Source organism: Syntrophaceae bacterium, from assembly GCA_013177825.1.
In the GTDB taxonomy this organism is placed as follows: domain Bacteria; phylum Desulfobacterota; class Syntrophia; order Syntrophales; family PHBD01; genus PHBD01.
Genome location: JABLXX010000001.1, coordinates 1 through 114,191 on the forward strand (window position 1 = coordinate 1; position 114,191 = coordinate 114,191).

General features: G+C 61.1%; 110 protein-coding genes, 3 tRNA genes, 1 pseudogene and 1 riboswitch (1 of these 115 running past the window's edge). Of the genes and pseudogenes, 48 read left to right on the forward strand and 66 right to left on the reverse strand.

Going from position 1 to position 114,191, the window contains the following annotated elements; genetic code table 11:
- From HPY65_00005 to HPY65_00025, 5 genes and pseudogenes are all read right to left on the reverse strand, one after another.
- Positions 1-124, reverse strand: a 124-nt coding sequence (locus HPY65_00005) for an acyl-CoA dehydrogenase (GenBank protein NPU82843.1), incomplete at its 3' end; no start/stop codon positions are given.
- Positions 125-320: 196 nt separating this feature from the next.
- Positions 321-695, reverse strand: a pseudogene (locus HPY65_00010) (hypothetical protein).
- Positions 696-756: 61 nt separating this feature from the next.
- Entirely contained in the window at positions 757-918 is a 162-nt protein-coding gene (locus tag HPY65_00015; protein NPU82844.1) for a hypothetical protein, read from the reverse strand.
- Positions 919-999: 81 nt separating this feature from the next.
- Positions 1,000-2,517, reverse strand: coding sequence for a hypothetical protein (locus HPY65_00020; protein NPU82845.1), 1,518 nt, complete (start codon positions 2,515-2,517; stop codon positions 1,000-1,002).
- A gap of 439 nt (positions 2,518-2,956) precedes the next feature.
- The gene (locus HPY65_00025; protein ID NPU82846.1) at positions 2,957-3,679 is read right to left on the reverse strand and encodes a hypothetical protein; all 723 of its coding nucleotides are present in this window, start codon (positions 3,677-3,679) and stop codon (positions 2,957-2,959) included.
- A 467-nt stretch (positions 3,680-4,146) separates the two neighbouring features.
- Here HPY65_00025 and HPY65_00030 point away from each other — a divergent pair, with 467 nt between their 5' ends.
- Together HPY65_00030 and HPY65_00035 are read left to right on the forward strand one after the other, a co-directional pair.
- Positions 4,147-6,234, forward strand: a complete 2,088-nt coding sequence (locus HPY65_00030) for an elongation factor G (GenBank protein ID NPU82847.1) — start codon at positions 4,147-4,149, stop codon at positions 6,232-6,234.
- 118 nt (positions 6,235-6,352) lie between these two features.
- Positions 6,353-7,066, forward strand: a complete 714-nt coding sequence (locus tag HPY65_00035) for an AAA family ATPase (GenBank protein NPU82848.1) — start codon at positions 6,353-6,355, stop codon at positions 7,064-7,066.
- Positions 7,067-7,196: 130 nt separating this feature from the next.
- Here HPY65_00035 and HPY65_00040 read toward each other — a convergent pair whose 3' ends face one another.
- The 9 genes from HPY65_00040 to HPY65_00080 form a co-directional block, all read right to left on the reverse strand.
- Complete coding sequence (locus HPY65_00040) at positions 7,197-7,640, reverse strand: NUDIX hydrolase (GenBank protein ID NPU82849.1); 444 nt, start codon at positions 7,638-7,640, stop codon at positions 7,197-7,199.
- A 130-nt stretch (positions 7,641-7,770) separates the two neighbouring features.
- Complete coding sequence (locus tag HPY65_00045; GenBank protein ID NPU82850.1) at positions 7,771-8,454, reverse strand: HAD family hydrolase; 684 nt, start codon at positions 8,452-8,454, stop codon at positions 7,771-7,773.
- Between the two features lie 82 nt (positions 8,455-8,536).
- Complete coding sequence (locus tag HPY65_00050; protein ID NPU82851.1) at positions 8,537-9,403, reverse strand: CoA pyrophosphatase; 867 nt, start codon at positions 9,401-9,403, stop codon at positions 8,537-8,539.
- 99 nt (positions 9,404-9,502) lie between these two features.
- The gene (locus tag HPY65_00055) at positions 9,503-10,861 is read right to left on the reverse strand and encodes a butyryl-CoA:acetate CoA-transferase (GenBank protein ID NPU82852.1); all 1,359 of its coding nucleotides are present in this window, start codon (positions 10,859-10,861) and stop codon (positions 9,503-9,505) included.
- Positions 10,862-11,457: 596 nt separating this feature from the next.
- A tRNA-Met gene (locus HPY65_00060) sits at positions 11,458-11,534 on the reverse strand.
- Positions 11,535-11,601: 67 nt separating this feature from the next.
- Positions 11,602-13,356 (reverse strand): VCBS repeat-containing protein, encoded by a 1,755-nt coding sequence (locus HPY65_00065; GenBank protein ID NPU82853.1) that lies wholly within the window; start codon positions 13,354-13,356, stop codon positions 11,602-11,604.
- A gap of 92 nt (positions 13,357-13,448) precedes the next feature.
- Entirely contained in the window at positions 13,449-15,341 is a 1,893-nt protein-coding gene (locus HPY65_00070) for a GNAT family N-acetyltransferase (protein ID NPU82854.1), read from the reverse strand.
- Between the two features lie 40 nt (positions 15,342-15,381).
- Positions 15,382-16,032: a hemolysin III family protein gene (locus tag HPY65_00075; GenBank protein NPU82855.1), complete on the reverse strand. Its 651-nt coding sequence runs from the start codon at positions 16,030-16,032 to the stop codon at positions 15,382-15,384.
- Between the two features lie 2 nt (positions 16,033-16,034).
- The gene (locus tag HPY65_00080) at positions 16,035-16,616 is read right to left on the reverse strand and encodes a nitroreductase family protein (protein NPU82856.1); all 582 of its coding nucleotides are present in this window, start codon (positions 16,614-16,616) and stop codon (positions 16,035-16,037) included.
- 245 nt (positions 16,617-16,861) lie between these two features.
- Between HPY65_00080 and HPY65_00085 the strand changes: the two genes are divergently transcribed.
- From HPY65_00085 to HPY65_00095, 3 genes are read left to right on the forward strand one after another with little or no spacing between them, the layout of a single operon-like run.
- Positions 16,862-17,920, forward strand: coding sequence for a mechanosensitive ion channel family protein (locus HPY65_00085; GenBank protein NPU82857.1), 1,059 nt, complete (start codon positions 16,862-16,864; stop codon positions 17,918-17,920).
- Positions 17,917-19,218, forward strand: coding sequence for an adenylosuccinate lyase (locus HPY65_00090; GenBank protein ID NPU82858.1), 1,302 nt, complete (start codon positions 17,917-17,919; stop codon positions 19,216-19,218). Before HPY65_00085 ends, HPY65_00090 begins: the two co-directional genes overlap by 4 nt.
- Positions 19,215-19,847, forward strand: coding sequence for a hypothetical protein (locus HPY65_00095; protein NPU82859.1), 633 nt, complete (start codon positions 19,215-19,217; stop codon positions 19,845-19,847). Before HPY65_00090 ends, HPY65_00095 begins: the two co-directional genes overlap by 4 nt.
- 6 nt (positions 19,848-19,853) lie before the next feature.
- On the opposite strand, the gene nadB is transcribed toward HPY65_00095, so the two are convergent.
- Positions 19,854-21,497, reverse strand: a complete 1,644-nt coding sequence (nadB, locus tag HPY65_00100; GenBank protein NPU82860.1) for an L-aspartate oxidase — start codon at positions 21,495-21,497, stop codon at positions 19,854-19,856.
- A 148-nt stretch (positions 21,498-21,645) separates the two neighbouring features.
- Here nadB and tsaD point away from each other — a divergent pair, with 148 nt between their 5' ends.
- The 6 genes from tsaD (at position 21,646) to HPY65_00130 (ending at position 26,092) form a co-directional block, all read left to right on the forward strand.
- Entirely contained in the window at positions 21,646-22,650 is a 1,005-nt protein-coding gene (gene tsaD, locus HPY65_00105) for a tRNA (adenosine(37)-N6)-threonylcarbamoyltransferase complex transferase subunit TsaD (protein ID NPU82861.1), read from the forward strand.
- Complete coding sequence (locus HPY65_00110) at positions 22,647-23,096, forward strand: DUF2062 domain-containing protein (protein NPU82862.1); 450 nt, start codon at positions 22,647-22,649, stop codon at positions 23,094-23,096. Before tsaD ends, HPY65_00110 begins: the two co-directional genes overlap by 4 nt.
- Positions 23,093-23,968: a ribosomal RNA small subunit methyltransferase A gene (gene rsmA / locus HPY65_00115; GenBank protein NPU82863.1), complete on the forward strand. Its 876-nt coding sequence runs from the start codon at positions 23,093-23,095 to the stop codon at positions 23,966-23,968. The genes HPY65_00110 and rsmA overlap by 4 nt, the downstream gene beginning before the upstream one ends.
- 133 nt (positions 23,969-24,101) lie before the next feature.
- Positions 24,102-24,959, forward strand: coding sequence for a pantoate--beta-alanine ligase (locus HPY65_00120; protein NPU82864.1), 858 nt, complete (start codon positions 24,102-24,104; stop codon positions 24,957-24,959).
- A 57-nt stretch (positions 24,960-25,016) separates the two neighbouring features.
- A complete protein-coding gene (locus HPY65_00125; GenBank protein ID NPU82865.1) occupies positions 25,017-25,376 on the forward strand; it encodes an aspartate 1-decarboxylase in 360 nt (119 codons plus the stop codon).
- Complete coding sequence (locus HPY65_00130) at positions 25,373-26,092, forward strand: M48 family metallopeptidase (GenBank protein NPU82866.1); 720 nt, start codon at positions 25,373-25,375, stop codon at positions 26,090-26,092. Before HPY65_00125 ends, HPY65_00130 begins: the two co-directional genes overlap by 4 nt.
- A gap of 33 nt (positions 26,093-26,125) precedes the next feature.
- On the opposite strand, the gene HPY65_00135 is transcribed toward HPY65_00130, so the two are convergent.
- On the reverse strand, positions 26,126-26,950 hold the full coding sequence (locus tag HPY65_00135; protein NPU82867.1) for an alpha/beta fold hydrolase: 825 nt from the start codon (positions 26,948-26,950) through the stop codon (positions 26,126-26,128).
- A 40-nt stretch (positions 26,951-26,990) separates the two neighbouring features.
- The gene (locus tag HPY65_00140) at positions 26,991-27,485 is read right to left on the reverse strand and encodes a CYTH domain-containing protein (protein ID NPU82868.1); all 495 of its coding nucleotides are present in this window, start codon (positions 27,483-27,485) and stop codon (positions 26,991-26,993) included.
- A 291-nt stretch (positions 27,486-27,776) separates the two neighbouring features.
- Between HPY65_00140 and HPY65_00145 the strand changes: the two genes are divergently transcribed.
- Positions 27,777-29,120, forward strand: coding sequence for a cytochrome ubiquinol oxidase subunit I (locus HPY65_00145; protein NPU82869.1), 1,344 nt, complete (start codon positions 27,777-27,779; stop codon positions 29,118-29,120).
- A 1-nt stretch (position 29,121) separates the two neighbouring features.
- A complete protein-coding gene (gene cydB, locus HPY65_00150) occupies positions 29,122-30,150 on the forward strand; it encodes a cytochrome d ubiquinol oxidase subunit II (GenBank protein ID NPU82870.1) in 1,029 nt (342 codons plus the stop codon).
- Positions 30,151-30,363: 213 nt separating this feature from the next.
- Here the strand turns inward: cydB and HPY65_00155 are convergent, their stop codons facing one another.
- The 9 genes from HPY65_00155 to HPY65_00195 all read right to left on the reverse strand — a co-directional run bounded on the left by HPY65_00155 (position 30,364) and on the right by HPY65_00195 (position 39,134).
- Positions 30,364-30,579 carry a hypothetical protein gene (locus HPY65_00155; protein ID NPU82871.1) on the reverse strand — a complete coding sequence of 72 codons (216 nt, stop codon included), beginning with the start codon at positions 30,577-30,579 and terminating at the stop codon, positions 30,364-30,366.
- Positions 30,580-30,907: 328 nt separating this feature from the next.
- Entirely contained in the window at positions 30,908-33,040 is a 2,133-nt protein-coding gene (locus HPY65_00160; protein NPU82872.1) for a sigma-54-dependent Fis family transcriptional regulator, read from the reverse strand.
- 37 nt (positions 33,041-33,077) lie between these two features.
- The gene (locus tag HPY65_00165) at positions 33,078-33,593 is read right to left on the reverse strand and encodes a cyclic nucleotide-binding domain-containing protein (GenBank protein ID NPU82873.1); all 516 of its coding nucleotides are present in this window, start codon (positions 33,591-33,593) and stop codon (positions 33,078-33,080) included.
- A 35-nt stretch (positions 33,594-33,628) separates the two neighbouring features.
- Positions 33,629-34,795: a hypothetical protein gene (locus tag HPY65_00170; protein ID NPU82874.1), complete on the reverse strand. Its 1,167-nt coding sequence runs from the start codon at positions 34,793-34,795 to the stop codon at positions 33,629-33,631.
- Between the two features lie 36 nt (positions 34,796-34,831).
- The gene (gene fusA / locus HPY65_00175; protein ID NPU82875.1) at positions 34,832-36,871 is read right to left on the reverse strand and encodes an elongation factor G; all 2,040 of its coding nucleotides are present in this window, start codon (positions 36,869-36,871) and stop codon (positions 34,832-34,834) included.
- Between the two features lie 56 nt (positions 36,872-36,927).
- Entirely contained in the window at positions 36,928-37,542 is a 615-nt protein-coding gene (locus HPY65_00180; protein NPU82876.1) for a GerMN domain-containing protein, read from the reverse strand.
- Positions 37,543-37,550: 8 nt separating this feature from the next.
- Positions 37,551-38,318, reverse strand: coding sequence for a tetratricopeptide repeat protein (locus tag HPY65_00185; GenBank protein NPU82877.1), 768 nt, complete (start codon positions 38,316-38,318; stop codon positions 37,551-37,553).
- Between the two features lie 19 nt (positions 38,319-38,337).
- On the reverse strand, positions 38,338-38,913 hold the full coding sequence (locus HPY65_00190; GenBank protein NPU82878.1) for an HD domain-containing protein: 576 nt from the start codon (positions 38,911-38,913) through the stop codon (positions 38,338-38,340).
- Entirely contained in the window at positions 38,913-39,134 is a 222-nt protein-coding gene (locus HPY65_00195) for a hypothetical protein (GenBank protein NPU82879.1), read from the reverse strand. Before HPY65_00195 ends, HPY65_00190 begins: the two co-directional genes overlap by 1 nt.
- 275 nt (positions 39,135-39,409) lie before the next feature.
- Between HPY65_00195 and HPY65_00200 the strand changes: the two genes are divergently transcribed.
- Complete coding sequence (locus HPY65_00200) at positions 39,410-41,038, forward strand: D-aminoacylase (GenBank protein NPU82880.1); 1,629 nt, start codon at positions 39,410-39,412, stop codon at positions 41,036-41,038.
- 115 nt (positions 41,039-41,153) lie between these two features.
- Here HPY65_00200 and rfaE2 read toward each other — a convergent pair whose 3' ends face one another.
- The 3 genes from rfaE2 to rsfS are packed head-to-tail and all read right to left on the reverse strand — an operon-like array spanning position 41,154 to position 42,820.
- Positions 41,154-41,642 carry a D-glycero-beta-D-manno-heptose 1-phosphate adenylyltransferase gene (gene rfaE2, locus HPY65_00205; protein ID NPU82881.1) on the reverse strand — a complete coding sequence of 163 codons (489 nt, stop codon included), beginning with the start codon at positions 41,640-41,642 and terminating at the stop codon, positions 41,154-41,156.
- 36 nt (positions 41,643-41,678) lie between these two features.
- The gene (locus tag HPY65_00210) at positions 41,679-42,452 is read right to left on the reverse strand and encodes a ComF family protein (protein ID NPU82882.1); all 774 of its coding nucleotides are present in this window, start codon (positions 42,450-42,452) and stop codon (positions 41,679-41,681) included.
- Complete coding sequence (rsfS, locus tag HPY65_00215; GenBank protein NPU82883.1) at positions 42,449-42,820, reverse strand: ribosome silencing factor; 372 nt, start codon at positions 42,818-42,820, stop codon at positions 42,449-42,451. The genes HPY65_00210 and rsfS overlap by 4 nt, the downstream gene beginning before the upstream one ends.
- 227 nt (positions 42,821-43,047) lie before the next feature.
- Between rsfS and HPY65_00220 the strand changes: the two genes are divergently transcribed.
- The 4 genes from HPY65_00220 to HPY65_00235 all read left to right on the forward strand — a co-directional run bounded on the left by HPY65_00220 (position 43,048) and on the right by HPY65_00235 (position 46,656).
- Positions 43,048-43,854 carry a sugar phosphate isomerase/epimerase gene (locus HPY65_00220; GenBank protein ID NPU82884.1) on the forward strand — a complete coding sequence of 269 codons (807 nt, stop codon included), beginning with the start codon at positions 43,048-43,050 and terminating at the stop codon, positions 43,852-43,854.
- Between the two features lie 179 nt (positions 43,855-44,033).
- The gene (locus tag HPY65_00225; GenBank protein NPU82885.1) at positions 44,034-44,438 is read left to right on the forward strand and encodes a hypothetical protein; all 405 of its coding nucleotides are present in this window, start codon (positions 44,034-44,036) and stop codon (positions 44,436-44,438) included.
- 83 nt (positions 44,439-44,521) lie between these two features.
- Positions 44,522-44,788 carry a hypothetical protein gene (locus HPY65_00230; GenBank protein NPU82886.1) on the forward strand — a complete coding sequence of 89 codons (267 nt, stop codon included), beginning with the start codon at positions 44,522-44,524 and terminating at the stop codon, positions 44,786-44,788.
- Between the two features lie 356 nt (positions 44,789-45,144).
- The gene (locus tag HPY65_00235; protein NPU82887.1) at positions 45,145-46,656 is read left to right on the forward strand and encodes a hypothetical protein; all 1,512 of its coding nucleotides are present in this window, start codon (positions 45,145-45,147) and stop codon (positions 46,654-46,656) included.
- Positions 46,657-46,665: 9 nt separating this feature from the next.
- On the opposite strand, the gene HPY65_00240 is transcribed toward HPY65_00235, so the two are convergent.
- The 18 genes from HPY65_00240 to HPY65_00325 form a co-directional block, all read right to left on the reverse strand.
- A complete protein-coding gene (locus HPY65_00240; GenBank protein NPU82888.1) occupies positions 46,666-47,997 on the reverse strand; it encodes a sigma-54-dependent Fis family transcriptional regulator in 1,332 nt (443 codons plus the stop codon).
- A gap of 3 nt (positions 47,998-48,000) precedes the next feature.
- On the reverse strand, positions 48,001-49,011 hold the full coding sequence (gap, locus tag HPY65_00245) for a type I glyceraldehyde-3-phosphate dehydrogenase (protein ID NPU82889.1): 1,011 nt from the start codon (positions 49,009-49,011) through the stop codon (positions 48,001-48,003).
- Positions 49,012-49,021: 10 nt separating this feature from the next.
- Positions 49,022-49,585 carry a GAF domain-containing protein gene (locus tag HPY65_00250; GenBank protein ID NPU82890.1) on the reverse strand — a complete coding sequence of 188 codons (564 nt, stop codon included), beginning with the start codon at positions 49,583-49,585 and terminating at the stop codon, positions 49,022-49,024.
- Positions 49,586-49,765: 180 nt separating this feature from the next.
- The gene (locus HPY65_00255; protein ID NPU82891.1) at positions 49,766-51,325 is read right to left on the reverse strand and encodes a radical SAM protein; all 1,560 of its coding nucleotides are present in this window, start codon (positions 51,323-51,325) and stop codon (positions 49,766-49,768) included.
- Entirely contained in the window at positions 51,325-51,915 is a 591-nt protein-coding gene (locus HPY65_00260; GenBank protein NPU82892.1) for a hypothetical protein, read from the reverse strand. The genes HPY65_00255 and HPY65_00260 overlap by 1 nt, the downstream gene beginning before the upstream one ends.
- Positions 51,916-51,925: 10 nt before the next feature.
- On the reverse strand, positions 51,926-53,398 hold the full coding sequence (locus tag HPY65_00265; protein NPU82893.1) for a sodium:proton antiporter: 1,473 nt from the start codon (positions 53,396-53,398) through the stop codon (positions 51,926-51,928).
- Between the two features lie 107 nt (positions 53,399-53,505).
- Positions 53,506-55,152 (reverse strand): acyl-CoA synthetase, encoded by a 1,647-nt coding sequence (locus HPY65_00270; protein NPU82894.1) that lies wholly within the window; start codon positions 55,150-55,152, stop codon positions 53,506-53,508.
- Between the two features lie 112 nt (positions 55,153-55,264).
- Complete coding sequence (locus tag HPY65_00275) at positions 55,265-56,077, reverse strand: enoyl-CoA hydratase (protein ID NPU82895.1); 813 nt, start codon at positions 56,075-56,077, stop codon at positions 55,265-55,267.
- A 30-nt stretch (positions 56,078-56,107) separates the two neighbouring features.
- On the reverse strand, positions 56,108-57,070 hold the full coding sequence (locus tag HPY65_00280) for a GGDEF domain-containing protein (GenBank protein NPU82896.1): 963 nt from the start codon (positions 57,068-57,070) through the stop codon (positions 56,108-56,110).
- Positions 57,071-57,345: 275 nt separating this feature from the next.
- Positions 57,346-57,636: a DUF3467 domain-containing protein gene (locus tag HPY65_00285; GenBank protein ID NPU82897.1), complete on the reverse strand. Its 291-nt coding sequence runs from the start codon at positions 57,634-57,636 to the stop codon at positions 57,346-57,348.
- Positions 57,637-57,676: 40 nt separating this feature from the next.
- Positions 57,677-59,122, reverse strand: coding sequence for a B12-binding domain-containing radical SAM protein (locus HPY65_00290; protein NPU82898.1), 1,446 nt, complete (start codon positions 59,120-59,122; stop codon positions 57,677-57,679).
- A gap of 432 nt (positions 59,123-59,554) precedes the next feature.
- On the reverse strand, positions 59,555-60,769 hold the full coding sequence (locus HPY65_00295) for an MFS transporter (protein NPU82899.1): 1,215 nt from the start codon (positions 60,767-60,769) through the stop codon (positions 59,555-59,557).
- Between the two features lie 190 nt (positions 60,770-60,959).
- The gene (locus HPY65_00300; GenBank protein NPU82900.1) at positions 60,960-62,360 is read right to left on the reverse strand and encodes an FAD-binding protein; all 1,401 of its coding nucleotides are present in this window, start codon (positions 62,358-62,360) and stop codon (positions 60,960-60,962) included.
- 7 nt (positions 62,361-62,367) lie between these two features.
- Positions 62,368-63,042: an amino acid ABC transporter permease gene (locus HPY65_00305; protein ID NPU82901.1), complete on the reverse strand. Its 675-nt coding sequence runs from the start codon at positions 63,040-63,042 to the stop codon at positions 62,368-62,370.
- Positions 63,043-63,519: 477 nt separating this feature from the next.
- On the reverse strand, positions 63,520-64,278 hold the full coding sequence (locus tag HPY65_00310) for an amino acid ABC transporter ATP-binding protein (GenBank protein NPU82902.1): 759 nt from the start codon (positions 64,276-64,278) through the stop codon (positions 63,520-63,522).
- Positions 64,279-64,281: 3 nt separating this feature from the next.
- Positions 64,282-64,959: an amino acid ABC transporter permease gene (locus HPY65_00315; protein ID NPU82903.1), complete on the reverse strand. Its 678-nt coding sequence runs from the start codon at positions 64,957-64,959 to the stop codon at positions 64,282-64,284.
- Between the two features lie 108 nt (positions 64,960-65,067).
- Positions 65,068-65,826: an amino acid ABC transporter substrate-binding protein gene (locus HPY65_00320; GenBank protein ID NPU82904.1), complete on the reverse strand. Its 759-nt coding sequence runs from the start codon at positions 65,824-65,826 to the stop codon at positions 65,068-65,070.
- A gap of 73 nt (positions 65,827-65,899) precedes the next feature.
- Positions 65,900-66,976 carry an OmpA family protein gene (locus HPY65_00325; protein NPU82905.1) on the reverse strand — a complete coding sequence of 359 codons (1,077 nt, stop codon included), beginning with the start codon at positions 66,974-66,976 and terminating at the stop codon, positions 65,900-65,902.
- Positions 66,977-67,522: 546 nt separating this feature from the next.
- On the opposite strand from HPY65_00325, the gene HPY65_00330 reads away from it, so the two are divergent.
- From HPY65_00330 to HPY65_00340, 3 genes are all read left to right on the forward strand, one after another.
- Positions 67,523-68,311 carry a glucose 1-dehydrogenase gene (locus tag HPY65_00330; protein NPU82906.1) on the forward strand — a complete coding sequence of 263 codons (789 nt, stop codon included), beginning with the start codon at positions 67,523-67,525 and terminating at the stop codon, positions 68,309-68,311.
- Between the two features lie 77 nt (positions 68,312-68,388).
- Positions 68,389-69,831, forward strand: coding sequence for a hypothetical protein (locus HPY65_00335; GenBank protein ID NPU82907.1), 1,443 nt, complete (start codon positions 68,389-68,391; stop codon positions 69,829-69,831).
- Between the two features lie 139 nt (positions 69,832-69,970).
- Positions 69,971-70,060, forward strand: a complete 90-nt coding sequence (locus HPY65_00340; GenBank protein NPU82908.1) for an AURKAIP1/COX24 domain-containing protein — start codon at positions 69,971-69,973, stop codon at positions 70,058-70,060.
- 436 nt (positions 70,061-70,496) lie between these two features.
- Here the strand turns inward: HPY65_00340 and HPY65_00345 are convergent, their stop codons facing one another.
- From HPY65_00345 to groES, 5 genes are all read right to left on the reverse strand, one after another.
- Positions 70,497-71,072 carry a LemA family protein gene (locus HPY65_00345; protein ID NPU82909.1) on the reverse strand — a complete coding sequence of 192 codons (576 nt, stop codon included), beginning with the start codon at positions 71,070-71,072 and terminating at the stop codon, positions 70,497-70,499.
- Positions 71,073-71,092: 20 nt separating this feature from the next.
- On the reverse strand, positions 71,093-71,824 hold the full coding sequence (locus HPY65_00350) for a hypothetical protein (GenBank protein ID NPU82910.1): 732 nt from the start codon (positions 71,822-71,824) through the stop codon (positions 71,093-71,095).
- Positions 71,825-71,860: 36 nt separating this feature from the next.
- Positions 71,861-72,652 (reverse strand): TPM domain-containing protein, encoded by a 792-nt coding sequence (locus HPY65_00355; GenBank protein NPU82911.1) that lies wholly within the window; start codon positions 72,650-72,652, stop codon positions 71,861-71,863.
- Positions 72,653-72,856: 204 nt separating this feature from the next.
- Complete coding sequence (groL, locus tag HPY65_00360) at positions 72,857-74,527, reverse strand: chaperonin GroEL (protein ID NPU82912.1); 1,671 nt, start codon at positions 74,525-74,527, stop codon at positions 72,857-72,859.
- 21 nt (positions 74,528-74,548) lie between these two features.
- Positions 74,549-74,836, reverse strand: coding sequence for a co-chaperone GroES (gene groES, locus HPY65_00365; GenBank protein ID NPU82913.1), 288 nt, complete (start codon positions 74,834-74,836; stop codon positions 74,549-74,551).
- 308 nt (positions 74,837-75,144) lie between these two features.
- On the opposite strand from groES, the gene HPY65_00370 reads away from it, so the two are divergent.
- Positions 75,145-76,101: a 4Fe-4S binding protein gene (locus HPY65_00370; protein NPU82914.1), complete on the forward strand. Its 957-nt coding sequence runs from the start codon at positions 75,145-75,147 to the stop codon at positions 76,099-76,101.
- Positions 76,098-77,435 (forward strand): GMC family oxidoreductase, encoded by a 1,338-nt coding sequence (locus HPY65_00375; GenBank protein NPU82915.1) that lies wholly within the window; start codon positions 76,098-76,100, stop codon positions 77,433-77,435. The genes HPY65_00370 and HPY65_00375 overlap by 4 nt, the downstream gene beginning before the upstream one ends.
- An 85-nt stretch (positions 77,436-77,520) precedes the next feature.
- On the opposite strand, the gene HPY65_00380 is transcribed toward HPY65_00375, so the two are convergent.
- The 6 genes from HPY65_00380 to HPY65_00405 all read right to left on the reverse strand — a co-directional run bounded on the left by HPY65_00380 (position 77,521) and on the right by HPY65_00405 (position 84,479).
- Entirely contained in the window at positions 77,521-78,324 is an 804-nt protein-coding gene (locus HPY65_00380; GenBank protein NPU82916.1) for an ABC transporter ATP-binding protein, read from the reverse strand.
- A gap of 12 nt (positions 78,325-78,336) precedes the next feature.
- Positions 78,337-79,413, reverse strand: a complete 1,077-nt coding sequence (locus tag HPY65_00385) for a branched-chain amino acid ABC transporter permease (GenBank protein NPU82917.1) — start codon at positions 79,411-79,413, stop codon at positions 78,337-78,339.
- 1 nt (position 79,414) lies between these two features.
- Positions 79,415-80,293, reverse strand: a complete 879-nt coding sequence (locus HPY65_00390) for a branched-chain amino acid ABC transporter permease (GenBank protein ID NPU82918.1) — start codon at positions 80,291-80,293, stop codon at positions 79,415-79,417.
- A 17-nt stretch (positions 80,294-80,310) separates the two neighbouring features.
- Positions 80,311-82,215 (reverse strand): AMP-binding protein, encoded by a 1,905-nt coding sequence (locus HPY65_00395; GenBank protein NPU82919.1) that lies wholly within the window; start codon positions 82,213-82,215, stop codon positions 80,311-80,313.
- Between the two features lie 130 nt (positions 82,216-82,345).
- Positions 82,346-83,173 carry an ABC transporter ATP-binding protein gene (locus tag HPY65_00400; GenBank protein NPU82920.1) on the reverse strand — a complete coding sequence of 276 codons (828 nt, stop codon included), beginning with the start codon at positions 83,171-83,173 and terminating at the stop codon, positions 82,346-82,348.
- A 106-nt stretch (positions 83,174-83,279) separates the two neighbouring features.
- Positions 83,280-84,479, reverse strand: a complete 1,200-nt coding sequence (locus tag HPY65_00405) for an ABC transporter substrate-binding protein (GenBank protein ID NPU82921.1) — start codon at positions 84,477-84,479, stop codon at positions 83,280-83,282.
- A gap of 437 nt (positions 84,480-84,916) precedes the next feature.
- On the opposite strand from HPY65_00405, the gene HPY65_00410 reads away from it, so the two are divergent.
- Positions 84,917-85,696, forward strand: coding sequence for an alpha/beta hydrolase (locus HPY65_00410; GenBank protein ID NPU82922.1), 780 nt, complete (start codon positions 84,917-84,919; stop codon positions 85,694-85,696).
- Here HPY65_00410 and HPY65_00415 read toward each other — a convergent pair.
- The gene (locus tag HPY65_00415; protein ID NPU82923.1) at positions 85,691-87,253 is read right to left on the reverse strand and encodes an ATP-binding cassette domain-containing protein; all 1,563 of its coding nucleotides are present in this window, start codon (positions 87,251-87,253) and stop codon (positions 85,691-85,693) included. The genes HPY65_00410 and HPY65_00415 overlap by 6 nt on opposite strands.
- Before the next feature lie 71 nt (positions 87,254-87,324).
- Between HPY65_00415 and HPY65_00420 the strand changes: the two genes are divergently transcribed.
- Together HPY65_00420 and HPY65_00425 are read left to right on the forward strand one after the other, a co-directional pair.
- Entirely contained in the window at positions 87,325-87,771 is a 447-nt protein-coding gene (locus tag HPY65_00420) for an NUDIX domain-containing protein (protein NPU82924.1), read from the forward strand.
- Complete coding sequence (locus tag HPY65_00425; protein NPU82925.1) at positions 87,768-88,298, forward strand: cyclic nucleotide-binding domain-containing protein; 531 nt, start codon at positions 87,768-87,770, stop codon at positions 88,296-88,298. Before HPY65_00420 ends, HPY65_00425 begins: the two co-directional genes overlap by 4 nt.
- Before the next feature lie 49 nt (positions 88,299-88,347).
- Here HPY65_00425 and HPY65_00430 read toward each other — a convergent pair whose 3' ends face one another.
- Entirely contained in the window at positions 88,348-88,767 is a 420-nt protein-coding gene (locus tag HPY65_00430) for a hypothetical protein (protein ID NPU82926.1), read from the reverse strand.
- A 148-nt stretch (positions 88,768-88,915) separates the two neighbouring features.
- Here HPY65_00430 and HPY65_00435 point away from each other — a divergent pair, with 148 nt between their 5' ends.
- The 6 genes from HPY65_00435 to HPY65_00460 all read left to right on the forward strand — a co-directional run bounded on the left by HPY65_00435 (position 88,916) and on the right by HPY65_00460 (position 94,600).
- Positions 88,916-89,587 (forward strand): oxidoreductase, encoded by a 672-nt coding sequence (locus HPY65_00435; GenBank protein ID NPU82927.1) that lies wholly within the window; start codon positions 88,916-88,918, stop codon positions 89,585-89,587.
- A 100-nt stretch (positions 89,588-89,687) separates the two neighbouring features.
- Entirely contained in the window at positions 89,688-90,152 is a 465-nt protein-coding gene (locus HPY65_00440; GenBank protein NPU82928.1) for a redoxin domain-containing protein, read from the forward strand.
- 38 nt (positions 90,153-90,190) lie between these two features.
- Positions 90,191-91,282 carry an HlyD family secretion protein gene (locus HPY65_00445; GenBank protein ID NPU82929.1) on the forward strand — a complete coding sequence of 364 codons (1,092 nt, stop codon included), beginning with the start codon at positions 90,191-90,193 and terminating at the stop codon, positions 91,280-91,282.
- Positions 91,283-91,330: 48 nt separating this feature from the next.
- Positions 91,331-92,911: a DHA2 family efflux MFS transporter permease subunit gene (locus HPY65_00450; GenBank protein ID NPU82930.1), complete on the forward strand. Its 1,581-nt coding sequence runs from the start codon at positions 91,331-91,333 to the stop codon at positions 92,909-92,911.
- A gap of 133 nt (positions 92,912-93,044) precedes the next feature.
- Positions 93,045-94,031: an aldo/keto reductase gene (locus HPY65_00455; GenBank protein NPU82931.1), complete on the forward strand. Its 987-nt coding sequence runs from the start codon at positions 93,045-93,047 to the stop codon at positions 94,029-94,031.
- Between the two features lie 107 nt (positions 94,032-94,138).
- Positions 94,139-94,600: a hypothetical protein gene (locus HPY65_00460; protein ID NPU82932.1), complete on the forward strand. Its 462-nt coding sequence runs from the start codon at positions 94,139-94,141 to the stop codon at positions 94,598-94,600.
- A 7-nt stretch (positions 94,601-94,607) separates the two neighbouring features.
- Here HPY65_00460 and HPY65_00465 read toward each other — a convergent pair whose 3' ends face one another.
- On the reverse strand, positions 94,608-96,629 hold the full coding sequence (locus HPY65_00465; GenBank protein NPU82933.1) for an acetate--CoA ligase family protein: 2,022 nt from the start codon (positions 96,627-96,629) through the stop codon (positions 94,608-94,610).
- Between the two features lie 578 nt (positions 96,630-97,207).
- Between HPY65_00465 and HPY65_00470 the strand changes: the two genes are divergently transcribed.
- The gene (locus tag HPY65_00470) at positions 97,208-98,110 is read left to right on the forward strand and encodes an MBL fold metallo-hydrolase (GenBank protein ID NPU82934.1); all 903 of its coding nucleotides are present in this window, start codon (positions 97,208-97,210) and stop codon (positions 98,108-98,110) included.
- Between the two features lie 50 nt (positions 98,111-98,160).
- Here the strand turns inward: HPY65_00470 and panB are convergent, their stop codons facing one another.
- Complete coding sequence (gene panB / locus HPY65_00475; protein ID NPU82935.1) at positions 98,161-98,979, reverse strand: 3-methyl-2-oxobutanoate hydroxymethyltransferase; 819 nt, start codon at positions 98,977-98,979, stop codon at positions 98,161-98,163.
- Positions 98,976-99,875: a DUF2520 domain-containing protein gene (locus HPY65_00480; GenBank protein ID NPU82936.1), complete on the reverse strand. Its 900-nt coding sequence runs from the start codon at positions 99,873-99,875 to the stop codon at positions 98,976-98,978. The genes panB and HPY65_00480 overlap by 4 nt, the downstream gene beginning before the upstream one ends.
- Positions 99,876-100,002: 127 nt before the next feature.
- Between HPY65_00480 and HPY65_00485 the strand changes: the two genes are divergently transcribed.
- Genes HPY65_00485 through HPY65_00505 form a run of 5 tightly spaced genes read left to right on the forward strand, consistent with a single transcriptional unit; the run spans position 100,003 to position 106,005 of the window.
- Positions 100,003-101,802, forward strand: coding sequence for a PAS domain S-box protein (locus HPY65_00485; protein NPU82937.1), 1,800 nt, complete (start codon positions 100,003-100,005; stop codon positions 101,800-101,802).
- A complete protein-coding gene (locus tag HPY65_00490) occupies positions 101,789-103,006 on the forward strand; it encodes an efflux RND transporter periplasmic adaptor subunit (protein NPU82938.1) in 1,218 nt (405 codons plus the stop codon). Before HPY65_00485 ends, HPY65_00490 begins: the two co-directional genes overlap by 14 nt.
- Positions 103,003-103,707 (forward strand): ABC transporter ATP-binding protein, encoded by a 705-nt coding sequence (locus HPY65_00495; GenBank protein NPU82939.1) that lies wholly within the window; start codon positions 103,003-103,005, stop codon positions 103,705-103,707. Before HPY65_00490 ends, HPY65_00495 begins: the two co-directional genes overlap by 4 nt.
- A complete protein-coding gene (locus HPY65_00500; GenBank protein ID NPU82940.1) occupies positions 103,685-104,839 on the forward strand; it encodes an FtsX-like permease family protein in 1,155 nt (384 codons plus the stop codon). Before HPY65_00495 ends, HPY65_00500 begins: the two co-directional genes overlap by 23 nt.
- On the forward strand, positions 104,839-106,005 hold the full coding sequence (locus tag HPY65_00505) for an ABC transporter permease (GenBank protein NPU82941.1): 1,167 nt from the start codon (positions 104,839-104,841) through the stop codon (positions 106,003-106,005). The genes HPY65_00500 and HPY65_00505 overlap by 1 nt, the downstream gene beginning before the upstream one ends.
- Positions 106,006-106,046: 41 nt before the next feature.
- Here the strand turns inward: HPY65_00505 and rnhA are convergent, their stop codons facing one another.
- A complete protein-coding gene (rnhA, locus tag HPY65_00510) occupies positions 106,047-106,523 on the reverse strand; it encodes a ribonuclease HI (protein NPU82942.1) in 477 nt (158 codons plus the stop codon).
- Between the two features lie 284 nt (positions 106,524-106,807).
- Here rnhA and HPY65_00515 point away from each other — a divergent pair, with 284 nt between their 5' ends.
- The 9 genes from HPY65_00515 to HPY65_00555 all read left to right on the forward strand — a co-directional run bounded on the left by HPY65_00515 (position 106,808) and on the right by HPY65_00555 (position 112,693).
- Entirely contained in the window at positions 106,808-107,005 is a 198-nt protein-coding gene (locus HPY65_00515; protein ID NPU82943.1) for a hypothetical protein, read from the forward strand.
- On the forward strand, positions 106,995-107,759 hold the full coding sequence (locus HPY65_00520) for a TatD family hydrolase (GenBank protein NPU82944.1): 765 nt from the start codon (positions 106,995-106,997) through the stop codon (positions 107,757-107,759). Before HPY65_00515 ends, HPY65_00520 begins: the two co-directional genes overlap by 11 nt.
- 50 nt (positions 107,760-107,809) lie before the next feature.
- Positions 107,810-107,900, forward strand: a riboswitch (TPP riboswitch).
- Between the two features lie 75 nt (positions 107,901-107,975).
- The gene (locus HPY65_00525) at positions 107,976-108,647 is read left to right on the forward strand and encodes a thiamine diphosphokinase (GenBank protein ID NPU82945.1); all 672 of its coding nucleotides are present in this window, start codon (positions 107,976-107,978) and stop codon (positions 108,645-108,647) included.
- A 4-nt stretch (positions 108,648-108,651) separates the two neighbouring features.
- Complete coding sequence (gene thiD, locus HPY65_00530) at positions 108,652-109,473, forward strand: bifunctional hydroxymethylpyrimidine kinase/phosphomethylpyrimidine kinase (GenBank protein ID NPU82946.1); 822 nt, start codon at positions 108,652-108,654, stop codon at positions 109,471-109,473.
- Complete coding sequence (thiC, locus tag HPY65_00535) at positions 109,470-110,765, forward strand: phosphomethylpyrimidine synthase ThiC (protein ID NPU82947.1); 1,296 nt, start codon at positions 109,470-109,472, stop codon at positions 110,763-110,765. The genes thiD and thiC overlap by 4 nt, the downstream gene beginning before the upstream one ends.
- A complete protein-coding gene (locus HPY65_00540; GenBank protein ID NPU82948.1) occupies positions 110,762-110,977 on the forward strand; it encodes a hypothetical protein in 216 nt (71 codons plus the stop codon). The genes thiC and HPY65_00540 overlap by 4 nt, the downstream gene beginning before the upstream one ends.
- A complete protein-coding gene (locus tag HPY65_00545; GenBank protein NPU82949.1) occupies positions 110,970-112,334 on the forward strand; it encodes an HD domain-containing protein in 1,365 nt (454 codons plus the stop codon). Before HPY65_00540 ends, HPY65_00545 begins: the two co-directional genes overlap by 8 nt.
- A 200-nt stretch (positions 112,335-112,534) precedes the next feature.
- A tRNA-Gly gene (locus HPY65_00550) sits at positions 112,535-112,609 on the forward strand.
- A gap of 9 nt (positions 112,610-112,618) precedes the next feature.
- A tRNA-Cys gene (locus tag HPY65_00555) sits at positions 112,619-112,693 on the forward strand.
- Positions 112,694-112,970: 277 nt separating this feature from the next.
- Here HPY65_00555 and HPY65_00560 read toward each other — a convergent pair.
- Both HPY65_00560 and HPY65_00565 read right to left on the reverse strand, forming a co-directional pair.
- Positions 112,971-113,141, reverse strand: coding sequence for a hypothetical protein (locus HPY65_00560; protein NPU82950.1), 171 nt, complete (start codon positions 113,139-113,141; stop codon positions 112,971-112,973).
- Positions 113,138-113,626 (reverse strand): hypothetical protein, encoded by a 489-nt coding sequence (locus HPY65_00565; GenBank protein NPU82951.1) that lies wholly within the window; start codon positions 113,624-113,626, stop codon positions 113,138-113,140. Before HPY65_00565 ends, HPY65_00560 begins: the two co-directional genes overlap by 4 nt.
- 326 nt (positions 113,627-113,952) lie before the next feature.
- On the opposite strand from HPY65_00565, the gene HPY65_00570 reads away from it, so the two are divergent.
- Positions 113,953-114,191, forward strand: the 5' end (the start) of a protein-coding gene (locus HPY65_00570) for a TetR/AcrR family transcriptional regulator (GenBank protein ID NPU82952.1). It continues 418 nt past the right edge of the window; 239 of the gene's 657 nt are visible here — the first part of the coding sequence; its start codon is at positions 113,953-113,955; its stop codon lies off the right edge, out of view.

Sequence of the window (114,191 nt, forward strand, 5' to 3'; positions counted from 1 at the left end):
TGGGGGGCATCTCGTCCACTTCGTACATGTGTTCCATCTGCGGCTCCAGCCAGGTTGTGGCCCAGCGGTAGACCTGATCCTCGAGCATCCTCTGTTCTTCGGTGAAACTGAAATCCAAAGCCATAACTCTTACCTCCCTTTATTGAAGTGTGAAAAAATTCAAACCAGCGGCGGAACCTGCGGAAAGGTCCTCAACTTGCACGAACTAACCATCTCCCTTCGTTTATGCTACACGCACGCTGATTCTGGTTGCGGTTTCGAAACGGGGTGCCGGAGGCACCGTCCTTTTCCTGCCAAGTGTTCCTTTTCGCATCATAGGGAAGGGTGAAACGCCAGGCGCAAAACCACTCCTCCGGATGGGTATCCGGCGGGCAGCCGACACATTCCGTGCGGATCCGGTCGTCGATGGCCTTGGAGAACATCCTGTATTTCACAAGGCCTGCTGATTTACAAGGGTAATCTTCCAAACTCCGCCTATTCCTGGCCAATTGGCCCCGGCAGTCGTTCATCTGGATCTTATAGCCGTTTTCACGGGCAACCTTCAAAATCGGAACGGCTATCTCCATACCGATCTTGTGCTCCATTTCCGTGAATCGCTGGACGTGATGAAAAATAGCTCGATGAAGGGTATCGACGACAAACCTCACCAGATCTTCCTGGTTTAAATCCGCCGGTTTCATGATGCGTTCATCCATCATGGGCGTTCCTTCTCCGGGATTATCTTCCTGTTCATGACCAAGCAAAATTTTCCTCACCTCAATCGGGGAAAAAATTCATGTATTTGGCCATAATGAGGAAGAGTCCAATGATCCAGAAGATATAGGCCCACAGCCGGATCTTCGAGAGTTTCTCGCGACGGCACATGGCCTGATCGAGTTTTTCCTCCCGTTCGATTTCCACGGATTGCTTCTTTGTCATGGAATTCCGGCTTCCTTTTTAACGGGCGCGTGGAGAAACCGGCCTGCCAGCGGGTTCTTCCTGCGCTGTTGAAAGATTGGATTACTTTCCGCTCTGGATTCCCTGATCCCACTCATAACCCCACACGGCGCTGCCCATGGGGATCTTGTAATTCCTGCGCTCCTCGCAGGCCGGGTATCTACGTCCGCCGCCCTCTGCGGGAAGCATGGACACGGGGAACTTCGGAGGCAGAAGGCCGTTCTCGCGAGCTTCCCTCTCCAACCATTCCCGGTCGTCCGGGTGGGCGATGGAGATCAGCGCCGCCGCCCGCTCGTAGCCGCTGAGGCCGCGGAGGTTCACCATGCCGAACTCGGTGCAGACGTAGTTGGCAAACTGGGCCGGCACATCCACCGTCGAGCCCTCCGGCAGGAACGGAACGATACGGGAAGTGCCGTGCTTGCTCCGGGACGTCATCGCCGCGACGCCGCGGCCACCCTTCGACTGGGCGCAGAAAATATGGAACTGGAAGAAGCCGCCCGACGACGAGATGGGACGCTTCTCGTAGAAGCCCGTGGAGATCTGGCCCAGGAGATCGACGGCCACGCAGTTGTTGATGGAGATCATGTTGTCGATGCGGGTCAGGACGTTCAGGTTGTTCGTGTAGTCGATGTCGTACGCTGCGAGGGCCTGGTTTCGGTGAATCGTGTCGTAGTACCATTTCACGTCCACAGGGAATGCGAAGGTCCATACACTCTTGCCGCGGTCCAGCGTCTTGTAGGCGTTTGTGACCTGGCCGGATTCGATCAGCTTCATGAGGCCGAAATTCAGCATTTCCGTGTGGATGCCGAGATCCTTGAATCCTGCATCCGCCAAAGCGGCCACGCAGGCCGAGGGCAGCGAGCCGATGCCGAGTTGGATCACGTCTCGATCCCGCATGATCTGCATGACGTTCTCCGCGATCTGCTGCTCCAGCGGACTGGGCTGGAAAGCCCTCTCGTTCATTTGTGGCCACCGGTACTTCTCGCAGTCCACCTCGACCCAGTAGTCCACGTCGTCGATGTGGATCGTGTTGAAGCGGCCGCCCTCCGCCCACGGATAGTCGGAGCGGACCTCGAAGACGATCTTCCTGGCGGTCTGCCGGAAGATATTGCAGTTGTTCGTCCCGTAGGACATGTTGAAATAGCCGTGTGCGTCGGGGGTTGTGACGGCATTGAACCACCAGTCCATCCCGCGTTTTTCCTTCACGGCATTGGCGAACCGGTAATGGTGGGCGTGCATACCGTATGACCATCCCCACTGGGCCCAGTCGGTGACGTTGTGCGTGTCCCGGGCCTTCCGGTTCCAGGGGAAGAAGAAAAATTCGTGAATGGTGTGAAATCCCTGGTAGGGATCGATCTGCTGGAATTCCGGATGGGGATAGAACATGGCATACATCCAGAACTCGATGTCCTTCAACTGGCCGGGACCGTTGCCCAGCCGCCTGGCTACCGCCTCGGTACAGACTGTGGAGTCGCCGCCGGTGCTGCCGTGGTTGATCCAGTCGCCCGACCTGACCATCTCAGCGATCTGTTCCGGTGTCCGTTTTTTGTCCCTGATTTTCTGCTGTACCGGTGTTGTCATTCCTTAACTCCCGCAAAATCAATAACTCTATTGCTGCGGCTTTAAATGTACCACCTGCAGAAGACGAACCGACGGTACTCATCGGTTCGTCGCACGGTGCACAGCGACGGATAAACCCTTCCCCCTTCCTTCGCCGGACCGGTTTTGGTTGCTGAATAAAACTGCTAAATTTTTGTTCAGGAAAAACTCTAATTACGAGAGTATCTCAATCTCTTGCCCGATCAGGCATGAGCTGCGGAAGGCCCCCTGAGCACGAATTCGAATAATCACTTGAATAATTCGATGGTTACAGGATCCCAACCGGGTAGACTGAGATTGCTGGCAGTCTGTTATCAAGATTCGATGACAAATGCAACTATAAAGAGGTTGGGAATATGTAAAAAAGGGCAGGCCCTTTTCAGAGCCTGCCCCCTTGGAGCAATTAAAGCATACAGCTTGATTATTTAATGAGCGGCGGGGGAGTCGGGAAGACCTTCTTGCCGTAGATCGTGTTGCAGACGACGGCACCCGCCATGTACACACCGTACCAGCCGCCGAAGACCAGGATGTAGCCGATGATCGGTTTCCAGGTCTTGGGATCCCCGTACCAGCCCGAGTCCATCCCGACGATCATCCAGAGGGCGATGTCGATCGCGACAACGAGGAAGAACAGCCCGCTCTTGGCGTAAGCGGGGGTCACGACGGTGAGGAAGCCGGCCCCGGCCATCCACATCCAGCCCTCAACATAGATAGCCTTCTGAAGCATGCCACCCACGGCCTTGCCGATACCAGCCTTGGCCGCAGCCAACTGTTCCGGCGTCAGCATCTTGATGTCAGCCACACCGGCTGCCGCCATGGCTGCATCCATCGCTTCCTTGGCAGCCTTCGGTGCAAAAACAAAACTTACCATATACCATTTTGCGAAAACACTGATCGCCGCTGCCAACATGAAGAAAGCGGAGAAAAACAGGAAGACGTTGCCGCCGGTAATATTGTGGTCTTTCAATTCCATGACCGCGACTGTGTACTGGACCAAGCATCCCCCGACCAGCCAGGCGGCGAGTAGCGGGAGGCCATTCAGGTCAACTTTACCCATAAATACCGCACCAAACCCGAAACACGCGACCGCGAGAGCTGCGAGACCAGCCGGTCCCGGTGTTGCAAAGCTGTGTTCATGCGCCATGAATGATTCCTCCTTTTTTTGTTTGTTACCGGTAATAAATTTTTCCCCTATTGTTTCCTTCCTCTCCTGATTCTGGTGCGGCATCCCCCCCTTCATGCCTTGATATAATGATTTTGACGTTGCTACAGATACGGCTTCACGATGCGAGTGTTCGGTAATCCCGCGGAATGGATCACCGCATTCGGGTTTCTTAATCCCAATCCCACGGATGCCGTGAGATCCTTCGGAAGCTGGCTGTGAGAAAAAAGTGAGAGAAAATATTGCAGCGATATCTAACACAATGAGTTTGGCTTTTGCAAGTCGAAAAATAGAACCGTGTATTCTTAAAAAATATGTTAAATAAATCTTGACAAGGGACTCGTGAGGGGATAGACAACGCAACTTCATCCAAAATACCAAGCGGGATGACCCGCCAGGATGAGCCCTCCCGGAGGGTTTTTTTATTTAGTGCAGGGATGTGAAGAACTATGATTACCGACATTGAAAAGGTAAGGAACATCGGCATCAGCGCCCATATCGATTCGGGCAAGACCACGCTGACGGAGCGGATCCTGTATTACACCAAGCGCATCCGCGCCATGCACGATGTGAAAGGGAAGGATGGCGTGGGGGCCACCATGGACTCCATGGAGTTGGAGAAGGAACGGGGGATCACGATTGCCTCCGCCGCCACGTTCTGCCAGTGGCAGGGTCACGAGATCAACATCATCGACACACCCGGCCATGTGGACTTCACCATTGAGGTCGAGCGGTCGCTCCGCGTTCTTGACGGAGCGATCCTGGTTCTCTGTTCCGTCGGCGGCGTCCAGTCCCAATCCATCACCGTGGATCAGCAGATGAAGCGCTATCACGTGCCCTGTATCGCGTTCATCAACAAGTGCGATCGGAGCGGTGCCGATCCTTTCCGGGTCATCTCGCAGCTGCAGTCGAAACTGGGTCACAACGCCGTAGCCATGCAGATTCCCATCGGCCTGGAGATCGATTTTTCCGGTGTCGTGGACCTTCTGACCATGAAGGCGCTGTATTTCGATGGTGAACACGGAGAAGACGTGCGCATCGAGGATATCCCTCCGGAGCTGCAAGAAATGGCGAGGAAGAAGAGGGAAGAACTGCTGGATGCGGTATCCCTTTTTTCGGATGATTTGACGGAAGCCTTGCTCGAAGGCGGTCCCGTATCGGATGACCTGGTTCTGGAGGCGGTCCGCCGGGGCACCCTGGCGCGGCAGCTGACGCCCGTATTCATGGGCTCGGCCTACAAGAACCGGGGTGTCCAGCCGCTGCTCGATGCCGTGAACCGTTATCTGCCCTGCCCGTCAGACGTCGAGAACATGGCGCTGGACATGGACCATGAGGAAGCGCCCGTCAGCCTTTCCTGCGATCCGGAGCAGCCGACGGTAGCCTTCGCCTTCAAGCTGGAGGACGGGCCCTACGGGCAGTTGACCTACATCCGGGTCTACCAGGGAAGTGCCGCCCGTGGCACCACCATTGTCAATGCCCGGAGCGGAAAGAAGGTCAAGATCGGCCGCGTGGTCCGCATGCACGCCGATCAGATGGAGGACATCGAGGCTGTGAATTCCGGATACATCGGTGCCCTCTTCGGAATCGAGTGTTCCTCCGGTGACACCTTCGTCGCCCCCGGCGTGAACTTTACCATGACGTCCATGTATGTTCCGGAACCGGTAATCTCCCTGGCCATCGTCCCGAAGGACAACAAATCCCAGGCCAACCTCTCGAAGGCCCTGGGGCGTTTCACCCGCGAGGACCCGACTTTCCGGACCCATGTGGATCAGGAAACCAGCGAAACCATCATCGAAGGCATGGGGGAGCTCCACCTCGAGATCTACGTCGAGCGGATGCGCCGGGAGTACGGTTGCGATGTCACAACGGGCCATCCGCGGGTCGCCTACCGCGAGGCGATCACCCAACGGGCGGATTTCAACTATACCCACCGTAAACAGACGGGCGGCTCGGGCCAGTACGGACGGATTGCCGGCTATGTGGAACCACTGGCGGAAGGGGAATTTGAATTCGTCAACGACGTAACCGGCGGGTCCATTCCAACCCAGTTCATTCCCGCTGTGGAGAAGGGATTCCGCCTGTGCCTGACCAAGGGGCCCAAAATGGAGTTCCCCGTGACGGGCATCCGGGTCGTGGTCAACGACGGCGCCTCCCATGCGGTGGACTCTTCCGACATGGCCTTCCAGGCGGCGGCCCGGGGAGCGTTCCGGGAAGCCTACGGGCGGGCGAAGCCGATCATCCTGGAGCCGATCATGAAGGTCGTCGTCGAGACGCCGACGGAATTCCAGGGCGCCGTCATGGGTCTTCTGAACCAGCGGCGCGGCATGATCATCGGCGCCCAGGACGAAGGGCCCCAATGCGTCGTGGAGGCCCAGGTACCCCTGGCGGAGATGTTCGGATATTCGACGGTGCTCCGGTCCGCCACGCAGGGCAAGGCCCAGTTCACCATGGAGTTTGCCGCCTACCGGCAGGTTCCGGTCTCCGTGGCGGAGAAGATCGCTGAAGAGGTGGCCCAGCGCAAGAGGAGCGCCGCCTGAGGTGAAACCGTTCGAATTCGACGGCCGCCGGCGCGACCCTGCAGATTCAGCCCCGGGCCGCGGGGAAAGTCAGGGAGGGAAGACGGCGACAATCATTCCGTGGAGGAGGAAGAAAGTCATGACGATCCGGGAAGAGCAGATTCGGGAAAAACTCCTGGACTCCCTGGCAGGGGAAGCCGGGGACCTGCTGGAGGCGGGACGTTTTGGAGCCGTTTTTGCCCATGCCGGAATCGGAAAAACCGCCCTGATGGTTCAACTGGCGATCCGCTCCATGCTGCGGGGTAAAAACGTCCTGCACGTGAGTCTGCACGATCCGGTGCAGAAAGTCGCCCTCTGGTACGAGGAGCTCTTCCAGGATTCGGCTCGGCGTCAGGGAGTCGGGGGGGCGCAGCGCCTCTGGGAATCCCTGGTCCCACACCGTTTCATCATGACGTTCCGCGTCGACGGGTTCAGCGTCCCGCGTCTGGCGGAACGCCTGGAGGATCTGGCCGCCCAGGGAATCTTCCGGCCGGAGATGGTCATCATCGACGGCTTTCCATTCGAGGAAACCAGTCGGGAGACCCTGGCAGACCTGAAGAAAATGGCCGGACAGGGGGGATATTCCGGGTGGTTCACCGTTCACACGCACCGTTACGAGACACCGGAAGCAGACGGAATCCCCCAACGGCTGAAACCGGTCTCCGGCCTTTTCGACGTGGTCCTGGAAATGACGCCCGAAAAGGAGAAGATCCGCATCCGTTCCCTGAAGGGCGCAGGATTGACCCCGGAAGGTGAATCCCTGCTGCTTGACCCTGCGACCATGCTGGTCCGGGCGGAGGCTGCCGGAGGCTGATGCCCGGCTCCCGTCCTGTGGAGCATCGATTCTGCACGGCCGTCCCGGAAGCCCGTTTCCGGTCGTTCTTTCCACACCGGGCCGTTGCGGGCCGCCGTTTTGCCTGAACTTCTTTCCGGATTTCCGGAATTCAGCCTTTTCCCCGATCAAAATAATCAGCGAGGATTTCCCCGTGGTCGAAGGCCAGTGCGGGCAGTGTATCGCGGGTGAAGATGCCGATCTCTCCCGCGTCGTCGCCGGCCTCCGGTTTACCGGACGACCGGCCGACGAAAACGGTCGTGATTGTATGCTGCCGTGGATCGCGGTCCGGCCTGGAGTAGGTGTGAAGCTGGCGCAGGAGGGTAACGTCCAGCCCTGTCTCCTCCCGGGCCTCTCGGACGGCCGCTTCCTCCAGGGACTCACCGTAATCCACAAATCCTCCGGGGAGAGCCCAGCCGGGGGGCGGGTTCTTCCGTCGGATCAGGACAATCCCTTCTTCCAGTTCAATGATGATATCCACCGTGGGGACCGGGTTGCGCCAGCTTTCCTCGACGTGACCACAGGCGGGGCAGGATTTCGCGATCTTTGCGGCCATGGAGGGCAGTTCTCCTTCCTGACGGCAGTGGACGAATCCTTCCCGGGTTCGCCGTGCAGGGGGTGCTTTCCGTTCGTCGGCCGGCGAAGCATCCCCTCGGGGGCCGTCGCAAGCCGCGCTTTTTCAAGCCTCATGCCAGAAGCGGCAGGAGGTCCGGAGCCGAGGGAACAATGATGTCGGCGCCGGCCCGGAGCAGCTCCTCGCGTCCGCCGGAACCCGTCAGAACGCCGATGGTCCGGGTTCCGGCCTCGCGGCCTGTCCGGATGTCCATGGGGTGGTCCCCAACCATGATCGCACGGGCGGGGACGATGGCCATCTTCATCAGCGGATCCAGAACATGTCCCGGATCGGGCTTGACGCGATCGACTTCGTCCCGGGGCAGGAAGACCTCGCAGTAATCGGCAATGTCCGGAAAAATCATGGTCACGGCGGCCCCGCAATTCCGTGTGATGATGGCCCGCCGTATCTTCCGTTTTTTCATTCCCTCGAGCAGTTCACGAATGCCTTCGAAAAGAGAACCATCCCGGGCTGCGCGGATTTCGATTCCGGAAATGAGATCCATCGCTACCCGGTGGAAGGATGCGGCGCGGTCCGGGGATTTGCCGGCCAGCCATTCCCGGCCCCTCTCAACGGTTTCGAGGACGAAAAGGTCGTCCAGAACCTCCGTGGGAACGCCGGATTCAGCCGCCAGTTTCCTTACGGCGCCCCGCATTGCCGGGAAATCGATGTTCAGAACGGCCAGAGTGCCATCGAAGTCGAAGACCGCCGCTTCGATTCCTTTAAGGATTTCCTTTTGTCCGGGATTGTTTCCCATGTCTTGGCTCTTTAAAGAGTGCGGAGCCTTCCGGCCGTTTCGTCGCGTCCCGTCCGTTGAAGGAACGCCTCGTCCGGGGCGTTCAATCGGTTGGGGGAATCCTTCCCGCCGAGCGCTGTCCCGTCAGGTAGTCCGCCCTCAGGCTGCGTTTAATGGGACGTCCCTTCCGCCAGTCCGGAAGATCGAAATCGAAGACGATCTTCAGCATCTTCATGATGATGTAAAAGGTGGCCCCCCAGAGGATTTCCTCGGTTCCATCGGGTTCACGATGGATCAGGCACGGAAAATCCTGGCAGACCTCCTCTTTTGAGCCCGAGACCTCCGTGTAGGTCACAACGTAGCGCCCGTAACTCTCCTCCGCAAAGAAGGAGGCCAGGGGGATTTCGACCACCCGGGCGACCTCCCGGTTGGGCCGGAACATCCAGGGTGCATCCACCATGCCCATCAGCGGAAAAATCGTCCGGCGGAACAGGATGAGCGAATAAGTGGGCAGAGGGCCGAGAAAGCGGATCCGCAGCGGATTCAGGCCGAGTTCCTCCCAGGTCTCCCGGAGGGCGTTTGCCAGGAACAGGCAGATCAGCCGATGCTCCAAGTGGCCGCGGAGACGGGACAGTTCCCGGGGGCGCCCCTGAATGACGGGCATGGCGCCGGAACAGAGAAGCGAGCGGAATGCAACGTCGATAGCCCCGTGGAGCATGCCCCCCGGACAGCTCAGGTCCCCGGGCTGAGCCACCGTGGCGGAGCGCTTGATCAGCTGCAGGAAGGGAGTGTTCCCCTCCATCCGGATCAGGAGCAGGACCCCCGCAGCCTGGGCACCCTCTTTCCGGCCGCCCCGGATCGTTTCGTAGCGCTCGGAATAGTCGATCGGCGTGACGCCCAAGGCCTCGGTAATGCGAGCCGTCAGGTCCAGGGAAGGATGGGGGGAAAATCGTGTTGCCGGGGTTTCCATGGGGGGCACCATAACACCTTGCCGGCGGGGGCGTCCACGAAAACAGGAAGCCCGGCCGAGGGCCGGGCTTCTTGTTCATCGGTATCGGAGAAGAGTCAATTAACCTTTGCCGTTCCCGTTTCCGTTTCCGTTTTTCCTCCAGATATTCATCTTTTCCGCTTCCTTGACCAGCCCATCCCGGAGGTCTGGGTGGGCGATATTGATCAGGGCCTCGGCTCGCTGCCAGGTTGATTTTCCGGCCAGGTCGGCAACGCCGTATTCGGTGACAATCATGTGGGCCTGGGTTCGCGGAACCGTTACGATCGATCCGGGAGGCAGGGTGGGTACGATCCGGGACTTGGTCTCCCCCGTTTTCTTGTCCTTGTAGGCGGCGTTGCAGCAGATGAAGGACATGCCGCCGTCAGACATATAGGCGCCGGTTGCGAAATCGAGCTGTCCACCTGTGCCGCTGATGTGCCTCGGACCCGATGATTCGGACGACACCTGTCCGAAGAGGTCGACTTCCACGCAGGCATTGATGGAAACCATGTTGTCGTGCTGGCACATGACATGAGGAGCATTGGTGTAGGAAACGGGATAGGACGCCAACGACGGATTCAGGTCTATCCAGTCGTAGAGGAACTGGCTGCCGGCGGCAAACGCGTAGGCGCTCTTCTTCTTGTCCACGCCCTTCTTCTTGTTGGTCAGTTTGCCGGCCTGGTACATGTGATAGTATGCATCCACCAGCATCTCCGTGTGGCAACCCAGGTCCTTGATGTCCGATTCGGCCAGTTTGGTCCCGATGTAGTTGGGCAGACCGCCGATTCCAAGCTGGATACAGGCGCCGTTGGGAATCATGGGAACGATGTGGCTGGCGATCTTCACATCGATCTCGGTGGGGGCCGCCGGCGGGATCGCCTCGACCTTGGATTCGTGCTCGACGATGTAGTCGACCTCGGAGACGTGCACGACCTCGTCGCGTCCGCCCATGGCCCAGGGGAGCAGCGGGTTCACTTCGACGATGATCTTCTTGGCGACATCCATCGCCGCACGAACCGCCGCGTTGCCCATATGCGTGTTGAAATATCCGTCCTTGTTCATTTTGGTTACGCGGATCATGGCAACGTCGACGGACTTGATGCTCTTCTTGTAGAAGAGGGGCTGATTGCGGAAAATCATGGGATGATAATAGCACCGGCCTTTATCGTGGAGTTTGCGCGAGTAGCCGGAGAAATGCCAATCCTGATAGGTAAAGACTTCTCCTTCGGGGTCTGCCTCGACGCAGGCCTGGGGGGTCAGGCTCAAAGTGTGTCGGATATTGATGTCTTTGAGCTCATCCTTGCGGGCGGCAAGGGCCTTGTCTAAGGCAATCGGCTTGGTATGGCCGAATCCATAGTCAATCCAGTCCCCGCTCTTCACCACTTTTACAGCTTCTTCCGGGCTAACCAACTTCTTCCGATACTCCTCTGCGTAAGACATGAACACCTTCCTCCTTATGAAAGTAGTTACACTCCTCCCCCCTTCAGGCCTCGCCGTCAATTTGCAGAAGACGGAGTCTTCCAGCAACTACGCTGGCAGTTCCATTTCTCCTGCTGCTATTTTGCATCAACTTGTTTGGGGGTACCGTCCCCTAGCATATCAAATTTGAAAAAGCAACCTTCGAATGGCGCAAGGAATAAATCTGCAAAAAAGAATAAAAAGACAGAAAAAGATTGTTACTGCGGCATTTTACAGACAACGAAGGCAGAAAGATGTGACAACCTGCGGGGACAACAAAGCGCGGGCCGGCGAGCAGGTGAGAGGAGAATGGACGATGATGCAGTCCCCGGTCTCTATCCGATCTTTCTTTACGCCAGGACAGCGGCATGAAAAATGGGTGGAAGGGAGGAGTGGAATGAGACGCAAGCGATTTGTGCCTGAACTGATCATCGGGTATCTGTGGGAAACGTAGAAGACGATACGACAATGGGAAACATCGGTTTGTCGCGAGCATCAAGGATGGCAATTCTGATCTGAGCGCAAAAGGGCACGGAAAAAGAAAAGGACCTGGAGGTTTCTCCAAGTCCTTCTATTCATGGTAGCGGTGCCTGGATTCGAACCAGGGACACTACGGATATGAGCCGTATGCTCTGACCAACTGAGCTACACCGCCGTTTGCCTTTGCAAAGCAGGCGACCGCATTATAACAGAAATACGATCTTGTCAACCTCCTATTGCTTCTATCTCTGGCCTTCCGTGGGCTCTGCCTTGGGGATCTGGGTGGCCACCGGCGTCATCTTGTAAGCGGCCAGAACGCTCGTCTCGCCGAAAGACATTCCTGTTGAGAGGACCAGAGCCATGACGATTTCGTTCTCCCCGTCGTTGTCAACGTCCTTGTATTGGTAATCCGCCACGTAGCCGTTGATTTTCCGGGTTCGCCAGTTTTCCACCATGCCGAGGCCGTCCCACTCGATGTTGTAGAACTCGCTCGATGTATAGAGCTTCACGTTTCGCATGACCCGCGCGGAGGCGGAGATGTTCTTCACCAGCAGGATCTCGCGTCGGCCGTCCTTGTTGAGGTCCGTCGTGAGAATGCGCGTGTTCACCCAGTATTTGCTGAGGTAGGCCTCCACTGCCGTTCCGCTCGGGGCCTCGACATAAAGGTTGCTCCCGCCGAAAGGCTCGTCGCTCCGGTAGAGAAGCTCACTGGCGCCGCCGAACTTCTGAAGCGAAGTCAGCGATTTCTCCGTTTCCTGATAGATGCAGAGGTAGTCGTCCTGGTTCAGGGCGATCACCCTCGTGGGTCCCTGGCCGAGGTCGTCGATCGTCAGGCTGAAGACGGACATGCCGTAAGGGATTTTCATCCGCTGACCTTCGGTGTAACGAGTGCCGTCCCAGACAATTTCATGGATCGGTGTGTCGAAGGGCATGAATTCGTTCGTGTCCATGGATATGTTCATGGCGCGGATCCGCTGTCCCAGGAGCTGCTGGCTCGCCGGGTTGTGCCGGTTGACCACCCGGAAGAACCATGGCAGATTCGAGGCGATCTGGACGAACTTTCCGTCCTTCCATTCATAGACGAAGGAGTTCACCGAGTTTTCAATGGCGTTCGTCACGATGATCTCGGGAACGCCGTTCCCGTTGACATCCGCTACATCCACCGACATGTAGTTATCCGAGGAACGTCCGGTAATCTTCTGCAGCATCCGGAATTCTTTACCCTTTTTCAGGAAGATCCGGATTTCGTTACGGCTGATGGCCACGATTTCGTTCAGGCCGTCGCGGTTCACGTCCCCGATGTCCATCCCCCGGAACTCCAGGGGGAAGCGCTCACTCATCCAGAACCCTCTACGATCCACCGGCTGCATGGCATTGATAAAATCGGGATTGATGGCCCCTGTGAATGTGCCGGTACGGCCCTTTCGCATGCCGGCGATAATTTCCGATTCCCTCGTACTCGTCCCGGAGGGCTGAACCGCTGTCGGCGGCAGGGGTGTCAGGGGAGTGGTCTCTGCAACGGCGCCGCCAAGCACGTGGGTCTCGATTTTCTGGGCGAATTCCGTGATTTTCGGAATGACCTCGTCCATTCCCTTGGAGGAGGTAAAGACACCGACGGCGGCTTTGCTCGTCGCGATATCAACCAGTTTGGCGTCGATGCTCAGGTTGCCGCCGATCTTGGTGACGCTGCCCGCGACGACGAAATCCGCCTTGAGGCTCTTCCCCAGAGCCTGAAGCTCCGCCATGGGCAGCTCCTTGCCGGCCTTGTTGCCAAGGGCGCCAAGCACCGCTTCCTTCCCGGGAACATCGATCCTGCCGGAGCTGGAAAGGCGGCTGGAGAGCATGTTCCAGATTCCCTGCTGGACATAATCAATATTTTCGGCGCTGGAGACGGAGAACGGCAGAACTGCCACGGTCTTGGTATCTTTGGCCCAGACAAGGCCGGCCGCCACAACCAGCACCACTGCAAGCATTACGATCCGAACATGTTTCATCATGGTTTTCCTTTCCACGGGCTCCGAGTTGAAACACCGGGGCGATTTCTAACATGGCACATCCGCGGCTTCAAGGTTTTTAATCTTACATGTTTTTAATCTTTCGGCCGGGTGCCGTCTTCCGGGTCCGTAAGCGGAATGGTCAGGTTGTAAATGCCGTATTCCATGACGGCCCGGAGCGGATAAGGGACCTTCTCGAAGACCTTCATCATGGCCTTGTTGTCGGCGAACACGTCGGCTGTGAAGGCCTCGATGCCCTGGTCCCGGGCCACCTGGATGAGCGTTTCCAGGAGGCAGGAAGCGATACCCCGCCCCTGGTAGCGTTCCTCCACAACGAAGGCCATGTCGGCGTAGAGGGGACGGTCCCGGTGGCGGACATACCGCCCCTCGGCGATGATCCGCTCCATGCCGTTTTCCTCGACCACGCCGACGATGGACATGGCGCGCCGGTAGTCGACGTTGACGTATTCCTGCATCTTCGTGTGGGGCATGGCCTTGATGGGGCTGAAATATCGATAATAGACGGTCATGTCGGAGAACCGGTAGAAAAGCCGGCGCATTTCCTCTTCGTCGGAGGGCTTGATGGCACGGAAGCGGACCGTGAGGTCGCCCTTGAACGTATGCGTGGTCGTGATCTTCTCGGGGTAGAAAAAACCGGCCTCGGAGAGAAAGATCTGGTCTGCGTAAAGAATCCGGGACTCCTTGGCCTGGCGCACCAGTTCGGGCCGGTCGTCCGGGTGGGCGATGTCGATGATGGCCTGGGCCCGCTCCCGCACGGTCCGCCCCGTCATGGAGGCGATGCCGTATTCGGTGATGATCAGGTCGAGGGACTCCCGATTGGTGAACTGGTTCGGATATTCATCCGACGACAGAACGATGTTGGACTTGCCCTTGAGATTCCGGCTCGGGAGGGCGAAGATCGTCCTGCCCCCCTTGGACCACTCCGCGCGGGCGAAGATATCCTGGGCCTGCCCCGGTGTGGCGGTAATGTTTCCCCGGCCTACGTGAAGGGCGATTCCGCCCGTGATGTCCACCTTCCGGGCGGGGAGGATCGCGATCATCTTATCGTTCAGGCTCATGCGCGAGTAGTCGGACACGACGTCGATGGACTGGAATTCCACCATGGGGTTCCGGTGGAGCCACTGCATCAGTTCAGGCGTTCCCTGGGCATAAACGGTGAGAGACTTTCCGCGGAAATACCCTTTTTTCATGTTTGTGACGGCCCCGCATTTTACCAGTTCCATCAGTGGGTCCGTGAAGAAAGTCGAATGGATGCCGAGGTTTCGCTTCCGCATGAGGTGTTTTCCCAGGGCCTCGAAAAGGGTCCCCGAATAAAAGGACAGACAGCTCCCGTCTTCGATGACGGAGGCGATGTTGGACGCCACCTTGTCCAGCACCTCGTCCACGGGCCAGCGGGGAAAGTAGATCAGGGGCTCGTCTGACTGGACCAGGTAATTGAATTCGCTGACGTGGACATGGGTGTTTCCGGTCGTCCAGGGGACGTCGGGATTGATCTCGCCCACGACGAGCGATGCCCGCTCCAGGGCGTATTTCGGGACGTCCGCCGACACTCCGAGGCTCACATATCCTTTCTCATCGGGGGGGGTGATCTGTACAAAGGCCACATCGATGCGGATCGTGCCGTTATGGATGAGGCGCGGGATGTCGGAGTAGCGGCAGGGAACCAGATCCACCGATCCGGACGTGATGGCGGAACTGGCCAGCCACCCGGAAAAGAAGGTCTTCATGCGGAACTTATGGGCATTGGCCGTGCTGCTGTAGGAGATGGCGTCTCCCATGCTCACCAACTGGATCAGCTCCAGATCGTTCAGGTTCGGCAGGTTCGAGTTCATCAGGCGCTTGACGAGGGTCCGGGGTTCCGACACCCCGGTTCCAAGGAAAATACTCATTCCCGGCTCGATCTTCGTAAGCACGACATCCGGGGAAACCATTTTTTTCTGCCAATCCAGGTCGTTGAGGTTGACCATGATCAAATCCTTCCAGATAGTTTTTTGAAAACCGGCGGGCTCAACCGTTCCCGGCCGGGATGACGTGGAACAGGACGGCGAAGAAATGACAGGTGCTGCCGCCGAGAACGAAGAGGTGCCAGATGGCGTGGGAATAGGGCAGGCGTTTCAGGAGGTAGAAGACGGCACCAACCGTATAGGAGAGTCCACCCGCCACGAGCCAGACCAGGCCGGCGGCGGACATGTTGGCCAGAAGCGGCTTGATGGCGAAAACCGCCAGCCAGCCCATGAGGAGATAGGCAATCGTGGCCGCGGTCCGGAATCGGTAGACGAAGAATATCTTGAACACGATGCCGAGGACGGCAATCCCCCAGACAATGCCGAGGAGCGTCCATCCCCATCCCCCCTGAAGGGTCACCAGGGTGAAGGGCGTATACGTGCCGGCGATGAGGAGATAGATGCAGGCGTGGTCCAGGGTCTTGAAGATGTGCTTCAGGCGCGGCGAGCGAGCGCTGTGGTATAGGGTCGAGGCCGTGTAGAGGAGAACCATGCTGATGCCGAAGACGCTGCCGCCCACGATATGACGCATGCCCCCGTAAAGGCTCGCAAAAACCACCATGATGATCAGGCAGGCGATGCTCAGGAGAGCGCCCGCTCCGTGGGTAACGCTGTTGAAGAATTCTTCATGCCGGATCGCTCTGGAATCGTGCATGGTTATGCCTTCCACGGGCCTTCCACGACGATGTCCGTCAAGTCCTTCCGGGAAGAGGGGAACTCCCGCTCCTGGAGGTGCTGCGGCAGATCCTCCCTTTTCCCCGGCCGCCCGATGGCGATCATGGCTTCGGGCTGGAGAAAATCGGGCATGTTCAGCTCCGTCTTGGCCCGGTCGTAATTGAATCCCTGCATCCCGTGAATCACCAGTCCCATCAGGGACCCCTGAAGGGCCAGATGTCCCCAGGCGGCGCCGGCGTCATAACTGTGGGTGCGGGCGAACTTCCCGCTGTCGAAGGTTGTCTTCGAGGCGACGACGACCAGGACGGCCGCCCGATGCGCCCACAGCTTGTTGCTTTCCGTAAGGAGGTTGAAAAAAAGGTCCCATTGGGGAGTATTCCGCCTGCCGTAAAAAAAGCGCCACGGCTGGTTGTTGTTGGAAGAGGGCGCCCACCGGGCGGCCTCGAAAAGCGTCATAAGCTCGGCTTCCGGCAACTCCTCGCCGGACATGGCCCGGGGGGACCAGCGGTTCGGGAACAGTGGGTCCACCGGGTGGGACGGTTTGCGGAAATCTCGAATGTTCATGGGGTCCTTCGCAAGGCCGGGCTCCCCGCCCGCTTGATCGCCGGCATGGCGGCGACGAAACGGGCGGACGACTGCTCTATAGGTAATGTCGGCGGGTCTTGTCAATCCCTTTGAGAGAAAGCGCACCTTGCGGGATTCGCTCCACCTCTGTACAAAGGGACTTGCGCCGGGCCGGAATCCGGGGTAGAGGAGAGCCCTCGGCGGAGGCCGTTGAACCGCTGCCACATCCACGAATCAGGAAATCCATGATCCCGCTTCCCGAGCGATATGCATTTTTTCTCCCCCTGATCCTCCTGGCGATCGGACTTCTTTCCGGCCTCGCGGCCGATGCCCTGTCGAGGCGAACCCTGCGGCGCATCGTGCGGCGCACCGGATGGGAGGGCGGGAATGTTCTGAGGACGGCCCTGCTCCGGATGTGGGTTTACTGGCTCACCCTGGCGGGCGCCTATGCCGCCCTCCATAATGTGCCGGTTTCCTCCCATGTCTTCGACCTCCTGGAGAAGGGGATCCTGACGCTGGCGATTCTTTCGGTGACCCTTTTCCTGGCCCGCCTGACCGTGGGCGCCGTCAATCTTTACAGCAGCCGGGCGGGAGGCGTGTTCATCACGACGACGCTATTCGCCAATGTCGCAAAGGGCCTTGTCCTGATTCTCGGCGTACTGGTGATCCTGCAGACCCTCGGGATCTCCATCGCCCCTCTCCTGACGGCCCTGGGCGTGGGCGGTCTGGCGGCGGCCCTGGCCCTTCAGGATACCCTTTCCAACCTCTTTTCCGGTATCCAGATCATCGCCTCCCGGCAGATCCGGCCCGGTGACTATGTGAAGCTGGCCGGCGGGGACGAGGGCTTCGTCCACGACATTACCTGGCGGAGCACCACGCTCCGGGCGATGCCGAACAACATGATCGTGATTCCGAACGCAGAGCTGGCCAAGGCGAGGATCACCAACTTCGACTTGGGAGAGAGCGAAATGAGTGTTGTCGTCCCCGTCGGGGTGAGCTACGACAGCGACCTGGAAAGGGTTGAAAAGATCACGGTGGATGTGGCAAAAGAAGTGCTCGGGGAAACCGAGGGAGGCGTTCCGGAATTCGATCCGCTGGTCCGTTTCACCGCTTTCGGCGATTCCAGCATCAATTTCAACGCGGTCCTTCGGGTTCGGACCTATGCGGACCAGTTTCCGGTCCGCCACGAGTTCATCAAGCGCCTGTTCCGGAGATACCGGGAAGAGGGCATCGAAATTCCCTTCCCTATCCGTACCGTATATATGAAGGGCGGGGGGACGGACGGCAAGAGGAGCGATTCGTGATTCCCAGATATTCCAGAGAAGCCATGACCAGCATCTGGAGCGCCGAGAACCGCTACCGGAAGTGGCTCGACATCGAAATCCTGGCCTGCGAGGCCTTTGCAGAGCGGGGCGAAATCCCCCGGGAGGCCCTGGACGTGATCCGGGAGCGGGCCGGATTCGACGTGGACCGCATCGACGAGATCGAGAAGGTCACCAAGCACGACGTGATCGCGTTTCTCACCTCCGTAACGGAGAAGGTCGGGGAGGAGGGCCGGTTCATCCACATGGGGCTCACCTCCTCGGACATCCTCGACACGTCGCTGGCGCTCCTGCTGAAGGAAGCGGCGGACATGCTCCTGGAGGGCATGGACCGGCTTCTGGTGGTCCTCCGGAACAAGGCCTTCGAGCACAAGCGGACCCTCATGATCGGCCGTTCGCACGGCATCCACGCGGAGCCGATCACGTTCGGGCTGAAGATGGCCCTGTGGCACGAGGAAATGCGGCGCAACCGGCTCCGCCTCGAACGGGCGCGGGATGCCATCAGCGTCGGAAAACTGGCCGGAGCCGTGGGCACCTTCTCCTTCGTGCATCCGGGGGTGGAGGAATATGTCTGCGGAAAGCTGGGACTGAAACCCGCCGCGGTATCCTCCCAGATCGTCCAGCGGGACCGCCATGCGGAGTATTTCTGTGCCCTCGCCATCATCGGCTCCTCCATCGACAAGTTCGCCCAGGAGATCCGGCTTCTCCAGAGGACGGAGGTCCGGGAGGCGGAAGAGTACTTCTCCCCCGGACAGAAGGGGTCTTCCGCCATGCCGCACAAGCGGAATCCCGTGCTCTCGGAAAACCTCTCCGGCCTGGCCCGTCTCATGCGGTCCTACGCCCTGGCGGCCCTGGAGGACGTTGCTCTGTGGCACGAGCGCGATATCAGCCATTCGTCGGTTGAGCGGGTCATCGGTCCCGACGCGACCATTCTCCTGGACTTCATGCTGGCCCGCTTCACGGGACTCATAGAGAAACTGGTGGTCTACCCGGAGCGGATGAAGGCCAACCTGGAGATGACCCACGGGGTGATCTTCTCCCAGATGGTCCTTCTGAAACTGGTCGAGAGCGGGATGACCCGGGAGGACGCCTATGCGGCGGTGCAGCGGAACGCCATGGCCTCCTGGGAGCAGGGGGTGCCCTTCCGGGACCTTCTCCGGAAAGACTCGGAGATCATGGCCCGCATCGGCGAGGGAGACCTCGATCAGGCCTTCCGGGTGGAGAATTTCCTCAAGCACGTGGACTACATCTTCCAGCGGGTTTTCGGGGAGGGAACATGAGCGGTCCGATCGTCCGTTCGAGAGGGGGCAGGTTCGCGTCGTTCCTGGCGATTCTGTCGATCCTGTTGATCCCGGCCGGCTGCGGCTACCTGCAGAGCTACGTGGACTTGGTGAAGGAAAAAGGGGTCTCGCCGCAGTATCTGTCCGTCCTCGACACCTGGACGCGGACGAAGGGCCTCACATCCCAGTTCGAGACCCGGGCCGACCTGTTCGCCACGTTCAAGTCCGCCGAGTTTCGGGCCGCCTACGTGAAAGACTACGCCCGGCTCTACGGCCTGACGGAAGAACAGATGAAGTCTCGCCGGGAGGTACTCGACGAGATGGCCTCCGATTTCGACGAGTTCTTCTTCTATGCGGCCATGCCGGACAGGGACGCGAACGATTTCGACAAAAGCGGCTCTGTCTGGAAAATCTATCTTTATGATGCCCGGGGTAACCGGTTCGAACCCATGGAGGTGCGTCGAATCATCAAAGTGTCTTCTCTCGTGACCGCCTTCTATCCTTACGTCAATCCGTATCACGGAAACTGCTACACCCTGAAATTCAAGGCCGGGTCCGTTCCGAAAGGCGGATCCTTCAAGCTGGTATTTACCGGCGTCCTGGGAAAAGTCGAGCTGTCCTGGCCCTGAGGCGGGTCAGATCGCCAGGGGATTGGAGAAGTTGCCCCGGTAATGGGACGGCTGGACCAGAACCGTATCCTTTTGCCAGTGTCTGTCGTTTCGATCGGGGTAATCGATGTTGAAATGGAGCCCCCGGCTTTCCTTCCGCAGGCGGGCACACTTCACGATCAGGCTCGCCACCGTGGCGATGTTCCGGAGTTCCAGCAGATCTCTCGTGATCAGGAAGTTCCGGTAATATTCGTCGATCTCCCGGTTGATCAGTTCCACGCGCCGCTCTGCCCGTTCCAGGCGCTTGTCCGAGCGGACGATTCCCACATAGTTGGACATGCACGACCGGATTTCGTCCCAATTGTGCGATACGACGATGGATTCGTCGCTTTCGGTGGCGCCCCGGGGGTCCCAGGCCGGGATGGGAACGGGGTCCTCTTCAATGGATGACAAGCGTTCCTTCATCCGGAGAAACGTCCGGTGACTGACGACGATCGCTTCCAGGAGGGAGTTGCTGGCCAGGCGGTTGGCCCCGTGGAGACCCGTGCAGGACACCTCGCCGCAGGCAAAGACGCCCTGGATGCTTGTTTCACCGTAAGCATCCACGGCTACGCCCCCGCACTGGTAGTGGGCCGCCGGGGCGACGGGGATGGGCTGCCTGGTGATGTCCAGGCCGAATTCGAGGCAACGGGCGTAAATATGTGGAAAGCGGCCGATGATGAAATTCCGGTCGCGGTGCGCAATGTCGAGGAGGACGTACTCGTCCCCCGATTTCTTCAACTCCGTGTCGATTGCCTGGGCCACGACGTCCCGGGGGGCGAGGCTTTTCATGGGGTGGTACTTGTCCATGAATGGAAGGCCGCTTTTCAGCTTCAGGATCCCTCCCTCGCCGCGGACCGCCTCGCTGATCAGGAACGACTTGGCCTCCGGGTGGTACAGGCAGGTCGGGTGAAATTGGATGAACTCCATATTGGCGATCCGGGCGCCGGCCCGATAGGCCATGGCCACGCCGTCGCCGGTGGCGATATCCGGATTCGTGGTGATGAGGTAGACCTTTCCCGTACCTCCCGTGGCAAGGATCACGAACCGGGCGCGGAACGTGTGGATCTCGCCGTGCAGGATGTCCAGGACATAGGCGCCCAGGCAGCGTTCGCTGTCCGTGAATGCCTGACCCGGGATGCGGGATTTGAGGATCAGGTCGATGGCGAAATGGTTTTCATAAATATGGACGTTCGGTTTTGTGCCGGCCATTTCCGACAGGGCCCGCTCGATCTCCCGGCCCGTCAGGTCGTGGGCGTGGAGGACCCTGCGTGCGCTGTGTCCGCCTTCCCGGCCCAGGTCGAAGCGGTCGGGGTGATCCTTGGCCCGGGTGAACTGGACACCCCAGTCCACCAGTTCCCGGATCCGCTCCGGTCCCTCTTCGATGACGAACTTTACAACCTCGGGCTTGCAGAGCCCCGCTCCGCAAACGAGGGTATCCTCAATATGGGAGGCAAAAGAGTCTGTCTCCGCCTGGACGGCGGCGATGCCCCCCTGGGCATAGTTTGTGGAGGACTCGATTTTTTCTTTTTTGGTGACAATGGCAACACTGCCCAGGTCGGCGGCCTTGATGGCGAGGCTGAGGCCCGCAATCCCGCTGCCCAGGATGAGAAAGTCCGTCTGTATTTCCATGAGATGTGCGCTCCCGTCTGCGTTCGTTCTGTCCGGACACAGGTTTGATCACGGAACGGCGAGCGTCCCGTTAACTTTACAAAGTCCGGCGAATTCTATATAGTCTCCCGTCTTGAATGTAAACGAAAAACCCCCGGAGAACGGTACCATGCTGGTTTTGGCCATTGAGACATCCTGCGACGAAACGGCGGCGGCAGTCGTACGGGACGGGCGCATCATGCTTTCCAACGTGATCGCCTCCCAGATCGACGTTCATAGCAAATACGGCGGCGTGGTTCCCGAAATCGCGTCACGCAAGCATATCGAGGCCATCGGTGCGGTGATCCTGCAGGCCCTCGATGACGCCGGAACGACGCTGGACGAGATTGAAGGAATCGCCGTCACAAGGGGTCCCGGACTGGTGGGATCTCTCCTGGTGGGGCTCTCCGCGGCCAAGGCTGTTGCCTTCGGACGGAGGCTGCCCTTCGTCGGCGTCAACCACCTGGAGGGACATGTGGCGGCCGTCTTTCTGTCGGACCGGAGGCCTTCGTTTCCCTTCGCGGCACTCGTTGTCTCGGGCGGGCACACGACGATTTACCGGGTGGAGGACTTCACGCGGTTTACGATCCTGGGGCAGACAAGGGATGACGCGGCCGGGGAGGCCTTTGACAAGGCGGCGAAACTCCTCGACATCGGCTATCCCGGCGGCGTCGTCATCGACGGTCTGGCGAAACAGGGGAACCGGTCCGCCTTTTCGTTTCCCCGAGCCATGAGGGACAGCCTGGAGTTCAGCTTCAGCGGCCTCAAGACGGCGCTCCTGAATCACGTGAAGCAGAAGGGAATGCCGGCCTCCGACGAAATACCGGGGGTCGTGGCCAGCTTTCAGGAGGCCGTGGTCGACGTGCTCGTGGAGAAAACCCTCCGCGCGGCGGGGGAGAACGGTCTGAAACAGGTGGTGGTCTGCGGGGGCGTGGCCGCCAACAGCCGGCTCCGGGCGCGTTTCCAGGAAGACGCCCGGGAGCGGGGGATTGAGGTGCTCATCCCGCCACCGGTCCTGTGTACCGACAATGCCGCCATGATCGCCGTAGTCGGCGATTATCGGCTCACCATGGGCATGCGGGATTCCTTCGACCTGAACGCCGTTTCCCGGTGGCCGCTTTCTTTGCCGCAATGAACGCATTCAAAAAAAGCCTGGAAGGATTTTACCGGCGGTTCGTGAGCCTCCGGGGGGATCCCAGGCGAATCGCCATCGGAGTCGCCATCGGCGTCTTTATCGGCACAACCCCGACGATTCCCTTCCACACGACCCTCGTCCTGGCCGCATCCGCGCTTTTCCGCCAGCATCTCTCGGCAGCCTACCTGGGGTCCTGGTTCATCTCCAATCCACTGACGATTCCGGTTCTGTACGTTACCCAATACGAGACGGGGCGTATTCTCCTGGGGATGGAGCGATGTACGCTGGTTCTCCCCGATTATTCCCTGGCGGCCTTTGCGAGCCTGGGCTGGCAGATCCTCCTGCCCCTCCAGGTCGGGGGCCTCCTGTTTGCGCCGGCATTCGCCGTGCCGGCCTATCTCGTCACGAGGCGGCTGCTTGCCGCCTGGAGGGCCGGAAAGACATGACCACGCCCCGGAAAATCCTGCGCTCCCGGGGGCTCCGCCCCAGGAAGAGACTGGGACAGTGTTTTCTTCAGGACCGCAACATCCTGGAGAAGATCGCCGCCATGGCGGATGTCGCCGAAGACGGAACGGTGGTCGAGATCGGGGCCGGAACGGGGGCCCTGACGGAGCTTCTCGCGGGGATAGCCGGCCATGTCCTGGCCGTTGAGGTGGACTCACGGATGACGGAAATCCTCCGGGAACGATTCCATGATCGAGGCAACGTCGAGATTCTCCAGCGGGACGTCCTGGCCGTCGATTTTTCGCTTCTCGCCGACGAGGCGGGCGGGGAAAAGATCACAGTAGTTGGGAATATTCCCTATTCCCTGTCGACTCCGATCCTGTTTCATCTGCTGGCTCACCGGAAGCGGATCCGGGCGGCGGTCCTGATGTTCCAGAAGGAGCTGGCAGCGCGGCTGGCGGCCGGCCCGGGTACGAAGGAGTACGGAATCCCGTCGGTCATGGTGGCGGCCTTTGCCCGCGTGACCCAACGGCTGGATGTTCCGGCGACCTGTTTCTATCCCATTCCCCGGGTCCACTCCCGGGTGCTGCGCTTCGAATTTCTTGAGGAATCGCCTTTCGTATTCGGAGAAGAGCTGTATTTTACAGCACTTGTCCGGGCGGCCTTCGCCAACCGGAGAAAGACAATATTCAACAATCTCAAAGGAGTGTCGCTGGGATTGCCCGGGAATTGCAATCTCGGGAGCCTGCTTACAACCGCAGGAATCGATCCGGGGCGCCGGGGAGAAACCCTGTCTCCCGCCGAGTTCGGCCGTCTCAGCGCCTTTCTTCTGGACGCCGCTCGAAAAGGACTTGACAACGGAGACCCTGTTTGATACGGCGTCACTGGCCGCTTGGATCCGCAGGACGGACTGAGACGGAAAGGTCAGGCAAAAGATTTGATCCGCAGTAAACCCGGCCTCCCGTCTCCCGACGGCGAGGCTTTATTTTTGGGGGATTGCGGAGATGATCCAGATCATCGAAACGGTTCGGGAGATGCAGACTTTCTCGGAGTCGCTCCGAAGACAGGGAAAGACGATCTCCTTTGTTCCCACGATGGGTTTCTTTCACGAGGGACACCTCGACCTCATGCGGGAAGGCCGCGAGCGCGCCGACTGCCTGGTGGTCAGCATCTACGTGAACCCGACCCAGTTCGGCCCCGCGGAGGACCTGGACCGTTATCCACGGGACTTCGACCGGGACCGCCGGCTGGCTGAATCCGTCGGGGTGGACGTGATCTACTTCCCGTCGAACCCGGAGATGTACCCCCCCCATTACCAGACTTATGTCAACGTGGAGGAAGTGACCGACAACCTCTGCGGTCTCTCCCGGCCCGGGCACTTCCGGGGCGTCACCACCGTCTGCTGCAAGCTGTTCAACATCGTCAAGCCCCACGTCACCATTTTCGGGAAGAAAGATTTCCAGCAGCTCGCCGCGATCCGGCGGATGGTGGAGGACCTCAACATGGACCTGGACGTGGTGGCCATGCAGACCACCCGGGAGGCCGACGGCCTCGCCATGAGTTCAAGGAACACCTACCTGAAGCCGGAGGAGAGGGAGTCGGCACTCAGCCTTTCCCGCTCCCTCAAGAGGGCCCAGGAGCGGTACGCAGGCGGCGAGCGGGACGCGGCAGCCATCATCGCGGAAGCGAAGGCATTCATTTCATCCCACCCCTTCACGAAGATCGACTACGTCCAGATCTGCGACACGGCCACCATGAAAGATGTGGAGCGGATCGAGGGAACCTGCGTCATGGCTCTGGCCGTGCGGGTGGGGAACACAAGGCTCATCGACAATTCCGTTTTCGGAGAGCCCCTGGAGCTATAGGTGCCCGGGGGACCCGAAAACGAAAAACAATGAATATGTAAGGACAAGGGGCGCGCCATGCAACGGTTCATGCTGAAATCGAAGATCCACCGGGCCACGGTCACCGATGCGGACCTTCACTACGAGGGCAGCGTTACCATCGACGAAAAACTCCTGAAGGCGGCGGACATCCTCCCCTACGAGAAAGTGGCGATCTACGACGTTGACAACGGGGAGCGGTTCACCACCTATGCGATCACCGGGAAGGCCGGGTCCGGCGTCATCTGTCTCAACGGCGCGGCGGCCCGGAAAGTCTCCCGGGGCGACCTGGTCATCATCGCCAGCTATGTCACGGTGGATGATGCGGCGGCGAAGAAGTGGTCCCCCAAGTGCGTCTTCGTGGACGAAAAGAACCGGATCAAGAAGCGCGACAAGTGACACGGACCACCGTTCCGACCCGCCGGAAGAGCGCCAGGCCTGCCGGTGGATTCATGGAGCAGCTTTCCCTTCCTCTCGTTACGGGGGCGCGGGACCTTCGGGAGCGCCTGGAGACAAGCCTGCGCCGCCCCGTCCATCTTATCCTCACAGACAATCACGTCTCGATGATTCGTGTCCGGACGGCCCCCGACGGTGTCCGACTGCGGCTCCACCGCATCTTCCTCGATGCCGGCGACGAGGTCCTCCGCGAGGTCGTCCGTTTCGCCCGCACGCGGAAAAGCCCCGGCCCGATCCTGGGGGATTTTATCCGCGGCCACCTGCGGGACCAGCCCGAACCCTCCACACGATCCGTTCGCATCCAGCCGCAGGGAAGGCACTATAATCTCCAAGTCATTTTCGACGAGCTGAATCGAATCTATTTTGAAAACCGTATCTCGGTTCCCATCACCTGGGGCCAGGGAAGGGCGTCCCGCCGCGTCCGGCGCCGGATTCTGGGAAGCTACAGCAGCCGGACGGGGACGATCCGCATTCATCCGTGGCTGGACCGGAAAACCGTTCCCTTCTACGTGCTGGAGTATGTGGTCTATCACGAGATGCTCCATGCCGATCTGGGAGCCGGCGTGAAGAACGGGCGACGGGTCATTCACTCCGCCGAGTTCCGGCGCCGGGAGCGTCTCTTTGCCCGTTGGACCGAGGCGGAGGCCTGGAGAGGGTAGGGTGGGCGGCATCGCTGCGGCGGGAGCCGCAGGTTACGGGTGTTCACGCCGGACGCCCGCAATGCAGGCGACGCCGGCGTGGCTCGACAGGAATCCCAGGAGGACTTCATTGAAGGCCTCCGTCTGGTCGATCGGAGTGAGGTGGCGCGACTTCCGGATCACGGCCAGTTCAGCCCCGGGAATCTGCCGGGCATAGGCCTCCTTGAGGGAAACGGGCGTGTAGTCCTGGTCTGCCGTGACAATGAGGACAGGACAGCGGATTTCCCCGAGACGGTCGGCCACGCTCCAGCCCGTGAGGGCCTTCATGGAGGCCAGGTAGGCCCTCCGGTCGTTATCCGCCCAGCGGGCGACCATGGTGTCGTGCAGATCCTTCTGGTGCAATTCCGGAAGCAGCATATCCGCCAGAATAGTCCCCATCTTCCGCATCCCCAGGAAGCGCACAATGAGACGACGGAGAAAGAACGCCCGCCGGTCCCGGCTGCTCGTCAAGACGAGCGCGGGCCCGCTGTTGACGACGGTCAGGCTCTTCACGAGTTCCGGTTCGTCGACGGCTAGCTGGAAAGCCGTCATTCCCCCCATGGACAGGCCCACGATATGCGCCGGTGCAGCCCCGACGGCCTTCAGGAACGCCGCCGCGTCCTGTGCGAATTGGGGGATGCTGTAAAGCCCCTTCGGCTTGTCCGTCCTTCCGTGTCCCCGGCTGTCGAAGGTTACAACCTGGAAGCAACTGGAGAAAAACGCTACCTGCCGTTCCCAGTCGCGGGTGCTCGACCCCAGTCCGTGCAGAAAGACAAGGGGCTCTCCCGACCCCGAGGCCTCAAAATAGAGATTCAGATCGTTCACACGAATATGCGGCACGACGTCCTCCTTGCGCGTCCGGTCATTCGTTCCCCGGCGTTCAGGCCCTTCCGGACGGATCGCCGTCCGTCGTCCACAGCCGGTAGGGATTTTGAGCCAGGTTCACGTTGAAATAACGGGAATCCGTCGAGACTTCCTTTCCCGCCCACGGAGGCGCCGACACCGGCTGATCTTCCCGCTCCAACTCGACCTCCGCCAGAATCAGCCCCTCATTGTCGCCCAGAAATTCATCGATTTCCCAGGTCAGGCCGCCATAACGGACACGTCGGCGCCGTTTCTCGATCCAGGGCCGGGGGCAGAGCCGCTCCAGCATCTCTTCGGCATCGGTCTGCGGGATGGGATACTCGTATTCGAGGCGGGTCAGCCCCGAGAGGAGGGACTTGACGGCCAGGAAGGCTTTTTCCCCGCAAATCCGGATCCTGACGACACAGGTAACATCCGACCGGAGATACCCCTGTCGATACAGGACGCCGTCGTCATCCGAGCGCCAGGAATCGTTGCAGACGAGGTATTTGCGCTCGATTTCACGGGCCATGCGAGTTTGCTCCTCCATCGTTCATTTTACGCGACCCGGTTTGTGCCGGATGGGCATGACTGAATCCATACGGGATGAAACAGGGATGTGTCAAGGAATCCCGGTTACAAGGTCCACTCCCCACCGGAGTTGCCCGGACACGCCCCCGCACCCGCAAGCTGATCGTTGCCGCACTTTCCACACTCCCGCTTCAGTCCGGTTTCTGATTGCAGGATATGCCGGGATGCTTGCAAAATAGGCCCCGTATGTTTATCATGACCGCGCTGTTCGCTCCCGGGGAGGTCTGACGAGATGGACGTTCTTGCCTTGAGCCGCCTGCAGTTTGCCGCCACAGCCGGTTTCCACTTCCTGTTCGTTCCGCTGACCCTGGGGTTGTCCATCCTGGTGGCCTTCATGGAAAGCCGCTGGGTCGCCACGGGGAATCCCATGTACCTGAGGATGACCCGCTTCTGGGGAAAGCTGTTCCTCATCAATTTCATCCTCGGCGTCGTCACGGGACTCACCATGGAGTTCCAGTTCGGCATGAACTGGGCGGAATACTCCCGTTTCGTCGGCGATGTTTTCGGCGTTCCGCTGGCCATCGAGGCGACGGTGGCCTTCTTCCTGGAATCCACTTTCATCGGGCTCTGGATCTTCGGATGGAACCGGGTGTCGAAGCGCGTGCACGCCTTCGCCATGTGGATGGTCGCCTTCGCCACCAACCTTTCGGCCCTCTGGATTCTGCTGGCCAACGGCTGGATGCAGCATCCGGTCGGCTATGTGATCCGGAACGGCCGCGCCGAGATGGTCGATTTCTGGGCCCTCGTGACCAACAGTTACGCCTGGTGGAAATTCTTCCACACGGTCCTGTCGGGATACGTCGTGGCTGCCTTCTTCGTCCTGGGGATTTCGGCCTGGCACCTGCTCCGGAAAAACGAGCGGCCTCTCTTCACGGCCTCGTTCCGCATGGCCGCCGTCTTCGGCCTCGCCAGTTCCATCCTGATCATCGCAGCCGGCGATTTCGCCGCCAAGGACGTGGCGAAAGTTCAGCCGACCAAGCTGGCCGCCATGGAATCCGTTTGGGAAACAAGGAGCGCCGCGCCATTCTACGTGCTCCTCATTCCCGACACGAAGAACGAGCGAAACGCCGTGGAGGCGATTCCCATTCCCGGCATCGTCAGCTTTCTTTCCTTCGGCGATTTCAAGGCGGAGGTGAAGGGACTCAAGGAGTTCCCGAAAGAGAACCGGCCACCCGTCATGGAGGTGTTTGCCAGTTTCCGGACGATGGTTGCCCTGGGGGGGCTCTTTGTTCTCCTGTCGGGTCTGGCCCTGTTTCTCGTCTGGAAGGATAAGCTCGATGGATACCCATGGTTCCTCAAGATTCTCTTTTACGCCATCCCGCTGCCCTATATCGCCGCCCAGCTCGGATGGACGGTGGCGGAGGTAGGCCGCCAGCCCTGGCTCGTCTATGGCGTTTACAGGACCGCCGAGGGAGTCTCCCGCAACGTTGCGACGGAGCAGGTGATCCTGTCCCTTGCCGGATTTACGCTGTTTTACGGGTTTCTTGGGCTCCTGGATGTTTACCTGCTGGCAAAATTTGCCCGGAAGGGGCCAGAGCCCGCCCCGGCAGAGGCGATCGGTCCGGAGGGGGCATGATATGGAATATCAGGTGATCTGGTTCTTTCTATGGGGCCTGCTGTGGGCGGTTTATTTCATGACCGACGGCTTCGACCTGGGTGTGGGAATCCTTCTCCCTGTCTTGGGCGGAGACGAAGGCGAGCGGCGGGTGATGCTCCGCACGGTGGGTCCCGTCTGGGATGGAAACGAGGTGTGGCTCGTGACGGCGGGCGGGGCCACTTTTGCCGCCTTCCCCGGAGTCTATGCCCTCCTGTTCAGCGCTCTGTATACGCCGCTCCTGCTCGTGTTGTTCGCGCTGATCGTCCGGGGGGTTGGGTTTGAGTTTCGGGAGAAGGGAACGTCGGAATCCTGGAAACGGCGGTGGGATACGGCGATCTCCATCAGCAGCACCCTGATCGCGTTTCTGTTCGGGGTTACCTTCGGGAATCTTTTCATCGGTCTGCCCATCGACGCCAACGGTTATACGGGAGGGATCGCCGGGCTTCTGAACCTTTACGGGCTCCTCACGGGATTCCTGTTCCTGCTTCTTTTTGCCGTTCACGGCTCCCTGTGGGTTGCCTGGAAGACCGAAGGCGGACTGGCCGTCCGGGCGGCGGAATTTGCCGGGAAAGCCTGGGCGGCCCTGGCGGTTTTCCTTTTCCTCTTTCTCCTTTATACGGCTTCGTCCACGGGGCTTGACCGCAATTTCGTTTCCTTTCCCCTTCTTCTCGGATTTCCACTGGCGGCGCTGGCCGCACTGGCGGGAATCCGTTTCTTCCTGGGACGCAGCCGTCCACTGGCAGCCTTTCTGGCCTCTTGCACGGCGGTTCTTTTCACCATTTCCACGGGCATCGCCTCAATCTATCCGAATCTGGTGCCTTCCCGGCTCGATCCGGCGTACAGCGCCACCCTCTTCAATGCCTCGTCGAGCCTCTATACACTGAAGATCATGACTATTGTGGCCCTGGTGTTCGTTCCGATGGTGGTCGCATACCAGATCTGGGTCTATCGGGTTTTCCGCCATAAGGTCAATTCCTCGGAAGGTGCAGAAGGGGAAGAGGGATATTGATCTTCGGATTGATTGAGGGGGTTGAAAGGAAAATAAAAAAAGGGTGGATGGAAAAGGAGGGAACCTGAAAACCATCCACCCCGTATTAAACCGGGAGGTAACCGGTAACCCACACCTCCCGGATTCTCTTTAGGGGGTCGGTGGGTGGAAAGGAGGGAACAGAAACCACCCACCGATTAAAAACAATCATCACACTCGGCAGTCGCGTCAAAACTACTCTGGAAGAAAAAAGCGGATACTCTGTTCTTTTGGAATATCTCCTTTCTTTTCTTCGTCCTGTTCTTTCTTTGCCCGGCTGTCACTCCCGCCTTCTGCAGACAGGAAAAATTCTTCTTCCGTTAATCCTTGACCGTTACCCTGAATGACTGAAGACACCGAATCAATGTTCGAACTCTTGCGCTTTCCTTTGTCCGTTGAGCTCTTGTACATTCGTTGCCAGATTCTTGTTTTCTTATATCTCCCAATGGTGCTCGGGTTTGTTTGTTTATGTGCTTCGCAATATCAATGCCAGAAGGTCGATGGAGAGAAAGAAAAAGAACGAAATATGTGTATCTATCTGAATATATAAGATAAATAGCCGCGTGTAGAGTTGCTGTTTTGCTGCGGAATGACAGAGCGGAGGCAGGAGATAGAGAATTCTGAAACTCAATCTGTGCGAATGGCGCACACGGTTTTCGTCATGAGTGTATAACTTATTGATATAATGGTTGAATATGATGTAGTGCGCAATGTGAACGCGTGTGCGAGAATCGCACAGTTACGGTGTGGATTTGTTCTGACTGAAGAGCTTCTTTTCTTCCCGGATGAATTTGTATCTCGATACACCTATTAATTTCGCGGCCTTGGCTTTGTTCCCTGAGCTTTGTTCGAGGGCTTGGGTGATGATTTTTTCTCGAATTTCGTGAGCGATTTTTTCCACAACTTCGTCGTAATGGATCCCTCCAATGGACAGTTGAGAAAAGAAATTGTCCAGAGAGATCTTTGGCATCCCGGCCGTCGACGCGGCTTTCATTTCCATGGGCAGGTTGGCCACCGTGATAAACGGACCGATATTCTGCATAATCATGATCCGCTCAATGATGTTCCGCAGCTCCCGGACATTGCCGGGCCAGGGGTAATTCTGGAGAACTTCCTGGGCTTCCTTCGTGAATCCGCGGACATTCCTGCGGAATTTCCGATTGAACTCGTCCACGTAGTAACGAGCCAAAAGCAGGATATCCGGCGTCCGCTCGCGAAGGGGGGGGAGTGCGACCGGGACGACGCTGATCCGGTAGAAGAGGTCCTCACGGAACTGGCCGTCCGCCACCATCTTGTTGAGGTCCCTGTTGGTTGCAAAAACGAAACGAACGTCGATGGGAATGTTTTCCGTGCCCCCCAGCCGGCGGATGTGTCTGTCTTCCAGCATGCGCAGAAATTTCGCCTGCAGGGGAAAGCTCATGTCTCCGATTTCATCCAGCAGCATCGTCCCGCCCTGGGCCGATTCGAGGAGGCCGATCTTCCTTTTCTTGGCATCCGTGAATGCCCCTGCTTCGTAACCGAAAAGTTCGCTCTCCAGGAGAGGACCCGGGATGGCGGCGCAGTTGACATCGACAAAGGGCTTTCCCTTGCGGTTGCTCTGCCGGTGGATCGCCCGGGCGATGAGCTCCTTCCCCGTACCGCTTTCCCCCTGGACCAGGATATTCGTATCGTGCCCGGCAATGTCCTCGATCATGTGGAAAATGTCGATCATCTGCTCCGACTTGCCAAGGATGTTATGGTACCCAAGCAGAATTTCCTGGTTCTCGCGCAGCTTCTCAACCTCGGACTTGAGGGTTTTTGCCTCCAGTGACAGGATGGAGTGCATGATGGCGTTGTCGTAAGTCGTCGCGGCATTCTTCACAAGGATGTCCAGCAGGTTTTTCTGGTCCGGCGAGAACCCCCCGGATTTTTTGGCCAGGTAAAGGGCGCCCCGGAACTTGTCGCGGATATTGAACGGTACGGCGATCTCGGAGGGACAGTCGTCAAAAAGGGGTTTTCCTTCCCGACGGGCCTGGTCGGTGGAGACCAGGATCGTGTTGGCCTCCAGGGCCTGCCTGATCAGCCCGTTGCCGATCTTTTCGTCGCAGGTCGCCTGATCGTGAATGAAGACCGTCTCGCCGTCGCTGATCAGGCACCGTTCCTTTGCCACGTCCAGGAAATAGACGAGGACCCGCTCCGCTGCGGCGATGCGGAGGGCGTTCACGATCATGATATCCATGATCCGGTGATCCAGCGTGTAACTCTCGTTCATTTCCGAAACGGCCTGCTCCAGGACAAGAAGCTGGCGGATTTTTTCGGCGTTGGTCTCCAGAAGGCGGGTGGCGTGAATGATGATGCTGATCTGGCTTGCATATGTGAGGAAAAGACGGATCTCCTCCGCGAAGAAGGTGACATGCTCGCGGCTGAACCCGGCGAGAATCCCGATTACCTCTTGGTCGATCTTCAGAGGGGCGATGAAGATGGATCCCTCGTCCATGATCTTTGTCAGGTATCGGTCCAGGTCGGTGACGCGGTCGTCGTTGGCCACGTCTTCGATGGTCATGAGCTCCCCGGACAGGGCCACCTTCACGGCCATGCAATCGTCCTTTTGGATGTCCAGAGGGGCGGAGAAGACCCGGCTGCGCTCCTCCGGCGTGTAGTTCTTCATCACCTTGGCGTGAAGAAACTGCTTTGTTTCGTCGAAGAGACGGATGATCCCCCGGTCGAATCCGATGGTGCCGACCACTTCGTCGAGGATTTTTTCCAGGATTTCATCAACCCGGGAAGGGGTGGTCAGGAGCGTGCTGATGCGAAAAATACTGGCCAGAACCTTGTCCTTGTCCAGGATAGGCTTTGACCAGCGTTCCGCAGGCTTCTTTCCTTCGGGTTTCATGGCCGGGGCTTTCCGTTTTCGTTTTTCATCGTTTCCGTCACGTCTGTTTCAGAATAATGCTCAATGCCGTTGTCAGCTTGATGGTATCCTCGTCGGCCTTCCGCAGACGGGTGCTGACAATCCTGGCCAGATTCAGGGCCACGCGATAACCCAGGGCGGTATCCTCCTCGGCGATCCGGAGAAAATCATCCTTTCGGATTTCATACAGCACGCAGTCCGTCAAGGCCGTGATGGTGGCCGTTCGCTTCTGCTTTTCCAGGAGGGCGATTTCACCGAACACAGCATGGTCCTGGGCGCCCAGGCGAGTGAAAACCTTGCTTTTGTCCGCCGCATCATCTTCTTCCATCCCCGGGAGAACGAGGCTTTTTACCACTTCCACGGTACCGTCGAGAATGATGTAGAGCGTGTCGCCTTCTTCGCCTTCCCGCATGATGATCTCCCCGGCACGGAATGTTACACGGCGGGAGATGTCAATGAGTTCGCGAATTTGTTCCGCCTTCAGATCACGGAAGAGTTCCGGTTCCTGCAGGAAGGAAACGCTGTCTTCATTCATGGCCGGCCTTTCCTTGTCGCTTTACGGTCCGGGAGTCAACCGGAGCGTGGATTTTTCCGGGACAGAACGATGGCATGGTCGTCCTGCGAAATCACATAGCCGCCGTCGGGATTGATGGACAGCTTGGCCTCGTCCTGCTCGTAGTAGAAGTCTTTCTTGGATTCGCGGATCTTCTCCCGGATAAAGGTATCGATGACAGAGGTGTTGTCCGACAGCAGGTCCTCCAGCTTCATGGCGGCCTTGTCCCTGATGATGCCCAGGAGAATGGCGTGATGCTGATCCCGGAAATGATCTGCCAGTTCGTTGTATGTTTTCCCGACGAAGGCCCGGGGGATATCGACGCGCCAGAGTTTGTTCGTGTCGCCCAGGGCCATCAGGTTCGAAAAGATCCTGGGGAGCCCCGGCGAGTCGACGGCGCTGGCCATCAGCGCACCGATGTGCTCACCCCGGACAATGATCTCGTCGACATGGGCACGTTTCAGGCTGGTCTTGTTCTCGCTGTTGAGAAGCTCGGCGATGATCCGGATCTGGGGGTTGATGGAGCGGATCGTCAGGGCCGTCAACGTCGTCCGCTCGTCCACGCGATCCCGGGGGTGGCCTCCCGACAGGTCCGCCATAAGGATCGCAAAGGCGGCCCGGGAAATATTGGCCCGCATCAGAACCTCTTCCTGGACGAAGTTGCCCCGGATGAACTTCAGGTCATGGTATTTCACGCGCAGGGGGTCGAGCTCGTCCGGGGAAAGCTCATTGATAAGAACGAGCGGTTTCTCACCCGCAAGACCCTGGCGGATCAGGCCGTTCAACAACTCTTCCGTGTGCTGGTTCCATCCGCACAAGACAATATGGTCCTTTTCCTTGAACGTGTCCAACCCCTTTCCCTCCTTGATCTTCTTCTCAACAAACAGGGACGCGATGGTGGCCGTGAACAGGGACATCAGGCCCACCCCTGACAGGATGACGAGGATTCCTACCAGGCGGCCCCCGACGGAGACGGGATACTTGTCGCCGTATCCGACGGTACCCATCGTGACAATGGACCACCAGATCGCGTCCCAGACCGACGTGATATTCGCTTCCTGACGGAGGTGCTCGAAGTAGTGGACCGCCAGGGCGCTCAAGACGACGACGCTCAGGGTGAGCAGGGCGACCTGGATGGCAGGGAGGCTATACAGGCGGTTGAGTTTCTTGCCCAGCGTTTTCATGGTGGCAGAGGTCCTCCGGAGCGGCCTGCTCCCCGGTTATGATCCGCTCCTGCCGAATTCGAGAAAATGCATGGAGAACGTCGCCCGACCCTGGGTGGCGGAGCGGAGATCGGTCGAGTATCCGAACATGGCCCGCAGGGGCACCTTCGCTCGGATTTCGCTGATGGGACCGCGGGGTGCGATGGCCTGAACCTCCCCTTTCCGGGCGTTGATGTCGCCGATCACCTCGCCCATGAACTCCGAGGGGGAGAGAATATCAACCAGCATGAGCGGCTCCAGAAGCACCGGATCCGCCTGGGAAAAGCCCTCGCGGAACGCCGTGGAGGCGGCGATCTTGTAGCCGAGTGGAGAGGATTCGCTGTCCCGGTACGAGCCCCCCAGCAGGGTCACCCTGACATCGATAACCGGGTAACCGGCCACGGTGCCGCTGAACATGGCCTCCCGGACGCCCTCGATCAGAACGTGATGAAATTCCTCCGGCACCTGGACGGAGTCGATGCGGTTGACGATGTCGTTGCCCGCCCCCCGCTCCTGAGGCTCCAGGCGGAGCCGCACGGATCCGAAGTGACGGCGGTCCCCCAGTTCCTTTTCAAAGACGCCGTCCAGTTCCAGGCGCTTCTGGATCGTTTCCCGGTAAACGACCCGCGGCTTGCCGACGTTGACATGGGCGTTGAACTCCCGGATCAGGCGGTCGATGATGATCTCCAGGTGCAGTTCCCCCATGCCCGAGATCACTGTCTGGGCCGTCTCGTCGTCGTATTTCACCCGCAGGGTGGGGTCTTCGTCGACGAACTTTGCCAGGGCTACGATAAGCCGCTCCTGGTCCGCCGGGGTCTTTGCCTCGATGGCCTGGCTGATGACCGGTTCGTAGACGTCCATTGGCTCCAGGAGGATCGGATGACCCTCGTCGCAGATCGTGTCGCCGGTCGTGGTGTCCTTGAGGCCCACAACGGCGATGATGTCGCCCGCAGTGGCCGTCTCGACGCGTTCCCGCTTGTTGGCGTGCATCTTCAACAGGCGGGCGATTTTTTCCTTCCGGCCTTTGCCGGCGTTGTAGATCTCGCCGCCGGCCTTGATCTGACCGGAGTAGATGCGCAGATAGGTGATTTTTCGCCCTTCGTCGAGCTGAACCTTGAAAGCCAGGGCGCACAGCGGCTCCGAGGCGCTGCTGGGACGGACCTCTTCTTCATGGGTGACGGGATGATGGCCCCGGACCGGAGGGACGTCCACGGGGGAGGGCAGGTAGTGGACCACTGCGTCGAGGAGCGGCTGGATGCCTTTGTTCCGCAAGGCGGTGCCGCACATCACCGGGACGGCCCGAAGGGAAAGCGTCGCCTGGCGGACGGCCTCCCGGATTTCCTCCTCGCCGATTTCCTCGCCGGCCAGGTACTTCTCGGCAATGCCGTCGTCCAGATCGGCCAGGATCTCGATCATCCGGTCCCGATGCTCCTGCATCGCCCCGGCAAACGCCTCCGGAACGTCCTGGACGGTGTAGTTCTGTCCCTGGGTGCTGTTGTCCCAGGTGATGAACTTGCGGCGGATCAAGTCCACGATGCCCTGGAACCCGTCTTCCTGTCCTGCTGGAATTTGTATCGGGAGAGGAAGCGAGGAGAACCGGTCCCGCATCATGTCCAGGGTTCGGGAATAGTCGGCGCCGATACGGTCCATCTTGTTGACGAAGGCGATCTTCGGAACGCCGTATTTGTCGGCCTGATGCCAGACCGTTTCCGACTGGGGTTCGACGCCGCCGACAGCGCAGAAGACCACGACGGCCCCGTCGAGAACCCGCAGGGACCGCTCCACCTCGATGGTGAAATCCACGTGGCCCGGAGTGTCGATGATGTGGATCTCGTGGTTATCCCAGTTGCAGGTCGTCACCGCCGCCGTGATGGTGATGCCGCGTTCCTGTTCCTGGGGCATCCAGTCCATGACCGCTTCCCCGTCATGTACCTCGCCCATCTTGTAGGAACGGCCCGTGTAATAGAGAATCCGCTCCGTCACGGTCGTCTTTCCCGCATCGATATGGGCGATGATGCCGATGTTCCGGATCCTGGAGAGTTTCGTCTTGACTGTCATATCCGTTTCTCAGCGTCGATGCCGGATGTTCCGGGATCGGCCGCTGATCGCTCCGTTCAGGACTTGGCGCCCGGTGCCGTAAGGTTCCGCGGTGTGAAGGGCTTCCGCGTATCGATGTGTCCCCGGATGGAAGCCAGTTCCTTGCCGTCCAGCAGGATCCGGACTCTCTTGACCGCGGGGAGATTCGTACAGATTGAATTCGTCAGCGAAAAGACCGTTGCCATTTCACTCGTCCCACTGCCGGGGTGGGCGCTGACGAGGGTCTTGGTGAAGCTTACCTCCGCCGTTCCGTCCTCCCGGATCCGGACGCCCTGTACGTCCGCCTTCGACGGCAGGGTCGCCATGTTTCCCGTCTTGGAACCGGACAGGAGGGCCTTGACGATCTCCCGGGCCTGCTCTTCATCCGTCGCCTCCTTCGGAACGAATCGCTTCTCCGTGACGAGGAACCGCTCATTGGCGTCCGAGAAGTACAGAACGACCTCCCGCTTCTCCTTTCTCTGGGCTGTTCCCTTGCCGGAGGTCGGGAAAAGGGCGTCGAAGAGGGTCACAAAAAAGAAGATGAGGAGACCCACCACGGCCAGGGTGATAGCGGACAGGGCAAGCGTCCGCCATCCTTTTTTCTTTTTTCGGGTTCGGACTTCCATCGAGCGTTTCTGTTTCTTCGATGCCATGAGGATCCTCAGCGGGAAAGGGTTTTCAGGAATTCCCGAGCCCGGGCGGCGAAATCGCTGTTCGGTGCCTGCTGAACGACCGTCTCGAAAGACTTGGCGGCTTCCGTCTTCCTGCCTTGGCGAAGCTGGCATTCACCGAGCTTCAAGTGTGCTTCCGCATAGGCCGGCGACAGTTCCACCGCCTTCCCGAAGTGGCCGACGGCCTTGTTGCAGTCGCCCTCTCCCATCCGGACGAGGCCGATATGGAATTCGACCAGGGGAACGAGGTAACCGCCGCGGTCGCGCTGGATCGCTTCTGAAAACATGCGAAGGGCCATCGGATTGTCCTTCTTTTTGGCGTAGGTGCGTCCCAGATTGTAGAAGGCGAGGCCCGGCGTTTCGTAAACCGGGTTGGATATCGCGCGGTTGAAGGATACAATGGCCTCGTCCAGGCGGCCTGTCGAGTAGTAAATCGTTCCGATGGAGACGTGGGCCTCCGAGTAGTCGGGCTTCAATTCCAGAGCCCGGAGAAAGGATCTTATGGCCTGGGATGGCATGTTCTTTTCCATGTAGACGAGGCCGATCGCGTAATGGATTTTCGGATTGTCCGGGGTCAGTTTTTCCGCTTCCAGAAGCTCCTTGAGGGCGGGACTGAACTGGCCGGAAGTCATGTAAGCCAGGGCCATGCGCAGGTGCCGGTCCGCATTCGCCGTTTTCTCCTGTGTGGTTGCGCATCCCCACAGCAGGATCGCGCAGAGACCCGTGATGATGGTGAGCAAGAATCGCTTGCGGTTCATGGCTTCTCCTTTCGCGTATTCAGCCCCGGTTGCCGTTAACCCACCAGTCGCCTTTTTCCTTGAACCACCAGTCGGACCATTCCGTCTCCAGGATCGCAGTGGCGAGCTTCCGGCCGTTGTCCGTGCAGAGGCGCTTGCGGGCATAGGAAATCCACTCCGGGCTGTACTTGTTTCCCAGATCGCCGCATTCCTTCAGGATCAGGATGAGCGACAACTGGTCTGCATCGTGGGCGATCAGCGACTCGCGGGTCCTCTTTTCATTGAATTCCCGGACAGCCTCGCGAATGTCCTCGCCGAAGAAGAGGGTGGACGCCAGGTCCTCAACCGCCTTTTCCTCGTCCACGGTGACGTACTTCTTGTTCACATAGTTCATGTCTCCCGTCCTGGCCTCGGGGAGGTCGTGGAACAGGCAGATCTGCAGGACTTTCCGGAGGTCCGCCTGTTCGTCCAGGCGGCAAAGGGTATAACCGATGAAGAGCGTCCGCAGTACATGCTCCGCCACGGACTCCCCGCCGGAACCCAGGAACTGGAAGCCCGTTCGGGGCGTCCGCTGGAGCATGCCTACTTCAAAGAGGAAATTGGCGAGGTCTTTCATCAGGATTCCCTTTTGACCGTCCGGATCCGGTTCGCCATCATGTCCGCAATCTTGCGTATCTGCAACTGCAGGGCGCCGACGCCCTCGGGCTTCATGACGGCGAGGCGCTCCAGATGACCTTTCCAGTATTCCAATTGCTCGATTTCGTTTTCTCTCATCTTCTTTTCGAATTTGGCCTGGATCGCTTTGACAAAGGCTTCCTGCTGTGCCGGATCAGCCATGGTGTGTGCCTCCTCGTGATTGCATTCACCAACCGAACCGCCGGGCCGTCAGGTCCGGACGGCGATTCCGCCGAAATTCGCAAAGGCGCTCAAGCCGCACCGTATATACCACGTGTGCTTCATCTTGCAACGGGAAGTTTACGACCTGCCGGGGATTCCGGGCTCCCGGCCCCTGTCTTTTCCAACTTTCCTTTTTTTCCGTTTTCTGCTCTATTGGGCCTCCGCAGGCCGGCACCGCGGCCGGCGGGTTTCTCAAACCGGGACGGACACCCGTCATGAATCCAGGAAAAACGGACAGGGAATTCGACCTCGTCATCCAGGGAGGTCACGTCTTCAACGGACTCGGGACGCCGGGCCTGGATGCCGACGTGGCCGTCCGGGAGGACCGCATCGTTCTGATCGCGCCGGGTATCGCCCCGAAGCGCGCCCGGCGGGTGATCGACGCCCGCGGGTTGGCCGTCGCCCCGGGATTCATCGATCCCCACAGCCACACGGACCTGGAACTGCTCGTCAATCCCCGGGCGGAGAGCAAGATCCGGCAGGGCGTGACCACGGAAATCGCCGGGAACTGCGGATTCACCCTGTTTCCCATGGTGGGCGCCTTCCGCTCCGAGAAGGAGCGGCTGCTCCGGGATCGCTACGGGATCGATCTAACCTGGGAGGGAGTGAACGGTTTTTTCGATGCCCTTGCCGACCGGGGGATGGCCGTCAATTACGCCACCTTTCTGGGGCATGGCAGCCTGCGGCAGGCCGTGGTCGGCCCCGACGACCGGGCCGCCCGTCCCGGGGAGATCGAGCGCATGAAGGAACTCCTCGATGCCGCCATGCGGAGTGGCGTGATGGGCCTTTCCACCGGCCTGATTTATGCCCCCGGCATGTTCGCCTCCCCCGAAGAGTTGATCGCCATGTGCTCCGTCGTGGCCCACTGGGGCGGTGTCTATACGACCCATATGCGGGACGAGGGGGATTTCCTGGCGGAATCGGTTGAGGAGTCCATCGCGGTGGCCCGGGCCGCAGGGGTCAGCCTTCAGCTTTCCCACCTCAAGCTGGCCTATCCCAGGAACTGGCCCAAGGTTCACCAGGTCCTCTCCCGTATCTCGGAGGTCCGGGCACACGGACTGGACATCCTGGCGGACCGCTACCCCTACACGGCCACCTCGACGTTCCTGAGCGTGTTTTTCCCGCGCTGGGTCAAGGACGGGTCCATCCGGGAAAACCTGCTCCGGGTCCGGGACACCAACCGGGGGGAAGAACTGAGAAAACACCTCCTCCGGCAGGAGGAGAAGCTGGGAAGCTGGGACAGCATTCAGATCGCCTCCGTCCTGACAGAGAAAAACAGCCGCCTGGTAGGCAAGACGATCCTCCAGGCAGCCCGGGAATCCGGACGGGAACCATTCGATTTCATTCTCGATCTGGTTGTGGAAGAGAACGACCAGGTGGGAATGATCAATTTTTCCCTGAACGAGGAGACCTTCAAGCGCATCATCCTCCACCCCCTGGTCGTGATCGGATCCGACGGGTGGGCCCTGGCCCCCTACGGCCTTCTCTCCCGGGACAAGCCGCATCCACGTTCTTACGGAACATTCCCGCGCATGCTGGGCCGCTACGTCCGAGATGAAAAGATCATGTCCCTGGGACGGGCCATCGAAAAAATGACCTCCCTCACGGCGGAGAAGTTCGGGCTGACCGGGCGGGGACGTATTCAGAAGGGATGGTTCGCGGACATCGTGGTTTTCGATCCCGCCCGCATCATGGACCGGTCCACCTGGGAGAACCCTCACCAGTACCCGGTGGGTATCGGGCAGGTCATCGTGAACGGACGGGTGGTGATCGACGGCGGGGAGCATACGGGAGAGCTGCCGGGACGGATTCTCCGCCACTCGCCCCGGCAGATGAACATCTGACGGGGCCCGCCGTCGGTTCACCGCACGGCGATGTGCGAGCGGAACAGAGGAGCGTGCGTCCCGTCAGGAGGCGGCCCCGGAGAGGCCTCACCCGGCTCGGGGCCGGCCGGGGGAGTCACTTTGTCTCGGTGCCGTAGACCTCGAGAACCTTCCCGATGACATTCGTCGTCGAGACGCCCTCCGTAAGGGGCACGATCACGATCTTTCCTCCCCGGCGTTTGATCACGTCCCGCCCGACCACTGTCTCCGCGCTCCAGTCCCCTCCCTTGATGAGGACGTCCGGTTCCAGGAAGGCAATGAGCTCGCCCGGTGTGTCCTCGTCGAAGACGGTGACATAGTCCACCATCTCCAGCGCCGCCATGACGTCGGCCCGTTCCTTCTCGGGGACGATGGGTCGCCGCTCCCCCTTGATGGAGCGGACGGAGCGGTCGGAATTGAGGGCCAGGACCAGAATGTCGGCTGTCTTCTTCGCCTCTCTCAGGTAGCGAATGTGGCCCACGTGGAGGATGTCGAAGCAGCCGTTGGTGAAGGCGATCCGCTTGCCCTGTTCGCGGAGCTCTTCGAGAACCTGTTTCAGGGTCTGCCGGTCCAGAATCTTGTTCATGAGATTCTCCGTTTCCGATTCATGTTGGCCGGGACATCAGGCTTCCCGGCCACCATTTTTCAAATTCTCCCCGTGCGGATGGAGGTTGTCCACCGATCGCGCCAAGGTGAGGACCTTGACCTCCCGGGCACCGGCCCGGAGGAGAACCCGGGCGCATTCCTTCAGGGTGCTCCCCGTCGTATAGACGTCGTCCACCAGGAGGATACATTTTCCCTTGATCCGCTCCGCGCTCCCCACGGTAAAGACGCCCCGGACGTTTCGTTCCCTCTGCTTCCTGCCGAGGGATACCTGCGGGTCGGAAGGGACGGGTCTCCTGAGCGAACGGGCGTCGACGGGGATGCCGTGGCGCTTCCCGACGGCCTTCGCCAGGAGGAGGGACTGGTTGAAACCCCGCTGCCGCAGGCGCCGCAGATGAAGGGGCACCGGGACGACGAGGGAGGCCTCCCCGATCCGCAGGCCCGGATAGTCGCCGGCAGCCAGAAGGCGTCCCAGGGGCGATGCCAGGCGGGACTGCTCCCGGTATTTGAGCCGATGGATCATGGCCATCAGGATTCCATCGTGACGTGCCAGGGAGCGTGCGGTGACGAAAGGAGGAGGGCTGACCAGGCAGGAGCCGCAGGGATGATCTTTTTCCGCATCCGATTCGAAGGGCTCTCCGCAGACCGTGCAGAAGGGGGAATGAATGTAACCGATCCCGGTCCGGCATCCTTCGCAGAGGGAGAAACGCGCCCCGCTTTCCAGTTCGCCGCTGCAGGAAACGCAGCGGGGCGGAAAAACCAGGTCGGCAAGCCCCGCCAGGAAGGACTTCAACGCCCCGGGACCTCCTCGAGAACGTCCATGTGGGTGACGTCGTCGGGGATCTTCCATTGCGGTGCCTCCGACCACAGGCGTTCCAGGTCGTACAACTCCCGCACGGTCTCATAGAAGATGTGGATCACCACGTCTCCGTAATCCATGAGGACCCATCGCCCGTGTCGCTCGCCCTCGATGCCCAGGGGGCGTATCCCCCTCTCCTTCATATATTCCTGCACGGCGGCGCAGACGGCCTGGACCTGGCGGTCCGATTGGCCGGTGCAGAGGATGAAATAGTCGGTGAATGAGGAGAGGCTCCTGACGTCCAGAATCGTCAGGTCTTGTGCTTTCTTGGTAAGGCAGGCATTGACGCAGTGGAGGGCCAGTGCTCGGGAGTCGTTCTGCTCGGGGGCCAATCGAGTCTCCTTTCCGATTGTCCGGAGGGGGATCCCGGACACATCCGATATCCCATCCAGAGGAAATCACTTCGGAAATTTAATAGCAGCCCCACCACTCCATGTCAACGCAAATCTCCCTCTCCCGCTCTTGGACAATGCGGGGCGGTTGTGGTAAACGACCCGACAGCAGGCAGCCGGCCGCCGGGTGGAGAATCATGCAGGAAATCATTCAGCAGATTCATGTGCATGTCCCGTTTGCGCTCCTCAGGGACCGTTACCTGGAGTTCATGATCGAGAAGGGCTTGCAGCCGGAGATTTCCATCAGTCATGCCGCGCTGGAAACCTTCGGGAGGGACGATTTCAAACAGGTCGCCGGCCGGCTCCGGGCCGCCGGTGTTCCCGTCACGTTTCACGCCCCCTTCATCGACCTGCGGCCGGGCGCGGTGGATCCGGAGATACGCCGGGTCAGCGTCCGCCGGATCGAGCAGGTCTTCGAACTGGTCCCCCTGTTTCAGCCCAGGGTCGTGGTCTGCCATCCCGCCTTCGATCCCCGCTACTACATTTCCCAGGAAGGTGCCTGGCTGGAAAACAGCATCCGGACCTGGCGGCATTTCGAGGCCTTTGCCCGGGAAAGGGGAACGAGGATCGCCCTGGAAAACGTCTATGAAACCCACCCGGTCCAGCTGAAGCCCCTGCTGTCCGCCCTGGACCCTTCGGTTTCCTGCTTCTGTTTCGATACCGGCCACGGCAACGCCTTTTCCGGTGCCACGATGGTGGAATGGATGGACGAACTGGAAGAGTTTCTGGGTCATGTCCATCTTCACGACAACGCCGGCCGGACGGACGAGCATCTGCCAGTCGGCGACGGAAATTTCCCCTTTCCCGGATTCTTCGAGCGGCTCCGTTCCCTGCCGCGAAGGCCCCTCCTGACCGTGGAGGCCCACAGCGAACGAAATCTCTGGCGGACGGTGGGAAATCTCAAGGCAATGGGACTTCTCGAGGATTGGAACACTGATGCATAATTCCCCATTCCCCGGGGAAAAAGTCGACGCCTGTCCGGTCTCCAGCCCAAACGCCAACACGGATCCCTACTTAAAATAACCAATAACGACATACCGTTAGCGCGATTCCCTTCGCATCATCCCACCGTGGCATGACGGTTGCAGTATAAAGGCCAAATCGATATGGAGGCACCTGTTTCGTGAGACGTCTGGTTGTACTGGCGATTGCTGCGGCCCTGGTAATGTACGGAATGGGAATTGCCGCCGAGCAGACCTCCAAGCCGGCCGTTAAGGCCGAGCCGATCAAGGCCGCTCCCGGGAAGGCGAAATCATCGAAGGTAACGAGGATGCACGCCAGCGGCGTCGTCGTCGAGGTAACCGAGGGGATGATCCGGATTGAACGGCCGGTCAAGGGCAATTCCGCTACGGTTGAGACCATGCAGTTCATCCTGGAGAAGCCGGTGACGGTGAACGTCGGAGACAAGGTGACCGTATCCTATGTGAAGAAAGAGAATCAGGATGTGGCCATCCGGGTAACGAACGCCGTTTCTCGGAAAAAGGCGGACGCCAAGGGGAAACCCGCGACAGTCGCGCCGCCGAGATAGGACGGATACAGATTGTATGGGACCGTTCTTCTACGGGAGAAACGGAAACATAAAACAAAATTCCATGAAGGAGGTACAAGTAGATGAAACGTTTGGTGCTGTTGCTGGTTGGGTTTGTGTTCCTCTTCACGACGTCCGCGATCGCGGCCGAGAAGGCGGCTGCCCCGGCGAAGGCCGAGGCTGCGAAGGTTGAGGCGAAAGCCGATGCGAAGGCCGATGCGAAGGCCGATGCGAAGGCCGACAAGAAGGCCGAGAAGAAGGTGAAGAAGGCCAAGAAGGCCAAGAAGGCCAAGAAGGCCGAGAAGAAGGCCGAAGAAGCGCCCGCTCCTGCGCCCGCAGACAAGAAGTAAGCTCGAAGAGTACAGTATCGAGAAATCATTCTCGAAGAGGCACATCGGTTCGCCGGTGTGCCTTTTTTTTCGCAGGCTGTTGAAAAGGAGCTGTCTGCTTCGTTGCCCTCATCCTTCGCCGCTCGACGTACGCAATGGTACGCCTCGCGGCTCAGGGTTTCGGGCGCCTTGCATCCAACCCCTTTTGAACAGCCTGAAGAGGTGATCTATTGGCAGGCTGTTGAAAAGGAGCTGTCTGCGGCGTTGCTTTCACCGTTCGCCATCCAGGGCGTCCCGACAGGCCGGCCGGATCCTGTTGCATCCGGGGCCGTTTATGATAAGGAACAGCGAAACGGAATCATGACCTGGAGAGCCCCATGACCGTACGCGTCCGCATTCTCGTTGTAACCCTGGCCGGCCTTGTCATGGCGATGTCCGTCTGGGGGTGGATTCAACTTCGTGTCCTGGAAAGAATTCTTTTCGAACAGCAGATCAAGCGGCTCTATGACGTAGCGGAGACCGTCCACACGTACTACCAGCATTTTCCCACCCGCCAGGGACTGTCCGCCCTGGATCTGACGCTCAAGGACCTGATCCAGGCGGATCTTCGCTTCGCGCGGATCGACATTTTCACCATCAACAAAGACCGTACGGATGCGGATTACGTCGCCGGGGCGAGCCGCCTTCAGTACGAGTGGCCCGATTCAGCGGTGCTGTCCTCCCTGGAGCAGTCGCAGCCGAAATATACCGAGCTGGCCACCGACAGCGGTCCTGCCCTCGGCCTCCTGTATCCATTTACGGATCGGGAGGGACCGATCGTCGTAGGAGTCATCTCCTTTTCCCAGTCCCGGGAGGAGATTCTCTCCCGGGCCAGGATGCTGCTCGTTTACAGTACGGCGGGTCTCCTGGCGGGGATCCTCCTGGTGCTCGCCTTCATCTACGGCTGGATCATCGATCGGCCCCTCAAGGTGATCGTCGAGGCCATCGACGAGTTCCCGAGAGGCTTGTATAAAAAGAGAATTTCCGCCCGATGGAAGGACGAGTGGGGATACGTAGCGGAGCACTTCAACTCCATGGCCGACGAGATACAGCGGGTCCATGGGGAAAACCAGCAGCTGACCCGGCGCCTGGAGCAGCGGGTCCAGGAGGCAACTTCGAAAGTGGTCCAGTTGACCAAGCAGGTCAACCAGCTCCAGCAGCTCACCGCCCTGGGATACCTGACGGCTACGCTGGCCCACGATCTGGGGACCCCTCTCCACTCCATCGCCGGTATGGCGCAGCTTCTCCTGGAGCGGGGCGGCTGGCCGCCGGACGTGCATCGCAAACTGGAGCTGATCGTCCAGCAGACCCAGCGACTGAATCTCGTCATCAAGAATATCCGCCGCGCCACGAGGCTGCCGGAGCCCCATGTGGAGGCACTGTCGGTCCAGGACCTCTTCGGAGAGACCTCGGCCCTGGTGGAACCCTTGATTCAGAGCACCGGCGTTTCTTTGACCGTAAGGATCGAAGACGGAGTGCCCGCACTTTACCTGGACCGTCACCGGACCCAGACGGCCCTGTTCAATCTGATCCAGAATGCGCTGGAGGTGATGCCGGACGGAGGCGGCATTGTCCTGTCCGCCCGTTTTGTGCCGGTAAGGAACGCTGTGGCCATGTCCGTCCGGGACGGGGGGCCTGGCATCCCCCCGGAACTCCACGAGAAAGTCTTCGAACCTTTCTTCAGCACCCATGCCGAGGAAGGCCTGCGGGGGCTGGGACTGGCCATCGTCCAGGACATCGTCAAAATGCACGGGGGGGAGATTGAGCTGAAGAGCCGTCCCGGGGAGGGGACGGAGGTGATCCTCTACTTCCCGGTAGTCGATAAGCCGTCCGATAAACCGTCTGCCTGAACGTTTCCTTCAGGAGCCGTTTTCCCGCTGCAGACCGTAGCGAAGAATCTTGGTCCGGAGCGTCTTACGGTCGATGCCGAGGAGCGTCGCCGTCCGGCTCTGGTTCCACGAGGTCGTCCGGAGCGTCTGGAGGATCTGGTCCCGCTCCGCCGACTCAAGGGGCGTTATGGACGGGAGGGTCGGTTCATCGGCCCGTTCCAGGCGGAACCGGAGCGGCAGATTCTCCGGCAGGATAACGGCAAAGGGCGAGAGCAGGAGCGTCTGCTGAAGGACGTTTTCCAGTTCCCGAACGTTTCCCGGCCAGTCGTAGGCCATGAACCACTCCATGGCCTCGTCGGAGACGCGGACCGTCGGGTGCCCGATTTTCTGCAGCAGGGATTTCACCAGTTGGGGAATGTCCTCCTTGTGGTTTCGGAGCGGCGGAATGTGGAGGCGGACGACGAACCGGTACAGGAGGTCCGCTCGGAAGCGCCCGCTCCGCACGTCTTCGTCGATGTTCCGGTTGCCCGCCGCCACCACCCGGACAGAGGCATGCCGGACGTCATGTCCTCCCAAGCGCCGGATCTCCCCGTTCTGCATGAACCGGAGAAGCTTCCCCTGCAGGGCGGGCGACATCTCGGTGATTTCGTCGAGGAAGATGGTCCCGTCCTTGGCGGCTTCCAGAAGTCCCGGATGGGAATGATCCGCTCCCGTGAAGGCTCCCCGCTCATAGCCAAACAGTTCCGATTCGAGAAGCGTGTCCGGAATGGCACCGCAGTGGACGGGGATGAAGGGCAGGTCCCGGCGGGCGCTGAACTGGTGAAGGGAGCGGGCCGTCAGCTCCTTGCCCGTGCCGCTTTCCCCCTCGATGAGGATGCTTGCCGAGGCGTCGGCGACCCGGGCCAGCTGCTTGTAGAAATTCACCATGGTCGCGGAGGAGCCGATGAAGTGCGATTCCGTTTCCGCCTTGGGTTCTCCCTTCATCCGCAATTGGTGAAGGCTTTTCACCTCCAGGACCTTCCGGACCATGGCCCGGATGGCATCGGGAGAGAAGGGCTTGCTGATATAGTCCCAGGCGCCGAGACGGAGCGCTTCCATCGTCGTCTCCAGAGATCCGAAAGCCGTCATCATGATGACGGGAACCTGTGGCCAGGACTCGTGGACGGCGCGAAGAAACTGCAGCCCGTCCATGTCGGGCATCCGGATGTCCGACAGGAGAAGGTCGTATCGGGACAGGTCCTCCTCCAGCGCCTTGCGGGCCGAGGTCCGGGCATGGATCTCATGCCCCTCCCGGGAGAGCGCTTCCTGGAGGAACTCGCACGCCACGGCGTCATCGTCGATCACAAGGATGCACACGCTCATCGATCAGAGTCCCTGCCTGCCGATGTATTCGATCAGATCGGCCACCCGGCACGAATATCCCCATTCGTTGTCGTACCAGGTTACAACTTTCGCCCAATTTTTCCGCATGACCTGGGTGAACTCGATATCAACGATGGAGGACCGGCTGTCTCCCCGGAAATCGCTGGATACGAGGGGCATCTCGGCAACGCCGAGGATGCCTTTCAGAGATGTTCGCGCCGCGTTCCGGATCACCTGGCGGAGTTCGTCCGTCGTGGTCTCGCGGCTCAGTTCCGCCGTGAAGTCCACGACGGACACGGTCGGCGTGGGAACGCGGAGGGCGTAGCCGTCGAATCGCCCTGCCAGTTCCGGCAGGACGAGGGAGAGGGCGCGGGCGGCCCCCGTGGTCGTCGGAATGATGTTCTGTCCCGCCGCCCGGGCCCGGCGGAGGTCCCGGTGGGGCAGGTCCAGGATCCGCTGGTCGTTCGTATAGGAGTGGATCGTCGTCATCATGCCCCGCTCGATGCCGAAGTGGCGGTGCAGGACCATGACCGGCGGCGCCAGGCAGTTGGTCGTGCAGGAGGCATTGGAGAGGATCTGGTGTTTTTCCGGGCGGTAACGCTTGTGGTTGACTCCCATGACGACCGTCAGGTCCTCTCCCTTGGCGGGGGCGGTGATGACGACCTTTTTCGCGCCCGCCTCCAGGTGGGCCGCCGCCTTCGATCCCTCCGTGAAGAGGCCCGTGCTTTCGATGACCACCTGGACGCCGGCTTCATCCCAGGGGATCTGGCCCGGATCGCGGAAGGCGAAGCTTCGGACGGCACGCCCGTTCACGGAGAATCCGTCCTTTCGGACGCGCACGTTTCCGGGGAAGCGGCCGTAGTTCGTATCGAAGGAGAGGAGGTGGGCGTTCGTGGCGACGTCAAAGAGGTCGTTGACGGCAGTGACGCTCACGGTTCCGGGACAGCGCTCCAGGATGGCCCGGAAGACCTGCCGGCCGATGCGGCCGAATCCGTTGATACCCACTCTGATCATTGGTTTTTCCCTAGTTGTCGTCGATGCGGAGCTTGTGGGCCGCCATCAGCTCGCATCGGGTTTCCAGCGCTTGGTGCAGGCGGGCATTGTCGAGGGCAATGGCGCTCAAATGGGCTACGGCCTCCAGAAAGCGGATCTCCCGTTTCGAGAAATCCCGGATCGTATCGGTGTAGGCGCGGAGCACTCCCAGGACCTTCTTTTCCCGGATGAGGGGAACGACCAGTACGGAGGCGATTCCCTCTTCCCGGGCCTTGGGTCCGTACTGGAAGTCCGGGTCCGTCCGGGCATCCGGGACGATGCAGGTCTTTCCCCGGAGCGCCTTTTGATCCAGCCCGCTGGCCTCGATCAGGATGGGGCCCTTCTGAAGGTAGTTCTCGGAAAGGCCGCAGGATGCCCCCAGGAGCAGCCTTTTCTTCCGGGCGTCCAGGAGACGGAGACTGGCCGCCTTCAGTCCCATGGCGCTCACCACGGACCGGACGATTTCCTCCAGGACGCGGTCCGGATCCAGGGAGCCGTTGATCAGTCGGGTCACCTCGTAGAGGGACTCGAAGTAGTCCTTTTCCTTGGTTTTCATCTTTCAGGACCTCGGGATGAGGATGGGGCGGATTGGGCGTACTCTAGGATTCCCATGACCGGCTGTCAACTGAAAAGAACTTTTCCGTGAATCGGCACGAGGGAGGGCGCAGCTTGTGCGGACGAAGGTCCGAGGCGGAACGCCGCAGACCGGAGGCCTGAAAATCCGTGGGACGCCGGCTCAGTGCCGGTTGCGGGAAAAGAGGGCCCGCGCAAAAAACGGGGCGTGATTGGATGTGAAGAGCGGCGGATCCCGCCTCAGGATGGAGGCGATGGCGGGATGCCTCCTGAATTCCGACTGGAGGAAACGGCGGACGGCTCCCCGATCCCAGCCCCGGGGGTGATGGAAATCACGGTAGAGCGAGAGATCCCCTTCGTAGAACGGCCGGATATCGAGACCCGAGGCGTAAGCGCTCCCGACGGGAAGGTTGAAGACGGCCAGATTCAGAAACCCGATCGATTCGCTATGGCGGGCCGTGAAATACAGGGTTTCCCGGGCCTCCGGCTCCGCTTCCCCGGGCGTGCCGAAAAGCAGGTACACGTATGCGGCGATGCCGGCAGTCCGCAGGCATGGCAGGGCCTTGGCCGCCGTCTCCAGGCGGATTCCCTTGTTGAGCGAGTCGAGAATCTTCTGGCTCCCCGATTCGATCCCGATCTGGAGCATCACGCACCCGGACCGCTTCAGGGCCGTGCAGAAATCGGGATCCGCCAGATCCCGGGAAACCCGGACGAAGCCATACCAGGGAGCGCCGGGGGGATCCGCGATGATGGCTTTCAACAGGGCCGGGGAGAGGGTGTTGTCCAGGAGGTGAATCAGGACCGGCCGGAGTTCCGTCGCCAGGCTCCGGATCTCTCCGGCGGCCCGTTCCGGCGGGATCGGGCGGAAAGGACGGCCCTCTGCATGTTCGGGGCAGAAGGAGCACTTCCCGTAGGAGCATCCGGAAGATGCACTGTAGGGCAGGATCGGGCCGGGAGCGAGATAGGAAACCCCGACGACGGGATCGGAGGCGGACAGGAGATCCCGGTAGTACGGCCTCGCAGGGAGAGAGCCGGGCGACTTTCCAAGACGGGAAAGGAGGCGGGCCTCTCCGGGGCCGTCGATGATTTCATCGACCAGCCCCCGGAAGGGGACGCCGAAGCCGGGCCGGCGGGACCATGACGTGGCCAGCCCGCCCCCGAGGAGAATGCGCAGGTTCGGCTGGAGGCGGCGCAGATGGCCGATCATTGCGAACGTACAGATGGCCTGGCTCAGGTAGTTGAGGGAAAAGCCGACATCCGTGAATCCCGGATCGGCGAGGAGGGAGGAGAGGCGGTCCCGGAAATACGGGAAAAACGGATTCTTCCCGGGATGTTCGGCTGCCGCCAGCAGGTCGTCGGTGCGCAGGGGGGACAGCACCGGATCCTCGTAATTGGCCAGGGTCACCCGGGGAAGGCCCTCCGGGCAGGATCGCTCCAGTGCCCGGTTCACGTCGGAGACCGCGCGACGGTAGCGATCCGGGTTCTCGTAGCCTCCGGCCGTTGTCAGCAGCCGGAGATTCTTCTGCAGTCCGGAGCGGGCCCGGCGGGTCCACGTGTCGGCGGAATCCCCCGGGAGTGTCCGCTCCAGGAGGTGTTGAAGGCCCTCCCGGTTTGCATCCAGAAGAACATGGGGAACGTCGTGTGCACGGAGTGCTCCCGCCAGCCGGGCGATGCCGGGCGGCGGTTCGCAGGGCTTGGAGACCGGGGGATGGACGAGGAGGATCACAGAATCCGCTCACCGTAATCCAGGTGAAGGTCTCCCAGCTTGACCACCTCGAAGCGCCCCACCTTGTGATACAGGGCGAATACCTCCCGGATGGGGCCGGATACCCGTCCCTTCCATCTCATTTCGTATTCGTGGAGCGGGGCGTAGGCCTCCACGCCCTTTCCGTCGGGGTCGATCTTTTCCTCGGGAGCAAAGGGGGGATCGACGGCGACGCCTTCCGGGGGAGCGCTGAAGAGATCCCGGAGGGAACGGCCGATGTCCCGCGAATAGGTTTTCACAGAGAAACCGAAGGATGCACCCATGACTTCCCGGACGGAAACGACCTTCAGCGGGAGTGTATCCCTCCGCCGCTGGAGGGCCTCCCGGAGCAGGCTGCGCAGCTCCGCCTCGACGATGACGGTGGTGCTTTCCTCCCGGTGCCCCATCATGCGGAAGAGAAGCTCCAGCGGATTCTCTTCATCCAGTTCGTAGTCGTCGCCGAAAAAGGTCTCGCCACTGATCTCCCGGCCTTCGAGATAGCCGATGATGAATCCCTTCAGGAGGTCGTGGCTGCCCTCCACGGTCACTTCATAATAGGTCGGATTCATGGCGTGCCTCCTAAAAGAAGATGAATGTCACGAGGATGAAAATGGGAAGCAGATAGGGAATGGAGTACTTGAACATATACCCGAAGAAGCTTGGCATGTCGACGCCGGCCTCCTCGGCGATGGACTTGACCATGAAGTTCGGGGCGTTGCCGATATAGGTGTTTGCCCCCATGAAGACGGCCCCGGCGGAGATGGCCGTCAGGTAGCCGATGAAGGCCGGGTTCGCCGTGGCGGTTCCCGCCGCCAGGGCTATTGGGACCTGGGCCTCCGTCAGCCCAACCTTGCCCAGGGCCATGTTGAAGAAGGTGAGATAGGTCGGGGCGTTGTCCAGGAACGAGGAGAGGCCTCCGGCGGCCCAGAAGTAATGAGCCGGCGTCTGGACGGCCGCCACGAGAGGTGCCATCGCCCCCTCGAGTCCCGCCCTCAGGATTGCCAGGGCCGGGATGATGGTGATGAAGATGCCGGCGAAGAGCTTGGCCACTTCCAGGATCGGACCCCAGGAAAATTCGTTCGCCTCGCGCAGCTCCTTCGGCGTGATCTTCAGGGAAACGAGGCCGAGGATGACGATGGCGGCGTCCCGGAAGAGGTTCTGGTAATGAACCTCGACGCCATAGAGGGTGAGATGGCCCGCCTTCCAGTAGCCGCTCACGAGAATTGCCGTCACGACACCCGCGAGAAGGAGAAAATTGTAGGTTCCGGCGATTCCGATGGGGGTTCGCTCCGTTGCGGCGGCTTCCCGGAAGGCCTTCTCTTTCCGGAAATAGAAGATGTCAACGGCGAGGAACAACAGCAGAAGCAGCGCTGCCGTGACAAGCATTTCCGGCAGGATGCCCGTGGTGACCCAGAAGAAGGGCACGTTATGGAGAAATCCGAGGAAGAGCGGCGGGTCTCCCAGGGGGGTCAGGGATCCGCCGATGTTGGCCACCAGGAAGATGAAGAAGCAGATCACGTGGGCCTTGTGGACCCGGTCGCGGTTCGCCCGGAGGACCGGCCGGATCATGATCATCGCGGCGCCGGTGGTCCCCACCCAGGAAGCGAGGAACGTCCCGATGAGGAGAAGGATCGCGTTCACGAGAGGCGTTCCCCGGAGGGATCCCTTCACGACGATGCCGCCGGAGATGGTGAACAGCCCCCACAGGAGGATGATGAAGGGGATGTAGTCGATCAGGCCGATATGGAGGATCGAGTAGGAGGCGACCCGCCAGTCGAAGACCACGAAGGGGACGGCGAAGGCCAGGGCCCAGAAGGCCGATACCTTTCCGAAATGATTATGCCAGAAATGGGGAACGAACAACGGACACAGGGCGATGGAGAGGAGAATCCCCGCAAAGGGCAGAACCGTCCACACCGGGAGGATTTTCCCGATCTGGTGGGCCGCCTCCTCCAGGCTGCCGGATGCCCAGCAGGACGACGGCTCCGCAAAGAGAAGAAAGAGGGCCGTCCATGCCATAAAGGCCAGGAAAGAACGTTGCTTCGGATCCATGGTTTCCTCATCGCGAATTTGAGCCCACCGATAACAGAAACGGTCCCGACAGGCAACAAAAAGCCCCCTCCCGGAGGAGGGGGCCGTCTTGCCGGACCGTCCCGGGATCAGCCCGGGGCATCCTTCATGGAGATCCGCATCTCCCGCTTGAGGATCTTTCCCGTCGGGGTTTTCGGCAGGGCGTCTACGAAAACAACCTTCTTGGGGCATTTGAACGGTGCCAGATTCTTCCGGCAGTGGTCCATCACCTCCTGGGCCGTCATGGTCTCTCCGGGTTTCAGGACGATGATCGCCGTGACGATCTCGACCCACTTGGGATCGGGCAGGCCGATGACGGCCACTTCCTGGACCCTCTTGTCCAGATAAATGGCGTCCTCCACCTCGCGGGTGGCCACGTTCTCTCCGCCCGTCTTGATCATGTCCTTTTTCCGGTCCGCCACGGTGATGTAACGGTCCGCGTCCATGATGCCGATGTCACCGGAATGGAACCAGCCGCCCTTCATGGCCTCTTCCGTCTTTCCGGGCTCCTTGAAGTACATGATGAGCGCATGGGGACCTTTCCCGCAGATTTCGCCGGGGACGTCCGGGACTGCCACGACCTTCCCTTCGTCGTCTTCCAGGTGTGTTTCCATGTTGAGACCGCCCAGGCCGGCGGACCCGATCTTGGCGAGGGCATCCTTGGCCTTCAGGATCGTGTGATACGGCGCGAGCTCCGTCTGGCCGTAGTAGTTGTAGATGCGTACGCCCGGCAGCCGCTCCATCATCTCTTTCAGGATCTCCATGGGCATGATGGAGGCGCCGTAATAGCATTTCTTCAGGCTCGAGAGGTCGTGCTTGTTGAATTCGGGATGGCGGAGCATGCCGATCCAGACAGTCGGAGGCGCGAAGAAGACGGTGGCCTTGAATTCGGCGATGCTTCTCAGGATCAGGCCGATGTCCGGCAGGGTCAGGACATTCGTCCCGCCGACCCAGAAGATGGGGTTCATGAAGACGTCCCGCTGGGCGCAGTGGTAGATGGGCAGGGCGTTGATGGAGATGTCGTCCTCGTCGTACTGTCCGTCGACAATGGCTCCCATATACTGGGCCATGAGCGCCTGGTTGCTGATGATGACCCCTTTGGGCAGGGCTTCCGTGCCACTGGTGTAAGTCATCTGGCAGGGATCCTCGATGTGGAGGATCACGTCCGGCTCGTCGGCGGGATATTTCGAGTACCAGGCGTCGAAATCGAGAAACCGGTCGCTCGCGGACGGTTTGCCGGCACCCTGGTTCGACCAGATCCAGGTTTTCACCGTGGGCATATCGTCCAGCACATCCTTGACCAGGTCGAACAGGGCGTCCTCGACAATGAAGGCGACGCTTTCCGAGTGGTCGATGCAGTAGGAGATGTCCTTGCCCCGCAGCAGGTAATTGATGGCCAGGTAGATGGCGCCGATCTTGGCGCATCCGAGCCAGGTGATGACATGGTGGATCGTATTGTGGGCCAGGATGGCCACCCGGTCGTACTTCTTCACGCCCAGGTCGGTCAGGGCGTTGGCCATCCGGTTGCACTCCTGTTCCAGCTGGCTGTAAGTGAGGGTTTTCCCCTGGAAGATGACCGCCGGCTTGTCGGGATAGTGGTAGGCGCTCCGGCGGATCATGTCGGCGATGACCCAGCGGTTCACCTTGTTGTAGCGGTTCATCAGGAATTCAAGGTTTTCCTTGTTGATGACATTGTATCGTTTCTTGTCTTCTTCCATCAGTGGTGCCCAGACCATGTGAGGCCTCCTTCAGCTCGTGTCAAAGGTTGATGAATGATGGGATGAACCATGAGTGCCATGCCAGAGCTGACCGGCGTTGTCCTTTCACCTCCTTTCCGTCGGCGCGGATTTACTTTCCTTTCCAGAGAGGTTTTCGTTTTTCGAGAAAGGCCCGCATGCCCTCCCGGGCATCCCCGGCAAAGAGATTTCCAACCATGATCTCGCTGCCGAAGGTGTAGGCCTGTTCGTCGTCGAGGTTGACCTGCGTGTAAAAAGCGCGCTTGCCGATGGCGAGCGTCAGGGGACTTGCCTGGGCGATCTCTTCCGCCAGGGACAGGGTCTCCGTCTCGAGGCGGTCGAGGGGAACCACTCGGTTTACCAGACCCCATTCCAGGGCTTCCCGGGCGGTGACCATGCGGCCGGTGAACAGCATCTCCAGGGCCCGTTTCCGGCCGACGGCCCGGACAAGAGGAATGGCCGGCGTGGTGCAGAACACGCCGATCCTGACTCCCGGCGTGCCGAAGGTCGCGTCCTCTTCAGCCAGGGCAAGATCGCAGGCCGCCACGAGCTGGCATCCGGCGGCGGTGGCCACGCCGTGGACCTGGGCAATAACGGGCTGCGGGAGCTTCTGGAGCCTGTGCATGAATGCGCTGCAGGTCCGGAAGATATCCTGGTAATGCGGGAAGTCGCCGTCCACCATCTCGCCGAGGTTGTGTCCCGACGAGAATACCTTGCCGGCGGCGCGTATGATCAGGACCCGGACGGACTCGTTCCCGGCGACGTGATCCGTCAGGAGAGCCAGTTCCCGGAGCATGTCCAGAGAGAGGGCGTTCCTCCGCTCCGGATGGTTCAGGGTTAGGACTCCGATGGGACCGAACGTCTCGAACCGGATGAACCGGAATTCCAAGATGCTCCTCCTTTCGGGATCCGACGGACCGGTCATGCCGGGGCCGCCATAAGCTGTCGAAAAGGATCAGCGGGAGGCCTGGTCCCGACCGCTTTTTTTGGCTCGGTACAGGGCCTGGTCGGCGGCTTCCAGAAGTTCACGCGTCGTCTGGCCTGCTTTTTTCGAGGCCACGCCCACAGAGATGGTCGGATGGGGAAGTTCTCTTTCCTCCATGGCAATGGGAGGTGCTTCGCGCAGCGACTGGCAGAGCCGCTGTGCGATCCAGTCAGCCTCGGATTCATCGACATGGGGGACGACGATCACAAATTCATCGCCCCCGTAACGGCCGAGCGGTTCGGAAGGACGGAGATGGCTGGCAAGAATCCGGGAAACCGAATGGAGGATCCGGTCACCGCACAGATGTCCGTAATGATCGTTGAAATTCTTGAAATGGTCGATGTCGATCATGAAGACCGTGAGTGGGATCCCGCCCACTTCGCAGCGCCTGCAGAGACGTTCCAGGGCGTTGTCGATCCAGTGGCGGTTGTGGATTCCCGTGAGGGCGTCGACGGTTCCATAGAGCTGGTAGACCTCGTCGAGCTGGTTGTTCCTGGTCAGGACGTGGTCCGTGTTCCGGAGACGACAGGTCAGGATGACGAGCAGGTTGCATGCCGCTGCGTGGGAAGAATGGACCAGGGACCAGAGGATGTCCTCGTCCATGACGAGGAGCTGGCAGATTTCGTGTGCCACTGCAAATGCCGAGGTCAGCTTGCCGTCGAGGACGGACATCTCGCCGACGGTCTCGCCGGCGCCCAGGATCGTGAGGGGATCCGCATCCATCGATTCCAGGTGAATCCTCACCTTGCCACTCAGGATCAGGTAAACGTTCGTATTCGAACGGCCGGGCTGGAGCAGGATTTCTCCCTCCTGCAGGGTCCTGATGCTGCATGCCTCCAGGAGGCCCATGATGGAATCCAGATTGACGTAACGGAAGAGCCGAATGCGCTCCAGGTCCTCTCGGGGCACGTTGTCGAGAAAAATTGTCGTCATGGGTCCTGTCGCTGGTGAAGGATGAAGAAAGTTTAGTACCTATAAATGGCCTGCTGTATTCTGTCAAGAATTCAGGTGCAGGTTTTCGTGTTCGGGACTTGCCCCGCGGACTGCCGGATCGCCCGGAATCACCGGGCGCTTCTTCTCCGGAGCAACTGGGCGGAAGATCCCCTTTTCACGCGGCATGCGTTTCAGGGTGACGCGGTTGAAGCCGGAGTGATCCTTGCCGTCCGGGAAAAGCGACGCAGACCGTCTCATCCCTGGAAAGGGGAGGGTCAATGAAAATGCGGATCCACCGATTCTCTAAAGGGAATGCGGCCGAACTGCTCCTCGTATCGTTCCAGGTTCTTCGTGAGCAGATCGATGATCCGCTTCACGTGAGAAGGGCTCACAATGATCCTGGACACCAGGTGGATCCCCCCGGGGGAGCTCAGGAGCCAGTCCAGAATGAATTCCTCGGGGTTGAACGCCACGGCCAAGTTGTTGCTGTAGCGTCCCCGCGCCATGTCGTCGCCGGTGATGATCTGGACGCTCTGCTGGGGGGGAGTCGTCGATTCGTTCGACATCAGAATCTCCTTTCGTTGCCGAATAAGATGGAAACTGCGTTCAAACCGCATCCCGGACCCGCCTTTCCAGAAGGCGGATCTCCCGGGCCGTCTCCGACGGATCGTCGGGACGGGTCGCCCGGCAAAGCTCCGTGAAGGCCGGCGGATTCTCCCGGTGCAGGAGGAATTCGAGAAACGCCAGGTCGTAATAAACCCGGCGGGTTTCATAGAGGGGATCGCCGCCGTGGACGAGACGGTTCATGTCCCGGGCGAGATCACAGAGAAGAAAAAAACGCTCCGGCTCCAGGCCGCGGCGGGGAGCGAAGTGTTCCGTACCGCCCGTTTCCCGGAGGAGGCCGTCTCTCTCCAGTTCCTCCCTGAGCGGCGTTCCCGGATAGGGAATGACGGCCTCCGTATAGGCGATTTCGGCGCCACTCTCAAAGATCATCTTGGCCAGCCGGATGGTCTCCACGACGGTTTCCGGCGTGTCCAGGGGGCCCAGGAGGATGAAATTGACAACGGGCGTCAGGTCCTGCTCGACGCACAGGGACACCCCGCGGAGCACATCCTCAGGGTGGATGCCCTTCCGGTAGGAATCGAGAATCTCCTGAGAGCCCGACTCGGCGCCGATGTAGAGGGCCCGGAATCCGGCCTCCCGAAGCATGCCCGCCAGAAGCGGCGTCCGGCAGAGGTCGTCGATCCGCCCCTGGGCGTAGTATGCCGCTCCCCGGTTCAGGCCTCCGCCGGTCATGGCGGCACAGAGCTCCCGGATCCGCCGGCCGTCCACGGTGAAATTGTCGTCGGTGAACATGATCCGCTTCGCTCCCCCTCCGATGAGGAGCCGGATTTCCTCCACCAGGGAGCCGGCGGATCGCATGCGCACGGACCCGCCATAGAGGGAGCGAATGGAGCAGAAAGTGCAGCGGTGGGGGCATCCCCGGCTGGAGGAGAGGCTCTGCGTCCGGTAGCATGCATTTCCCAGAAGATGGTGGGCCGGCAGGTGGAGGGCGTCCAGGTCCGGCACGGGGGGCCGCTCCGGGCCGCAGACGACGCCTCGGGGGCCGCGGAAGCTGACGCCGGCGATCCCTTCGAGGCTCCGTTCCCGGAAAATGGCCTGCACCAGGTCCGGAAAGGACTCCTCTCCCTCGCCCCGGACCACGGCGTCGATCGTTTCGTGCCGTTCCAGAATCGCTTCGTGGAGCACGGTGCCGTGGACTCCTCCCAGGACGGTGAAGAGGCCCGGATCTGCGTCCTTTGCCGTCCGGAAGACCTTCACGGCCGAGGGAAAACTGTTCGTCAGGGCCGTGACGCCCAGGATCCGGGGGCGACTGCCGGCGATTCGTTCCCGGAGAAGAGAGAGTCCTTCCAGCGACGAAGGGGCGAGATCCAGGTCGACGATCTCGACTCCGATTCCCCGGTCCGGCAGGGAGCCTGCGACGGCGGCCAGCCCCAGGGGCGGAATCTCCGCCTGTCCGTTGAAGAACGGATTGACGAGCAGGACATTCATCGGCGGAATCTCTTTTTTTCGATGGGATTTCGGAGTTGCGCGGTTGCCGGCCCCTGCTCTCCCGATGCCGCAATGCCGTTCGCCGGTGGAAGAGCAGCGGAGGGGCTTCCCGGATGAACGTCGTGAAGGTAGGACGAAACGGTCCAGTGTGTCAATGTCGAATCGTTCTGTCCGGAGAATCCGGTCCGGCGTCGAGGGAAAGAGTCCTCCGCGGCCGGTCCTCCGTTGCATGAACCACCGCGTCGTACAGGGGGGATCGGCCATGAAAGCGATCCGGATGAACCACTCCCCGGCAAGGTGGTGGAATTCACGATACGGCGCGAGAGGATATTTTGCCGACACGCCCCCTGCTGCGGTTTTCCCGACTCCAGGGAAGGGCGAACAGCGGCTCAGGGAGCAGGCGGCGAAACAGGAAATCGAGGCAGAATCGGTTCAGGAAACCGGCTCCCGTCCGTCGCCGCCCTTGGAATCGGAAAGCGCAACGACCAGCCCCAGGGACAGGATGACAAATCCCAGAGAGACATGGAAAAGGACGCTGAAGCCCGATCCGAGCGCGACGAGCATTCCTCCCAGGTACGGCACCAGGCAGTATGCCAGATCCAGCGTGAACAGGTTCATGTTGGTGTTCAGGCCCCGGAGCGGTGGAGGCGAGGCGGTGAAGATCAGGGCGCTCAGGAGGGGCAGGGCGACGCCCACGGACAGCCCGTAGAGTCCGGCCAGGCCGTAGTAGACGGAAGGCGTTCCGGCCCGGGGGAGGATCAGGAGGGAAAGTGCCAGTAGCCCCAGCCCGGCCATCAGGAAGCGCCGTTTGTTCAGCCGGTCGAAGAGGGTGCTTCCGAAGACGCGCACGGCGATCATCGTCGTCGTAAAGATCGTGAAGAAAAGGCCCACGTCGCCGGCGCGCAGTTCCAGGGACAGATCCTTCAGGAAATAGAAGAACATCGCATGGGCCATGTAGACGAGAAGGGTGGCGGTCAGAAGAAGGAGCACCGCCCGGATCCGGAAGTTATGCCGGATCTCGGCTATGGAGGGGCGGCGAAGCAGCGCCCCGTCCATGGCCCGCACGGCCTCGGCGAGGCGCCGGCGCAGGAGGACGAGGAGCCCGATGGCGGCAACGGAAAAGACCGACACGCCCGCGTAGAGGTCGGCTTCGCTGCGCACGCCGGGCAGGAGCGCCTCGCAGAGCGGCGGGATGACGGCATAGGGAATCATCGTCGCCACGCTGAGGGCGCCGAAGCCCTGGCCGCTCCTTTCCTTCGGGATGAAGTTCACGATGAGGGCGATCGCGGAGGAGGTGAGAAGAACGAAGGCCGTGCCGTGGGCGATCCGCAGGACGATCATGGCGGGCACCGTGACGACCCACAGGTAGGAGAAGGAGCACAGGATCAGGAGGACCAGCGAGGCCATCAGGATGAACCAGGCGTTCCGCACGTGGAGCCAGGGAAGGATGACCAGGCGCAGGATAAAGGCCGCCATCGGCTCCAGGCCGACCAGGAAGCCCCGCCAGACCACTGGAATGTCGATGGTTCCCAGGTAGTGGTAAAAGCCATAGAAGACGCTGACGTTGCCGAAGGCCGCCATGACGACGAGGCAGAGGGAGAGGAACTCGAAGGACCAGAGTTTTTGTGTGTTCGTGGATTCGCTCAAGAATCGAGCCCCTTGATTCTGACGGTGTGCGGTGTTTGTCGCGGGGGCTTCCGTCGGTTGCGGAAACATTTCCTTGATGCTCCCTCTGGAAATCCCCGGCCGCACCCCCGCGGATGTTCGTTATGATATGGTGCGGGAGGCGTCACGGTTGCGCCCTGCCCTGCATCACTCGTCGCCGGCGCGCAAATCCTCAGGGCAGGGGAGAGAAGACTTTTCCCGGATTCAGGATGCCCTGCGGATCGAAGAGCGCCTTGATGCGCCGCTGCAGGCGGATGCTCTCGGGGGACAGCTCCAGGGACAGGTATTTGCTCTTCATCATGCCGATGCCGTGCTCCCCGGAAATCGTTCCGCCCATGTCCAGCACAAGCTTCAGAATCTCCTCGATCCCCCGGTCGATGCGCTCCCGGGCCTCCAGGGTCTCCGCCGTCATGCTGAGGTGCAGATTCCCGTCCCCAGCGTGGCCGAAGGTATAGATCTTCATGCCGTAGGCCGCCTCCAGGGGGGGTAGCTTTCGCACAAAATCGGCGATGCAGCGGATGGGGACCACGATGTCCTCGTGGACATCCAGGAGGTAGCGCTCCTCGATCCGGAGGGACACGGACTTGCGGACATCCCACATGCGCTCCCGACGCCGTGCGTCCGGGGCGAGCAGCACCTGGTCCGCCCCCGATCCCAGGCAGATTTCCCCGATCGCCTCGATCTCCCGGGCGATGATTTCCGGAGCGCCGTCCGTCTCGATTAGAAGGAACGCGCCGGCGTCCCGCACACCGTCGAAAGGCAGAAGGTCCCCGACAAGGTCGAGGCAGTGCCGGTCCAGGAACTCCACAACGCAGGGGACGTAACCCGCGCACAGGACCGCCCGGATGGCTTCCATGGCGCTGGAGAGGCTTGGGCAGAGGGCCACCAGCGTCGTGATCGCCGGGGGATGCGGGATCAGTTTGAGGATGAGCTGTGTGATGACTCCCAGGGTTCCCTCGGAGCCGACCAGGAGGCGGGTCAGGTCATAGCCAACGACACCCTTGCGGGTCCGGACGCCCGTGCGGAGCAGTTCCCCCGTGGGCAGAACCGCCTCGAGGCCCAGGATGTATTCCCGGGTGACGCCGTACTTCACGCAGGAAGGGCCTCCGGCGTTCGTGGCGGCGTTTCCCCCGATGGAGCAGGTATCAAAGCTGGCGGGATCGGGAGGGTAGTACAGGCCCGCCTCCCGGGCGGCGTCCTTGAGGTCCTTGTTCAGAACGCCCGGTTCGACCACCGCCAAAAAGTTATCCCGGTCGATGGTCAGGATCCGGTTCATCTTCGCCAGGGACAGGAGTACGCCGCCGTGAATCGGAACGGCGCCTCCCGCCAGGCCCGTTCCGAGTCCCCGTGGCGTGACGGGGAAACGGAGCTCGTTGGCGAGCTTGAGGAGCGCACAGACCTGGTCGGCGGCCGTCGCCTCGACGACAAGCTCCGGCATGGCAAAGGCCTCGACGGTCCCGTCCCTGCCGAAAGGCTCTTTCTTTACGGGGTCTTCGAGCACCAAGGCGGGTGCGACGGCTTCCCGGATGCGGGCGACGGTTTCCGGTTCGAGGGGGCGGAAGTTCGATGCCATGGCGTCCTCAGAAGCTCCGGTGCTCGAAGCCCGGGAGCCGGAGGCGGGCCTCCAGCGCCTGGAGAAGGAGCGTCGCCAGGGTCGTCATCACGAGGTAGCAGGCGCCGACCAGGAGAAACACCTCGGTGAACTTGAAGGAGTCGGAGGCGAGGATCTTCCCTTCTCCCGTCAGCTCGATGCAGGTGATCATGTAGGCCAGGGAGGAATACTTGATCAGGTAGATGATCTCGTTCCCGCAGCCGGGAAGGGCGCGGCGCATGGCCTGGGGCAGGATCACCGAGAAGATCGTCTGCGTCCGGGTGAAGCCCAGGGAGTGGGCCGCCAGCATCTGTCCACGCTTGATGGACAGGAGCGCTCCCCGGATGTACTCGGAGTGATAGGCGGCGCTGCAGAGAGTGAATCCCAGGATTGCCGCGGTGAAGGGCGTCAGGTAGACGTTCCAGTAGGGAAGGCCGAAATACCAGACGAAGAGCTGGACGATCAGGGGGATGCCCCGGAATATGGTGACGTAGAGATTCGCCGTGGAGGAGACGGCGCGGTTGCCGAAGACCCGCAGGGTCCCTACGAGGATGCCCAGCAGGAGCCCCAGGGTTGCGGAGGGGACGATGAGCTGGATGCTCACCCAGAACCCCCGGAGCAGGGCCGGTGCCGCCTCATTCTGTATGTAGAGCCACTCTTCCATGACGATTCTCTTTCGGTCGTACTGTTCGAGGGTGTCCCTCGCGCTCAGAAGCGTTTTTTCGACCCTGCAGCGTCTCGCTCCGCTGCAAAGTCATAACTCGCGCCTGCGGCGCTCAGACAGATGACTTTGCGGGCGCTGCGCTGTGACGGCAGGGTGCCCCGAAAAAGCCGCTATTCGCACTCGGGACACCCTCTCCTGCATCCGCTGGGCGCGGTCTGGGGTTTCCAGAGGAGCATTCAGGACGTCCCTGCCGGAAGCATTTAGTGGGCTGTTCAAAAATGTCCGGATGCAAGGCCCCCGAAATCCTGAGCCATGAGTCGTACCCTTTTCGGTACGTCGAATGGCGAAGGATGAGGGAAACGCAGCAGATGGGCGTTTTTCAACAGCCTGGCGGAAAAGCGTCCGCGACGACGGCAAACCCCGTGACACCCCCCGCGCCCCTGAGCGTTATCAAGCGGAGGGGACAGAACAGGTATTTCACCGGTTGTCCGTATATAGTTCCATTACTTTCGAGCAGAACTCCCGGGTCCGCTCGTTTTCCGCGCACCCGAAGATCTTCTCCGGCGGGCCCGCTTCGACGATGAGGCCGTCCTCCATGAAGACGATTTCGTCCGCCAGGGCCTGGGCAAAAGCGATCTGGTGGGTCGCCATGATCATCGTCATGCCGTGTTCCCCCAGGCTCCGGATCACTGCCAGAACCTCTCCGATCAGTTCCGGATCCAGCGCCGAGGTCGGCTCGTCCAAGAGCATCACCTTGGGGTCCATGGCCAGCGCCCGGGCGATGGAAACACGCTGCTTCTGACCTCCGGAAAGCTGGGCCGGGTATTTCTGCACATGGTCCCCGAGGCCGACCCGCTCCAGTTCGGCCATGGCACGGTCACGGGCCTCGCTGCGGCTCATCCGCCGGACCTTGACGAGGGCGATCTCCACATTCCGGAGCGCCGTGAGATGGTCGAAGAGGTTGAAGTCCTGGAAAATCATGCCCACCTGCTGGCGGTAGTGGTGGAGTTCCCTGCCATGGGCATGCTTGATCTCTCGCCCCTCCAGCCAGACCCGGCCCGCATCCGGGCGGACCAGGAAATTGATGCACTGGAGGAGCGTGCTCTTTCCCGCTCCGGACGGGCCGATGAGAATCTTCAGCTCCGCGCGGCGGATGGACAGGGAGGTTCCGCGCAGGATTTCCTTTTTCCCGTATCGCTTCTTGATGCCTTCGACCTTCAGAATGGGTTCTTCCATGGTTCAGAACTCGTGATGGGAGTAGCCGGGAATGCGGACCTTCTGTTCCAGGAACCTCAGTCCCCGGATCCCCAGCCAGGTAAGGACGAGAAAAATGACCCCCGCTGCGGCATAGAGGGGCATGTGCTGGTAGGTCCGGGTGGCTACAAAATGGGTCCGGGCCATGATCTCCGTCACGCCCAGGGCATAGGTTACAGCCGAGTCCTTGAGGATGATGGAATACTCGTTCGACCAGCCGGGAATGGACAGCCGCAGGGCCTGGGGGAGGATAATGAACAGGATCCCCTTCGCATCGCTCATCCCGAGGGCCCGGGCCGCCTTCAATTGTCCCTCCGGCAGGGACAGGATGGCGCCCCGGAAGATCTGCGACTGGTAGGCCGCGCTGATGAGACCCAGGACGACCACCGCCACCGTGAAGGCGGAAAGGTTGATGTCCAGGGCCGTGCAGAGGCCGAAGTAGAACAGGAACAGGAAGACAAGGAGCGGGATCCCGCGGAAGAACCAGACGTACAGGGCGACCAGCGGCTGCAGCCGGCGGGGGCCATATACCTGCGCCACCGCAAGGGGGACGGCCAGGCAGAATCCGAACGCCATGGCTCCCAGGACGACTACCAGTGTGACGAAGGATCCTTCCAGAAGATAGGGCAGGGCGTCCAGGACGGCAAGAAGCGGTTCAGGCATTGACGATCCGTGGTTCGGGCCGGGCAGGCCCCTCGTTGACAAACGAACCCTCCCCCGTCGACGGGACGGGGGAGGGTGAACGGAATATCCCGGGGAAGTTCCCGGGGGCTATTTCTTGTCGATGTAGGTCTTGACCAGTTCCTTCCAATAGGGGGTCTTCATGAGCTTTTTCAATCCTGCATTGATCTTGCCCAGAAAAACCGTGTCCTCCTTGCGGAGGGCGTAACCGAACTGCTCGTCGGGCATGCCGAAGGTCCCCAGGATTTTGACGGCCTTTTTCTTGCTGATGGCGTCCTTGGCGGGTGCATCATCCATGGCGGCGGCGGCGATGCGGCCGTTGAGCACGTCTTCGATGGCCAGCGGCGCCGAGTCGTACTGAACGAGCTGGAATTTCAGGCCTTTTTTCTTGATAAGATTCTCATCGATCCACTTGGCCTCCGTCGTGCCGCGCTGGACGCCAATCTTGCTGCCGGCGGCCAGGACCTGCTCCACCGTCAGACGGGCATCCTTCCTGGCCACGAGGACCTGCTGGATTTTCCAGTAGGGAATCGAGAAATTGACCTGTTTTTTCCGGGCGTCGGTGATGCTCATCCCGGAGGCGACGATATCGATCTTTTTGGCCAGGAGGCTGGGGACGATGCTGTCCCAGTCCTGGGGCTGGTGCTTGACCTTGAAGCCCTGGTCCTTGGCGATCCAGTCGAGGGCCTTGATGTCGAAGCCATCGGGAACGCCTTTCTTGTCCACATAGGCGAAGGGCGGGAAATTGGCGTCGATGCCGTTTACATAGATCTTTTCCGCGGCGGAGGCGGGAGAGACCAGGAACAAACACAGAACCGCGACGGCAGCCAGCTGCCATGCCTTTCTCATGGGATTCTCCTATTCTCGAGAGTTTTCAGGAGCCGCCCCGCCGGCGGGCCGGAAGGGCGGCTCTGCGGGAAATCTACTTCTGGATGATATACTCAACCACTGCGTCCACGCGGCGGTTTTTCTGCCGGCCTTCCTTGGTCTTGTTGTCCGCGATGGGCTGCGTCAGGCCGTATCCCTTGGCGGAGAGGCGATCCTTGTCCACCTTGAACTTGTCCACCATGTATTTCACGACCGACTTGGCCCTCTTCTCCGACAGCCGCTGGTTGAAGGCCTTGCCGCCGACGTTGTCGGTGTGGCCCTCGATGACGACCTTGATCTCCGGATGACGGTTGATCACGTCGGCGAACTTGGCGATTTCGTCATGATACTTTTTCTTCACGATCGCCTTGTTCGTATCGAACTGCACGTTGATCGTGGCCCTTCCTTTTTCCAGCATTTCCTTTTCGGTCGCCGTCTGTTCCGCCTTGGCTTCTTCCTTCATCTCCTTGACCGGTTCCGGCGGAGGCGGTGGAGGAGGCGGAGGAGCCACTTCGACCTTCGGCTCAACCGGGGGCGGAGGGGGAGGGGGCGCAGGCTTCTCGCCGCCGAAGAGGAAGCTCAGTCCCAGGGTGTATTCCAGGTTCTTCTTGGAGTTGTCGAAGACATACGGGAAGCGGACGTCACCCCGCAGGGCCAGCCGCTCGGTAATGAACCACTTCACGCCGGCGCCCACATCAACCAGGAATTTGCTCCTGTTTTCCACGACACCCGGGTAGTTGATCGACTGGCCGCCGATGCCGGCCGCCAGGTAGGGGACCACCTTGTACTGCGGCAGGAGATAGAATAGGCCTTCCAGCCGGTAGTTGAAGACATCGGCCTTGTCGCTTCTGGCCGCCGTCCAGTTGTACAGGTCACTCTTGGTAATGTCCCAGGGCGCCGAGAATTCGCTGCGGACATAGTCGAGGGTGGCTTCCACGCCGAAGTAACGCGCCAGGTCATAGCCGAACCGAACGCCGTAAACGGGTGCATTCTTCAGATGCTGTGAATTGTCAAAGACGTAGCCTCCGATAAATGGAGTGACGGAAAAAGTGCCGGGACGAACCTCTGCCAGTCCCGGCGAGGCTGCAGCCAGGACGAGCAAAACGACGATGCCGCATAATAATTTCTTCATCGCTTCCTCCTCGAATTTGAGTTTCAGGGCTTTATTCCATTCTTGCAAACAACACCGGTGCCAGAACCGGTCCGCCAGCCGGAAAGCCGGCCGGGTTTCCTTCTGCCGGCGCTGTGCACGTGCCGGGGAAGCCCTTCCGGATATACCGGCCCGGGGAGATGGTGTTTTCAGTTCCCGGCCTGACCTCGTTCATGACCTGCTGGATCGGCTGCGGCTGGACATTCTCGCCGCTGGACAATACCTCCGTATGAGATGCCCTGGAATGCTGAAGCGACATCCCCATGCCTTCGGGAATTGCCGAGGGGGAAAGGAATGATCGGAAGGCAGTGGACATCACGGTTCCTTTTCTCGTATGCATGGAATTACTAAACTATCTTCCGGCCTTCCGTCAACCTGAAAATCGAAGGTCCCGCAACCGTTGGCCGGAGATTCCCCCCACCGAACGGGGGCAAGGGGCCGCCGGCCCCGGCGTCCGCCAGCTTTTCGTGGAAAAACGGAGCCATCTCTGCTACGGATTCGCCATCATGCGCAGCAACGGAGGTTCCTATGAAGACATTCGATCTGTTCAAGCTGGACGGCAAGGTCGCCTTGGTGACGGGCGGCGGGCGCGGTATCGGGAAATTCATCGCCACGGGCCTGGCCGAGGCCGGGGCGGATGTGGTCATCACCTCGCGGAAGATGAAGAACCTGGAAGCGACGGCTTCGGAATTGGAGAAGGAGACGGGTAAGAAAGTCGTTCCCATTGCCTGTGACGTGGCAAAGGAGGAAGAGGTCGAGAAGATGGTCCAGGCGGTCAAGGAGCGCTTCGGCCGGATCGACATTCTCGTAAACAATGCCGGGGCCACCTGGGGCGCGCCGACCCTCGATTTTCCCCTGGAGCGCTGGGACCAGCTCTTCAGCGTGAATGTCCGGGGCGTCTGGATCCTGACCCAGAAGGTCGCCCGGATCATGAAGGAGCAGGGGGGCGGAAACATCATCAACATCTCGTCCGTTATGGGTTTCCGCGGATCGGAAGAGTTGGCCCATCCTGCAGTACCCTACAATTCCACGAAAGCGGCCATCAACGTCCTTACGATGAACCTGGCGGTGAAGCTGGCTCCCTACAAGATCCGCGTCAATGCCATTGCTCCGGGCTTCTTCCGCTCGGACATGATGGCCTACATCGAGAAGCCCGAGTTCAAGGACGCTCACGACATGATCATCCAGGGCATTCCCCTGAGAAGAATCGGGGACGCGGACGACATGAAGGGCTTGGTCGTCTTCCTGGCGTCCGACGCCTCCGCCTACATGACGGGCCACATCGTCGTCAACGACGGCGGCATGATCGCCAAGTAGCAGGAGGCTCTCCGGAAGGAAGAGCATCCATCGCCCCGTTGCGGGAACGGATTCCATTGCAAGGAGGAGGAAGAAGCATGGGCATCATGACGTCCCGGCAGTACCTTGACAGCCTGCGGGCCCAGCATCCTTGTATCTATATCGGCGGAGAGCGGGTGGAGAACGTGGCCGACAGTCCCTGGTTCTCCATCAGCCTGCGGGAGACCTGCACCCAGTACGACTGGCCGGGGGATCCGGCATTCGAAAAGGACTTCGCGGCCTGGTCGCCCTTCATCGAGGAAAAGGTGAGTTTCTGGACGCACCTGCGCCTGGGAACCGGCGAAGTGAGGAAACTGGTGGAAGTGATCAAGCGGAACAACAGCCGTCACTTCTGTTCCATGTGCATGGGCATCGGGCTTTCCGTGATGTGGGCCACCACCTGGGACGTCGACCGGGCCCGGGGGACGAATTATCATGCCAATCTCCGAGCCTTTTTCGAGGAGATCCAGCGGAAAGACTTCCGCTATTGCATGGGGGTCATGGATCCCAAGGGCGACCGGTCCCTTCCGCCCTCCCGCCAGGCCGACCCGGATCTCCACCTGCGGGTGGTGTCCCGCAACAGGGAGGGAATCGTGGTGCGGGGCGCGAAGACACACACGTCCAACGCACCGCTGACCCACTTCATGTTCGTTTCTCCCTGCCGGGCCCTGGGGGAGGAAGACCGGGACTACGCCGTGTCCTTCGTGACTCCCATCGATGCAAAGGGGCTAACCTTCATTACCCGGCCGGCCCCGGGTCCCCGGGAGCCGCGGGAAATGGAGTCCCCCGTCAGCACACGGATCGGCTTCGTCGAGTGCCTGTCGGTCTTCGACGACGTGTTCATTCCGTGGGAACGGGTGTTTCTGTGCGGTGAGTGGGAATTCACGGAAAACTTCATCGGCTACTTCTCGCCCTACGTCCGTATCGCCAAGGGGGCCTGCACGTCCGCCCGCATCGACATCCTGGCCGGGGCGGCGGCCCTGGCGGCCCGGATGAACGGCACGGAGCGGGCCGGCCACATCCGCAACAAGATCACCGACATGATGATCGCCTCGGAGATCGGCTGGGGGTGCGTCCTCGGATCCCTGGCCAAGGCGACGGAGCACCCGAGCGGCATCCCCGTCCCGGACACGGGCATTTCCAATGCCGGCCTCTATCATACCCGGTTGAAATTCATCGAATTCCTTGGGACCCTCCAGGAGATCGCCGGGGGCATCGTCACAACGATGCCCGTGGAGGCGGACTACCGGAATGAGGTGACACGCCCCTGGATCGACAAGTACCTGCGCGGGAGCGCAAAATTTTCTACAGAAGACAGGATGAAGCTCCTCTATTTCATCCAGGATCTGACTGCCTCGCGATTCAGCGGCTACCTTATGGCCAGTGCCATCTGCGCGGGAGGGACACCGGAGACGAACCGGGTGGAGGTCCAGCGCAGCTACGATCTCCCGGAGAAGATGGAAAACGTCCGGGCTTTCTGCGGCCTGGGCTTTCCCGGCTGAGCACCTGCTCCGGTGCGGTCGGAACAGAAAAAAGAGGCGAAAACGGAAAAAGTCGTTGCTTCCCGGAAACCGGCATGCTATAGGGTGCCCCCGCGTTGACGGGAAGCAATCATTTTATCAAGGAAAACCAGGGGTCAAGATGGGCAGCGTCGTCAAAAAACGAAGAAGGAAAATCAGCAAGCACAAGTACAGGAAACGCCTCAAGGCCAACCGGCATAAGAAACGGTAGGCGGCAGGCACCCCGTGGCACGCGGGGCGGTTGGCGGAGGACGTTAAAAATTTCCGGGGGCCGGTGGGAACCCACCGCGCCCCCGGTTTTTTTTTTCCGTATCCGTCCGGACGGAAGGCAATGCCGGCAAAAAGGGGAAGAGCGGGACGGAATCCATGTTCCGTTTCCGGATCGTCGGTCTGCCGGATCGCGTGCGGTGAAGCATCATCCGCAACGCATAAAGGGCCGCGGAATGCCCTCCGATGCCCCTGGTCGCGTCTGGCTTACGGCCGTTTCAATCGGGCCGTCCGCTCAAGCTGTCCTCAATCATTGCCGCTTCGGAAAACAAGAAGGGGACAGATTCAGATCTGTCCCCTTCTTGTTTCGGATCTCAGGATTCGGGAGACTCGCGTGCGGATTTATGCAACGGTCCGCATCACGAGTATTCAACAACCCGTCAGAACTTCACCTGCGGCGCCGCTTTCGCTGCCTCCGGCACCTGAAAGAACGTGGCCGCGTTGAATCCGAACATCCCTGCCAGCAGGTTTGCCGGAAAACTCCGGATGGCCACGTTGTATACCCGAACGGCGTCGTTGTAACGTTTGCGCTCGACGGCGATGCGGTTTTCCGTTCCCGCGAGCTCATCCTGCAACTTCAGGAAGTTCTGGTTCGATTTCAGGTCCGGATACTTCTCCACGACGACCAGGAGGCGGCTCAAGGCGCCCGACAGCTCGTTGTTGGCGTTGATCTTGTCGGGGATCGATCCGGCACCGCCGACCCTGGCCCGTGCGTTGGTCACCTCCACCAGCACGCTCTTTTCCTGGGCGGCGAAGCCCTTCACCGTCTCCACCAGGTTCGGGATGAGGTCGTATCGGCGCTGCAACTGGTTTTCCACCTGTGCCCAGGATGACTTGACCCCCTCATCGAGGGTTACGAACCGGTTGTAATTCCCCTTGAAGAAGCCATACAGCCCCATGGCCAGGATGACGAGCACCCCGATGACGACAAAAAACGCGATCTTTCCTTTCGACATGACCAGCCTCCTTTATTGATCTATTCCATTTGATCTACAAAATCGCAAAGATTTCCGACTTCCCGCAAGTAAGACTTGAAGAGTGCAAGAGTCTCCGCACTCCTGGGGGTTCGGAGTCCTTCCCGGATGTCCTGGCATTTTTCGAAAACGCTTCCATCCAATCCGGTGACGGCGGCCGTCTCCCGGATCAGTTGCCTCCGGTCCCTGGGCGCGGCTATTCCCTTGAGGTACAGCAGGGCCGTGAACAGGGAAAGAAAAGCTGTCATAGAGACGGCGATCAGCCTGCCGATGGGCTTGTCCTTGCCCTCCGTTTCCAGAAAGCCCGTCCTCAGGAGGAGCAGCTTTCCCTTCAGATCCCGTTCGAGCTGGAGGCGCAGGTTTGAGCGGTCGAAGGCCAGGCCCTTGAGAACATCTTCTCCGTAAACGGGAACGTAATGAAGCTGCATATTGAGAAACTCGACGGGGTAACTGTCGAGGGAGTGCAGGATCAGGGACCTGGTCATGAACAGGGGAATCGCCACCTTTCGCTTCCGCCAGCCGGATACAATCCTGAAGGCTCGGTCCAGATTGTTGACGCCGCTGTCGGTGAGAATCACCAGAAAGTTGAGATCCGACCGGCCGGCGACATATTCGCCGCGGGCGCCGCTCCCATAGAGGATGATCCCCTGCAGATCGTCGCCAAAGGCCTGTTTCATGTCGTCCCGGAAGGCCTCGAATATATCTTCCGGCCGCTGCGGAATTTTCCCCATCATGGCACCTCCCTGCCGATCCTTATCCTCTGGCGCCGGCTAGAAGCCCCGGCTGGCTCCGCCCCCGCCGCTCGATCCCCCGCCGAATCCGCCGAATCCGCCGCCGCCGAATCCGCCAAATCCTCCACCGCCCCGGCCGCTGCCGCTCAGCAGGAGGAACAGGATCCATGGCAGGAGCGCCCGTCCCTGGGGGGTGAGCAGCAGTACGGCCACCACCGCGATGAGCAGGACCACCGTCAGGGGGGACATGCTCTTCCGGACGGAAGGCGAGGCCCGTCGGGAAGCTGTCTTCCCGGGGCTGCCGGTCAGTTGAATCCCGGCGTCCCTGGCGATTACCGTCGAGACGGCAAACATGCCGTTGTAAAGACCCATCCCGTAATCACCCTGGCGAAGATGCGGGAGCATGTACTTGTCCATGATCTCGCCGGTCAGCCCGTCCGGGAGGATTCCCTCGACGCCGTAACCCGTCTCGATCCGGAGCTTTCGCTCCTTCACCGCCAGCAGGATCAGGACGCCCTTGCCCTGTCCCTTTTTCCCGATGCCCCAGGCCGAATAGAGCCCATTCGCGTAATCGTTCAGGTCTTCCTCGCCAAGGGCGGGCAGGACGGCCACGACCACGGAGGCTCCTGTCTTCTCAAGGACTTCCCGGGAGAGATTCTCCATCCGGTTTTTGTATTCGGTGGGAATGACGTTGGCGAAATCGTTGACGGCTCCGCTGTGTGCGGGAAAAGACGGTGCGGAATGGACTGCGGCAGGCAGCATCCAGAGAAGGAGCGCCAGGAGAAGGGGGAGGAATGTTCGGAATCGGCTGCCTGTTTTCGTCACGGTCATTATAAGGGCGAAATCCCTGTCCGGCCGCGATCCTTGGTCTGATTTGCGCTTCCGCCGGACTGCTCAAGATTGTGCATCATGATAAGGGATCGATGCGCGGATGGCAAACGGTTTGTTCCCCCCGGCAACGTTATGCTCCGGAATGATAAAAGAAGCCCCCTCCTTGGGGAGGGGGCTTCCTGCCGGTTTTCGTTCCGGAATGGATCAGTAGTCCATGTCATCCATGCCCATGCCGCCCATGCCGCCCATGCCGGGGGGCATGCCGCCGCCGGGCATCTGGGGCATGCCGGCCCCCTTCTTCGCGGGCGCCTCCGCCACCATGGCCTCGGTGGTCAGCATCAGGGCCGATACGGAGGCGGCGTTCTGGAGAGCCAGGCGGGCGACCTTGGTGGGATCGATGATTCCTGCGCCGAACATGGCCACGTACTCGCCCGTGTCGGCGTTGAAGCCGTAGTCGCCCTTCTTTCCCTTGACCTTCTCCACCACGACGGAGCCTTCAAATCCGGCGTTCGCGGCAATCTGGCGGAGGGGTTCCTCGATGGCGCGCATGATGATCTTCACGCCGTACATTTCGTCATCGGGCACCTTTGCCTTTTCCAGGGCGGGCAGGCAGCGCAGGAACGCCACCCCGCCGCCGGGAACGACTCCCTCCTCGACGGCTGCGCGCGTGGCGTTCAGGGCGTCCTCAACGCGGGCTTTCTTTTCCTTCATCTCGATCTCCGTCGCCGCTCCGACCTTGATGAGGGCCACGCCGCCCACCAGTTTGGCAAGACGCTCCTGGAGCTTTTCGCGGTCGTAATCCGACGTGGTGACCTCCATCTGGCCCCGGATCATCTTCACGCGTTCCTGGATGGCCTTGCTGGTGCCGCCGCCGTCTACGAGAGTGGTGTTGTCCTTGTCGATCTCAATCTTCTTGCAGGTTCCCAGCTCTTTCAAGGTCACCGTTTCCAGCTTTACGCCGATATCGTCGGAAACCACCTGCCCGCCCGTGAGGATTGCGATATCCTCCAGCATGGCCTTGCGGCGGTCGCCGAATCCGGGGGCCTTGACGGCGGCAACCTTGAGAGTGCCGCGGATCTTGTTGACCACGAGCGTCGCCAGCGCCTCTCCCTCCAGGTCCTCGGCCAGGATGAGGAGCGGCCGGCCTGTCCGGGCGACGGCCTCCAGGATCGGAATCATGTCCTTCATGGTGCTGATCTTCTTTTCATTGATCAGGATGTAAGGATCCTCCAGGACGATGTTCATTTTTTCCGGATCCGTTACGAAATAGGGGGAGATGTAGCCCCGGTCGAACTGCATGCCTTCCACCACGTCCAGGGTTGTTTCCATGCCCTTGGCATCCTCGACGGTGATGACCCCTTCCTTGCCGACCTTGTCCATGGCATCCGAGATGATCGAGCCGATGGTGATGTCGTTATTCGCGGAGATCATGCCGACCTGGGTGATTTCCTTCTTGTCCTTCACGGTCTTGGAGATTTTTTTCAACTCTTCCGTTACGATCTGGACGCCTTTGTCGATGCCCCTCTTCAGGGCCATGGGATTCATCCCGGCGGCCACGAGCTTGGAGCCTTCCCGGTAGATGGCCTGGGCAAGGATGGTCGCCGTCGTGGTGCCGTCGCCGGCGGTATCCGATGTGCGGGTGGAGACTTCCTTGACCATCTGGGCGCCCATGTTTTCGAACTTGTTGTCCAGTTCGATCTCCCGGGCGACGGTGACGCCGTCCTTCGTGACGGTCGGGGCGCCCCAGGTCTTGGAAATGAGGACATTGCGTCCCTTCGGTCCCAGGGTCACCTTCACTGCGTTGGCCAGGGTGTCGACGCCCTTCATGATCCGCTCCCGGGCCTTTACGTTGTATTTGATCTCTTTTGCTGCCATGTCCGTTCTTTCCTCCCGTCCTTATTCGATGATCCCGAGGATGTCTTCCTCGCCCATGATGAGGTACTCCTCCCCGTCGATCTTGACTTCGGTTCCTCCGTAGCGGCCGAACAGGATCCGATTCCCTTTCTTTACCTCCGGGACAATCCGTTTGCCCGATTTGTCAAGGCGCCCCGGACCGACGGCCACCACCTTGCCCTCCTGGGGTTTCTCCTTGGCCGTATCGGGAATGATGATTCCACCCGCCGTTTTCGCGTCACTCTCCACGCGCTGTACCAGGACTCGATCATGCAACGGTCTGACCTTCATATTCGGACACCTCCTGTTATTTTGTAATTTTCGCTTTGCAGGCAGGCATTCCGAAGGGCCTGCCTGCGCATTGAATTCGGGTTGTTCCGGCTCTCCCGGCGTCCTGCCGTCCCCGGCGGGATCCGATCCATGGGCCGAAAAGGATGCGTTGGAATTTAACCGGTGTAATTTAGTCATTCGACGGTCGTTGTCAAGAGCTGAGAAATGGTTGGATGGACATTCGGCGGTCCTGGCTGCTTGACACAGTGCAGGATAGGCGATAGTCTCCTTCGAATTTGATGGCAAAGGAGACGGGGGACAGATTCTGCATGAAAGCGTCCACCCGGACCATGATCCGGAAGCATGGCTGGCGAATCGATCGCGCCCTGCACCACTACCTGTATTTTACAAGGTATCACCCATACGTCCGCCTGAGCCTGGCGATGACCAGGCTGGCGACCGCCGCCCCGAGGTGGTTCCGGCCGTCGGCGATGCTGTTTCAGGCCGCTTTCGGCCGCTATCATGCAAAAGTCCTGTCTTCCTCGGAAGCGGTCAAGATTCTCACCCTCCGGGAGGACATCAGACTTGCGGGTCCGGGAAACCGGCAGATCATTCCCTATGCCCATGCCACGGGGATTCTCTTCCGGGAGCCAGATTTCATCGCTGTCATGGACTGCCCCTGCCGGGCGGCAAGGGGGGGCGGGAAAGATTGCGCACCCGTCAACTGCTGCATCGCCGTCGGCAGGGACGTCGCCGGCTTCTGGCTCGACCACTGCGGAAGGTACAACCCGCGGCGGATCACGCAGGAAGAGGCTCTGGCCCTGATCCGCGATTTCCGGAAGAGGGGGCATGTCACCCAGGCGTTCTTCAAGGTTGCTACCGGGGGCACGACGGGCGTGATCTGCAGCTGCTGTCCCGACTGCTGTGTGAGCCTGGAGGCGTCCCGAAGGGTCCGGAAGTTCGGGGGCTCCCTTTCCCAGAGCGCCTGCTCCGGCTATTCGGTTCGTGAAAACCGGGATCTCTGCCGGAGCTGCGGGGCCTGTGCAGGCATTTGCCCGTTCGGGGCGATGAACCTGCAGCACGGCGTCCGTTCATATGATCGGGCGGCCTGCATGGGCTGTGAACTTTGCGTCGAGCATTGCCCGGAAGGAGCTCTTTCGCTCTACCGGGATCCGGAAAAGCCCCTGCCTCTGGACATGGACTGGGTCCGCGAGCGGATGAAGACGGAAGGATCGGTGCCGGATATGGATATGGGAATGCACAACGTCGGGGAGATCGATTCGTGAAACCGGCATCCGGACAGCGTGAGGAGTACGACGTCATCGTCGTCGGTTCAGGCGTATCCGGGGCCGCCGTCGCCCGGAGCGTGGCGGCGCAGGGCGGCCGGGTGCTCCTGCTGGAGCGGGGGGGACGGGTGAACCGGATGGGGAACACCCTGACGGTCATGCGGGTTCTTGAAAGGTGCGGCCTGACCCGCAGCAGGGAGATGAACCTTGTCACGTTCGCCGATTCCCTGGGCGGCGCCTCCAATCTTTCCGCCGGATGTGCCATGCCTCCGCCGTTGTCGGTCTTGTCCGGGTTTGGAATCGACCTGTCCATCGAAGCCGGGGAGGTCCGCAGGGAACTGGGCATCGCCGAGCTTCCGGACCGTTTGATCGGCGAGGCGAATTTCCGCCTCATGGACGCCGCGGCATCCACCGGTCTTCCCTGGCGGAAGATGGAAAAATTCATCGATCCCGAAACGTGCGTCGAGGGCTGCAGCGACTGCATGCTGGGCTGCCGCCGAGGCGCCAAGTGGACAGCCCGGGCCTGGGTGGATGATGCGGTCCGTTCCGGGGCGGACCTGAAGATGGGCACTCGTGTGGACAGGGTTATCTGCGAAGGCGGCTCGGCCGCCGGCGTAGAGGGAAAGCGGCATGGGCGAGCCGTCCGGTACCGGGGGAAAGCGGTGGTCCTCTCGGCGGGCATGTCCGATGTCCACCTGCTCCGGCGGGCGGGCATCCGGGAAGCGGGCAAGGGATTCTGCTGCGACTGGCTCCAGTTCGTCGGCGGCGTCGTCCCGGGGATGAGCACGTACAGCGCCCACCCCATGGCCGTGGGAACCACCGACCTCCACGAGTCCGAGGGCATCATCATCCTGCCGGTTTTCCCCAACTGGTCGCAGTTTGCCGTGCTCATCGCCTCGAAGGGATTCCAGCACTTCACGAAGCTCCGGGAGTTCAGGAATTACACGGGGATCATGGTGAAGGTGCAGGACGAGACGGAGGGTGAGATCTATCCGGGCGGATCCTTCTCCAAGCCTATCACCCTGCTTGACCGCAAGCGCCTCGACAAGGGGGTGGACCTGATCCGGAAGGTTTTGAGGAAAGCCGGGGCCCGGGAAGACAGCATCCTGGCCTTGAACCCCATCGGCGCCCACCCCTCGGCCTCCTGCCGTATCGGCGAAGTGGTGGATGCCAGCCTTGAGACCAGAATCCAGAATCTGTACTGCTGCGATGCCGGCGTTCTGCCCCGGGCCATGGGAGCACCGCTCATCTGGACCCTGGCCGCTCTGGGAAAGCGCCTGGGAACCCATCTCGGCCGCCGCCTGTCTCTGGCTGCCGGATCCCGCGCCGCCTGACGCACGGACGAAGAATCGGGCCTGCCTGCATCGCCGGATGCGGATTCGCCCCGGGACCCGATTCCCACGCCCGCACTGAAGGCTGTTACAGCCAGCGTTTCCGCCGCCTGTAGGATTTCACGTCCCGATAGGAGCGCACCATCCCCTCGGCCCCCATGCCCAGGTAGAATTCCTTCACGTCCGGATTCTCCACCAGTTCTCCCGCCGGACCCTCCATGACGATCTTTCCGTTTTCCATGACGTAGCCGTAATGGGCGATGGACAGGGCCATCCGGGCGTTCTGCTCCACCAGCAGGATCGTGGTGCCCTGCTCCTCATTGATGCGGCGGATGATGGTGAAAATCTCCTTTACGACCAGGGGGGCGAGGCCCAGAGAGGGCTCGTCCAGGAGGAGTAGCGACGGGTGGGCCATCAGGGCCCGGCCGATGACGATCATCTGCAGCTCACCGCCGCTGCAGTAGCCGGCCAGGTTCTTCCGCCGCTTCAGCAGGGCCGGGAAGTAGGCGTAGACCATGTCCAGGTCCTTCCTGTACGGACCGGGCGGCCGGGTGGCCGTACCCACCCGGAGGTTCTCTTCCACCGTCAGATACTTGAACGGTTGCCGTCCCTCCAGGACCTGGATGATTCCCTTGCGAGTGATTGTCTCCGGCGATTCGTTCTGGACGGGTTGTCCGCCGTAGAGAATCGTACCATCGGTGACCCTGCCGTTTTCCGGCTTGAGGAGGCCCGAGACGGCCTTGAGGGTGGAGGTCTTGCCGGCCCCGTTGCTTCCCAGGAGGGAGACGATCCGCCCCTTCTCCACCGCCAGGGAGACACCCTTGAGGACCTGGATCACGTCCGAATAGACCACCGAGATATTGTTGAGTTGCAGAAGAACCTCATTGTCCATGGTCTTTACTCCTCAGTACGAGAACGGCCAGAGACGGAAGCTCGACCGGACGATCCTCCAGACCTCCGCCAGTCCCCGGGGCTCCAGGAGGATGAAGAGGACGATAGCCAGGCCGAAGGTGAACTCCCGCAGGGGGGCGATGTTCAGGCCGTATTCCGACAGGAGGCCCATGTTCATGACCACCTCCGTGACGAACCGGAGGATCTCGTTCAATCCCGTGATGAAGACCGCCCCGAAGACGGCACCGGCCATGTTGCCCATACCGCCGATGATCACCATGGCGATGTATTCCACCGAGAGACCCATGTTGAAGGGTTCCGCCGTGATGCTGACCAGGTAGTAGGCCCACAGGGCCCCGGCCACGCCTGCGTAGAAGGAACTGATCCCGAAGGCCAGGAGCTTGTAGGGGAACACGGGGATGCCCATCCCTTCGGCGGCCCGGTCATTGTCGCGGATCGCCACGAGCGCCCGGCCGTAACGGGTCCGCATCAGGTTCACGGCCATCCAGATCATCCCGGCCAGGACCAGGTAGATGGCGTAGAAGAACGACCGGTCACTGCCGATGGACCATCCCAGGATCTCCGCCCGGGGGACGGTGATGCCCATGGTTCCCTGGGTGACGGATTCCCAGTGGACGAGGACGTATTCGATGATGAACTGGCCCGCCAGCGTGGCGATGGTCAGGTACAGACCCTTCAACCGTCCCGAGGGGATCCCGAAGACCATGCCGACCGCCGCCGCGACCAGGCCCGCCGCCGGGACCGCCGCCAGGAAGGGGACGTTCCACCGCGTGGCGAGGACGGCCGCCGCGTAGGCTCCTACGCCGACAAAGGCTCCGTGTCCCAGGGAGATCTGTCCCGTGTAGCCGACGAGAATATTCAGGCCCACGGCCGCGACGGCGGCGATGCCCGTCATGTTGAGAATGTGGATGAAGTAGGGCGAGGACGCGAAAGGGACGGCCCCGAAGAGCAGAACCAGCCCGAGAACGGCCCAGAGGCGACCGAAGTCGGTCTCGAACACCGTCAGTTCCTGGTCGTACCGTTCCCGGTAGTTCCCGCAGGGATGGAAGGTCCATTTTCTCGTTTCCATGTCAGACCCTCTCGATTTCTTTCAGCCCGAAGAGCCCGTAGGGCTTCACCATCAGGATGACCACCAGGGCGATGTAGGGCACCACGTCCTTGAGGGAAGGGGAGAGGTAGCCCCCGGTGAAGGTCTCCAGGAGGCCGATGATGATGCCCCCCAGGATGGCCCCGCCGATGGAGTCCAGCCCGCCCAGGATGACCACCGGGAAGACCTTGAGTCCGATGGCCGACAGGTCGTGGACGTTGATGCCGTTGATCACGCCCAGGACGATGCCGCTCATTCCCGCCACCAGCGCGGCGATGGCCCAGGAGAGGGCGAAGACCCGCTTCACGTGGACGCCCAGGGAGAGGGCCGCCCGCTGGTTGTCCGCCACGGACCGCATGTAGATTCCCTGGGAGGAGAACTTGAAGAAGAGACCGAAGAGGATCAGGAAGACCGTTCCCACGGCCAGCACGGCCGTGTACACCGGCGGCACCGAGATGTTGCCCAGGGTGATCCCTATCCACTCGGGGAGAAAGTCGGGATAGGTGTGCAGGTTCCCGCCCCAGATGAACAGCAGCAGCCCCTTGAACATGGAGGCCAGCCCCACCGTGAGCATGATGACGAAGATGAGCGGCTCCCCGATGAGGGGCCGCAGGAACAGCCGCTCGATGACGAAGCCGAGGAAAAAACAGCCTGCGAGCGTCAGCAGGAAGGCCAGGGCAATGGGAAGCTCGGCCCATGTCACCAGGGCCAGGAACAGAAACGCCCCCATGGCCAGGAGTTCCCCGTGAGCGAAGTTGAGCACGCTCGAGGACTTGAAGATCATGACGAAGCCCAGGGCCGACAGGCCGTAGAGAAAGCCGATGCTCAGGCCGCTGACGAGAAGATGAAGGAAGAAATCCATGACACACCCTTTCTGGTTCAATCCACCGGGATGACCCGGACCCGCGTCTCGATCCATCCTTCCCGGCCGTCGCGATAGCGGACGGGGGTCTTCACGTCCACTTCCTGCTCGTTCCGGTACATGGCCTCGATGAGGCGGAGATACAGTCCGTAGACGAAGCGGCGCCGCACCTTGCCCGTGCGCGTCAGCTCGTCGTCGTCGGCGTCGAGAAGCTTGTAGAGGAGGATGAACTTGCGGATCCGCATGAACGCCGGCAGCCGCTCGTTGACCTCCTTCAACTCGGAAAGGATCAGCCCTTCCACTTCCGGCCGCTGGGAGAGGTCGAGGTAGGTCGTGTAGGGTATCATCCGCTCTTCCGCCCAGTTGCCCACATTGCCGAAGTCGATGTTGACGAAGGCCGTGAGGAAGGGCCTGCCCTCGCCGAAGATCACCGCCTCCTTGATGTAGGGACTGAATTTCAGGCGGGTTTCAATGAAGTCGGGGGAGAAGGCCTCGCCGGTCTTGTTGCGGATGATCTCCTCCTTGCGGCCGATGATGACCAAGTGCCCGTCCTCGTCCAGGTAGCCCGCGTCGCCCGTCTTGAGCCAGCCGTCCTGGAAGGCCCCTTCCGTAGCGGCGAAGTCGTTGTAATAACCGGCGAAGTTGGCGTCAGCCCGGACCAGGACCTCCGAGTCCTCGGCGATTTTTACGTCCGTCCCCGGCAGGGGCCGGCCCACGGTCTCGGGCTTCACCTCGTCGTCCGGCTGGACCTGGAAGATCCCGCCCGACTCGGTCAGGCCGTAGCACTGCTTCAGGTTCAGTCCGACGGCGCGGAAGAAGCGGATCACGTCGGGGCTGATGGGATGCCCCCCCGTGAGGACGCACCGGAAACCGGAGCAGCCGATGCGATCCAGGAGCGGATCATAAACGATCCGCTTCGCCAGGCTCTGCACCAGCCGGTCGGACCAGGGGCGGGAGCCGTTGCCCGGGCCCCGCTCGGCGGACCGGCGGCCCGCCGCCTCGGCCCACCGGAAAAGAAGACGGTTGATCCAGCCGGCATCGGACATGCGGACCCGGATCCGGGAGGCGAGATCCTCCCAGAAGCGGGACGAGGTGATCAGGACGGAGGGGCCGATCTCCCGGAAGTCTTCCGTCACCGTCTCCGGGGTCTCCGGAAAGTTCATCGTCATTCCGCTCACCAGGGCCACGCCGACGCCCCACATCTGGTCGACGATCCAGGCCGGGGGAGAGATGGAGATCCAGTTTTCCCCGGGCCGGAGCGAGAGATGGTCCGTCCAGCTCCGTCCCATGGCGGTGAGGCCCCGGTGGCTCAGCATGGCCAGCTTGGAGACTCCCGTGGTTCCCGAGGTCTGGATCATGAGGGCCGTGTCCCGGGGATTCCCCCGGGCGATCTCCCGGCCGAAGCGCTCCGGGTCGCTCCGGTCCGCTTCTTCGCCCAGGTCAAGGAGCTCCCGGTAGCTCATCAGCCAGGGATCCTCCCGATAGAACCGCATCCCCGTGGGATCGACATAAATAACCTTCCGGATATGGGAGAGATCGTCGCGGTGCTCCAGCAGTTTGTCCGCCTGCTCCTGGTCCTGGACGATGACGTAGGCGGCACCGATCCGGTTCAGGGAAAACAGGAGTTCGCCGGCGACGGAGGAGGTGAAGAGGTTCAGGGTGACGGCCCCCAGGGCCTGGGATCCCAGCTCTCCGAAGAGCCATTCGGGACAGTTGTTGACGATGAGGGCGACCGGCTCGCCGCGCCGGAGCCCCAGGGATTGCAGGCCCAGGGCCGTCTTCCGGACACACGACAGGTAGTCGTTCCAGGAGTGGGTCTGCCAGATGCCGTAGGCCTTCTCACGGATGGCCGTCCGGCCGCCCAGCAGGGCCGACTGTCGCGCCAGCACCTGCGGGAGGGTCAGGCGCGAAATGTCTTTCATCCTGTCCCCCGGGGCGGATCCCGGGGAAGCCCCCACCGCGGATAACGGTGGAGATACCGGCGTTTCGGGACGCGCCCCGGAGAGCAGCCGGCTGAACCAGCGTCCGGAGGCGCGGGCCAGTAAAGCGGAGTCAGCCGCCATGTTCGTCCCCCAGGTAGGCCCGGATCACCTCCGGGTGGTTCCGGATCTCCTCCGGCGTGCCCTCGGCGAGTTGCTCGCCGAAATTGAGAACCACAACGCGATCCGAGATGCTCATCACAATGGACATGTCGTGTTCCACGAGGATCATGGTCTGACCCCACCCTTTGTTCAGTTCCAGGAGGAAGCGAACCATGTCTTCCTTCTCCTCCAGATTCATCCCGGCGAAGGGCTCGTCCAGAACGAGGAGCTTCGGTTCCAGGGCCAGCGCCCGTCCCAGCTCCACCCGCTTCATCAGGCCGTAGGGAAGGGACCCCACGGTCTTCTTGCGGATCGCCTGGATCTCGAGAAAATCGATCAGCTCCTCCAGGAGCCGGCGGTGGCGGATTTCCTCCCGGCGGACGGCGGGGCTGAAGAGGCAGGCGTCCGCCAGGCCGTACCCGCAGTGAATGTGCCGGGCCAGGAGCAGGTTCTGCAGCACCGTCATTCCCGGAAACAGCTCGATGTTCTGAAAGGTCCGGCCGATGCCGATCCGCACGAGGTGATGGGCGTGCATCCGCGTAATGTCCCGGCCGTTGAAGCGGATGCTCCCCTTCTGGGGCTGGTAAAACCCGGTGATGCAGTTCAGGAGGCTTGTCTTGCCCGCTCCGTTGGGGCCGATCACGGCCAGGAGTTCGCCCGTTCTGGTCGTGAGGCTCACGTCCTGCAGGGCCTGGACCCCTCCGAAGGCCAGCGACAGGCCTTCCACGTCCAGGTCCGCCCGGCGGTCCGTCTCCGTGGTGGATTGGAAAAGGGCCGGCTCTCCCCGGAATGCCTTCATGGTTTTTGCTCCTTGTCTTTCCGGTGCCGCCGCGCGATAACCGGCAAGGCGGGACCCCGAGTGTCCGTGCCGGCACGGAATCATCCCGTGCCGGCACGGCGGTCATTTATTTCAGAAGCCGGATCTTTTCCTTCCCCGGCGTGTAGAAATTGGTCAGCGGAACGTAGGTGCCGTCTTCACGGACCTGGACAATGCGGGCCCGGAACGAGGCGCCGTGGTCCTTCTTCGTGTAGGTCACCGGCGGGAGCAGTCCCCCGAAGTCCTCGTTCTTGAAGGATTCCATGGCGCGATTGATTGTGTTGCGGTTGACCTGCTTGAACTTCTCCTGGGCGCGAACAAAGGCCCGCTCCATGATCATGCCGATGGCGACGCCTTCCCAGTAGGCCGCGTCGAAGCGATCGACGGTCCGATAGCGTTTCCAAAGTTCTTTCATGACGTTGATTCCCGGCGAGTTGTCGGACGGGAGCCCGCCCGGGAACTGCATGGCGAGGCGGTCCCTGATGAGGCCCTTGCTCTGCCGGAAGAAATCGGGGTCCGTCGAGGTCCAGGTGCCGAAAAAGCGGGGGGAGTAGCGGAGCCGGTCGGCACTCCGGAGGGTCGTAATGATGGCCGAGGGCAGCATCTGCATGAAGACGTATTGGGCGCCGCTCTTCTGGAGCCGGAGCAGCTCCGTGGTCAGGTCCACGGTCTTGGGCGGGAACTCTTCAATGGCGACGATCTTTACCCCCAGCCGGGCTGCGTATTCCCGTGTCGGCTGGTGGATGGAGCGGCCATAGGCGTTGTTGTAGGTCAGGAGCCCGACTTTCGGTGCGTCCTTTCCGGTGTGGATTGCCTTGATGTACTCGAGGACGGCCTGGCAGTCCATGCGGTAGCTGCCGAAGGGGAGGTACATGTAGTCCACCGGCTTCTCCAGGATCTCCCAGCTGGTGGAAAAGTTGATGGTGGGTATCTTGTACTGCTGAACGATGGGTTTGGCCGCCAGCCCCTCACCGGCACCCCAGGTGGCGATCATGTCCACCTGGTCCTGAATGGCGAACTTCTTGACCGCCGCCACCGCCTCGGGAACCTTGTAAGCCGTGTCAGCCAGGAGGATCTCGATCCTGTTGCCGGCGACGCCTCCCTTGACGTCGTTGACGTAGGCCAGGTAGTCCTGCAGGCCCTTGGCGTGGAACTGGCCCCAGGTGGAGGCGGGCCCCGTCATGTTGATGGCGGCGCCGACCTTGATCGTCTTCGCCTCGACCGGGCCGGCGGCAAGAACCAGAACTGCCAGAACGGCCCACAGGGTGGAACAAAGCATCCGTCTCATGATTTCCTCCTTCGGAAAATAAAAAAGGCCGGGGATGATGTCCGCGGCCTGGCCAAAAACAAAAAGCCGCGGGCGGTATGAGATCCGCCCGCGGCCCTTTTATTTCATTCTGTGTCGGACCCTACAGGCAGACCTCCCGGGTAAAGCTAAAAAAGCCGAAAAAGAAAGTTGCCTGGATGGTTCCGGTGGACATTGATTTCTCCCGATGAAAAAAGTTGGGAACTTTTACTTCGGAAGACCGGCGAATGTCAAGAGGAATTTGCCCTGGAATGATTTTCCCGTTTTTGTGACTCGTGCATTGCCTAAATAATATGGATCCGTTACCATGGAACCCGCCTGCGAAAGATCCGGCCGGCGGAGAACTCCGAATGCTTGCTGATTGCGGCAAGCGTACAGCCCGCCACATAAACGAAGACTCCAAGGGGAAGGTTGATGAAATGAACGGAATCCTTTTCATGATCAACGGGATGTATGCCGGCCCCTGGATGTGGGAGAATTATAGGGGATGGTTCGAGGCCCGGGGCTGGCAATGTGTCACCCCCGTCCTGCGCCATCACGACACGCGGCCCGGCGATCCTCCGGACCCGCGGCTGGGGATGTTGAGCCTGCTTGATTTCGTGCAGGATCTGGAAGAGGAGATCCGTCGGCTGGACCGGAAGCCCGTCATCATGGGCCATTCCATGGGAGGCCTTCTCGCCCAGATCCTGGGAAGCCGCGGACTCGCCGCCGCGCTGGTCCTGGTTGCCCCCGCCGCTCCCGCGGGCATCCCGGTCACGAGCCCTTCCGTAACCAGAAGTTTCCTGGAGCAGTTCCTTCAGTGGGGATTCTGGCGAAAGCCGGTTCTGATGTCCTATGCGGATTCCCGGTACGGCGCCCTGAACCTGCTGCCGGAAGCGGAGGCGCGGCGCGTCTACGGCCGTTACGTTCATGAATCTGGGCGGGCTCTCTTCGAGATGGGCCTATGGCCTCTCGACGGGAACCGGGCGTCCCGTGTCGATGCGGCGAGGATCGATGTCCCCGTGCTGGTCCTGGTCGGGGATCGGGACCGGATGACGCCACCGGCCGTGGCACGGAAGATCGCCGCGAAGTACCGCTCCGTCTCGATGCTGAAGGTGCTCCCGGGCCATGGTCACACGCTGCCGGCCGAACCGGGCTGGGAGGAGATCGCCGCCTTCATTCAGGATTGGCTGATGCAGGCCGTTCCGGGGCCGTTATGAGGTCCGTTCCGCCGGCGCGGCCAGGGACAGCGTTTGGTCGATGCAGGCGGGCAGTTCGTCGGGGTGATGGGTTACGAACAGGATCGTGGTTTCCCCGGTCTCGGCGATCCGGTTCACCATCTCCAGGATCCGGCTCCGGTTTCCCGTGTCCAGGCCCTGGCATGGTTCGTCCAGGACCAGGAGTTCGGGAGATTTGACCATGGCCCGCGCCAGGAGTACCATGCGCCGCTCTCCGAAGGAGAGGGAATCGAAAGGCCGTCCGGCCAGCGCCGCGATGTCCAGGCGGGCCGCCCAATCGTCCGCCGCCCGGACCTGGCTCGCCGTCACATGGCGGTAAAGGCCTACGGAGTCGAAGAATCCCGAGAGGATGACGTCCCGGGCCGCCAGAGGCAGCCGATACCGGATCTGGAACTCCGATGACACGAACCCGATGCGCGCCTTGATTTCCCAGATGCTTTCCCCCGATCCCCGGCGCCGGCCGAAGATCCGGATGTCATTGGAATAGGCCTGGGGATGGTCCGCCGTGATCAGGTTCAGAAGGGTGGTCTTTCCCGATCCGTTCGGTCCGACGATTGCCCAGCGCTCGCCTCGGCGGACGGTCCAGGAGAATCCGTCCAGGATCGTTGCATCGCCGTAACGGACGACGACGTCTCTCATGGCGATCAGAATGTCTCCACTTGCAGGGGTGGTCCTTTCGGCCTGCAAGGCTGACGGGCGATCCGCCACCGGCGGATCGAAGAGGACCCGGATTCGATCGGGAGTGAGCATCTCGTCCCGTGGACCCTGGAAAAGGACGCGCCCTTCCCGAACGCCCAGAACATGTGTGATCTCTGCGGGGATTTCATCCCTGCGGTGGGTTATGACGACGACTTGTGTGCCTGCGTTCATGACTGTGCGGACGATTTCCCGGAAGGCGCTACGCGAAGCCCTGTCCAGGCCGGCGAAAGGCTCGTCCAGGATAAGGATTTCCGGGTTCACAAGAAGGGCGCGGGCGATCAGGACTTTGCGGAATTCGCCCGTGGAAAGGAAACGGATCGGACGTTTCCCAAGGTCTGCAATGCCCAGGCGTCCGAGAAGACGGTCAACCTTCGCGGGGTCGTCCATCCCGCCGCCCGCATTGCCGCCGACCGTATCCCGCACCCGTTCCAGGTCGTTCCACGAACCCGCGAAGGCACGAGCCGCATCCTTCGTTTCCTCCCGGGCCAGGATGCACTCCTGAAGCTCGAGGGAGACATGGCCGGGATGGCTGCCCCCCGAACGGTTTCCGTTGTGGATCACCCGTCCTCGGACATGGAGCTCCTCGCCGGCCAGGACCCGTGCCAGTGTGGATTTCCCCGCTCCGTTCGGGCCGAGGATAGCCCAGTGCTCGCCGCGGCGAATCTCCCAGGTTGTGTCGTGAAGGAGGAACGTTGTGCCGAGACGGACGGTGATGCCCTCCAGTTTCAGCAGGATGTTCGGATCCATTGTGATCTTGCCTTTGCCCGCCGCCGTTCCGGGAACGGAGCGGGTCCTGTCGCGAGTCTTTGTATTGACGCCGGCGCTGCACCGGTTTATCATGAGCGCACGGATGTCTCAAGACGGATGCATGGTGCATTCTTAAATCGCTGAGCAGAATTCAGGAGGCGGAAATGAGAGTTCGTGTTTCGGCCGTATTCGAGCAGGCGGGTGAAGTCCTCTGTATGCGTTACATTTACGGAGGCAAGGACGTGTACGCACTTCCGGGCGGCGGAGTCGACAAGGATGTTCCCCTCCAGGAGGCCACCACCCTGGAATGGAAAAACGAGTTGGGCGTGAAGCTGGTGATCGGTGACATCATCATGATCGGCGAGGCGCCGGCGACGAAGCGCTATCCTCAGACCCTGCATGTTATATTTGAAGCCAGGGAGGTGCACGGTACGCCGAAGGTCCGGCCCGATCACACGCGCTCCCTGGAGGTCTGCTGGGTTCCCGTGGACAAGCTTGCCGACACGCCGCTTTACCCGGATGTCGGCAGGCAGCTCCATGAGTATTTCCTGGAGGGCGCCCGCCGGTCCCTGCCTTTTATTGCCAACTGCATGGAGCGGGGGTTCTGGTGATATCGGTCGATATGCAGGAGACGGTCCTGCTGCGCCTCCTCGATGAAATCGCATTCTTCGATGTCTTCGAAGACGATGAAATCGTCAATCTCATGAAGATTGCCGCATGGGTAGACGTTCCGGTGAACCAGCGCATCATACGGGAGGGGGAACTGGACCTCAGGATGTACGTGCTGGTGAAGGGCCAGGCGGACGTGCTCTTCCGGGGCAAGACGATCGCCGGCCTTCAGGCGGGGGACATTTTCGGCGAAGTCGGTCTCATGGGAAAGCCCCGGATCGCCCACGTCGAAGCGCGGACGGACTGCCTGATGCTGGCCTTCGGCGCGGACGACCTGAACCGCTTGATTCCCGATCTGCAGGTGAAATTCCTGCGGCGGGTGCTGGAGGCCGTTTTTTCCAGGCTTCAGAAGTCGAATATCCAGAAATGGATGCAGCCTTCGGGAAGAAGAAAATCCAGGGGAGGGAGCGATACCATCGAACTGATGCCGCCCGGGACCATGACGGGAACAAGGGGCGTCCGGGACTGAATCTCCGGGAGCCCCGATTCGACAGGGCATAATTCGGGAGGCCACAAGGTCAGGCCTCCTTTTTTTCCTTTTTCTCTTCTTCCTTTTTCGGCGGTTCCCTCGGCTTTTCCTCTTTGTCCACATTCAGTTCCACGTCCATCCCCATCCCGGTTTCAGCGGCCGAGATCGTCTGTGGGGCGGGCGCGGTTCTTCCCTTGGTGATGCTCAGGGCCATCCCGGAATAGTTGATGATCCAGTTTCTCAAATCGAACTGAATGTAGCGGACGCCGTTGATGCGGGTGATTTCTTTTACCATCTGTTCGAGACTGGCGAGTTCGAACTCCTCTTCCTTCCTGTTTTTCCTGAGTTCCCCGTAAATATACGCCGTGTTGCCGATAAACGAGTAGTCGATCTTTGTCGTATCGACGTCGTAGCGAACCAGGATGCTTCGTATCTTGCGATTGATTTCGTAGCGGTCAACCGTGCCCATAGTCAATCCCTCCTTCACATTTCATAACATTAAAATGAGTGGATTTGAACCGCATTTCCATTGAATCAGGCAATCATCCGTTGACGGCTCGACTTTGTTTCCCTTATGATTTTTCATTGGAATCCTATCAAATCGTTGAGGACTGAGCATGGGGGACAAATCGGTTCTGCTGCTGGGTGCGACGGGCCTGGTGGGCGGCGAATGCTTGAAACTGCTGGCATCGACGGATGATTACCGGCGGATTGTGGTGCCGGTTCGCTCCCCGCTTCCGGAGGTGTTTCGCGATTCCCGTGTGGAAGTCCATGTGATCGACTTCGAGCGGATCGACGCCTTCAAGTCCCTGTTTGCCGCGGATCACATGATTTCCTGCCTCGGGACGACGATCGGGAAAGCGGGGTCGCAGGAGCTCTTCCGCCGCGTCGATTTCACCTATGCCTTCGAGACGGCAGGAAGGGCCGCTGAAAATGGGGCGTCCCATCTCCTTCTGGTGACGGCTCTCGGGGCCGAAGCTTCTTCCCGGGTCTTCTACAACCGTGTCAAGGGCGAACTCGAACAGGCCGTGAGGGGACTCCCTTTCCGAAGCGTGAGCATTTTCCGGCCGTCCCTCATCCTGGGCGACCGGCAGGAGAGCAGAATGGGGGAGTCCGCCGGGAAGGTGCTGTCGGCCCTCTTCGGTTTCGCCATTCCGGAACGTTACAAGCCGGTCCAGGCCGGCGACATCGCCAGGGCGATTCTGGCCGTTGCCCGGGAGTCCCACCCTGGCATCCGGGTGTTCGAATCGGATGCCATCCGGCGAATCGCCCGGAATATTGCCGCATGACGAAGCGGGCTTTCCGCAGCCGCAATGGAATACCGGAAGCTGTTCGTTTCCGGAGGAGGTAACGGCCTTTCCATCCGCATCCAATCCGAGGAGGCAAGACATGACGGAGCGCAAAGTCATTCCAACCGGCAGGAAGGTGAAGGATTTCCGGCTCAAGGACCAGGACGGCGAAGATTTCCGGCTGGCGGCCTACCGGGGAAACAGGATTCTCCTGTCCTTCCACCCGCTGGCCTGGACCCCCGTCTGCGCCCTGCAGATGAAGGATCTGGAGAAGAAGTATCGAACATTTCAGAAGTTCAATACGCTGGCCGTCGGTCTCAGCGTGGACAGCGTGCCCTGCAAGGCCGCCTGGGCCAAAAGCATGAAACTCCGGCACACGCGAATCCTGGCGGACTTCTGGCCTCACGGCGGGGTGGCGAAATCGCTGGGTATTCTGCGGCCCGAAGGCTTCTCGGAGCGGGCGAACATCCTGCTCGACGAGACGGGAAACGTTGTGTTCACAAAGGTCTATCTCATACGGCAGGTTCCGGATCTGAGCGAGATCCTGGCGGTCTTGGGTGCCTGAACAGGGAGATCAAAAACAGAAGAGGGGATGCCTGAACCATGATTTTGAAGGGAGACGTCTTTTTGCGTTACAGGAGGCCGATGGCCCTGTCCCTGCTCGCGCTTCTCATCCTCTGCGGCCTGGCCGGCTTTCTGTATTACCTCCGTTACCGGAGCACACACGTTTCAACGGATGATGCCTTCGTGACCGGGCGAATCCACTCCATTGCCTCCAAGGTTCCCGGGACGGTGACCCGGATCGCCGTCATCGACAACCAGTTTGTGAAGCAGGGCGAGGTATTGGCGGAAATCGACGAGCGTGACTACGACGTCCGGGTCAGGGAGACCGAGTCCGCTGTCCGGGCCGAGAAGGCGAAGGAGCGGGAGATTTCTCTCCGGGGGGACGTCGCCCGCCGGCAGTTGGAGGAAGCGGGCTACCGTCTGGAATCGGCCCGGGCAAACCTGCGCCTTCAGGAGGTCCAGACCCGGCAGACGGAGATCGACCTGAAGCGGGCGATTCAGCTCCGGGAGAAGAAAATCATCGCCGAGGAGCGTTACGACCGGACCAGGACGGCATTCGATACGGCCCGGGCTCAGGTGGAAGCCGCCCGGGAGCAGGTGAAGCAGGCGGAGGCCGCCGTCGAGACCCAGCGTTCCCTGATCCGCCAGATGGAGTCGGCCCGGCAGTCCCAGGAAGCAACGGTGCGGCAGAAGGAGGAATCCCTCCAGGCCGACCTGCTCCGGAAAAGCTACACGAAAATCGTGGCGCCGGCGGACGGATACGTCACGAAAAGGTCCGTCGAGGTCGGGAACCAGATCCAGGCGGGGCAGCCGCTCATGGCCGTGGTTGCCCTCGATAGCGTCTGGATTGTGGCGAACTACAAGGAAACGCAGCTCGAGCGCATGAAACCGGGACAGAAAGCGGAGGTCCGGGTGGACGGTTATCCAGGCCGGACCTTCACCGGCCGGGTGGACAGCATCATGGCGGGAACCGGGGCGGTTTTCTCCCTCTTTCCCCCGGAAAACGCCACGGGCAACTACGTAAAGGTCGTGCAGAGAATTCCGGTCAAGATCCTTCTGGACCGGGGCACCGATCCAGGCCACATGCTGCGGGTGGGCATGTCCGTCGTACCGACGATCCTCGTCGAATGAGGGACTCCCCGCGGATTGTCCGGTCCGTCACACCTCCGGTGAGTTTGAATGGATAATCCCGTCAACAAGTGGCTCGTCGCCCTTACGGTGATGCTGCCGACCCTGATGGTCATCATCGACACGTCGGTCGTCAACGTATCGCTCGACCATATCCGCGGGAGCCTCTCCGCCGGGATCGACGAAGCAACCTGGTCCATCACCTCCTATCTGGCGGCGAACGCCGTCATCGTTCCAATGACAGGCTGGCTCAGCCGGTTCTTCGGACGGAGACGGTATCTCCTGTTTTCCGTTACCCTCTTCACAGCCAGTTCCCTCCTCTGCGGCCTGGCCTGGAACATTCAGAGCCTGATCGTCTTCCGCGTCCTGCAGGGAATCGCCGGAGGATCCCTTCAGCCCATCTCCCAGTCAGTTCTCCTGGAGACCTTTCCACCGGTCCAGCACGGGATGGCCATGGCGATTTTCGGGATCGGGATCATGTTCGGCCCCATCGTCGGCCCGCTCCTGGGAGGCTGGATCACCGACAACTGGTCGTGGCACTGGATCTTTTTCATCAACATTCCCATCGGTGCCGTCTCCCTCGTCATGACATCGCTGTTTATCCGGGACCCCTCCTACATGAAGCGGACGGCTCTGACGGTTGACTATGTCGGCCTGATCCTCCTGGGTCTCTGGGTGGGATGCCTGCAGATGATTCTGGACCGGGGCCAGCGGGAGGACTGGTTCGCCTCCGGACTGATCGTCACACTGGCGGCCGTCACAACCATCGCCTTCGTCTTTTTTGTCTTCCGGGAAATCTCGGTCCGATATCCCATCGTGGATCTCGGCGTCTTCCGGGACTACTCGTTCTGCATCGGCAACGTCGTTGTCTTCTTCGTTCTCGTCAACCTTTTCGGGAGCATCGTGCTCCTGCCCATTTACCTGCAGAGCCTGATGGGCTATACAGCCAGCCTGGCCGGCATCGTCCTCGGTCCCGGGGGGCTCGCCATCCTTGTCACGATGCCCCTCGTGGGCCGCCTCATCACCCGGATCAACCCCAAGTTTGTGGTGGCGGTGGGTGTTATCATCACGGCCTGGGCCAACGTCCTGATGTCCCGGTTCACCTTGGGGGCGGATTTCTTTTCCGTCTTCTGGCCGCGCGTCGTCATGGGAGTCGGCATGGGAATGATCTTCATCCCCCTGACGACACTGACTCTGTCGGGGATCCGGCGTGAGGAAATGGGCAATGCAACCTCCATCTTCAACCTGGTGCGAAATGTCGGCGGCGGCCTCGGCGTCGCCTTCGTCACCACCATGGTCGCCCGGCGTTCCCAGTTCCACCAGGCGAGGCTGGTGGATTCGCTGACACCGTTCGACCCGAATTTCTGGTGGTCGTCGCAGCAGGCGGCTGAGATCGTTCAGCGGAAGGGACTGCCTGCGGCATCGGCGTCCCAGGGCGGGCTGGGTGTTCTGTACGAACAGTTCCTCCGGCAGGCCTCCATGATGTCCTTCAACGACGCATTTCATGTGCTGGCGGTCATGATGCTCTGCATGCTTCCCCTGGTCCTGCTCATGAAGCATGTCCGGCACGGACCGGAGCCCGAAGCCACCCCTGCCGCGGCTGCTCCGCCGGAGGAGAGGGCGGCGGCCTGATGAGAGACGGAAGAAACGGGATATCGAATTCATAAAGGACAGCAATGCCGGATGGACACGGCGGAGGGCCGGGCGTTCCGTTTCCCTCCCGCGATCCTGACGGCTGCAGCGTGCCGGAAAGGAGAAATCCGTGATGAAGCAGCGACGGCTCGGAAAGAACGGCCCCCTCGTTTCGGCCCTGGGGCTGGGATGCATGGGGATGTCCGAATTCTACGGCACCCGCGACGACGCGGAATCGCTGGCCACCATTCATCGGGCGCTGGAGATGGGAATCACCCTGCTCGACACGGCCGACGTGTACGGTCCCTTCCTGAACGAAGAACTGGTCGGAAAGGCCGTCCGCGGACGCCGGCAGGAGGTCTTCCTGGCCACCAAGTTCGGGATCCTCCGCAGCGACGATCCCCGATACCGGGGGGTGTGCGGAAAGGCGGAATACGTGCGCTCCGCCTGTGAAGCCAGCCTGCGGCGCCTGGGCGTCGAGGTCATCGATCTCTACTACCAGCACCGGGTGGACCCGGACACGCCCATCGAGGAGACCGTCGGCGCCATGGCGGATCTCGTCCGGGAAGGAAAGATCCGGTTCATCGGCCTCTCCGAGGCGGGACCCGGCACGATCCGCCGGGCCCATGCCGTCCATCCCGTGACGGCCCTCCAGAGCGAGTATTCACTGTGGACGAGAGATCCCGAGGAGGGGGCGCTCACGGTCTGCCGTGAGCTGGGAATCGGTTTCGTGGCCTACAGCCCCCTGGGGAGGGGGTTCCTGACGGGGCAGATCCGCTCGTTCGAGGATCTGCCGGAAGGCGACTACCGGCGGACCTCCCCACGGTTCCAGGGGGATAATTTCAGGAAGAATCTGGAACTGGTGAACCGCGTGGAGGCGATGGCCCGGGAGAAACAATGCCGGCCCGGGCAGATCGCCCTGGCATGGGTGCTCAGCCGGGGCGAGGACGTCGTTCCCATCTTCGGCACGAAACGCCGGAGCTATCTGGAAGAAAACGCGGGTGCGCTGGACATCGAGCTGACGGAGGCGGAGCGGAGCCTCCTGGAGGAGGCCTTCCCGATCCATAAGGCAGCCGGGGCGCGTTATCAGGAAGTCATGATGAGCTTCCTGGGCCGTTAAGCGGGAATGACCGCGATGGATTTCCCCGGTCCGGGACGTTGCTCAGGTTACCGTATGCCGGAACGGTCATCGGGGCAGAACGAAAGAAGGAGAAGGAAACGCGGCCCATGACGGAAATCTCCCCGAACCTGCTGTTCGTGATCTTTCTGGCTCTCGCGGCGGCGACTGTCCTCGTGTTCCGCCTGGTACCCCGGTCCCGGGGAAGCCTGAGGGCGACCCCGGAGGCGGAGGAGGCGTTCACCGCCGGCGAGGCGGATCCGGATTACCGCTATTACGCAGCCGGGTCAGAGGCGCATCCTTCGGCCCTGCTGATGCTCCGGGACGACTGGAGCCTGGAGGGTGGATGGCGTGAGCTGACGGACCCCGAGCGGGATCTTCCCGCAGCCGTCGAGGGGATGCTGCGGCTGGCGGCGGACCGGAACCGCCCCCTGCATGCCTCCGATCTCCTGGACCCTCATGGAATGAAGATCGGTGCCTGGTACGGGCCGCTGGGACCGCAGCCGGCAATCCGTTTTCGAGAAGGCCGTCATTTGTCGATCGACACCACCCAGTGGGTGCATGAACCATGATACAGGGTCAACCGGCGTAGATTCGCCAGTCCACGGCACAGGCTCCCTTTTCGTAGACCAGGACCGGATTGAGATCGATCTGCTCGATCTCGGGACGGTCCTTCACCAGTCGCGCCAGGGAATGCATCAGCCTTACCAGGGCCTTGAGGTCCTTCGGCTTCTGTCCCCGGACGCCCGCCAGGACCGGCCACCCCCGGATGCCCCGGATCGCCTGCAGAAACTCCTCATCCGAGGCCGGGAGGAGACAGAACCGGACGTCCCGGTAGATTTCCGTGAAGATGCCGCCCAGGCCGAACATGAGCGCGTGGCCGTACTGCGGGTCCTTCAGGACGCCGAGAATCACCTCCGTTCCGCCTGCCGGAGCCATCGCGGAAACGGTGACCCCGTCGATCCGGGCCATCGGCATCTTCCTCCGCACCGTCTCCAGGATGTCTCCAAAGGCTGCTCTCACGGTCCCGCCGGAAGAGAGGTTCAGGCGGATGCCCCCGACGTCGGACTTGTGGGAAACGTCGGGTGATGCGACCTTTAGCGCCACCGGGCCTCCGAAGGCCTTCGCCGCGGCGGCGGCCCGGAAGGGCGTGTCGGCCAGGACGGTGTCCGCCACCGGGATACGGTACTTTTTGAGGAGCGACATGGCTGCGACGGGGGGGAGGAGATTCGTTGCTCCGGCCTGCGGTGCGGCGTGGGGCGCTTTCGCCGCCGGCGCTTCGTCGAAGCGTACCAGCTGTGCCAGGGCCCGGACGCCCCGCTCCGGTGTGGGGTAGACGGGAATTCCCTTTCTGTGCATCTTCAGGGCCTCCTCCCGCTCCACGTCGGCGCCGCCGCAGAAGACGACGAGTTCCCCCTTCCCGGTGACGATGTCCGAGGCGCCGTGAACGGGGTCGCCGAAGATGACGATGCTCGTGTCGTAGTCCGACTTTGCCTCGGCAATGACCTTCGCGTAGAGGCTGGGGTCGGTAATGGCGTCCCCCGTCAGGTCGATGGGGTTGTAAACACCACAGTGGGGCGGTAGAAAGGACCGGAGCCGCTTCTGGAGGGCCGCCGCAGGAATGGGGGAGGAGAAGCCGTACTTTTCCGCCTCGTCGATGGCGAGGATGGCGGCGCCGCCGGAACTGGATATGGACAGTAAGCGACGGCCCTTCGGTTTGTCCAGGTAAGCCAGAGCCTTGGCGAAGTCGTACAGCTCCTCCAGGTTGTCCGCCCGGCAGACCTTGTATTTCCGGAAGATGGCCTCGTAGATCTCGTCGGTCCCCGCCAGGGACTTGGTGTGGCTTTCCGCCGCCACGCGGCCCCGGGCGGTCCGGCCCGCCTTGAGGATGACCACGGGCTTGTTTACACTCCCCAGCGCTTCCAGGAAGGCGGCCGGTCGTTTCACCCCCTCCACGTAGAGGGCGATCACCCGGGTGTTCCGGTCCTCGTTGAAGTACCGGATGCAGTCCGATTCGTCCACGTCCGCCCGGTTGCCGAGACTGACGAAGACACTCACACCCAGGTCCTCTTCGGTGGCCCAGTCCATCAAGGCTGCCCCGACGGTGCCGCTCTGGGAGATGAAGGCCATCCGCCCGTGGGTGGTGAGGAGCGGCCAGGATGCGCAGAGGCTGGCATAGGGTGCGTTGACCCCCTGGCAGTTGGGGCCGATGAGGCGGACGTTGTATTTCCGGGCCGTTGCGGCCAGCTCGGCCTGAAGCTTTTCCCCTTCCTCCCCCGCTTCGGCGAAGCCGCCGGTGACGATCACGGCGGCCTTCACGCCGGCCTTTCCGCACTCCTCGACGGCCCCGATCACCATCCGCGACGGGATCACGATCACGGCGAGGTCCGGCGCCGCAGGGATGGAGGCGATGTCCCTGTAGGACTTCAGGCCCAGGAGTTCGTCGGCCTTCGGGTTCACGGGAAAGATGGAGCCCTTGAACCCGGCGTGGATGAGGTTGTAGAGGACGTCGTAGCCGAGCTTCCCCGGCGTTCCGGAGGCCCCGACCATGGCGACGCTACGCGGCTTGAAGATGGCGTCCAGGCGGCTCTTCCCTTTCATGTTCCCTCCTTTTTCGGTATGGATGTGAATGAGTCGGTGCGGCAGGGTCTCCGCCCCCCAAGCGAAGACGGCGCATGCTACCATAGTTCCTGGGGATTTTCCAGAAAAGGGGCACGATCAGGTTGGCGGCCGCGCCCCCGCGGCTGGCCGGTTCGGTCGGGGCGCGGGGGCTGCCACGGGGGCTTCCGCCGTCGCGGACGTTTTTTCCCGCGATTCGTCATCGACGGTCTGTCAGGCTGGAGGGATGGGAAAAAAGTCCCAATTGCTCCTCTGGAAACCCCCGGTCGCGCCCCCGCGAACGTTGGTCGGGGAGAGGGGCTTCCCGGAGCGCGAATGGCGGCTTTTTCGGGGTACCCTGCCGTCGCAGCGCAGCGCCCGCAAAGTCATCTGTCTGAGCGCCCCCAGGCGCGAGTTATGACTTTGCAGCGGAGCGAGACGATGCAGGGTCGAAAAAACGCTTCTGAGCGCGATGGAGGCGCCTCTCCATGGCAAGCCCGTTTCATCCCTTCGAGCGTCGGAAGATAGATATCACGGTGCTGAGATAAAAAATGTAGGGAAAAAACTTTGAGGAAAAGAAAATGAGACACCGGAAAGCCGGAAGGGTGGCCGACGGGATCTGGTACCTGGGGCGGGAGGAAACAGGGCTTTACCTCCTGGAGGGAACCCGGGAATCCATGCTCGTGAGCGGAGGGATGGTCTACATTCTGCCGGAGGTTGTCCGCCAGCTGGAATCCTTCGGGATCGACCGTGGGCGCATCACCCGGATCCTGATCCTCCACGCCCACTTCGACCACCTCGGCGTCATCCCCTGGTGGAAGCGGACCTTCCCAAGCATGGAGGTCCTGGCCTCCGCCCGGGCCTGGGAGGTTCTGGCCATGCCGAAGGCCGTCGCTACGATCAACGAATTCAGCCGGATGGTCACGGATAGGATGGGTCTACAGGAGGGGCTGAAGAGCTTCGACCATGCCTGGCGGGACGACGTGGCGGGCCGGACGGTCTGCGAGGGAGACCGGATCGACCTGGGGGGGCTGGAGGTCCGGATTTTCGAAACGCCGGGCCACTCATCGTGCTCGATCTCCGCATACGTTCGGGTGCGGAAGGCCCTCTTCGCCTCCGACGGCGGCGGTATCCCCTTCAAGGATTTCTCGATTCCCCTGGGAAACTCCGATTTCACCCGATTCGAGGAGAGCCTCGAGAAACTCCGGGGGCTGGAGGTGGAACGCCTGTGTGCGGACCATTACGGATTTGTGACCGGGCCGGAGGCGGCGGGATTCATCGGGCAGACCCTCGACGAGGCGCGCTCTCTGCGGAGGGTTATGGAAGAAGCCCTGGAGCGGTACGGCGGCGTGGAGGACGCCGCGCGGGTCCTGACGGCCGACCTGTACGGAAGGCATCCGGATTACTTCATGTCGCCGGAGATCACCGAAGGCATCTTCCGGCAGATGATCCGCCACGTCGCGGATAGAACGCCGATGTCCTGACGACGGAACGAACCGTGAGGCGCTTTCGGAGCAGAAAGGGTACGTCCTGTCTAAAGAAAAGAGTGCTCCGGTCCCGGGAACTCGCCCTGCCGGACCTCGACGATGTACTTCTCCACGGCCTCTTTCATCTGGGTGTTGATGTTGGCGTACTTCTTGACGAATTTAGGTGTGAAGCGTTCAAACATCCCCAGGAGGTCGTGGAGCACCAGAACCTGGCCGTCGCAGTGGACGCCGCCGCCGATGCCGATGGTGGGTATCGAGAGGGTCTCGCTGATCACCCGGCCGAGCTCCACCGGGATGCACTCCAGAACCACGGAAAAGGCCCCTGCCTCCTCGAGGATCTTTGCGTCTTCCAGGATCCGGTTCGCCGCCTCGCTCCCCTTGCCCTGGACCTTGTAGCCTCCGAGCTGGTGAACCGCCTGGGGAGTCAGGCCCAGGTGGGCCATGACGGGAATCCCCGCGGCGGCGATGCGGCGCGTCACCTCGGCCACTTCGCGGCCCCCTTCGAGCTTCACCGCCTGGGCGCCCGCCTCCTGGAGGAAGCGGCCGGCGTTACGGACCGCCTCGTCCGCCGAGGCCTGGTAGGACATGAACGGCATGTCACCGATCACGAGAGCCCGGCTGACGGCCCGGCTGACGGCTTTTGTATGGTGGATCATGACGTCCATCGTCACGGGGAGCGTACTGTCGTATCCCAGCACCACCATCCCCAGGGAGTCCCCCACGAGGATCAGGTCGATGCCCGCCTCGTCCACGATGGCCCCGGTGGGGTAGTCGTAGGCGGTGATCATGGTGATCTTCTCGCCTTTCTTTTTCATGTCCCGGACCGTTGCCGTCGTGACCTTGTTCACCTTGCCGTGGGTGCTCATGGAGTTCCTCCCGAAAAAATGGAATAAAGACGTTCGGCCTGCTCAGGGGAAAGGGTTCCTTTCATCCGGGCCAGTTCCACCGTTCGTTTTCCCAGGACGCAGTAGGTCTCCAGGAGGTGCGGCAGTTTTTCCCGGAAGGCCGCGAGGTGCTTGTCAATGGTTCCGGCGTCCCCCCGCGCCACGGGTCCGGTGAGGGCCTGGACCGTTCCCATGGTCTCGATGTTCTTGAGCGTTCCCGCAACCAGGGGCCAGATGGCCCGGACCGCCGCCTCCCTGTCCATACCGATGGATTCGAAGACTTTCTCGACCTGGCGGATCAGGGTGACCAGGTAATTCGATGCCATGCAGGCGGCGGCGTGATAGAGGGCCTTGTTTTCCTCGGCGACGAAGAAGGGGGTGCCGCCAAGGTGCTGCACGATCCGGACGGCCCATTCCCGGGCGGGTTCGTCGGCGGTGACGCCGAAGATGCTGCCGGGAAGGTTCTGAAGCGCCATGGCGGAGTCGGCGAAGGCCTGCATCGGATGAATGCTGGCCCTGAACGCACCGGCCTCCCGCGCGGGCTGGAGGAGGTCAAGCCCGCCGGCGCCGCTCATGTGAACCGCCGTCTGTCCCTTCCGGAATCCTTTCCCGCTCGCGATTTCGCGACAGACCGGGAGGATCCTGTCATCGCCCGTGGTAATGAACACGGCGTCTCCCCGGGATGCCGCCTCGGCCGATCCGGCGGCCGCGAAGGCGCCCGTTGCCGAGACGGCTCTTTCCCTGGCCTCCGGAGAGACATCATAAAGGGCCGCCAGGGGATATCCAGCCTTCTGAAGCAGGACGGCCATGGCAGTACCCACCTTGCCGAGGCCGATGACGGTGATGCGAACCCTGGAGGAGTCTTGGTGGGAGGTCATAAATAGATGCCCGGTCAACGTTCATTTCCGAAATTGCCGAACAATCTTGTTGAAACATCGGCTGGATGTCAAGTATAAATCCCATTCCGTGTTGTGCAGCGCAATTCCAGTTCAGGAAAGCCGGCACATGAGAGACAGGAATCCCCCCGGAAAAAAGCCGTCCAACAAGGCCTCGCGGAGAAGGGAGTCCCTTCCGAAATCCGGCAGGCCCTCCCTTTCCGTATCTCCCGATTCATTTCCCGGGATTGGCAGTGAAAAGTGGGATCTGGGAAGCCTCGTCGATATCCTTCCCGATCCGACGTTCGCCATCGACCGGGACGGCACCGTTGTGGCCTGGAACCGGGCCATGTCGGAGCTGACCGGAATCGCCGCCGGGGAGATGATCGGAAAGGGCGACCATGAATATTCGATCGCCTTGTACGGTGAACGGCGTCCCATCCTCATCGATTTCATTCTCCATCCCGGAAGCGAATGGGAGGGAACATACGGCGGCCTGGTGAGGACCGAGGAAGGGCGTCTCATCGGTGAGTCATACATGCCGAATATGAGAGGCGCCCGGATGTACTTCCTCGGAAACGCAGCTCCCCTCTACGATGCCGGCGGAAATATCCGGGGCGCCATCGAAACGATCCACGACCTGACGGCGCGACGGCAGATCGAACAGGCCCTTCAGGAAAGCGAGGAAAAATACCGGACCATCCTGGAGGCCATGGACGAGGTTTATTTCGAGGTCGACCTGGCAGGGAACCTGACCTTTTTCAACCGCGTGCTTCCTGAGTATGCCGGGTACAGCGAGGAGGAGCTGAAGGGGGCGAATTACCGGATGTTCCTCGGCGAGGAGGCAGCCCCGCAGGTGTTTCCAATCTTCAACCGTGTTTTCAAGACGGGACTCCCGGAACGGACGTCGGAATGGGTCATGAAGCGAAGAGACGGCCGGACCCTCATGGTGGAAGCGGCCATTTTCCTGAAACGGGATGCCGAAGGGAATCCCATCGGATTCCGTGGGGCCGCCAGGGACATCTCGGAGCGGAAACGGGTGGAGAGCGAACTGCGCGAGAGTGAAGCACGATACCGGACGCTGGCGGAGCGCTCGTTTGCCGGCGTTTACGTTGTCCAGGACGGATTTTTCCGCTACCTGAACCGAAATGCCGCCTCCTATGCGGGGTATCACCCGGAGGAACTGGTCGGTACGAGCGCTGCGGACCTGGTCCTTCCGGAAGACCGGGAGCGATTGCGGCAATTTGCCCAGGACATGCTCAAAGGACTGCGTTCTGCCCCCTATGAGTTCCGGATCCGCACGAAGACGGGGGAAACCTGCTGGATCATGGAAACCGTCACACCGATCCGGTTCCGCGGGCGACCCGCCATTCTCGGGAATTCCATGGACATCTCGGAGCGGAAGGGTGTGGAGGCGCAGCTTCGCTATTTGAGCTCCCATGACGTTCTCACGGATCTCTATAACCGGGCTTATTTCGAGGAAGAGCTGAGTCGCATGCAGAGGGGCCGGTCCTTCCCCGTCAGCATCATCATGGCCGACCTGGACGGCTTGAAAAGAATGAACGACGAAGAGGGGCATGCTGCCGGAGACGATCTCCTGAGACGGGCCGCCCGGGTTCTGCAGGATTCCATGCGGGCGGAGGACGTCCTGGCCCGGATCGGCGGGGACGAATTCGCGGCTCTCCTTCCATTATCGGATCACGACGTCGCCTCCTCCGTCATCGACCGCATCCGGAGTAACCTGGATCAGCATAACCGCGTGCATGCCGGTCCCGCGCTGAGCATTTCCATGGGCATGGACACGGGACAGAAGGGGGCGGACCTGACCCTGATCATGCAGGCGGCGGACCGGTTCATGCTCATCGAGAAGGCCAGGAAGAAAGCTGCGAATCCGCTTCTGGGAAGGGGAGGGGAACATGGCCCAGGATGACCTTTCCGGGCTGAAAATCGACAAGTCCCGGAAAAAACAGCCCCTGACGGGATCCCGCAAGTGGACTGCCGCAGCCGTCGTGGCGGTTTTGATGGTGGGAGCGAGCATCCTCTATGCTCTGGGCGTCCTGACGCCGTCCGTCACGGTGGAGACGGCCGCGGTCTCGCAGGTTTATCCTTCCCAGAGCCTGACGGTCCTCAACGCCAGCGGTTATGTAGTGGCCCAGCGGAAAGCGGCGGTGGCATCAAAAGCCACCGGACGGCTGGTTGCACTCATGGTCGAGGAGGGAAGCCGCGTACGGAAGGGCCAGGTCATCGCCCGGCTCGAAAATGAGGATGTACTCGCGGCGAAGGATCAGGCTGCGGCCAATCGGAATGTTGCCCGAGCGAACCTGGAACAGGTCCGGGCGGAACGGGATGAGGCGAACCGGGACTATGGAAGGAACCGGCGCCTGGTCGAGACGGGAGCCGTATCGAGGTCGGCCTACGATCTGGCGGAGACGAGAATGCGCCGGGCCGAGGCCGCCGTGGCCTCCGCGGAGGCCACGGTCCGGGCGGCCGAGGCGGGTCTCCGGGGGGCGGAATCGGCCCTGGATTATACTCTCATCCGGGCGCCCTTCGACGCCGTCGTGCTGACCAAGAACGCCGACATCGGCGACATCGTCACGCCCCTCGGGGCGGCGGCCAATGCCAAGGCCGCCGTGGTGACCATCGCCGACCTGGGATCCCTGCTCGTGGAAGTGGACGTCTCGGAGTCCAACATCGGACGGGTCAAGCCGGACCAGCCCTGCGAAATCAGCCTGGACGCCATCCCGGAGATGCGTTTCCCCGGAGCGGTCCACACCATCGTTCCGACGGTCGACCGGAGCAAGGCCTCCGTCATGGTCAAAGTCCGTTTCCTGAAACCGGGCGACCGGCTCCTTCCGGACATGAGCGCCAAGGTGGCCTTCCTTTCCCGGCCGGTTGCGGAGGGGGAAGAAAAACCGCGTCTTGCCGTTCACCGCACCGCCGTGATCGAGAAAGAGGGGAAGCGGATCGTCTTCATCGTCCGGGGCGACCGGGCGAAACAGGCGATCATCGGGACCGGGGAGGCCCTGGGGGACATGGTCGAGGTGACCGGCGGAGTTCAGACGGGGGACCGGGTGATCCTGAAACCTCCAGGGCGGCTCCGGGACGGGTCCCGCATCAGTGTTGCCGAGAAATGACCGACAGCCCGCCCATCGTCCGGATCCGCGATCTCTGCAAGGCCTACCGCCGGGGAAGCCTCGAAGTTCCGGTTCTGTACGACATCTCCTTTGACATCCGGAACGGTGAATTCCTCTCCCTCATGGGGCCTTCCGGATCGGGCAAGAGCACCCTCCTCAACCTCATCGCCGGGATCGACCGGGCCGACAGCGGCAGCATCCTCGTTGACGGCGTGGAGATCACGGTCCTCTCGGAGACGGAACTGGCGGCGTGGCGGGCCGGATCCGTGGGCTTCATCTTCCAGTTCTACAACCTGATCCCCGTCCTCACCGCCCTGGAAAACGTCGAGCTTCCCCTGCACCTCTCGGGCCTTTCGAAGCGGGAGCGGCGGGAGCATGCGCGGATGTGCCTGGACCTGGTGAACCTCTCCCACCGCCTGGACCACTACCCGGGACAGCTCTCCGGGGGCGAGCAGCAGCGGGTGGCCATCGCCCGGGCCATCGTCACGGATCCGTCCCTGCTCGTGGCGGACGAGCCGACAGGGGACCTCGACCGGGTCTCGGCGGCGGAGATCCTGGACCTGATGGCGCGGCTCAACGGGCAGCTCGGGAAAACCATCATCATGGTGACCCACGATCCCCGGGCCGCCCAGCGGGCGGGCGTTCTCCGGCATCTGGACAAGGGGGTGCTGAGCGACGATGATCCTGCGCATCCTCTTTAGGAACGCGTTCCGGAACCGGCTCCGGACGGGGCTCACGATCCTGGGCATCACCGTTGCCATCCTGGCCTTCGGCCTCCTCCGGACCGTCGTCTCCGCCTGGTACGCCGGCGTGGAGGCCGCCTCGGCGGCCCGCCTGGTGACCCGGAACGCCGTCTCCCTCGTCTTCCCGCTCCCCCTTTCCTACAAGGAGAAGATACGCCAAATCCCGGGCGTCCGCGGTGTTTCCTGGGGAAACTGGTTCGGCGGCATCTACATCGAGGAGAAGAACTTCTTCCCGAATTTCGCCGTGGACGCCCGGACGTACCTGGACCTCTACCCGGAATTCATTCTTCCGGAAGACCAGTTGAAGTCCTTTCTGGGCGACCGGAAGGGGTTCGTGGCGGGGCGCAAGATCGCCGCCCAGTTCGGATGGAAGCCCGGGGATACGGTTACGCTCCGGGGCGTGATCTACCCCGGCAACTGGGACTTCGTCCTCCGGGGCATCTACCGGGGCCGGGACAAGACCATCGACGAGACCCAGTTCTTCTTCCACTGGGACTACCTGAACGAGACGATGCGGCGCAAATTCCCCGGGAGGGCCGACCAGGTAGGGTTCTACATGATCGGCGTGACCCATCCGGACTTGGCTGCGGAGGTGTCCTCGGCGATTGACGAAACCTTCCGGAACTCACTGGCAGAGACCCTGACGGAAACGGAGAAGGCCTTCAACCTGGGTTTCATATCCATGACTTCCACCATCGTCATGGCCATCCAGCTTGTCTCCATCGTGATCATTGTCATCATCATGGCCGTGGTGGCCAACACGATGGCCATGACGACGCGGGAGCGCATCGGCGACTACGCCATTCTCAAGACCCTGGGCTTCGGCGGCCGCCACATCGCCGCCTTGATCTTCGGCGAGGCTCTGGTCATTACACTGACGGGGTGCGCTCTGGGGATGGCCCTGACGTATCCCGTTGCGCGGGCGTTTACGGAGAGCCTGCCGAATTTCTTTCCCGTCTTCAACGTTTCCTCATCGACACTCGTCCTGGACGTGGCGGCGGCCCTGCTGGTGGCGGGTGTCGCAGGCATCGTTCCCACGCGAACGGCCATCGGGATCCGCATCGCCGACGGGCTCCGGAGGATCGGATAATGGCGGTTCCCCTTTCGTACAGCTTCCGGAATCTCTGGACACGGCGCCTCACGACGGTCCTGACCGTCTCCGGCATGGCACTGGTGGTCTTCGTATTCGCCACGATCCTGATGCTGGCCGAAGGACTCCAGAAGACCCTCGTGGAGACGGGTTCCTACGACAACGTGGTTGTCATCCGGAAAGGATCGGGATCCGAGGTCATGAGCGGCGTGGACAGGCAGCAGGCTTCCGTGGTGGAGGTCCAGCCGGAGGTGGCGGTCGGGTCCGACGGCAGGAGACTGCTCGTCAAGGAACTCGTCGTCCTGATCGCCCTGCCGAAGCGGGACACGGGGCAGAAGTCGAACGTGGTCCTCCGGGGGATCATGGAGGCCTCCCCGGCCCTGCGTCCCCAAGTGAAGATCGTGGCGGGGCGGCTTCCCCGCATGGGAACCACGGAGGTCATGGCGGGAATGGGGATCGTCCGGGGTTTCCGGGGCGTCGGGATGGGCGAGACCCTCTGCTGCGGGCTCCGGAACTGGCGGATCGTGGGGATCTTCGACGCCGGGACGACCGGATTCAACTCGGAGATCTGGGGGGACGTCGACCAGTTCATGCAGGCCTTCCGGAGGCCCGTGTATTCGTCCGTTCTGTTCAAGCTGCGGGACTCCGCCGGGTTCGACGCCATGAAGGCAAGGATCGAAAAAGATCCGCGCCTGACCCTGGAGGCAAGGCGGGAGACCCGCTACTACCTGGACCAGTCGGAGGCGATGGCCAAGTTCCTGCGGATCCTTGGCCTCTCGCTCACGGTCATCTTTTCCCTGGGGGCCGTCATCGGGGCCATGATCACCATGTACTCGGCCGTGGCGAACCGGACAGCCGAAATCGGGACGCTCCGGGCGCTGGGATTCCAGCGGCGGAGCATCGTCCTGGCCTTCCTGGTGGAGTCGCTGCTCCTCGGTTTCCTGGGCGGCGCCGTGGGGCTGTTCTTTGCCTCCTTCATGCAGTTTGTTTCGGTCTCCACGATGAATTTCCAGACCTTCGCGGAGCTGGCCTTTTCCTTCACCCTGAGTCCCGCCATTGCAGTCGAGGCGATGCTCTTTTCCCTGGGGATGGGCTTTGTGGGGGGTGTGCTGCCGGCGTTCCGGGCCGCCCGACTGAACATCGTAGACGCCCTGCGGGCGGTGTAATGAAGGGGAAAAGGGGACGGACTGGATTCTGTCCCCTTCGGCTAGGGCCGGTAACCCGGGTCTGGCGGCAGGTTGGGCAGCCGGGCCGCTTCCTGGGCGAGGCGGTCGCACCGTTCGTTTTCCACGTTCCCTGCGTGACCGCGAACCCACTGGAAGCGGACCCGATGGCGTTCGCACAGGTCCAGGAGTTCCTGCCAGAGATCGGCGTTCTGGGCCTTTTCCCGCCGGGTGCGCATCCAGTTCTTCTCCTTCCAGCGCCTGGCCCAGCCTTTGTCGATGCCGTTGAAGACGTACTGTGAATCGGTGATGAGTGTGCCTTCGCACGGTTTCTTAAGGGCCTGGAGACCCTGGATGGCCGCCTGGAGCTCCATGCGGTTGTTCGTCGTCAGCCGGCAGCCGCCGGACAGCTCCTTCCGGTGCGAGCCGGAAAGAAGAACGACGCCCCAGCCTCCCGGTCCGGGATTTCCCAGGCAGGCTCCGTCGGTGAAGATGGTGACGCTGTTGCGGTTCGGGACCATACATGCCTTTCCGTCTCGAAATGGGCGCATCTTAGGGCACAGGGCGGGAAGGAGTCAAGCCGATCACGGGCGAGAATGAATAACCGTCTGGATTCTTTAGGAGAAAAGACAAAGACATTGACAGGAAAACCCGATCTGCTTTAGGAGCACCCGAAAAAGAGCGTTCCCGTCCGCTGCGAAGAGCGGGAGCGGAGGACCCGGGGGACGGTCTGATTGTCCCGGGAAAACGGGGAATCGGCCGTCCGGTCGAAAGAGGACACATGCATCGCAGGAGGTGAAACTGCATGATCAAGAAGGCGCTTGTGAAGGGAGAAATGGACAGGAGAATCATCGAGCAGAAGATCCGGAACCGGGAAATCACCGAGGAGGAACTGGCCAAGGGGCTGGCGGCGCTCCCGGACGTGGCGGACAAGGCCGAGTATGTCAAGGTGCGCTTGGATGAAAAACGCAAGCCCGGCGGCAAGGTCTCCCATGCTGATTGATTCGCATGCCCATCTCGAGATGCGAGACTTCGATCCCGACCGGGAGGAGGTCGTCCGGCGGGCCGTGGAGAGCGGTGTCTCGACCATGGTCACCGTGGGGACGAACCTCCGCGACTGCCGGAAGGCCGTCGCCATCGCCGCGAAGTTCAGGGAGGTATACGCCGCCATCGGGATCCACCCCCATGACGCCGGCAGCATCGACGACGAGACCTACCGGAAGATCCGGAAACTGGCTGAAGAACCGAAGGTCGTCGCCTACGGGGAGATCGGCCTCGATTTTTTCCGGAACCGTTCTCCCCGGGAGGTCCAGCTCCGCCGCTTCTCCGAGCAGCTTGAACTGGCAGCGGAATTGAACCTGCCGGTGATCATCCACGACCGGGAGGCCCATCGCGAGACGCTGAGGACGCTGCGGACCTGGAAGGGGCAAAAGCCGGTTGTCATCCATTGCTTTTCCGGAGATGCCGTCATGGCGCAGGAATGCGTCTCCCGGGGGTATTACATTTCCATTGCCGGTCCGGTTACGTACCCGAAGAACGACAAACTGGCGGAGGTGGTCCGACAGATCCCCCTGGAGCGGCTGCTCGTCGAGACGGACTGTCCCTATCTGACCCCCCAGGCCCACCGGGGCAAGAGGAACGAGCCGGCCCATGTCCTGTTCACGGCCCGCAAGGTGGCCGAGATCCGGGGACTCTCCCTGGAGGAAGTTGCGGAGGCGACTTCGAGGAACGCCCGCCTGGTCTTTAACATTCCGTAAATGCTTTGAAACCCGGTTGCTTTTTTCCGGAAAGGGGATTAGGATTTCGACTCGACATACGGGGGTGCCGCAGAGGCTGAGAGAATACCCTTTGAACCTGACCTGGATCATGCCAGCGTAGGGAGCGGAGATAGGACGAACGGAAGGGGCCATATCCCGCGGAGCAGGGGATGGCCCCGTTGTTTTTTGTGGACCAGCTTTTCAGGTTGGTGAAGCATGGGGCGAATCGTTTTCATTCTGTCGGGGGGGCCCATTCCGGACCCGGAGTTTCTCCGGGAGAGAATCGCTTCGATCGGTCCTGCGGCGATCCTCTGCGCCGACGGCGGTGCTCGTCACGCTTACGGACTGGGCGTGATTCCCGAGGCGATCGTCGGCGACATGGATTCCCTGGACGACGAAGCGGCACGCTACTTTTTTGACAAGGGGTGCCGGTTCCTCCGGCATTCCCGGGAGAAGGACGAAACAGATACGGAACTGGCGCTGGCAGAGGCCCTGGGCATGAAACCCGACGCCGTCTGGATCTTCGGCGCCCTGGGACGAAGGCTGGACCACACCCTGGCCAACCTGTCGCTTCTGGCCTGCGAGGCCGCATCGGGGTTCGACGTCCGCCTGATGGATCCCTTCTGCGAGGCCTTCCTCGTCCGGGACATGCAAATCCTGGAAGGGGAGCCGGGACAGACGGTTTCCGTCTTTCCTCTCGGCGATGCGGCGGAGGGAATTACCCTGGAAGGATTCGAATACCCCCTGGACGGGGCGACAATGAAGCCCGGGAAACCTTATGGAGTCAGCAACCGTCTTCTCGCCGCCCGGGGAGTGATCCGGGTCCGCAAGGGGGCGCTTCTTGTCATTCGCTATTTCGAGGCGGGGGTCTTCCCCGCAGGAGACTGAACAGATGGGCATTGTACGCGTCTTGACGATCGCCGGCTCCGACTCCGGGGGCGGCGCGGGGATTCAGGCGGACCTGAAAACGATTACGGTCCTGGGCGGCTTCGGAATGAGCGTGATCACCGCCCTGACGGCCCAGAACACCCGCGGAGTCTGGGGAATTCACAAGGTGCCGCCGTCCTTCGTGGCGGCCCAGTTCGACGCCGTGGCGGGGGACATCGGGGTGGACGCCGCCAAGACGGGGATGATCGCTTCAAGGTCGATTATCCGCATGGTGGCGGCGAAGGTTCGGGAATACGACATCGATCGGCTGGTCGTCGATCCGGTCATGGTCGCCAAGGGCGGTGCCTCGCTGATGGAGGCCGCCGCCCGGAACGCTCTTATCCGTGAACTGATTCCCCTGGCCCGCGTGATCACCCCGAACATTCCCGAAGCGGAGGTCCTGACGGGGATCGACATCCGGGGGACGGAAGACATGAAGCGGGCCGCGGAGGCCATCGCCGGAATGGGAGCCCGAAGCGTCGTCGTCAAGGGCGGGCACCTGGAGGGCGATGCGGTGGATCTGCTCTACGAGAACGGCGAATGCCGCCTGTTCCGGACTCCGCGACTCCGGACAAAGGATACCCACGGGACCGGCTGTACGTTTTCCGCCGCGCTGACGGTCGGTCTGGCGAAGGGGCAATCCGTCGAGCAGGCGGTGGCGGAAGCGAAACGGTATATCACGTCGGCGATCCGCCACAGCCTGCGGCTCGGAGGCGGCAACGGCCCGACGAACCACCTGGCGCCGCTTCTGGAGAGACGGAAGGAAGAGGAAGGAGAAGCATCATGACACAGCTCGAGGCCGCCAGGAGCGGACAAATCACGGAAGAGATGAAGATCTGCGCCGAGGTGGAGGGGGTCGATCCCGAAATCCTCAGGAGCGGCATGGAAGAGGGGACGATCGTGGTGGTGCGAAACGCCTTCCACAAGGGAATCAAGCCCCTGGCGATCGGCAGGGGCCTGCGGACGAAGATCAACGCCAACATCGGCACGTCGAAGGACCGGGCGGACGTGGCGGCGGAGCTGGAAAAGGTCCGGATCTGCGTGGAGGCCGGGGCGGACACGGTCATGGACCTTTCCACCGGCGGGGACATCCGGGTGATACGGAAAGCCATCCTGGAGGCGTCGCCGCTGGCCATCGGGACCGTTCCCATCTACCAGGCCGCCGCCCGGATGCTGGAGCAGGGGAAGTCCTTCGTCGACATGAGCGGGGAGGACCTGTTCGAGGCCATCGAGGAAAACGGCCGGGACGGCGTTGACTTCATCACCGTCCACTGCGGCGTAACGCGGCGCAGCGTCGCATCTGTCGAGGCCCAGGGGCGGCTGCTCGGCATCGTCAGCCGGGGCGGATCGCTGACGGCCCACTGGATGGAGATGAACGGGCTGGAAAATCCTCTCTTCGAGCATTATGATCGGCTCGTCGAGATCGCCGGGCGCTACGACATGGTGCTCAGCCTGGGCGACGGCCTGCGTCCGGGCTGCCTGGCCGATGCAACGGATCGCGGACAGATCCAGGAACTGGTTCTCCTGGGAGAACTGGCGAAAAGGGCCCGCGACCGGGGCGTACAGGTCATGATCGAGGGGCCTGGCCATGTGCCGATCCAGGACATCGTGGCGAACATTCAACTCCAGAAGCGGCTCTGCAACGGTGCACCTTTCTATGTGCTGGGTCCGTTGCCGACGGACATCGCGCCGGGTTACGATCACCTGACATCGGCCATCGGCGGGGCCATCGCCGGAGCCGCGGGAGCGGATTTCCTCTGCTATGTGACTCCGTCCGAGCATCTGCGGCTTCCGACCCTCGAGGACGTCCGGGAAGGAATCATGGCCTCCCGCATTGCGGCCCATATCGCGGACCTTGCCAAGGGGCTCCCCGGCTCCTGGGAGAAGGATCGGAGCATGGCGAGGTACCGCAGGGAACTGAACTGGGAAGGACAGATCGGCGCCTCCATCGATCCGGACAAGAGCAGGGCCATGCTGGAAACGAGCCGGAGTGCCGATGAGGAAGGCTGCACCATGTGTGGTGAATTCTGCGCCGTCCGGATGGGCAGGGCAGGGAAGATCCATCGGGAGGAATCATGAAGGAAGGATCGATATGGTTCATCATCGCCGGCATGATCGTCACCGCCTCGGTTCTCATCCTGGCCGCGGCGGAGTCGTTCCTAGATCTTCTGCTGGGTGTGGTGCCGCTTGTTTTCGTGGTCGTCTTTGGCGCGACATATTGGGTCGGCCGCAGGCGCCGCCGCCAGGGGCTCAATCCCCTGTCGGAAGACCTGCCGGACACGGATGAATGAAGAGCCCCGGGAGGAAAAAGACCGGCTGAGAACCGTCGCCCTGGCCATTGCGAAAAGACTGAAGGAGGCGGGATTCGAAACCTTTTTCGTGGGCGGCTGCGTCCGCGACCTCCTGCTCGGAACGGAACCGGAAGACATCGACATCGTCACCTCCGCAACGCCGGAGAACGTGCAGTCCCTTTTCACCCGGACGGTTCCCCTGGGAGCCCGGTTCGGCGTCGTCATGGTGGTGGAGGAGGGCCTGCCTTTCGAAGTGGCGACCTATCGCACCGAGGAAGGATACCTGGACGGCAGGAGGCCTTCCCGGGTCCGGTTCGCCGATGCCCGTGAGGACGTGCTGCGGCGCGATTTCACCGTGAACGGCCTTCTCATGGAGCCGGAAACGGGCTGCATAGCGGATCACATCGGAGGCCTGGCGGACCTTCGCGATCGGCTGATCCGGACCATCGGAGCCCCGGCGGACCGCTTCGCCGAAGATCACCTCAGGATGCTGCGGGCGGTTCGTTTTGCCGCCGTACTCGATTTTTCCATCGATCCCGAGACATTCAATGCCGTCCGCGCGGGAGCCGGATCCATCGTCCGCATCAGCGGCGAGCGGGTTCGGGAGGAGCTGACGAAGATCCTGGTCAGCCGCGGCGCCCGCCGGGGGATGGAGCTGCTGGCGGAGTTGGGGCTTCTCGCACGGCTGCTGCCGGAGGTGGATGCCCTGGCCGGTGTGTCCCAGCCGCCGCGTTTCCATCCGGAAGGAGACGTCTGGACCCATGTCCTCAAGATGCTGGAACTGCTCCCGCGCGCGGAGAACGGCCGGGGCGACGGCCGGCTTGCCTGGGCCGCGCTGCTGCATGACATCGGGAAGGCGGTCACGCGGACGGAGGACGAGCGGGGTATCCATTTTTACGGCCATGTCCGCGAGGGAATGAGGCTGGCGGAAGGCATCCTGCGGCGGCTCCGGTTTTCCAATCAGGACGCCGATGCGGTCCTGGAGCTGATCCGGTATCACATGCATTTCATGTCGGTGGGCGAGATGAGGCCCGGCACGCTCAAACGGCTCCTCCGCCGACCGGATTTTCCGCTTCACCTCGAACTGCACAGGCTGGATTGCCTCGGCAGCCATGGCATGCTGGATACATTCGACTTCTGTCGGGGAAAGCTGGCCGAACTGAGCCGGGAGGACCTTCATCCTCCCCGCCTGATCGACGGCCGGGATCTGATCGGGCTGGGGTTTGCACCGGGACCCCTGTTTCGTGAAATCCTCACCGCCGTCGAGGATGCTCAACTGGCTGGAGAAATCGGGCATGCCGACGAGGCACGCCGGTTTGTGCTGGAGCGGTTCGGGGACCGGCTGAGTGACCGCTAGAAATAGGCGCGTTCGAAGTGGATGTCGGAGCAGGTGGCGGCGTTCCCGGCACGGGGTTCACCCGGTACATTGAAGAGTGATGGGTCAGGTTGTCGGGGCGCGCTATCGCTTATCCATGGCCCGTCAGGGCCGTTTTCCCGGGATGATTTTTTATTGACAAAGACTTTTTATCTGTTATAGTCCGGCACCACAAAACAAGAGCGGGCGTAACTCAGTGGTAGAGTGCTACCTTGCCAAGGTAGACGTCGACGGTTCAAATCCGTTCGCCCGCTCCAGTCATTTCCGGCGGCATAGCCAAGTGGCAAGGCAGCGGTCTGCAAAACCGTTATTCACCGGTTCGAATCCGGTTGCCGCCTCCAAATAATACAAAGGGGTTACGCTGTATTTCGTAACCCTCTTTTTTCGTCTGGTTGCATAGTGGTTGCGTGTTCGGCACAACCCGTCAAATCTTCCCCGTTTGAATCCCGTTCGTCGATATTGGTCCTGCTCTCATGACCTGCCCTCGAACCACGTACCACACTTAGAGATCATTTTCTGCCTCTGGATGCCCCTCAATGGAGCCATGCTTCCGCTGCGGGAGGACGATAATTCAATGAGCTGTGCAGCCTGACCGTGCCGAATTCCACCCTCCATCGCTCAATCAGCACCTGGTGTCGGTCGAAGGCAAACACAAGAACCGTCATTGAGCCACAGGCGGCCCTGCTTCCGCTGTCTCTTGGGAAACTTCCGTTCTTCCTCCCTCCAGATCCGCTCCACCCGCTTGTGGTTGACCCGGAATCCCTCCCCTTGTAAAAGACCCGTGATCATCCGGTAGCCGTAACGACCATATCTGCCGGCTGGCCGGACAATCTCCGCCCGCAGTCATTCCTCATCATCCGGAAACGAATCAGGCCGCCTCCGGGTCGACCTTGGCTAACCAATCGCCCGACAGACACGCCACTCGGAAACGTCCGGCTCCGACCGGACGTGTTCCACGCAACATCTTCATCTGTCGGGACGTAATCCTTTCCCTCCAGCGCCTCCTTCAGGATCAGCTTGTCCAGCGACAGATCCGCCACCGCCTTTTTCAGGCGCTTGTATTCAATCCCCAGATCCCTCGGACGACGGGCCTGATACACCTTTATCCCGCCGTATTCCAGGCGACAACGATAATACGTCTGCTCCGCGATCCCCATCTCCCGGAAGTCTGAAGCACATTGAGCCCCCTTGGACATCTTCACACACGCTTCCCGCAGATGCCCGATGATCTGCTCCGCCCCCAGTAAATCGCTTCCTATCCTGACCTCCTGCATGATCCAGATCTATGCCCCCATCATAATATGAAAAATGGATTCGTTTGGAGGCGGGAAGGTCACAAAAGAGGAACCGGTTCGCGGAACCCGGCAGACAAAAAATGCGGCTCATGTGCTGATCAATAATAATGACAACTGTAATATATATGAATAAAAACAGTATATTAAATAGTATAATAGAGCGAGCGCTCGTTTTATCTTGACTCTCAGCCAAAGATTGATTAAGAGAGACACAAAACTTTGAGGGGTGTCCTTATCCCCACTCATTGCATCAGGAGCGCTGCGCGATGACCTTCGATGAATTCCGAAAATTGATTGACCTGTCGATGGAAGAGATTTGCACTGACTTTATCCGGGAAAATCGTGATCTAGTCCGGGTCAAGAAGCAAAGGACAGCCGTGAAGAATATGCTGAAAATCTTTGAATCGACCGTGGAAATCAGCAATCGGAAGGGATTCAAAGCTATGAGCGTGCGTGATTTGAGCCGTGCGACAGGTCTCAGCATGGGGGGGCTGTATTCTTTTATCAGTAGCAAAAATGATCTCCTGGATATCATTCGCGTTGG

Coding starts and splice junctions, on each gene's coding strand:
- HPY65_00410 (NPU82922.1), top strand. CDS start 84,917: ATGAACGGAATCCTTTTCATGATCAACGGGATGTATGCCGGCCCCTGG.
- HPY65_00145 (NPU82869.1), top strand. CDS start 27,777: ATGGACGTTCTTGCCTTGAGCCGCCTGCAGTTTGCCGCCACAGCCGGT.
- HPY65_00220 (NPU82884.1), top strand. CDS start 43,048: ATGCAGGAAATCATTCAGCAGATTCATGTGCATGTCCCGTTTGCGCTC.
- thiD (NPU82946.1), top strand. CDS start 108,652: ATGGGCATTGTACGCGTCTTGACGATCGCCGGCTCCGACTCCGGGGGC.
- HPY65_00380 (NPU82916.1), bottom strand. CDS start 78,324: ATGGACAATGAGGTTCTTCTGCAACTCAACAATATCTCGGTGGTCTAT.
- HPY65_00435 (NPU82927.1), top strand. CDS start 88,916: ATGGGGGACAAATCGGTTCTGCTGCTGGGTGCGACGGGCCTGGTGGGC.
- HPY65_00305 (NPU82901.1), bottom strand. CDS start 63,042: ATGGAAGAGTGGCTCTACATACAGAATGAGGCGGCACCGGCCCTGCTC.
- HPY65_00045 (NPU82850.1), bottom strand. CDS start 8,454: ATGGGAAACAATCCCGGACAAAAGGAAATCCTTAAAGGAATCGAAGCG.
- panB (NPU82935.1), bottom strand. CDS start 98,979: ATGAGCACCCACGGCAAGGTGAACAAGGTCACGACGGCAACGGTCCGG.
- nadB (NPU82860.1), bottom strand. CDS start 21,497: ATGGAAATACAGACGGACTTTCTCATCCTGGGCAGCGGGATTGCGGGC.
- HPY65_00490 (NPU82938.1), top strand. CDS start 101,789: ATGGCCCAGGATGACCTTTCCGGGCTGAAAATCGACAAGTCCCGGAAA.
- HPY65_00320 (NPU82904.1), bottom strand. CDS start 65,826: ATGAGAAAGGCATGGCAGCTGGCTGCCGTCGCGGTTCTGTGTTTGTTC.
- HPY65_00270 (NPU82894.1), bottom strand. CDS start 55,152: ATGGTCTGGGCACCACTGATGGAAGAAGACAAGAAACGATACAATGTC.
- HPY65_00155 (NPU82871.1), bottom strand. CDS start 30,579: ATGTACAAGAGCTCAACGGACAAAGGAAAGCGCAAGAGTTCGAACATT.
- HPY65_00310 (NPU82902.1), bottom strand. CDS start 64,278: ATGGAAGAACCCATTCTGAAGGTCGAAGGCATCAAGAAGCGATACGGG.
- HPY65_00040 (NPU82849.1), bottom strand. CDS start 7,640: ATGGCCGCAAAGATCGCGAAATCCTGCCCCGCCTGTGGTCACGTCGAG.
- HPY65_00325 (NPU82905.1), bottom strand. CDS start 66,976: ATGAAGAAATTATTATGCGGCATCGTCGTTTTGCTCGTCCTGGCTGCA.
- HPY65_00565 (NPU82951.1), bottom strand. CDS start 113,626: ATGCAGGAGGTCAGGATAGGAAGCGATTTACTGGGGGCGGAGCAGATC.
- HPY65_00450 (NPU82930.1), top strand. CDS start 91,331: ATGGATAATCCCGTCAACAAGTGGCTCGTCGCCCTTACGGTGATGCTG.
- rsmA (NPU82863.1), top strand. CDS start 23,093: ATGACCACGCCCCGGAAAATCCTGCGCTCCCGGGGGCTCCGCCCCAGG.
- HPY65_00515 (NPU82943.1), top strand. CDS start 106,808: ATGATCAAGAAGGCGCTTGTGAAGGGAGAAATGGACAGGAGAATCATC.
- HPY65_00070 (NPU82854.1), bottom strand. CDS start 15,341: ATGGTCAACCTCAACGACCTGGATTGGCAGAAAAAAATGGTTTCCCCG.
- HPY65_00390 (NPU82918.1), bottom strand. CDS start 80,293: ATGGATTTCTTCCTTCATCTTCTCGTCAGCGGCCTGAGCATCGGCTTT.
- HPY65_00280 (NPU82896.1), bottom strand. CDS start 57,070: ATGACGACAATTTTTCTCGACAACGTGCCCCGAGAGGACCTGGAGCGC.
- HPY65_00160 (NPU82872.1), bottom strand. CDS start 33,040: ATGAAACCCGAAGGAAAGAAGCCTGCGGAACGCTGGTCAAAGCCTATC.
- HPY65_00505 (NPU82941.1), top strand. CDS start 104,839: ATGGCGGTTCCCCTTTCGTACAGCTTCCGGAATCTCTGGACACGGCGC.
- HPY65_00265 (NPU82893.1), bottom strand. CDS start 53,398: ATGGATCCGAAGCAACGTTCTTTCCTGGCCTTTATGGCATGGACGGCC.
- HPY65_00460 (NPU82932.1), top strand. CDS start 94,139: ATGACGGAAATCTCCCCGAACCTGCTGTTCGTGATCTTTCTGGCTCTC.
- HPY65_00250 (NPU82890.1), bottom strand. CDS start 49,585: ATGAAAACCAAGGAAAAGGACTACTTCGAGTCCCTCTACGAGGTGACC.
- HPY65_00080 (NPU82856.1), bottom strand. CDS start 16,616: ATGAACATTCGAGATTTCCGCAAACCGTCCCACCCGGTGGACCCACTG.
- HPY65_00350 (NPU82910.1), bottom strand. CDS start 71,824: ATGATGGGGAAAATTCCGCAGCGGCCGGAAGATATATTCGAGGCCTTC.
- HPY65_00110 (NPU82862.1), top strand. CDS start 22,647: ATGAACGCATTCAAAAAAAGCCTGGAAGGATTTTACCGGCGGTTCGTG.
- HPY65_00525 (NPU82945.1), top strand. CDS start 107,976: ATGGGGCGAATCGTTTTCATTCTGTCGGGGGGGCCCATTCCGGACCCG.
- HPY65_00185 (NPU82877.1), bottom strand. CDS start 38,318: ATGAACCGCAAGCGATTCTTGCTCACCATCATCACGGGTCTCTGCGCG.
- HPY65_00195 (NPU82879.1), bottom strand. CDS start 39,134: ATGGCTGATCCGGCACAGCAGGAAGCCTTTGTCAAAGCGATCCAGGCC.
- HPY65_00400 (NPU82920.1), bottom strand. CDS start 83,173: ATGAAGGCATTCCGGGGAGAGCCGGCCCTTTTCCAATCCACCACGGAG.
- HPY65_00430 (NPU82926.1), bottom strand. CDS start 88,767: ATGGGCACGGTTGACCGCTACGAAATCAATCGCAAGATACGAAGCATC.
- HPY65_00440 (NPU82928.1), top strand. CDS start 89,688: ATGACGGAGCGCAAAGTCATTCCAACCGGCAGGAAGGTGAAGGATTTC.
- HPY65_00020 (NPU82845.1), bottom strand. CDS start 2,517: ATGACAACACCGGTACAGCAGAAAATCAGGGACAAAAAACGGACACCG.
- HPY65_00330 (NPU82906.1), top strand. CDS start 67,523: ATGAAGACATTCGATCTGTTCAAGCTGGACGGCAAGGTCGCCTTGGTG.
- HPY65_00385 (NPU82917.1), bottom strand. CDS start 79,413: ATGGAAACGAGAAAATGGACCTTCCATCCCTGCGGGAACTACCGGGAA.
- HPY65_00485 (NPU82937.1), top strand. CDS start 100,003: ATGAGAGACAGGAATCCCCCCGGAAAAAAGCCGTCCAACAAGGCCTCG.
- HPY65_00235 (NPU82887.1), top strand. CDS start 45,145: ATGACCGTACGCGTCCGCATTCTCGTTGTAACCCTGGCCGGCCTTGTC.
- HPY65_00260 (NPU82892.1), bottom strand. CDS start 51,915: ATGAATCCGACCTATTATGAAGTGACCGTGGAGGGCAGCCACGACCTC.
- gap (NPU82889.1), bottom strand. CDS start 49,011: ATGATCAGAGTGGGTATCAACGGATTCGGCCGCATCGGCCGGCAGGTC.
- groL (NPU82912.1), bottom strand. CDS start 74,527: ATGGCAGCAAAAGAGATCAAATACAACGTAAAGGCCCGGGAGCGGATC.
- HPY65_00230 (NPU82886.1), top strand. CDS start 44,522: ATGAAACGTTTGGTGCTGTTGCTGGTTGGGTTTGTGTTCCTCTTCACG.
- HPY65_00470 (NPU82934.1), top strand. CDS start 97,208: ATGAGACACCGGAAAGCCGGAAGGGTGGCCGACGGGATCTGGTACCTG.
- HPY65_00545 (NPU82949.1), top strand. CDS start 110,970: ATGAATGAAGAGCCCCGGGAGGAAAAAGACCGGCTGAGAACCGTCGCC.
- HPY65_00345 (NPU82909.1), bottom strand. CDS start 71,072: ATGTCGAAAGGAAAGATCGCGTTTTTTGTCGTCATCGGGGTGCTCGTC.
- HPY65_00015 (NPU82844.1), bottom strand. CDS start 918: ATGACAAAGAAGCAATCCGTGGAAATCGAACGGGAGGAAAAACTCGAT.
- HPY65_00200 (NPU82880.1), top strand. CDS start 39,410: ATGAATCCAGGAAAAACGGACAGGGAATTCGACCTCGTCATCCAGGGA.
- HPY65_00415 (NPU82923.1), bottom strand. CDS start 87,253: ATGATAAACCGGTGCAGCGCCGGCGTCAATACAAAGACTCGCGACAGG.
- HPY65_00240 (NPU82888.1), bottom strand. CDS start 47,997: ATGAGCGTGTGCATCCTTGTGATCGACGATGACGCCGTGGCGTGCGAG.
- HPY65_00395 (NPU82919.1), bottom strand. CDS start 82,215: ATGAAAGACATTTCGCGCCTGACCCTCCCGCAGGTGCTGGCGCGACAG.
- groES (NPU82913.1), bottom strand. CDS start 74,836: ATGAAGGTCAGACCGTTGCATGATCGAGTCCTGGTACAGCGCGTGGAG.
- HPY65_00480 (NPU82936.1), bottom strand. CDS start 99,875: ATGACCTCCCACCAAGACTCCTCCAGGGTTCGCATCACCGTCATCGGC.
- HPY65_00300 (NPU82900.1), bottom strand. CDS start 62,360: ATGGCATCGAACTTCCGCCCCCTCGAACCGGAAACCGTCGCCCGCATC.
- fusA (NPU82875.1), bottom strand. CDS start 36,871: ATGACAGTCAAGACGAAACTCTCCAGGATCCGGAACATCGGCATCATC.
- HPY65_00285 (NPU82897.1), bottom strand. CDS start 57,636: ATGTCGAACGAATCGACGACTCCCCCCCAGCAGAGCGTCCAGATCATC.
- HPY65_00445 (NPU82929.1), top strand. CDS start 90,191: ATGATTTTGAAGGGAGACGTCTTTTTGCGTTACAGGAGGCCGATGGCC.
- HPY65_00125 (NPU82865.1), top strand. CDS start 25,017: ATGCAACGGTTCATGCTGAAATCGAAGATCCACCGGGCCACGGTCACC.
- HPY65_00180 (NPU82876.1), bottom strand. CDS start 37,542: ATGGCATCGAAGAAACAGAAACGCTCGATGGAAGTCCGAACCCGAAAA.
- HPY65_00075 (NPU82855.1), bottom strand. CDS start 16,032: ATGCACGATTCCAGAGCGATCCGGCATGAAGAATTCTTCAACAGCGTT.
- HPY65_00050 (NPU82851.1), bottom strand. CDS start 9,403: ATGGAAACCCCGGCAACACGATTTTCCCCCCATCCTTCCCTGGACCTG.
- HPY65_00170 (NPU82874.1), bottom strand. CDS start 34,795: ATGAAAACGCTGGGCAAGAAACTCAACCGCCTGTATAGCCTCCCTGCC.
- HPY65_00165 (NPU82873.1), bottom strand. CDS start 33,593: ATGAATGAAGACAGCGTTTCCTTCCTGCAGGAACCGGAACTCTTCCGT.
- HPY65_00540 (NPU82948.1), top strand. CDS start 110,762: ATGAAGGAAGGATCGATATGGTTCATCATCGCCGGCATGATCGTCACC.
- HPY65_00095 (NPU82859.1), top strand. CDS start 19,215: ATGAGCGGTCCGATCGTCCGTTCGAGAGGGGGCAGGTTCGCGTCGTTC.
- HPY65_00560 (NPU82950.1), bottom strand. CDS start 113,141: ATGATCACGGGTCTTTTACAAGGGGAGGGATTCCGGGTCAACCACAAG.
- rnhA (NPU82942.1), bottom strand. CDS start 106,523: ATGGTCCCGAACCGCAACAGCGTCACCATCTTCACCGACGGAGCCTGC.
- HPY65_00055 (NPU82852.1), bottom strand. CDS start 10,861: ATGTCTTACGCAGAGGAGTATCGGAAGAAGTTGGTTAGCCCGGAAGAA.
- HPY65_00290 (NPU82898.1), bottom strand. CDS start 59,122: ATGAATGTCCTGCTCGTCAATCCGTTCTTCAACGGACAGGCGGAGATT.
- HPY65_00520 (NPU82944.1), top strand. CDS start 106,995: ATGCTGATTGATTCGCATGCCCATCTCGAGATGCGAGACTTCGATCCC.
- HPY65_00420 (NPU82924.1), top strand. CDS start 87,325: ATGAGAGTTCGTGTTTCGGCCGTATTCGAGCAGGCGGGTGAAGTCCTC.
- HPY65_00190 (NPU82878.1), bottom strand. CDS start 38,913: ATGAAAGACCTCGCCAATTTCCTCTTTGAAGTAGGCATGCTCCAGCGG.
- HPY65_00465 (NPU82933.1), bottom strand. CDS start 96,629: ATGAAAGGGAAGAGCCGCCTGGACGCCATCTTCAAGCCGCGTAGCGTC.
- HPY65_00035 (NPU82848.1), top strand. CDS start 6,353: ATGACGATCCGGGAAGAGCAGATTCGGGAAAAACTCCTGGACTCCCTG.
- HPY65_00335 (NPU82907.1), top strand. CDS start 68,389: ATGGGCATCATGACGTCCCGGCAGTACCTTGACAGCCTGCGGGCCCAG.
- rfaE2 (NPU82881.1), bottom strand. CDS start 41,642: ATGAACAAGATTCTGGACCGGCAGACCCTGAAACAGGTTCTCGAAGAG.
- HPY65_00025 (NPU82846.1), bottom strand. CDS start 3,679: ATGGCGCATGAACACAGCTTTGCAACACCGGGACCGGCTGGTCTCGCA.
- HPY65_00140 (NPU82868.1), bottom strand. CDS start 27,485: ATGGCCCGTGAAATCGAGCGCAAATACCTCGTCTGCAACGATTCCTGG.
- HPY65_00030 (NPU82847.1), top strand. CDS start 4,147: ATGATTACCGACATTGAAAAGGTAAGGAACATCGGCATCAGCGCCCAT.
- HPY65_00455 (NPU82931.1), top strand. CDS start 93,045: ATGAAGCAGCGACGGCTCGGAAAGAACGGCCCCCTCGTTTCGGCCCTG.
- HPY65_00370 (NPU82914.1), top strand. CDS start 75,145: ATGAAAGCGTCCACCCGGACCATGATCCGGAAGCATGGCTGGCGAATC.
- thiC (NPU82947.1), top strand. CDS start 109,470: ATGACACAGCTCGAGGCCGCCAGGAGCGGACAAATCACGGAAGAGATG.
- HPY65_00500 (NPU82940.1), top strand. CDS start 103,685: ATGATCCTGCGCATCCTCTTTAGGAACGCGTTCCGGAACCGGCTCCGG.
- HPY65_00495 (NPU82939.1), top strand. CDS start 103,003: ATGACCGACAGCCCGCCCATCGTCCGGATCCGCGATCTCTGCAAGGCC.
- HPY65_00065 (NPU82853.1), bottom strand. CDS start 13,356: ATGATGAAACATGTTCGGATCGTAATGCTTGCAGTGGTGCTGGTTGTG.
- HPY65_00275 (NPU82895.1), bottom strand. CDS start 56,077: ATGACCGGTCCGTCGGATCCCGAAAGGAGGAGCATCTTGGAATTCCGG.
- HPY65_00315 (NPU82903.1), bottom strand. CDS start 64,959: ATGCCTGAACCGCTTCTTGCCGTCCTGGACGCCCTGCCCTATCTTCTG.
- HPY65_00340 (NPU82908.1), top strand. CDS start 69,971: ATGGGCAGCGTCGTCAAAAAACGAAGAAGGAAAATCAGCAAGCACAAG.
- HPY65_00355 (NPU82911.1), bottom strand. CDS start 72,652: ATGACCGTGACGAAAACAGGCAGCCGATTCCGAACATTCCTCCCCCTT.
- HPY65_00405 (NPU82921.1), bottom strand. CDS start 84,479: ATGAGACGGATGCTTTGTTCCACCCTGTGGGCCGTTCTGGCAGTTCTG.
- cydB (NPU82870.1), top strand. CDS start 29,122: ATGGAATATCAGGTGATCTGGTTCTTTCTATGGGGCCTGCTGTGGGCG.
- HPY65_00085 (NPU82857.1), top strand. CDS start 16,862: ATGATCCCGCTTCCCGAGCGATATGCATTTTTTCTCCCCCTGATCCTC.
- tsaD (NPU82861.1), top strand. CDS start 21,646: ATGCTGGTTTTGGCCATTGAGACATCCTGCGACGAAACGGCGGCGGCA.